This window comes from Flavobacterium humi (assembly GCF_004745595.1).
In the GTDB taxonomy this organism is placed as follows: Bacteria; Bacteroidota; Bacteroidia; order Flavobacteriales; family Flavobacteriaceae; genus Flavobacterium; species Flavobacterium humi.
Genome location: NZ_SRLH01000008.1, coordinates 115,343 through 196,319, shown reverse-complemented (window position 1 = coordinate 196,319; position 80,977 = coordinate 115,343). Strand labels below are relative to the sequence as shown.

The following is an 80,977-nucleotide window of genomic DNA, read 5'->3' as shown; positions in this document are numbered from 1 at the left end:
CCTTCCAGGCAGTGTGATCGGCAACGACACCCTAAACGGAAACCCGGTAACGACTACCAATACAAATGTAACCCCAGCAGCGGCAGGCCCACTAAGCGTGGATGCTGACGGAATTGTTTCTGTGGCAGCGAATACACCATCAGGAACCTATGTCATTACATACCAACTGTGCGAAGCAGATCCGGCGACAGGACTTTCTATTGTTCCGGCGAATTGTGATACGGCTACCGCAACGGTGATTGTGAATAATGTAATTGATGCAGTAATCGATCCAGCTGTGACGGTAAGCTCCGGCTCGGCAGTGACGATCCTTCCAGGCAGTGTGATCGGCAACGACACCCTAAACGGAAATCCGGTAACGATTGCCAACACGAATGTCACTCCGGCAGCGGCAGGCCCACTAAGTGTGGATGCTGACGGAATTGTTTCTGTGGCAGCGAATACACCATCAGGAACCTATGTTATCACGTACCAACTGTGCGAAGCAGATCCGGCAACAGGACTTTCTATTGTTCCTGCGAATTGTGATACGGCTACCGCTACGGTGATTGTGTTAAATCCAATTGATGCAGACGATGACGAAGAAACCACAACAGCGGGATCTACAGGAGTTACCGGTATTCTTAATGTATTGGATAACGATACTTTAAGCGGAGATCCTACTAATCTGACGCAAGTGACGCTCACAGTAGTGACACCAGATCCTACAGGCCAGATCATCTTAAATCCTGATGGAAGCGTAAATGTATTGCCTGGAACTCCGGCAGGAACATATACCATAACCTATCAAATTTGTGAAAATGGAGCGGTTCCGGCGAATTGCGATACTGCGACTGTAACGATTATCGTAAATACTAACGAGGATATCGACATATACAACCATGTAACTCCAAATGGAGATGGTGATAACGAAGTGTTCTTTATTGACGGTATAAATAAATATCCTGACAATACCGTTGAAATTTACAACAGATGGGGTGTTTTAGTATATGAAGTGGCAGGTTATAACAATACTGATAAAGCATTTAGAGGCGTCTCTGAAGGACGCGTAACAGTCAACAGGCTTGAAAATTTACCGGAAGGGACTTATTATTATATTTTAAGATATAAAAAACCTACAGGTGAAGCAAAAGAAAAATCAGGTTATTTGTATATTAACAGGTAAATATGATTTCCCCGGATTTGTAAATTTGGGGAAATTTTAAAATAGAAAATATGAAATTAAAATTTTTAATATTCGGATTCTTTTTAATTAGCGCTTTGGCAAGTGCGCAACAAGAAGCTCAGTACACACAATATATGTACAATACTGCTAATATAAATCCCGGATATGCAGGATCCAGAGGTGCTTTAAGTGCTTTGGTAATGCATAGGAACCAATGGGTTGGGCTGGAAGGAGCTCCGGTGACCAATACGCTTACCATTCATTCTCCGTTAGGAGACAACAGCAATTTCGGATTGGGGTTTTCTGTGGTTAACGATAAATTGGGGCCTTCAGATGAAAATGTGGTTTCCATAGACCTTAGCTATACTATTCCGACTTCGGAAAATTTCAAGCTGGCTTTTGGTGTAAAAGGTTCTGCGGATTTCTTTAATGTCGATTTTAACAAATTGAAGATATTCAACCCTAGCGACAACCTGAACAGAAAGAACATTGACAATAGGTTTACGCCTAATGTGGGTGCCGGTGTGTATTGGTATTCGAATAAAACATATATCGGATTGTCGATTCCTTATATGCTCGAGAATAGCTACTATGATAATGATATTCAGTATGTTGCCAGCGACAGGATGCATTTCCATGCGATTGCCGGCCATGTATTTGATTTAAGTGAAGACCTGCAATTCAAACCAGCAGTTTTGACCAAAATTGTTAAAGGAGCTCCTTTGCAGGTGGATTTGTCGGCCAGTTTCTGGTTTTTTGAGAAATTCTCCATAGGTGCTGCTTACAGGTGGAGCGCAGCAGTTAGTGGTATGGCAGGTTTCCAGCTTTCGGATTCCTGGCTGATAGGGTATGCGTACGATAAAGATACAAGCAGGCTGGGTAATTTCAACTCGGGATCGCATGAGGTGTTTTTGAGGTATGAATTGTTCAAAAAATATAAAAAAGTGGTTTCACCGAGGTTCTTCTAAAAATGCACAGTATGAAAAAAATTATATATATCTTACTCGTAGTTTCTCTCGCCATTGAAGGTCATTCACAAACAAAAAAGATAGAGAAAGGGGATAAAAAATACGCAGATTTGGCCTATGTTGATGCTATTGCCACGTATGAAAAAGTAGCCAATAAAGGATATAAATCAGTAGACTTGTTTCAAAAACTGGGAAATTCTTATTTTTTCAATGCGAAACTTAAAGAGGCGAACAAATGGTATACGGAATTATTTGCGTTGAACGAAAAAGTGGATCCGGAATACTATTACCGGTATTCCATCACTCTGAAAGCTGTTGAAAATTATGCCAAGGCCAATGAATACCTTGACAAATTCCATCAAATGGCTGCTGCGGACATCCGTGGGAACCAATACAGCAATGAAAAAAACTATCTCGATATCATTGCTAAGAATTCGGGCCGGTATGAGATTAAAGCTACCGGGATAAATTCAAGAATGTCGGATTACGGGACTTCTTTTTATGGCGATAAAATATTGTTTTCGACTTCAAGGGATACAATCGGTTTTGCCAAAGTGAAAACCAAATGGACCAACCATTCCTTCACAAACCTATATGTAGCTTCTAGAAATGAAGAAGGCGAGTTGTCCCATCCTGAGAAATTTTCCAAAACCATCAATTCCAAATTCAATGAGGATACGCCGGTTTTTACAAAAGATTTGAAAACGGTATATTTTACCCGGAATAATTTCAACAAAAGGAAAACGGGTACGGATGAGAACAGTGTCATCCTCTTAAAACTTTATAAAGCAACCTTGGCAGACGGTAAATGGATTGATATCAAGGAACTTCCGTTTAACAGTGACAATTACAGTGTGGCGCATCCGGCATTGAGCCCTGATGAAAAAACATTGTATTTTGCTTCGAATATGCCCGGGACCAAAGGCCAATCGGATTTGTTCAAAGTAGCCATCCTGGAAAACGATACGTACGGTGTACCACAAAACTTAACCGGTACTATTAATACCGAAGCGCGTGAAACATTTCCTTTCATTACCAAGGACAACGAATTGTATTTTGCCACAGACGGGCACCAGGGATTGGGCGGGCTGGATATTTTCGTCACCAAATTGGATGAAAACGGAATGCCGGGCCAAATACTGAATATCGGTGCGCCGGTAAACGGCAACCTGGACGATTTCGCCTTCATTATCGATAATACGACCAAAAAAGGTTATTTCTCCTCTAACAGGGAAAATGGGAAAGGATTCGATGACATTTATTTCTTTGAAGAGAAAAAACCATTGTCATTTGAAATCAAGCAAGAACTCGAAGGCCAGATTACAGATATGGAAACCAAAGAAATATTGAGCAATGCTCCGGTTACGCTCTTTGATGCCAATTTTAATGAAACAGGAAAAGCCGTTTCCGATAAGGATGGCGGGTATCATTTTGATGTTACCGGCGGAAAGAAATATTACGTAAGGGCTGAAAAAGAAAACTATAATACCAAGGAAGCACCGGTTGAAATCCCGAATGTTACCGGGAAAACCAATTTGCCGATAGCTTTGGAAAAGAAAATCAAGGAAGTGACCGTTGGTTCGGATTTAGCCAAAACATTCGATATCAAGATTATTTATTTCGACTTGGATAAAGCTGTGATACGTAAAGATGCCGCTGTTGATTTGGCCAAAATCGTCGAAGTAATGAAAGAGAACCCGACCATGAAAATTGATGTAAGGTCCCATACTGACAGCCGCCAAACGAATGAATACAACCAGAAACTATCCGATAAAAGGGCAAAAGCCACTATCGACTGGATGGTTAAAAACGGAATTTCATCCGATAGGATTACAGGAAAAGGTTATGGCGAATCACAACTGATAAACCGATGCGCTGACGGTGTGGATTGTTCTGAAGAAGAGCACCAGCTCAACAGAAGAAGCGAATTTATCATCACAGCCATGTAAGAATACAAAAAAGCATCCTGATTACGGATGCTTTTTTTATTGCCTTCTTTTTATACAAGGTTACGCAATATTTGATGCTGCGTTTTTACTTTCGGGAATAAACTTTATATTAGCGATCATATTTTTGCTTCCCTCCCGGAATTTCGGAAAGGATTTTGAGAACAAGCAATACAAGAACCCCTCATGATGGACAATATAATGGTCATAATTATTGCATTGCTTCTCATCTTAACGACGATGATTTTCTTTTTCGGTTCTTTTTACCTGGTATTGGAAAGCGTATACGGCACTATTTTCCAGAAACCGTTTTTTGTCCATTTGTATTTGAATTTAAAAAAATTACCTGAAAACCAACTTGTTATTTTGAAGGGAAAGTTCGAATTCTTTAAAAAACTACCCCAAAACGAGCAAACCTTTTTTGAACACCGTGTGGCTGTTTTTCTCGAAAAATACCCTTTTTACGGAAGGGAAGGATTAGTGGTCACTGATGAAATGAAGGTTAAAATCGCGGCGACTTCCACCATGTTGACTTTCGGGATGCAAAAATACCGGTATACTGTTTTCGATAGAATAATCCTGTACCCCGATATTTACTATTCGCAGACCAATAAGGCCTATCATAAAGGAGAGTTCAATCCAAGGCTGAAAACCCTGGTTTTTTCCTGGAAGCATTTTGAGGAAGGATTTGAATTTGAAAACGATAACCTGAACCTGGGCTTGCATGAGTTTTCCCATACCCTGCATTTCCAATGCCTGCAGAACACCAGCATCTCTTCCATACTGTATAGGGTCAATTATGAAAAACTGTTAAGGGAAGTCAACCACAAACCAAACCACGACCGATTGCTTCAATCCGGTTATTTTAGGGATTATGCTTTTTCCAACCAGCTGGAGTTTATTGCCGTTATCCTGGAACACTTTTTCGAAACCCCTGAAAAGTTCAAACAGTATTTCCCGGAACTGTACCAAAATGTCAAGCGGATGATCAATTATAAAGAATAAATCATTTAAGTACAATTTCTGAATTTAGTGTTAAATAAAAGGCAATCTTTAGCTATAATGGATATTAAAAATTAGTTTTGTTGTATAATCTTATAGTTTGCAATAACATTACATAAAGGCCATTATGAAATTAAAGAATAGTATTTACCTACTACTGGCAATAGTTTTAGGAGCGATGATTTTTTACAGGATATCTGAAAATAAAGGAAAGGAAGAAAGTAACGGGAAAGGCAAAGGAGGAGGAGATAAAAAACCGGCAAAAGTGACCGGAGTGGTTTTGAAAACCAGTGTTTTTTCGGATAACCTTTCGCTTTCGGGTTCCATTGACGCTAAAGAACAGGTGGAAATCCGCAGTGAAGTTTCAGGAATTGTAGAAAGCATTAATTTTGAAGAAGGAACGGTTGTTTCAAAAGGGCAGCAGCTCCTTAAAATCAACGATCTGGAACTTCGCGCCCAGCTTTCGCAAGCTAGGACAAAACAGGCTTTGGCTTCGGAAAATGAAAGAAGGGCACGCTTGCTGCTCCAAAAAGAAGCCATCAGCCAGGAAGAATACGATATTGCCAGCGCCGATTTTCGTTCCGCCCAGGCCCAAACCCAATTAATCCAGGCCCAAATTGCAAAAACATCGGTTAGGGCACCCTTTTCAGGGAAAATAGGCCTGCGTTCCATTTCCAAAGGAGCTTATGCGACCCCAACTTCTGTCGTAGCCAACCTGGTCAATACCTCACAAGTAAAAATTACGTTTTCGATCCCTGAAAAATATGCGGCACAAATGAAAGTCAATACATTGCTTTCTTTTACAGTGGCAGGTTCAAGAGAGACCTATTCGGCAAAAATTTATGCTATAGAACCGGAAATCGAAGTCGAAACCAGGACTTTAAAAATGCGCGCCATTGCCGAAAACGCTCATGGGAAACTAATTCCGGGGACCTTCGCCAATGTGATGTTGCCATTAGATAAAATAAACGATGCGCTCTTAATTCCAACAGAGGCGTTGATCCCTGTGCAGAATGGGAAAAAAGTATTTGTTTCCCTTCATGGCAAAGCCAAAGAAATCATGGTCGAAACAGGTGCCAGGACCGATAAGGACGTTTTGGTGCTTTCGGGATTAAAACCCGGCGACACGCTGCTTACCAGCGGTGTAATGACTTTGAAAGATGATTCGCCGGTAAAAGTAACTATAAAGTAAGATACGGAAATGAGTTTATCCACTATAAGCATAAAAAGACCGGTCCTCACCATAGTGCTCAACCTGATGCTGATCCTTTTCGGGATTATCGGGTATACTTTTTTGGGTGTCCGCGAATTCCCGTCTATTGATCCGGCGCAAATTTCGGTACAGACAAATTATTCCGGGGCCAATGCCGATATTATCGAATCACAGATTACCGAACCTTTAGAAAAAGCGGTTAATTCTATTGATGGGATCCGGAACATAACCTCTTCCAGCAACCAGGGGCGAAGCAACATCACCATTGAATTCAACCTGGACAAAAACCTGGAGGAAGCTGCCAATGATGTCCGTGACAAAGTTTCACAGGCAGTGAGGAGTTTGCCGCAGGATATTGACGCACCGCCTGTGGTTTCTAAAGCAGATGCTGATTCCGAACCGATCATTACCATGACCGTCCAGAGTGACAACAAAAATGTACTGGAACTTTCCGACTACGCCGATAATGTCATTGCGCAGCGCCTGCAGACCATTCCGGGCGTGAGCAGTGTCCAGATTTGGGGCCAGCGGAAATATGCCATGCGGTTGTGGATCGATCCTGTAAAACTGGCTTCTTACGGTTGCACGGTGGCAGATGTCCGCGAAGCGCTGAACAAGCAAAACGTAGAACTTCCTTCCGGGAAATTAACCGGAGCCAATACCGAATTAACGGTTAAAACAATGGGAAGCATCACTACTGAAGAAGGATTCAATGCTATAATTATCCGTGCCGAAGGCGATAAAATCGTTCATTTAAGCGATGTCGGGAAAGCGTCTTTAGAGGCCGAAAACCTGGAAACCAAATTGTCAGATTCCGGGCAGCCAATGGTTGGGATGGCGATTATTCCGCAGCCGGGGACAAATTACCTGGATATAGCCGAAAAATTTTACGAACAATACGATCAGTTAAAAAAAGACCTGCCGAAAGATTTCAAACTCAATATAGCCATAGACAACACTGTTTTTGTAAAAAAAGCGGTATTTGAAGTAGCCGAGACCTTACTGCTGTCCATCATCCTGGTTGTATTGATTATTTATGTTTTCTTCCGCGACTGGGCTATTGCATTCCGGCCGCTGATTGATATTCCGGTATCATTGATCGCTACCTTTTTTATCATGTATTTATGCGGGTTTTCGGTAAATGTACTGACATTGCTGGCTATCGTCCTGGCAACCGGCCTTGTGGTGGATGACGGGATTGTGGTAACCGAGAATATTTTCAAAAAAGTAGAAGAAGGCATGTCACCTATCGAAGCAGCCATCAAAGGTTCAAACGAGATTTTCTTTGCGGTAATTTCCATTTCGATAACCTTGGCAGCGGTATTTTTGCCGGTTATTTTCCTGGAAGGTTTCGTGGGAAGGCTTTTTAGGGAGTTTGGAGTGGTCATTGGAGCCGCCGTATTGATTTCGGCCTTTGTTTCCCTTACACTTACCCCGATGCTGAATGCCTACCTGATGAAAGGCGGCGAACAGAAAAAATCAAAAATATACGATTTGACCGAACCGTATTTTCAAAAAATGAATACGTCCTACGCTGAGGCACTGGAAGGCTTCATGAAACGGAAATGGCTGAGTTTCCCTATTCTTGTAGGTTGTGTTGGATTGATCATTTTATTTTTCACTTCCATACAAAAAGAAACGGCTCCTTACGATGACAGAAGTTTTATAGGTGTAAATGTTACGGCACCGGAAGGCGCTTCCTATGATTATATGGACAGGTTCATGACCGAATTGACACAATTGATCAATGATTCCATCCCGGAGAAAAAGGTAAGTTTGATTATTACGTCTCCAGGGTTCGGTTCTTCCGCGACCAATACGGGCCGTGCCAGGATTTCCTTGGTACAGCCGGACGAAAGGAAGCACAGCCAGAAGGAAATTGCCGAGAACCTGACCAAATGGACCAAACAATATTCTGAAGCGAAGGTTTCCGTTTCCGAATCTCCTACCATTGCTGTAAACAGAAGGGGAGGAATGCCTATCCAGTTTGTCATCCAGGCACCTAATTTCAAAAAACTCGAAGAGAAAATCCCGCAATTTATGGACGAAGTTTCAAAAGACGAAACATTCTCCAATTCGGATGTGAATTTAAAATTCAACAAACCGGAAATCCATGTCACTATCGATAGGGAAAAAGCCCAGAGTTTAGGGGTTTCCGTAATTGACGTGGCCCAGACACTGCAACTTTCCTTAAGCGGGCAGCGTTTTGGGTATTTTATGATGAATGGCAAACAGTACCAGGTTATGGGACAGTTTGATAAGAAAGACCGGAATGCACCTATGGACCTGACGTCTATTTTCGTGAAGAATAAAACCGGGCAATTGATCCAGCTTGATAATGTGGTTTCCGTCGAAGAGCAGAGCAGCCCACCGCAATTGTACCACAATAACCGTTATATGTCTGCTACTGTTTCTGCCGGACTGGCTCCCGGAAAAAGTATCAGTGACGGTATCGATGCCATGGAAAGAATCAAGACAAAAGTGCTGGATGATAGTTTTACCACAGATTTAAGTGGCGAATCCCGTGATTTTGTGGAAAGCAGCTCCAATACTTCTTTTGCCTTCGGATTGGCATTGCTGTTGATATTCCTGATTTTAGCCGCTCAATTCGAAAGTTTTATCGATCCGTTTATTATTATCCTGACCGTACCGATGGCTGTTGCCGGAGCGTTATTCTCCTTGTGGCTTTTTGGCCAGACATGGAATATTTTCAGTCAGATCGGAACCATTATGCTTATTGGTCTGGTCACGAAAAATGGAATTTTAATCGTCGAATTTGCGAACCAGCTCCGTGAGCAGGGCAAATCAAAATACCAGGCTATTATGGAAGCGGCCGAATCCCGTTTGCGTCCTATCTTAATGACCAGTTTGGCCATTGCTTTGGGGGCATTGCCTATTGCCTTGTCATTAGGAGCCGCCTCAACCAGCAGGATAGGCATGGGAGTTGTCATTGTGGGCGGAACCCTGTTTTCATTACTGCTGACATTGTTTATCATACCGGCTATTTATTTTATGTGGTCCAGGGAGAAAAAACACAGGCCGGAATTTGACCATATTAACGAATATGAAAAGGAAGAATAATATGAAAAAAATCCTGTTTCAACTTTTAATGCTACTTGTCGTTTTTGCCGAAGCCCAGGCCCAGGAAATCCTGACAGTAGAAGACGCGATAACTATCGCCTTAAAGAACAATTACGACATCAAAATAGCGTCCAATGCGGTAAAAATCGATTCTATGGGCGTGAGTGTTGCCAATGCCGGGATGTTACCTAAATTAGACGCCACACTGACGCAAAGCAACAACATCCAAAACTCAAAACAAACACAATCCAACGGAGAAGTCCGCGAATTGGACAATGCCAAAAATAACAGTTTGAACTATGGCGTTACCTTAGGCTGGACCGTTTTTGACGGCTTGCGGATGTTTGCCCGTTACGACCAGCTGAAGGAATTGCAGAAACAAGGCGAGACAGAACTTAAAATGACCATCCTGACCAAGGTTGGCGATGTAATGACCGCTTACTATGATTTGGTGCAGCAACAAGAATTGCTCAAGGCCTTGGATACCACGATCGTTATTTCGAAGCAGCGGCTGAAAACGGCTGAAAACCGATTTACTATCGGAAAAGCTGCCAAATTGGAAGTACTCAATGCGCAGGTTGATTTAAATACCGATACTTCAAACCTGGTCAAGCAGAAGGAATTCTTTGAAACGGCTAAAATCAGGCTGAACGAACTTATGGCCAGGGATTTGACCACTAATTTCAGTGTTGTGGAAGAAGTAGTCCTGAATGACAAACTGCAACTGGCCGATTTGAATGCTTTGGTCGAAAAACAAAACCCGCAATTACAGCTGGCACTGATAAACAAAAGAGTTGTGGAACTGGACCTCAAACAGGTGCAGGCAAACCGTTACCCGACCATTAGGCTGAATGCCGGATATATGTTCAATGAAACCGAATCGAGCCTGGGGTTTACCTCTCAATCATCCAGCCGCGGATTTAACTACGGAGTTTCCGCTACGATGAACATCTTTAACGGGTTCCAGCAAAACAGGAATGTAAGGATTGCCAAAATGCAAATTGAAAATTCCAGCCTGGCCATAGAACAGCAGAAATTAACCATCAATGCCCAGCTGGCAACGGCTTTCCAAACGTACCTGACCAATGTAGAATTAGTGAAACTCGAGGAAAGCAATGAAGCTATAGCCAAGAGAAACCTGGAGATTACACTGGAAAAATTTAGGATCGGGACTATTTCTACTTTAGAATTTAGAAGTGCCCAGCAAAACTACATCACGGCAGTTGCTAGGAATAGCAATGCCAGGTTCCAGGCGAAAATATCCGAAGTCGCCTTACATGAAATAACAGGAAACATACAATTTTAAAATAAAAAAACTCCCTGGTTGCCAGGGAGTTTTTGGTTTTATAAAGAGGTGATTTTCTTTAGGTCGGCAATGGTCTCCACCGGATTTTCAGCATTGAAAATATAGCTTCCGGCTACCAGGGCATCTGCGCCCGCTTCTATGAGCTGTTTTGCATTTTTATTGGTCACGCCACCATCGATCTCGATTAATGTATCTAGGTTTTGTTCTGTAATCATCTTACGAAGCTTGCGTACTTTTTCGTAGGTCATTTCTTCAAATTTCTGGCCTCCGAACCCCGGATTGATAGACATGATCAAAACCATATAGCATTCCGGCAAAATATCTTCCAGGACAGATACCGGAGTGGACAGGTTTAAAACAACGCCCGCCTTGCAACCTGCGTTTTTTATCTGCGCCAGTGTACGGTGCAAATGTACTGTCGCTTCATAATGTACGGTAATGATGTCAGCGCCTATTTTGGCGAAAGTTTCAATATAGCGTTCCGGTTTTTCAATCATCAGATGGACATCCAATGGTTTTGTGGCATGTTTTTTAATGGCTTCGATTACCGGCATCCCATACGAAATGTTAGGCACGAACAATCCGTCCATGACGTCAATGTGAAACCAGTCGGCCTGGCTCTGGTTGATCATTTCAATATCGCGTTGTAAGTTGGCAAAATCTGCCGCAAGCACTGACGGTGCTATGATAGTATTCTTCATTGTGTTGTTGTTTGTTGTGCAAAAGTACTTTATTTTGAAAGGAATAACCAATATTTTGCAAAATTTAGGTTTGCGTGAGTGATTGTAGCGGAAATCCTTTTTCTTTTTTCTTTAAAAAGGAAAAGATTGCAGCGCAAAGCACGACCCGATTTTTTTGAGGGTCACGCCCAAAAGAGGAAAGTTGCTATATTACTGAAAAAGTAAAACTCCGAGAACCCGAGAGCAAAGCTCGAACTGACCGGATTTTTACTGAAAAAGTAAAACTCCGGTAATCAGCCGGAGTTTCAATCATCAATCAAAAAACGAACAGTCTTGGACTGTTGTTGCCGTAATTAGGATTATCCTAAATATGTTTTTAAAATTTTACTTCTTGAGGTATGTTTCAATCTGCGGATCGCTTTTTCCTTGATCTGGCGCACACGCTCGCGGGTCAAATCAAAAGTTTCGCCGATTTCTTCCAAAGTCATCGGATGCTGGTCGCCTAAACCGAAATACAAACGCACCACATCTGCTTCTCTTGGTGTCAATGTTTCCAAAGAGCGCTCAATTTCAGTACGCAATGATTCGTGGATCAGCTCACGGTCTGGATTTGGGGATTCCCCGGAACGCAATACGTCGTATAGGTTCGAATCTTCTCCTTCTACAAGCGGAGCATCCATAGACAGGTGACGGCCGGAGTTTTTCATGCTCTCTTTTACGTCATTAACAGTCATGTCCAGCTCTTTTGCGATTTCTTCCGCCGAAGGGGCACGCTCGTTGGACTGCTCCAATAAAGCGTACATTTTATTGATTTTATTGATAGAACCGATCTTATTCAAAGGCAAACGGACAATACGTGACTGTTCTGCCAAAGCCTGCAAAATAGACTGACGGATCCACCATACCGCATACGAGATAAATTTGAAACCACGGGTTTCGTCAAAACGCTGCGCCGCTTTTATAAGTCCTAAATTCCCTTCATTAATTAAATCCGGAAGAGTCAATCCCTGGTTCTGATATTGTTTTGCTACCGAAACAACGAAACGTAAATTGGCTTTGGTTAATTTCTCAAGGGCACGTTGATCTCCAGCCTTGATACGTTGTGCCAATTCTACTTCTTCATCGGCTGTAATAAGGTCAACTTTTCCAATTTCCTGTAAATATTTGTCTAACGATGCAGTTTCACGATTAGTTACCTGCTTGGTAATTTTAAGTTGTCTCATGTAAGTTTCTCCTTAAATTTAAAGTGTGTGAATTGGTTATACGTAATGAGTTGCAAAAAAGTTACAAGAATATGAAAAAAAATGAATAATATCTTTTCCGGGTGATGTTATTTTCCGGCGCCACAACTTAGGCATGTTTTTTGAACGAAGGGAATAATTAGGATCCGATCCTGAATTGACTCGAAAAAGGATAAAGAAGTTAAAAAATATCAATAATTATACTAAAATTTCTTTGAAACTGAATAAATCTAGTATGTTTGCGGAAAAATCTCAATAATGAAGCTACCTATTAAACTGATAATTACATTGTTGTTTGCCGCTCAGTTGTTTGCACAGAAAAATGTAGAGCCGACAGTCGAGGATGTCAAGAAGGCGAAAACCCTTCGGGATGCGTATTCCAAGGATGATGTTGCGATACTGGAAAGCGAGGAAAACATCAGTTTCGGTTTAAATAAGGACAAATCAAAGGTGACGGTTGTCAATTCCATCAATGAAGTATTGATGAATATCAACCATCGCGCCGATATCAGTAAATATGAGTTTTACGACAGCGAATCCAGGATTGAGACTTTCAACCTCAAATACCGTAACGACAAGATCGCGAATTATAACGTTGTGGATGAGTTTTACAAAGACAATGACTTGTTCTACAACGATGCGCGCGTTAAACATGTGAGTTTCGATTTCCCGGTCCAAGGGTATACTTACAAGTATGAAATGGAGAAAAAGTACGAGGATGTGAAATATTTTACGTCCCTGTTTTTTAACGATGAATTTCCGGTCATTAAAAAAACAATCAATATTTCGGTGCCGGACTGGCTTACGCTGGAATTGAAAGAGTTTAATTTTCAAGGGAATAAGATCGTCAAATCCCAAAAGAAAGACCTTAAGACAAAATCGACCGTATATACTTTCGTACTGGAAAACGTCCCGGCCAATTATAAAGAGGAAAGCGCTCCGGGCAGAAGTTACCTGTATCCGCATATCCTGATCATAGCCAAATCATTCAAAGAAAACGGAAAAGAAATTACGCTATTTAATTCGGCGGCAGACCTGTACAAATGGTATAAGTCGCTGGTTGATTTGATGAAAGACGATACATCGGTTTTTAAGGATAAGGTAACCGAATTGACTTCGAAAGCAAAAACGGATGAAGAAAAAATAAAAAACATCTACTATTGGGTCCAGGACAATATCCGGTATATTGCTTTTGAAGATGGTATTGCCGGTTTCAAACCCGATGAATCGAATAATGTTTTCCAGAAAAGATACGGCGATTGCAAAGGAATGGCAAACCTGATCAAGCAAATGCTCACGCTGGCCGGTTTTGACGCAAGGCTTACCTGGATTGGCACCAAACACATCGCTTACGACTACACCACGCCTTCACTGGCTGTGGATAACCATATGATCTGCACGCTGATTCATAAAGGGAAAAAATATTTCCTGGACGGCACCGAAAAATACAATTCGTTCGGGCATTATGCCGAAAGGATCCAGAACAAGGAAGTCATGATTGAAGACGGAGACAAATTCATAATCGAGAAAGTGCCGGCTGTTGCACCGGGTTTTAATAAAGAAATACGTAAAATGACGCTTTCCATCGAAAATGAAAAACTTACAGGGAATGTTTCCAGGTCTTACCAAGGTGAAAGTGCGGCTCAGTTCCTGTATATCTTCAATTCCTTCAAAAACGACAAGAAAAACGAAACCCTGGAGAATTACCTTTCCAAAAGCGACAAGAATATCAACGTAGACAATATCAAAACATCAGACCTGACAAACCGCGACCAGAAACTGACTATTGACTATGATATTTCCGTAGCCAACAAAGTGACCGGTTTTGACAATGATATCTACATTGACCTTGAATTTATGAACGAATACAAGAATTTCGAACTTAAAGACCGTAAGACCGATTATGAGTTTGATTACAAAACCGATTACGAATCAACAGTCACACTGGCTATCCCTCAAGGGTATAAAGTCACTAAAATGCCACAGGACCTGGTGGTTAAGGAAGCAGATTTCGAGATTGCCATTACCTTCCAGATTACCGGGAATGCCATCGTGTACAAAAAGTCCTTCCAGTTCAAAAACGGCGTGATCAAAGCCTCCGAAATGGATAAATGGAACCTTTTTATCAAAAACCTTGTCAATAATTATAACCAACAAATAACGCTGTCTAAATAATGAATAAAATAATTACGCTATTGCTTTTATCGGTTTCCCTACAGGTTTTTTCGCAGGACAAAGCCGAAATAAAAGAATTTTTCTGGGGCAAAACCGACAATTTTAAGACTGCTAATACAGTTCCCGACAAATGGAAAAACGAGTCTGCGGTCATTATCTACAAGAACGAATTTTACGATTACCATAAGTTCGGGGTTAGTGTGACCTATACTTCGGCGATCAGGAAAAGGATCAAATTGTTAGATGCAGCGGCTGTAAAAGAATTTTCGGAGTTTTCGTTCAAGGACAAATTTTATTCCAACAAAGGCTATTCTTTTAGAGAAGCAACCAATACCATTGGGGTTAAAATTGTAAAATCGGATGGCAAGGAGATTGAAATCGATGTCGAAAAAGAAGCCAAAGTAACCGATAATGAAAAGAAAATCGCAATCGCAAACCTTGAAGTAGGGGATGTAATCGATTATTATTTCTATTCTGTGGAGCCTTTCAAATCTGCATTGGAATTGGGCTTCGAGCCAGTAGAGACAACCCTTGGCGATATTTATCCAACCATGGAAATGAAATTGGTTTTCCAAACCGAAAATGATTTCTTCGTTAATTTCAATACCTATAACGGAGCCCCGAAGGTAAAAGAAATTCCTACCAAAAAAAGCGGGGAAAGGAAATACGAACTGGAAGCGCGTGACATCGAAAAGAATGAATTCCCGAAATGGTTCAATCCTTTGGCCGAAATGCCCTGCTATAAATTCCAGGTGTTTTTTGCCCGTTCAGGGAAGTTTGAAGAAAGGGCCGATGCCTTTTTGTCCAAAAAGGAAAGCATCATCAAAGAAACAGTTTCCAAAGAAGATATTTTTGAATATTATAACGATAAATTCAGGCCGGAAGGGGATTTGTCAACCATTAGGATGTTCCTCAAAGACAAGACTTTTGCCAATGACGAAGAGAAAATCAGGGAAGTGTATTATTTTACAAGGCACAATTACCTCACCCAGTATATTGAAGCTTTCGTAGCCGATGAAGCGAAGATATTCTCGCCTTATGCCTTATATGTCGACCCGATATTCTTCAGGACGGAACGGGAATTTATCAATCATTTCATGGCGTATTTAAAATATGAAAAAATCGATTACGACATCATTATCGGTACCGAAAGATATAATGGCTCGATCGATGACCTGCTCATCCAGAAAAATGTTACGGTGCTTCTAAAGATCAATACACCAAACCCGATTTACCTCGAATTTTTTACTCCTTTTACCAACGCAGACCAGTTCAATTACAACCTGGAAAATACCAAAGCCTATGCGCTCCAGGTTTCAAAAGGCAAAAGAGTTGTCGATTCGGAAAGCATTTTACTGCCTTCCACAACGGTAAAGGACAATGTGAACAAAGAAGTTACCAACCTGTCCTTCAATGAAGATTTCTCAGGTTTGAAAATCAAAAGGGAATCATCGCTTTACGGGCAATTTAAACCGGCGGAGCAAAAAGATAAATTTTACTTTTTCGATTATGTTTATGAAGATTACGACAAATACAAATCGGTGCGTTTGCTGGAAAAAGTAAAAAACAAAACTAAAAAGAAACAATACCAGCAAGAATTCGATGCCCTGATCAATAAGCTGAAAGACAGGCAGAAAGAGGAATTCAAAAAGAATACTTCCAACGAATACGGTTTCGAAATCGAAGACCATTCGCTGGTTATCAAAAATACCGGAAGGTTTGGCAGCAAATCGCCTATGGTTTATGAAGAGGAATTCCTGATCAAAAATAACCTGATCAAGAAAGCCGGGGACAATTATATCCTGGAGATAGGCAAAATGCTTACTTCCCAAATCGAGATCAACAAAAAAGAAAAAGAACGCAAGAACAACATTTATATGTCGTACCCAAGGGCTTTCGAAAACGAAATCATATTTGACATCCCGGCCGGGTATACCGTTTCAGGAATCGAAAAACTGAACAAGAAAGTTTCCAACGAGACTGGGCAATTCATCAGTGAAGCTACTTTAAACGGCAATAAATTAATCATCAAAACGTCCAAACAATACCAGAATTATTTTGAACCCAATAGCAATTGGGGGAAAATGGTACAGTTCCTGGACGCCGCCTACCAGTTTACGCAGGAGAAGATATTACTCAAAAAAGCCTAAGTGCCTAATGTACAAAAGCCCGTTCCAAACCAGTGAACGGGCTTTTTATTTAACTAACAAACAACTACAATTTATAGCTAAAGCCTACCTGCAACGAAAAAATATAAGGTTTGAAATCCGGAGCGTTCTTAAATCCCAGGAAATGGTACTGGAAAGACGGGCTGGCTTCCAGCTGAAAGGAATCTGACAATTTATAATCGAAAATAAACTTCACGTTGCCCGTTACACTTTGGTCCAGGATGTTTTTGGCACTGCCTATTGTATATTCACGGACCGAATTGGATTGCAATGTCAGCTCGTTTTTATCCAAAATCAAAAAACTGAGCCCGAAAGCAGTGGCCATTCCTATTTTCCGGTCCGAAAAAACATAGTAGGCTTCCAACGGTACTTCATAATAGCTCAATTTTTGGGACAGGAGCACTTCGGTGTCATTTTCAAATGTGGCATTGATAGTTGCCGGCGTTACACCGGCTGCCAGGTTGATATTTTTGGGGTCTATGACCGAATTGTTCGATTTGTGGGTATTGGTAGTATATTCCAGGTTTGTTTTCCCGATACCCAAACGGGAACCTACTTTGGGGCTGAACATCCACCGTGCATAACAACCGAAACTATAGGTAAGGACCGCTTTTTTGGGATCGTCATGGTATCGGCTCGAAACCGAATTCCCTTTGGCAAAGCTTTCATATAAAGTCGGGCTGAAATAAGGCGTAATATACAAGCGCTTTTTTTCCTTTTCCTCTGGAATACTATCTTCCGGGCTTCGTTTTTTTTCTTTTTTTTCAGGGACAATTTTAGGTAGTACTGCCACAACAGGCGCCACTGCTACAGAATCTGTTTTCGCATCGGCCACCGCCACTTTTTGTTCGTTTCCCACCAATACGGGAACGGTTTTTTCTGCCGGTTGCTTTGTTGTTTTAGGCAGCTGCTTGTTTTTGGGTTTGGTCTGGCTAAAGGTTTTCTTTTTCTTATTCGTGACAAAATGTGGCTTTTTATCAGGAACCCGGATATTCTTTTTTTTCTTTTTCACAATATAGGTGTACTTCTGAACCACTTCATACTCATCATATTCCTCTGTAGATTTGACCAGCCTTTTTGTTTTTTTGACCGTTCGTACCGTTTCAGAATAAGGCACGGTTTTATCGGAAGAACTGCGGGTTGTTTTTGAACCGTTTCTTTCGGTAAGCGCTTTTTTCGCTGCTGCAGAAGTGTTTTTTCCTGATGTAGCAGCATTTTTTGTAGCTGTAAATGTGTTTTTCGCTGCTGTAATAGCCTTTTTCCCTTCTCCCGAAGCCTTTTCCTGCTCTGTAATTGTATTTTTTGCTGCTGTAGAAGTGTTTTTTCCTGATGTAGCAGCATTTTTTGTAGCTGTAAATGTGTTTTTCGCTGCTGTAATAGCCTTTTTCCCTTCTCCCGAAGCCTTTTCCTGCTCTGTAATTGCCTTTTTCGCTTCTGCAGATGCTTCTTTTCCTTCTGCCCGTGGCTCTTTTCTTTGCTGGTTTTCCCCCGGAACAGTTTTATGCTGCAAGCTTCCCGGATCCGAATTGTTTTCCGCCAGGTAAAAAGTATACAATAGGCCGCCCAAAAGCAAACCGGAAACAATCCATAATGGAACGAACCAGAAAACAGGTCTCTTTTTTTGTTTCGAATCTAAGTCGCTGTCAATTTTTGACCACAAGGCATCGCTGGGTACCCGGTCCAGTTGATCGAGTTTTTCCCTAAATGCTTTTCCTATTTCTTTATTTTTTTCCATGTCGTATCGTATAATGATGGAATGCGTTTTGTGCTTTTATTTTCTCCTTCAGGATAACTTTGGCCCTGTGCAGGTTGGATTTGGATGTATTCTCTGAGATGGACAACATTTCAGCAATTTCCTGATGGCTGTAATCATCCAATTCGTACAGGCAGAAAACCAGGCGGTATTGGTTGGGCAACTCCTGTATCAGTTGTAAGATGGAGTCCAGCGAAAAATCGATTTCACCCTCATCAACCTGTATCTCCTGGGTAAAATCATCTTTAATCGGAACCAGCTGGAAATGCCTCTTATAACTATCAATAGCCTTATTGATCGTAATCCTTTTTATCCAGCCTTCAAACGAGCCTTTATGGTTAAAATTCCGGATGTTGGTAAAAATATCGATAAAGGCATTGTGAAGGTTGTCTTCGGCTTCGGCTTCGTTGGAACAATACTTGAGACACAGCACAAAAAGGACTTTCTTATACCGGTGGTATAATTCTTCCTGTGCCTTACGGTTCTGCTTGATGCAGCCTTTTATAAGTTGGTCTAATTCCAAAGAATTGTTTTTAAAAAGTGTTTAAATATAATGCTATGTTTCAAGGAATGCATGCCGTATTGAAAATATCTCTGCCTGCAAAACCTTTGTCCCGGTTTTGCAGGCAGAAATAAGTAGGCTAGAAAGCCCTAACAACTCTGGCTTTTACATTCTCTATAAGTGGCAATTTAGGAGCGATGTTGCTGTTTCCGGTGCCAAAATCAATCACTTTAACATTTAGGGCATCTGTTTGGGTTGCACTCCAGTAGAGCCCGTTATCAAAGCTGCCCAATCCCTGTGCATGCAGGTTCTGGTACAAAAGGCCCAGCTCATCATGGGAAGGCAAAAACCAGCCTCCAAGATTGTTATTGGTAAAAAGCAGTGCTTTTTTGGCCACGACGCTTCCGTTGTTGGCCGCATTGCACACAGACGGATTGGTATAGTAATTTTGCAAACTGTTGTGGTAATTCACGATAGCCGCCGAATTGAAGAGCCCTCTGCCCACTCCCGAGTGTTCGGCCTTTGGGATTGAAGAGCCGGAGCATCCCCATTCGAAATAAAACGTATCATAAGGAGCGGCTTCCAGATAGCGCCATCCTTTGCTGTACGATCCTTTGTCATAAAAAACAATCCCGCCGCCCGGTCCAGTTGCCCCAATGGTGTAAGGAGTGGTGTATTCATATTCTTTCACCATCCGGATGATGCTGTCGCTGTTCGGATTGTAAAAGGACATCTCATTGAGCCCTAAAGAGACGCCGCCGTTAAAATTCCAATATTGTGCGACTTCCGAAGTGCCTTCCATATTGATATTGATTTTTAGCGCATGGTTGATCAATAAGAAATTCCAGGTCCCGGCATAACTGGCGTCATCATATTCAAAAGTAAACGTTCCGTCAGGGTTCATGCTAAAAACACCGCTGGTATAGGTATTGTCGCTGTTTTCGGTATAAGGGACCTTCCAGAAGGATTTCCCAAAACCGGCTCCGCCTCCGCCTGAGCAAATCCCGTTGCATTGCAGGAGGATATCCTCTTCGGTACAGCTGTCCAGGGCCAGTTTCAGTTCCGTATTGTTATTGACCGTAAAAACGGTTCCGTTGCTTAAAGTAGTTGACATCGGATAACTGATACTGATATACTGGTCCGGCGCCAAATTCCCTAAAAAAGCACTGAAATTAGCATCGCCAATAATCGAAACCGTAGTAATAGGAGCCAGATTTGCATCGTACACAATCAGCTGCAGGGGATAAACGAAATCAATGCAAACAATATCCTCCATCGGATTGTTTGTAGTGGTTGTTACCTGTGCGATCAGGTTGTACAATTCGGAATCTTTCGCTATCAGATCTTCTTTCCGGATCTCATTGGATTCTTCCTTCCATAAATTATCATCTAAATCACTGCAGCCATGGATGGTAAATACCAAAAACAGGAGTAATGATAAACGGAAAAACGGTATTGCCTTTGTCATTGTTACTTTTTTTAACTGGTTATATTCAATAGTCAAAAAAAGAAACAAAGGTTGCGTGGGAAAAACAGTTATTTTATTTTACTTCGAATTTTTCCTGTAATGATACCGGCATTCCGCTGTCTGTAAAGCCTTCAATGGTAATTTCAAACTCCCCTGTAACATCGGAAGTAAAGAAAGTAAGCACTTCTTCATTGTTTTTTACAGTCATTTCCGGATTCCAGAGCAGCTGGTACCTGTAGTCCGGGATTCTTTTCAGATCATGGCCCGGCTGGTAATCCGGAGCGTAGTATTTTTTTCCGTAAGAAGGGATCAGAAGGGTGGTTTTCTTGTTGTAGCTCCCTTCCGATTTGCTTTGGAAATCAACGGTTTTCGTTTCAAAACTAATAACTCCTCCAAAGGTCTTCGGACCATATATATACGGCTGGTTAATCAGGCTTACTTTGTGGATATTGGCCACATTGTATTCGAAAATCTCATTCGTGTCCTGTAGTAATAACCCGTCCACAAGCACCAAAGGCGGCCCGTAATTGTCCAGGTTTATTTTGTCATTGGATAAATAAATCATCAATTTGTTGTTTTTCCTTCTCGAATGGCATTCTATAAGGACTTCGGTGACGGTTTCCTTCAATGTCGGGAAGCGGGTATAGTCGTCAAGCACATATTCTTTGGCATCCGAACCCATAAAAATGTCCGGATCTGATAGGTGTGCTATGGTGTCTTTCTTTTTGGAATAATAGGCATTTTCAACCTGTGCCGCTATCGAGCGCTCTTCTATTGCTTTCTTATGGATGGCAGGCAATTCAAATCCGGGTAGGAACTCCAACCGTGACGCATCTACTGTAGCCGGATCGTCCAGGACAATGCTGAAGTTTTCTTTTGAAGGATCTACCACTTGTATGACAGCAGAACTGTTTTCCGGGTTTTTGTCCAGTATGAATGCGAATTCTCCCCGAGCATTGGTTTTGATCAGCTTGAAAATAAAGGGTTTCCCGGGAATCGAAAGAGAGACCGGTTTATTGCTGACGTCCTGTCCTTTTGCCGAAATGATCTTTCCGGAAATAAATTCTCCCCTGAGTTCCGGCAGGAATGCGGCATTTGAAGGATTGGCAATAGAGGCCAGCGGCTTCTCCCTGGCGAATTCTTCTGAGTTTTTTTGTTTTAGGATTGGCAAATCATCTGTTTTCCGGATAGAGACAGAATAGTTTCCGGTTTTCCATTCCGGGGATGATGATTTTAGGGTAAGCTGTACTTTTTCCCTGTTAGCATACGTTTTTTTATCAAGCTCCAAAACCAGCGGCTTTTCAGAAGTCGTGTGTGCCATTGCCGGAGCCCCGGTTTTTAGGCTGTCTTTTTTTGCCACCGCAGTGCTGGCGCCAGATTCTTTAGTGCCGGATTCATCAGCGGTAAAAGGATTGATGATTGTAATGTCTAGAATGTAATAGGGAGATTCCCCTTTGTTGAGCATCCATTTCGTATAGGCAATCAGTTTGTAATTCCCTGTTTTGAGTGTGGTTGGAATAAAGAAATCGCCATAACCTTTGCCTTTGTCCAAATACGCCTTGTTTTTGAAAACAATTTGTTTGTTAGCGTCTATTAATTCAATGTAGCCAATTTTACTGATCAGGCTGGGCGTATTGTCTTTCGGATTCAAACAATAAAGTTTGTAATAAAGCGTCTCGCCGGTAAGGAAAGTGCTGGTGTTTATATGGACAAACAAGCTCTCGCCAGTAGTGTTACTGAGGTTGCTGTTAGAAGAAACGGTTCCCTGTGCGGCTATTGCAAAAGAATACAACAGTACGAAAACGGTAATCACGCGGTGTGTTAATCTATCCAAAATGAAGGTTTTATGTTAGACGAAAAAGTGGTACAGTCACCACAGGCAGGAGGGACCATTTTATAAACATTATAGTTTCCGGCCGTATTGTAATAGTGATCCAAATACAACAGCGTATTGCTCCTTACGGCAGAAAGTAATTGAGCGCCTTTGCATTCCGGGTTCTCGGGAACAAAGCACAAGCCCCAGACACGGATTTCACAAGGGTCGAAATAAGGCGGTTGCGGTTCTCCCGGGAAGATGTCCTCATAATTGAAGAATATCCGTTTGGACGAAACCGTACTGACATCAAAAAAACCGATTATTTTTTCGTCAGGATTAGTTGCTGAACGAATGTTACCGCTAAAAAATCCCGGTTGGTGCTGCGATAAAATGCTTCCTGAACCCGAAAGTTCCTTCATGGTCTTATAATACGTATAAGCCGCCAGATTTTGCACATATTGGCGTACTAAAATGCTGTATCGGTGCATAATGATCGAATTCTTATTGCTTATAAAGCGGATAGGGAAATGAACCCTGTCTTCGCTCAATCCGGAAGTATTCGCCAAGAGAATGCTGTTGGAAGGATCAGTGCTGTAGCATACCTTCGATTCCCCTTCTCTTGGGATTAGCCCGATTTGTTCAGGGCCTCCTTCTTCGGCAGGCGGTAAAACGATGGCCCTGTCCGGATCCCAAAACGGCGTGATGATCTTATAGGTTTCTTCATATTCGAAACGGTAATATTTGGAGGTATTGTTAGGATCGAAGCTGTTTACGTTCATTTCGACGCCCCGGATTCCTTCTTTGGTAACAACTTCGGGAACAATGCTTTGTATTTCATTTACAGCAGTGAGCATTTCGGGAGCAGAACTGTAGCTTTTTCCTTCATTGGTAGTGATGTGCAAGGTGTAATTCCTGGATGGCAATGCCTGGAACTCGGAAGTGGAGACATATTTTCCCGAAACTTCTTCAAAAGGATATTGATGGCCCTGGTTGTCGTCGATGTATACGGTGGCACCGGCTTCAAAAGAAGGGCCGTTCTCTTCGAAACGGTATGTCCTGGAGAGTTTGATTTCCTGTTTTTTGAATTCATTGGTTATGGTAGCTTCAATGACAAGCGCATCTTCAAAGGTATTGGTCTGTAAGGCATACGGTTCCGTACAGCTAATTCCCGCCAGGCAGGACAGGAGCAGTATCGTGATTTTATGGATAAAATGTGGTTTCATCGGTTTTATTTTTTAATCAATCCAGAATGGAGGTTTTATATTGGATGAAAAACGGGTACAATCGCCGCATGGAGGGGCAACCATATAAAAGAAAGTATCATTTCCGCTGCTGTCCACATATACTAAATCGCCGGAGCCTACAATCGAAATTAAAGCAGCTCCTTTACAGGCCGGATCTGCAGTCTGGTCAAAGCAAAATTTAAATTCCCGTATCGTACAATCCGTAAAATATGGAGGAAGGGGTTCGCCCGGAAATAAATCGGAATAGTTAAAGAAAATCCTTTTTGACGAAACAGTAGTGACATCAAAAAAACCAATGACTTTTTCGTCCGGGTTCTCTGTGCATTTCAGGTTTCCGTTAAAATAACCGGGCTGGGTTTGGGATAGGATGCTCCCGTTGCCGGAGATTTTCTTCAATGTTTTGTAAAAGGTATAAGCCGCCAGGTTTTGAACATATTGGCGGACCAAAATGCTATACCGGTGTGTGATGATGTAATTTTGGTTGCTGATAAAACGGATCGGGAAGGTGACCCTGTCTTCGGAGAGCCCGGTTGTAGAGGCCAGCAGTATCTCATCGGAATTTTTGGTCGTATAGCAAGTCCTGGTTTCTCCCACCCTAGGGACAACAAGGATTCCCTGATGGGGCTGGCCAGGGACAAGAGGTGCTAAAATCGCTTTTTCATCATCCCATTGAGGGGCAATTATCTTATAGGTTTCCTCGTACTCATACCGGTAGTATTTTGAAGTATTGGTCGGGTCGTAGCTGTTTACGTTCATCTCGACACCGCGCACTCCGTCTCTTGTCACAACCGATGGAATAATACTTTGCATTTCATTTACCGTAGTGAGTTTCTCCTGGGTTGAGGTATACGATTTGCCATTGGCGGTAGTGATGTGCAATTGATAAATCCTGCCTGGCAATGCTTCAAATTCTGTGGTGGACAGGTATTTTCCGTTTGATTCTTCAAAATCATACGAATTGCCCATGTTGTCGGTTACAAAAACGATGGCTCCGGTTTCAATGGCCGGTGCGCTTTCTTCAAGCCGTGTTGTTTTTGTGAGCCTGATTTCCTGTTTTTTAAATTCATTTGTAAGGGTAGCTTCTACTACAAGGGCATCCTCGTAAGTATTGGTCTGTAAGGCATACGGTTCTGTACAACTGCTTGCCGCCAGCAGGCTTACAAATAGAATGTAATATAAAAAGCGATCTCTCATAATTGTTTAAAATTTAAAATTATAAGTGATGGTAGGCACCGGGATGCCGAAAATAGATGTTTTATATGCTTTTACTTTCCCTTCTTCTGTAACGAAATAAACCGAATAAGGATTGTTTCGTCCCAATAAATTATACACCGAAATATTCCAGAAACTGTGCGCCAGTTTTTTGATTTTATGGTTTCCTTCAATATTTATCCCAACGTCCAAGCGGTAATAATCAGGGATCCTGAATTTGTTCCTGTCGCTGTACAAGGTATATTCAATACCGCCATACATGTATTTCCCGATAGGATAGGTTATGGGTCTTCCGGTTTGGTATACAAAGTTCGCAGAAAAACTGTAACGTTTGGTAAATCTGTAGTTTAAAACGGCACTAACATCGTGCGGTTTGTCAAAATTAGCGGCAAAATATTTCCCATTGTTTACTTTTTCTTCATTAAACTGGCTGTCCAGCTTGACAAATGACCTGGAATAAGTATAACCCAGCCATCCGTTGAGCCTGCCTGCCGATTTTCGGATTAAAAATTCCACTCCATACGATTTTCCTTCTCCCTGGAGCAATTCGGTCTCGATGTTTTCATTGAGCAGTAATTCGGCCCCGACCTTATAATCCAGGATGTTATGCGATTTTTTGTAATATCCTTCCAGGCTTAGTTCCAAATCTTCATAATCGATGGTTTTAAACAATCCTAACGAAACCTGCTGCCCGTTTTGGGGCTTTACGTTCCAATCCGACAATTTCCAGGTATCTGTAGGCGATTGTGTGGTATTGCTCGATAACAGATGGATGTATTGAAAGGTTTTGTCATAACCGGCTTTTACCGAAAAATCATCGGTGATCAGGTATCGAAGCGCAAACCTGGGTTCGAACCCGTTGTAGGTTTTGATGGCTTTGTTGTTCCCGAACTTTTTCTCTTCCACAACAGTGGCATCACTCAACGGAAGCCCTTGCTGGTAAATCCTTTGTGTTGAAGCTCCCAGCGCGGTAAACATTGAAAAACGGGCCCCGACATCCACTAAAAGCTTTGGAGTGACTTTAAAATTATCGGATATGAATACAGCGGATTCCAGTCCTTTTTCTTTATCGATATTTACCGGGACCAATAAGGATTCGTCTTTTTTAGGATCCAAAGTCCCTGGGTTGATGCCGTATAATTTGCTTGAAAGACCGTAGGTAAATTTGTGTTTTTCATTAAACAGGTAACTGAATTTCAGCACGGCCTGGGTTTCATTTATTTTATAGCCGAAATCAAAAGCGTTCAAATTCTCCGAATCATAATCAATGGCAAATTTATATTCACTGTTGGTAAAATTCAGTTCCGCCCTGTTTTTTTGGTTGAAAGTATGTTTCCATTTTAGGGAAACCAAACGGTTACTGTATTTGTACAGCGAATCTGATGTAATGCTGTAAGCATCCCTGCTGTAATATAAAGTGGTTTCTATACTGTTGTTCAGGTTGATATTGTGGTTGTATTTCGCAAAAGCATCATAAAAGGAAGCCTCGCTCTTTTTGAGTTTTTCATCTTCGAGGTTTTTGAGGATCCAACCGGAATAGGTTGCCCTTCCGCCTACCAGCAAACTGGATTTGTCTTTTACAATTGGAGTAGATACCGCTAAATTGCTCGTCACGGGCCCGATACCGCCTTCACCTGCAAATTGCTGCATGTTGCCGTTTTTGGAAGTAATGTCGAAAACCGAAGAGAGCCTTCCCCCGAATTCTGCAGGGATACTACCTTTGTAAATGTCTACTTTGTTTGTCGTATAAGGATTGATAGCCGAGAAAAACCCGAAAAAATGCGCCGGGTTGTATATCGTGGCATTGTCAAGCAAGATTAGGTTCTGGTCTTCTTTTCCGCCTCTTACGTTAAATCCTGCCGATCCTTCCCCTGCTGTTTTTATACCGGGAATGGTCAGGGCGATTTTCAGTACATCCCGTTCTCCAAGGACTAGAGGGACATTTTTTATCCCTTCCGCCTCAATGGTGGTCACACCTGTTATGGCTGTCCTGACAGTTTTGTTCTTTTTGCCTTTTACAACTACTTCATCCAGCTGGTTTATCTTCTCGGAAATGGCCAGATCGAGTTTCCCGTTGCTGTATACCATGATTTTACGGGAGGTTTTTTTATGGTTTAAGGACTCGGTTTCAATAATGTTGATGCCCGCCGGAAGCTGTAGGATATAATATCCTTCGGCATTACTGCTGGTGTTGGAATTGCTGTTTTTTACCCTGATGGTCACATCTGGAAGAAGTTCCCCTGTCTTGACATTTTTGACATAACCCGAAAGAGTGTATAAATCTGTATCCGGATGTACCGTTTCACGCCCTACAAGGGTAATGGCGCTGTTTTCCTTGCCTGCCGGATTTTTGATACTGTCATATTGCTGGAAAAAAACAGGTTTTGGAGAAGCCGCAGTTGTTGCCGGATTTTGCTGGTTGCGGAAATAATTGTCAGGCAACTTATCATAAATGATGCTGTTCCGGGTCAGGATTATTTTGTTTTTATCAAAAAAGAAATTCAGGTTGGTATTGTTGAAAACGTCTTCCAGTATGTTTTTGATTTTTTCATCTTTGTAATTCCCGGAAACAAGGCTGTTTTCTGCTTCCAGCCATTTTTCATCAAAATAAAAGGTATAGCCGCTCAGGGTTTCTATTTTTTCCAGGACAGATTTCCTGCTGGCATTGTTGTATTCTATCGAGATTCTATCGTTAGTGTCTTGCGAGAAAAGCAGTTGGGCAACAAACAAAAAGAATAGGGTGAAGATAAGTTTTCTCATTTTTTACTTGGATTCGGTTGGTAGAAAACTGTTAATATGGCGCATTAGGTTTTCCATAAATTGTACTTCATTTGCGTTTTCCAGAGCCCTGTTCATTTCATAAAAAGCATCAATTTTGGCTTTGTACTCCGGAAACAGCTGGATCAGGTCTCTCTTGGAATGCAGTTTTGTGAAATTGTTTTTATAATACAGCACAAATTCGGTCTTGAAGATATAATCGATACTGACAAACTTGCTTTCTACTATTTCCTTGGCTTCTTTCCTGTATTTGATGTAAAACACAAAGCCTTTTCCCACAAGGTTTTCTTCGTAGAATCCTCCGTAAAAATCATTGGGCAAGTTGCCGTTTAGGTTTAAATTGGCAAATTTCCTTCCCTGTAAGGTAAAACCTGCGGTTTTTTCCCTGATCAGGTTGATGCCCACATTTTCAGAATCTTTATAAGGATTGATGACCAAGGCATCTTTGTAAATGTCATATTTCAGATTGACATCGTAATAGTTTTGGCCGTTGTAGCTGACCATTCCTTTGGAAAATGTATCCGAGAGATAATACCGGTTGCCATTATTAATGGTGCGGTCGTAGTTTACATGAAGTGTCCCGTTGCTGATTGGCAGGTTTTCTTTATTTGTTTTGGTATCGAACCAATTATACAAGGAAATATTTTCAGTGGCCTGGCCAAAAACAAAAGAAGCCGGACTCATAAGGTACAAAAGTAAGAACAGGATGTGGTAGAAGTATTTTCTGTTTTTCATGTAAATGATTACTTAGGTTTGGTTGGATAAAGATTTAAAAATACAATAAAATCGCACAAATGGAAGGGCTTTTCTTTTAAAAGCCAAAAATTAACCATTCGTAAATAAGTCTTTTCTTACGTATTGAAATGAAAGATGATTTCCGGGGAAGTTCCGGCGCAAAATCTTTTTTACATACTGCGTAAAAAACAAAAACCCGTCTCGGCTGAAACGGGTTCTTTTCTGAAAAGTGATGTTTAATTATAATAATACAGTATATCGAGTACGTTGGTGGTGTTTGGGGTCACATTGGTGTTTACGGAGGTGTATTTTTTACTGGTTAGGTAATTATTGCTGTCAAACAGGCAATTTATACTGTTGCTATTGTTAAAGCCTCTATAGTAATAATTACCGTTTTCCGCTAGTTTCAACAAGCTGTTGCCCAATACCGCTTCATTATTCAGCTGATTGGCTGATTTGAGTGTCCCTGACGGTTTAGGGTTTGGGAAATAATTGAAAGCATACGTAATATTTGCATTCAGGTATGTCATGGAAATTGGCTTTTGGCCCTCATATGCCATAGTACAGGTTTCGTTATTCAAATGGTCAAATTCCTTGTAAATGATTCCGTCATTATTTTTATAGTAGGTCCTGAAAACCGTTGTCTGCTGGTCTAAACTGTTGTAATAACTGCTGGTAATGGTATTGTCCTGGTTATAAGTATAAGAAAAGGTAAGTGCTGAAGGCGGCATAATATCCCGTCTGCCGGTTAGCCTTCCGGAGCTGTCATATGTTTTTTCCCTCGATTCAGTCAAATCTCCGTTAGTATCGTAGGTATTGTATGTTTTTGTGAGTCCGCTGGTTAGGATGACACTTCTGTACATCCATTGTGTGGGCGGGGTCAAGGTAGTGTCAGCAACAACTTCATTGTTAGTGTAATGTTTGACGTTCCTGGAATATAAAACACCGTTTGTGTAATAATTGGAAACGATTTTGTTTAAGCTCATCGGGTTTTCGTTATTTTCCGACTGGATTTCATCCGTTTGATCCGTACAGGAAATAAGTAAGGAAAATGCCAGGAGAAAAAATGCTGGTTTGTGCCGTTTTTTCATCATTTTAGGTTTTAGGTTTTTTTTAAAGTCGGCAAAAAAGGAAAAAGGTTGCGCCCAATCCGGCAAAAAATCAAAAACCCCGTTTCGGCTGAAACGGGGTTTTGTAATCAAAGGGCAAGTCTTTGTATCGAGATGCTGTAAAAACTATCCGATTATTTTTTTAGGATGTGTACAGATTGGCTTCCGCTTTCAGAAGCAATTCTTACAATATAGTTGCCGCTGGAGAGTCCTTCCGTACTGAAAAGCAATTTTTGCTTTCCGGCATCCTGGTATTGGCCCGAAACGATGTTTTTAACGGCCTTGCCTTGAAAATCAAGTATCGTGATGGTTATTTTTTCCGGATTTGCCAAAGTATACTCAAAATTGGCTTCATTTTCAATCGGGTTTGGATAAATCAACAAGGCTTTTTTGCCTTCGGAGAAATCCAATGTGCCTAAAGTGACATTCGTATATCTGGCCAAGGTGATAAGCCTGCTGTTTCCGTCAAAAGAGCTTCCGATGGCCAGGAGTTTGCCGTCAGCCTGTAATTCAATATCGTAGATCTGGGAAGCAAATCCAATGGTCGTATTTATTTCGCCGTTAGTTCCAAATGTGCTGTCTGAAGTCCCGTCTGTATTATACCGGCTTATCGAAAACTGATTATTGTGCAAACCTGCTTTGAGGTATTTTCCATTAGGAATCACTATCATATTGTTATTATAAGTTCCGGTAATGTCTCTAGCCACGCCATTGTTCCCAAATAACGTATAAATGCTTCCATCATTGTTTATTTTCAAGGTTGATGAATTTAGGCCATTTGTTGAAGGTTCATGGAAACTAACCAGGTAACCATTGTCGGTGCCAGACCTAATGGTATTGGTCCAAATAGAAGGAGCGTAGTCATGGGTTATTTTTCCATTGGTGCCAAAGGTACTGTCAAAACTTCCGTCAGGATTTAACCTGGAAAAGGATATTTTTGAACTATAAGATTGGGACTGAGGGAAAGTAACACTGGCGACTATAATCTTGCCATTAGCATCCTGGAAGAAAGCGTTCGGCCATTCGTTGTAATTGTTCAAGTTGGAAAACCCATAAGTGATTGTCCCGTTTGTTCCAAAAGCAGTGTCAAAGGTACCGTTAAGATTAAATTTTAGTATTCCGGTAAGAATAGTTGAATTGCCATCCGGAATGTAATCACAAGCTAATAATATCTTATTGTCGTTGGATATTAACATGTCATCAATGTAATTTGCCTGGTAGTTGGTAAGTTCCAGTACATTTAAAATACCAGCCGTTCCAAAAGCAGCGTCCAATATGCCTGACGGCGTTATTTTGTATAGGCTTAAACCAGAATTCACAATAATCGAATCATCGGAAAGAAGCAGTATTTTATTTACATTATCACTTGCCGCAATATAAGTATGGCCTAAAGTACCGAAATCCATATCATGGAAACCGTCCGGAAGGAATTTTTCTACCACCAAAGTTTTTTGGTAATTGATATAGACACTCGATACGACCACGATAGACTGATCGCTCAGTTTTAGTGTACCTCCAATGCTTTCGTCATAAGAAGTGTAAATGTTCTTGTCTGTATTGGATAGGACAGAACCATTTGTATCCAGCTCTATCTGCTTTATTTTGGCATCACTCAAATTGCTAACGTAACTATTGCCGCCCGTTATTATTTTTCCATCTGGCTTTTGCAATAAAATTGAAGAAGTATCAGTGTTGTTGTTTACGGTAACAACACCGTCAAAATCGAAAGAAGTGTCATAACTGCCGTCTGCAAGAAGCTGAATGGTTTTAAAGTCATTGTTTGAATTGCCCGCCATTAAAATTTTGCCGCTTGACAGTATTTTCAATCTTGGGATAAAATGGCTGCTACCGTTGGTTGTTGTGGTAGTTACGGTAAGGTTTTCGTTTAGGGTTAATTTACCGTCGCCGCTAAAAGAAGTATCCAGGATACCATTGTCCAAATAACGGGCAAGTGCAAATTTACCGCCTGAAACGCCAAGCAATAAAATTTTGCCGTCTTGGAGGATTTCCCCTGAACGTCCATAATCGTTTCCTACAACAAAGGAAGTAATTGTTTTTCCTCCTGTCCCAAAAGAAGTGTCCAGGCTTCCGGTGGTAGTAATCCGGGCCATGGCAAAATCATAATCGGTTCCATTGTGGGCAGCTCCGAAGACTACAATTTTTCCGTCCGCCTGAATTTTATGGGAATAAATCTCGTCATTTCCGGTACTCATAGCGATGGTAGCTATACCGTCACCGTCAAAGGTAGTGTCAAGGGACCCGTTGCTGTTTATCCTTGCCACAGCAAAGGTGGTGGTGCCACTATTGATATAGCCCGAAGCGATAATTTTGCCATCGGATTGAACGCTAATGCATTTAATGTTTAACGAGTTAACACCCATGGTAATTGAGAGTATTCCTGTTGTGTTGAAAGAAGGGTCCAGGCTTCCGTTAGGCGAAAGTCGGAAAAGGCTGTTGAGCCCTGCCAGCAATATTTTCCCGTCATTTTGAAGCACTACTGTTTGAAATAATGATGGTGAACTGAACGTTTTAAAACCATATTGGTTAAAACTGCTGTCCTTGCTGCCATCCGGATTGTATCGGGCTACAAAAGCACCAATCTGCGGAGAGTTTATCCGGCCTGCATATATTATTTTGCCATCGGGTTGCAATAGGGCATCATAGGCATATTGTGCTGAAGGCGAGTCAGACCCGGCATGTATCTCCAAGCCATCACCATGAAAGCTGGGGTCTAGGACCTGCACTTGAGAATAACTAAAAAAAGGAATTAAAAGAAATAGTAATTTTTTTTTCATCAGATAAAATTAAAGCCGCGAAAGTAATGCTTATTTCACACAAGAGTAACACGGCTATGGCAAAATAATAGTTTCAAAATCGAAAAAAGGTTGGAAAACCTGAATCCGGCAAAAAATCAAAAACCCCGTTTCGGCTGAAACGGGGTTTTCTATAAAAATTACCTTTAGTAAACTATAAGATTCTGATTACTCTTTTTTGTTCTCTTTTTTCTCTTCACGAGGAGGTCGAGGCAAAAGTGCTTTTTTGGACACTTTCTCTTTTCTTGTCTTAGGATCGATGCCCAGGTATTTTACCATGAACACATCGCCCATTTTAACAACATCGGCAACATTTTCAGTGCGTTCCCAAGCCAGTTCTGAAACGTGGAGCAATACTTCGTTTCCAGGTGCTGCGGTATATTCTACCACTGCTCCGAAATCCAGCATCTTGATTACTTTCACTTCATAAGATTCACCTACTGTAGGTTTGAAGATAATCGAATCGATCTTAGCTAATACTGCTGCAATTCCATCAGGATCAGTTCCTAAGATTTCAACAACTCCTTGCTCATCCACTTCGTTGATAACGATAGTAGTTCCGGTAGCTTTCTGTAATTCCTGGATTACTTTTCCACCAGGTCCGATAAGGGCTCCAATGAAGTTTCCTGGAATGGTTCTCATGATGATTTTTGGCGCATGTTTCTTAACATCGGCTCTTGGCGTAGCAATCGTTTCCGTTAGTTTGCCTAAAATATGCAAACGGCCGTCACGTGCCTGTCCTAAAGCTTGTTCCATGATGTCATAACGCAATCCTTCGATTTTGATATCCATCTGGCAGGCAGTAATTCCGTCAGCTGTTCCGGTTACTTTGAAATCCATATCTCCTAAATGATCTTCATCACCTAAAATATCCGATAATACGGCAAATTTCTCACCATCGGTAATTAGTCCCATAGCAATACCTGAAACCGGTTTTATCATTTGAACCCCGGCATCCATTAAAGCCATAGTTCCGGCGCAAACCGTTGCCATAGAAGAAGAACCGTTAGATTCCAATACTTCAGAAACGATACGGATCGTATAAGGGCAATCGGCAGGAATCATATTTTTCAAAGCTCTCTGCGCTAAATTTCCGTGGCCTACTTCTCTTCGGGAAGTTCCTCTTAAAGGTTTTGCCTCTCCGGTAGAGAAAGGAGGGAAGTTATAATGCAGGTAGAATTTCTCTTCACCTTGTTCCGATGGAGAATCGATTTGATTGGCTTCTCTTGAGGTTCCAAGAGTAACGGTAGCCAAGGCTTGAGTTTCTCCTCTTGTAAACAAAGATGACCCGTGTACAGAAGGTAAATAATCGGTCTCACACCAGATTGGCCTGATTTCCGTTGTTTTTCTTCCGTCCAGACGGATACCTTTTTCAAGGATGACGTTACGGACTGCTTCTTTATTGGTTTTGTAGAAATATTTTCCAACCAATGCAGACAAATCAGCATTTTCGGCGTATTCTTCTTCTGTAAATAAAGCTTTTGCTTCTTCTTTTACAGCAGCGAATTTTTCGCCTCTTTCGCTTTTGCCTGAAGCTTCCTGTGCAATTGCATAACATTTGTCATAGGCAGCTGCTTTTACTTTTTTGTAGACTTCTTCATCTTCCACTTCGCCTTCATACGTACGGATTTCTTTCTTACCGAAAGCTTCCTGTAATCTTAATTGGGCGTGAATCTGAACTTTAATCGCTTCGTGGGCAAATTTGATGGCTTCCACCATTTCTGCTTCCGAAATCTCTTTCATTTCGCCTTCTACCATGGCAACCGAATCCAAAGAAGCTCCAATCATCATATCGATATCCGATAATTCCAATTGCGCTTTGCTTGGGTTGATAACCAATTTCCCGTCAATACGCGCTACGCGGACTTCGGAAATTAAATTGTAGAAAGGAATGTCCGATACGGCTAATGCAGCCGAAGCGGCAAGACCGGCCAATGCATCCGGCATAACTTCTTCGTCATGGGACATTAACTGGATCATTACTTGTGTTTCTGCGTGATAATCATCCGGGAAAAGCGGGCGCAACACACGGTCTACAAGACGCATGGTCAATACTTCGCTGTCGCTCGGACGTGCTTCACGTTTGAAAAAACCACCAGGGAAACGTCCCGCAGCGGCAAATTTTTCACGATAATCTACTGTTAAAGGTAGAAAATCGATACCTGGATTTGCTGTTCTTGCAGATACTGCTGTTGCTAACAACATAGAATCTCCCATACGAACAACTACAGATCCATCAGCTTGTTTGGCTAATTTTCCTGTTTCGATTGTGATACTTCTTCCATCACCCAAATCGATAACTTCTTGGAATACTTTTGGAATCATAAAATGTAATTCTTTAATTAAACAAAGGGTTCTAGTTGTGTTGTAGTTGTTGTGTGTAGTTGTTGTCTAAAACCCAATGAAAAACCAAACTTTTTCTGTAAATGTGTAAAAACAAAAAGAGGCGCGTGGGCACCTCTTTTTTATATTGATTATTTTCTAATACCCAATACTTTGATAATCTCACGGTATCTGTTGATTTCCGTATTTTTCAAGTAGTCAAGAAGAGACCTTCTTTTACCTACCAATTTCACTAACGAACGCTCAGTGTTGTAATCGTGACGATTTTTCTTCAAGTGTTCTGTTAAGTGATTAATTCTGAATGTGAACAAAGCAATCTGGGCTTCTGATTTTCCAGTGTTTGTTGCTTCTCCGTGTTTAGCGAAGATTTCTGCTTTAACTTCTTTAGTTAAGTACATGCTAATATCCTTTAAATGATTATTATGTATAAATACGTTTTTCGTATTCGTGTGCAAAGGTAGTTTTATTTTTTAGATTGACAAATATAATATTAATATTACATTAAAAAAGTTTTGCAACTTCTTGATTTACAAACTCTAAAAAACGTTCATCTGCTTCGGTAAACGGATCGAGGACATTGGAATCAATATCAATCTGGCCGATATTTTCCCCATTGACGAAAAGAGGCACTACAATTTCTGATTTTACCGTAAAGCTGCACGCGATATAATTGTCCTGGGCTGCCACATCCGGCACCACAAAGTTTTCATTGGAAACGGCTACCTGTCCGCAAATCCCTTTCCCGAAGGGAATTACCGTATGGTCCGTTGGTGCGCCAACATAAGGCCCCAAATGGAGTGTCTTGGTTTCATGATTGGCAAAATAGAACCCGACCCAGGTGTAATATGCTATATTTTGTTCCAAAAGCCCGCAAACAGCAAGCAGCTTTTCATCTCTTGAAAATGCCGGATTGTTTGTAATTTCTGTTACTTTTGGTTTTAATGTCTCGAAAATCATAGTGGCTATTTTTATGCAAAAGTATTTAATGTTGATTTTAATTTTTATATAAATTTGTTAAAAATCCAAATTTGAAAAACTATTTCATCCTTTATAAGCCTTTTTTGCTCTTCCTTGGGAAATTTTTCCTTACCTATTTGCTGCTGGCTTCGGCCTATCAGTTTTACCTGGGCGGTTTCCCTGAAGGCAAAACGGATGCCGTAACAAACAACGTGGCAGGATTTACGCAGCAGGTACTGCAGTTTAGTGACCCCGGTTCTTATGTCCGGGAAGAAACCGGCCAGTCTTACTTTAAGATTTATTATAAACAACAATACATTGCCAGGATTATAGAAGGCTGCAATGCGATAAGTGTCATCATACTGTTTATTTCGTTTGTAGTGGCTTTTTCCGGGAAAAGGAAGGCTACGTTACTTTTTATTTTCGGCGGAAGCCTTTTTGTATATGTCCTGAATATTTTCAGGATAGCACTTTTAGTGATGCTTACCTACCAGTTTCCCGAGAAGGAACATATCCTGCATGATGTTTTTTTTCCACTGATTATTTACGGGACGGTTTTTGCCCTATGGGTCATTTGGGTTAATAAATTTTCAAAATATGCTTCAAAAACTGCTCAATAACAAGATCCTGATTGCCCAATTGTTTTTCTTGATTGGATTGTTGGCCATGGTCAGGGCTTTTGAACATCAATTATTTTACGATCCTTTCCTGGATTATTTCAAAGGAGAAAGCACTTTGCCCTATCCGCAAACCGATTCCCTGCGATTGTACCTGTCCCTGTTTTTAAGGTATTGTCTCAACACGGTTATTTCGCTTGTTATCCTATATGTTGTTTTTAAAGATGTGGCTTTGGTCAGGTTTTCGGCTGTTTTGTACGGAATCTTTTTTGTAGTGTTGTTGGTGGGTTTTTACGGCTGCTTGAATTATTGCGATGAAAGCTGCCGGATGGTGCTTTTTTATATCCGAAGGTTCCTGATCCAGCCTCTTTTTATATTGCTTTTCCTTCCGGGATTTTATTTCCAGGTGCAATCCCAAAAAAAATAACAATTCATTGGCTGTTATCATTCCGGTAATTGTATAACTTTGCTGCGTGAAAATAAATAAGCACATAGCGGTTCTTGTAGCGGTGCTGGTATTGGTTTCCAATGCCGGGCTTGCTTTCCAGGTGCATTATTGCGGTGATAAAATCGCTTCCGTTTCTTTCACTTCTTTTGCAAAATCTCCACAGAAATCTTGTTGCGGCAAGCTGGAAAAGAAATCGTCCTGTTGCAAAGACCGGGAGATAAAACCGGTGAAAAAAACCGATCATTCCTTCGCAAAAGCTTTTTCGTTCCAATTGGAAATCCCTTTGGCTTCTTACGATTGGAAACCTATTGAATCCCTGGTTCCGGTTTCCATCAAAAACAATGCAGCAGATGCATTTTACTGTGACAGCAATGCGCCGCCGCTTTATAAACTATATTCCCAATACCTTTTTTACGCCTGATTTTTTTGTTTCAATCGTCTTAACCGAATTTTGAACATTAAAATAATGCTACAATGAAAAATACCTTTTTGTTTTTTGTTGTTTTGGTTTCGTTGCCAGCTTTTTCCCAGGATACTTTACAAACGGTAAAGGTGGAAGCACAACGGGGCAAACTTCAAAAATCATTACTTAAAACAGCCAATACAACCGTTTTGTCCAGCAAGGAATTGCTCAAGGCGGCCTGCTGCAACCTGGCGGAAAGCTTTGAAACCAATCCGTCGATCGATGTGAATTTCTCCGATGCCCTCACCGGGACAAAGCAAATAAAAATGCTGGGGCTTACCAGTCCTTATCTTCTTATTACCGAAGAAAATGTGCCGAGCGTCCGGGGCGCATCACAAGCCTACGGATTGTCTTTTACGCCCGGGACCTGGGTAGAAAGCATCCAGATCACTAAAGGTGCGGGAAGCGTCATCAACGGATACGAAAGCATTTCCGGGCAAATCAATACGGAACTGATAAAACCGGTAAACGACATTCCTTTTTTCCTGAATATCTATGGCGCTACGGATTCCCGTTTTGAAATCAATACCCATTTGAATAAAAAAGTGTCCGATAAATGGGCGACAAGCCTGTTTGTGCACGGAAACAGCCGCGTTTCCAAAAACGACATGAATAAAGACGGTTTTTTGGATAATCCGCTGGGCAATCAAATCAATGTAATGAACCGCTGGCAATATTCAAATGCCGAAAAAGGCTGGGTCAGTTTCTTGAATTTCAGGTATATGAATGATGAAAAACAAACCGGGCAACTTGAATTCAATCCTGATAGAGATAAACTGACGACGAATTACTGGGGTTCGGAAATTACCACCGAACGTTTTGATTTTTCTTCAAAAATAGGCTACGTCTGGCCGGAAATGCCGTATCAGAGTATCGGATTCCAAAACGCAGTCACATCGCACAACCAGCATTCGTATTTTGGCCTGAACCAGTATAATATCAGGCAGCAAAGCTATTATTCGAATTTGATTTTCAATTCGATCATCAGCAATACGCTCCATAAATTTACGGCAGGGCTGAATTTTGCTTCCGATGATTACCGGGAATTTGTAAACGTTTCCGATTATAGCAGAAGGGACAATTCGTTAGGTGCCTTTTTTGAATATACCTATGATAATGCCGACAATTTCAGCATGATTTTGGGAGGAAGGGCAGATTACCATAACCGTCTCGGGTTTTTCGTTACCCCAAGGTTGCATCTGCGGTATAATCCTTGGAAAGATGGCGTATTGCGCTTTTCAGCAGGAAGAGGGAAGCGCTCGGCCAATATTTTTGCAGAAAACCAACAGCTTTTTGGAAGTGCAAGGAATTTTGCCATTTTGGATACGGGCGGAAAGATCTATGGTTTAAATCCTGAAATAGCCTGGAATTATGGTATCGGTTTCTTGCAGAAGTTCCGCCTTTTTTCTAAAAATGCCGATGTTTCGGTAGATTTTTACAGGACCGATTTCCAGAACCAGGTGGTCGTTGATTTGTTCCAAAGCCCGCAACAGGCTAATTTTTACAATCTTAAAGGAGATTCGTTTGCCAATAGTTTGCAGGTTGAGTTTAATATTGAGTTCATCAAACACCTGAACCTGAGGTCTGCGTATAAATATTATGATGTCCGGACTGATTATCTTTCGGGCAGTTTCCAGCGTCCTTTGCAGGCCAAACACCGTTTTTTCGGGAACCTGGAATTTGCAACCCATATCAAGGAAAAAGGAAAACAATGGAAATTTGATTATACTTTCAACTGGATCGGGAAGCAGCAATTGCCCAATACGGCATCGAACCCTGACCAAGACAGGCTGCCGGAATTCTCTCCTTCGGTAGTGGTGATGAACGCGCAGGTAACGCGGACGTTTTCTTCTGTTTTCGAAATGTACCTTGGTGCTGAAAATTTCGGTAATTACAAACAGGACAAAGCTATTTTAGGGGCGGAAAACCCTTTTGGAACAAATTTTGACAGTACTATTGTATATGCTCCGGTCTTCGGGCAAATGTATTACGCCGGCTTACGGTTTAAAATAAAATAAGTAATTTTAATTCAAAAATATAAGATATGAAAACTGAAAAAATCAATAATAGAAAAATAATCAAGCATTTGATTTTGGTACTGATAATGGCTTTCGCAGGTTTTTCCGCTCAAGCGCAACAGGCCAACAAAAATGCAAAATACGCCATTGAGGTAAACGGTAATTGCGAACAATGCCAAAAACGGATCCAGAAAGCGGCGCTAAGTGTCCCGGGTGTGAAATCGGCCTCCTGGAACCTGGAAACGCACCAGCTGAGCCTGATCCTGAATGAGGAAAAATGTTCTTTACCTGATGTGGAAAAGGCTGTGGCCAAAGTTGGGCACGATACCGAAAAAGTCAAAGCGACAGATAGCGATTATGAAAAGCTGCACAGTTGCTGCAAATACGACAGAAAATAAAAGAACAGGCTCCCTGATTGGTTTCAGGGAGTTTTTTTTTATAAATGAATGTTAATGTGCCTTAAAAAGAAAATATATTTTTTAAATTCGCACCATGAAATTTTTGACCAGGATAGTATTAGGGATTTTTATCTTATTCCAGTTTTCATCTGTCATCGTTTGTGTGATCAATGAAAGGAGTAAGACTAATTTCGCGTATACTATTACGGAAGAAGAAGAGCATTCCCACTCCAAACAGGTAAAGGAAGTAAAGTCAGAGTTTGTGGTACTTAACCATAAGTTGATCATTCCTTTCGATGAAATGCCTTCTAAAAAAGTTCATGATTATTATTTGTTAAAACACTACGTAACAAATCCCACTATTTTTCTCCTTCCGCCCGAACAAGTTTAAAACATAGCATTTCAGGCTGTAGGCATAAGCCTATGGTAAAATATCGTTTTAAATTTTAAAGGTCATGACAAAAAAAATAAATCTTTTTGCCAACCTTAATTCAGATTTTCCAGCTGGATTAGTGGTTTTTTTGGTGGCACTACCTTTATGCCTGGGCATTGCCCTTGCGTCTGGTGCACCCTTGTTTTCTGGAATTATTGCGGGAGTTGTCGGAGGAATCGTAGTAGGTTGCCTGAGCAAGTCACATTTAAGTGTTTCCGGGCCTGCCGCAGGTTTGACAGCCATTGTGCTTACGGCAATTACTGCCTTCGGGGATTTTAGGATCTTTTTGCTGGCGGCTTTTATTGCCGGAGCCATCCAAATTACTTTAGGCTTCCTCAAAGCAGGGAGTATTTCAAATTATTTTCCAACCAATGTTATCGAAGGAATGCTTGCCGGGATCGGGATCATTATCTTTTTGAAACAAATCCCGCATGCTTTTGGTATGGACAAGGATTTCCTGGGAGATTTGTCTTTCATCCAGAATGATGGCAAAAATACGTTTACCGAAATCACAGCTATAATAGGCCATATCAATTTGGGTTCGGTCATCATTACCGCTGTTTCGCTGTTTATCCTGATCGCCTGGAATAAAATCAGCTTCCTTAAAAACCTGAAACTGGTTCCTGCCGCTTTAGTGGCCGTAATAGTCGGGATTATTATCAATGAATTGTTTATCAGTTCGGGAAGTTCGCTGGCCATTTCGGCAGAGCATTTGGTTTCATTGCCGGTGCCTACTACTTTTGAAGAATTCAGCGCCATCTTGGTTACCCCGGATTTTACAGCCATCGGGAACAAACAGGTTTGGATCGTGGCATTTACCATCGCCATCGTTGCTTCTATCGAAACATTGCTTTGCATTGAAGCGGCAGACAGGATGGACATCCATAAAAGGTATACGGATACGAATGTGGAATTGAAAGCGCAGGGCATCGGAAACCTGATCAGTTCTTTGCTCGGAGGATTGCCAATGACATCGGTTGTGGTGAGGACTTCGGCTAATGCCAATGCCGGGGCGCAATCTAAAATGTCGACAATCATACATGGTGTTTTGTTGCTGGCAAGTGCTTTGGCAATTCCTTTCGTACTGAATAAAATTCCGTTGGCTACATTAGCCGCAATATTGCTGTTAGTAGGTTATAAATTGGCAAATCCGAAAATATTGCTGCATTTTTACGAGAAAGGGAAATACCAATTTGTCCCTTTTATCTGTACTTTATTAGCGGTTGTTTTCACAGATTTGTTAAAAGGCGTAGCTTTGGGGATAATTATAAGTGTTATCTTTATTCTGAAAGGGAATATGCAAAGGGCGTACCTTTTTCGCAAGGAAACGCTTCAGGACGGCGATGTGATCCATATCGACCTGGCCCAGGAAGTATCTTTTCTGAACAAGGCGGCTATCAAATCAACTTTGGCAGCGATACCGGAAAATTCAAAAGTGGTTATCAATGCTTCAGACACCGTATATATCGCCCATGATGTACTCGACCTGATAAAGGAATTTAAAAAGATACGGTCAAAAGAAGTGAATATCAAAGTCAAACTGGTCGGTTTCAAAAAAGCCTATGATTTAGTGAATACGGGCGAAGAAGAAAAACATGTTTTTGTAGAACACACAACAAGATAAATAAAAATGAGAACTTTAAATAAAGAATTACAATCCCAAATAACACCAAGACAAGCTCTTGGGCTTTTAAAAGAAGGCAATAGCCGATTTGTAAACAACCTGAAACTCCACCGTGATTTATTAGAGCAGGTCAATGCGACCAGCGAAGGTCAATGGCCTTTTGCCACTATCCTGAGCTGTATTGATAGCCGCACGTCATCGGAATTGATTTTTGACCAAGGTTTAGGCGATGTGTTTTCCATCCGTATAGCCGGAAATGTCGTAAATACCGATATTTTAGGAAGCATGGAATTTGCCTGTAAAGTGGCGGGTTCGAAACTGATCGTGGTTTTAGGGCATACCAAATGCGGTGCCGTTAAAGGCGCGTGTGATCATGTGGAAATGGGCAATCTAACTGAACTTTTGTCTAAATTGCAGCCGGCCGTTTACCAGGAACAGCAAACCAAAGGAGAAAGAAGTTCCAAAAACCCTGAATTTGTTGAAAATGTAGCCGAAATCAATGTCAAAAGGACTGTGAAATCAATATTGCAGCGCAGTTTCATCTTAGAGCAAATGGTCGAGAACGGCGAGATCGGGATCATCGGGGCCATGTATAATGTAGAAACAGGCCTTGTCGAATTCTATGCAGACACTGATTTTATCAAAGACGAACAAAATGCACACCTGTCCTTGAAGGAATTGGGAAAATAGTGTAAATTCAACAACAATTAATATTGAAGCTTATGAGCGATTTTTATAAAAGAATATTAGAAAATAATAGAGAATGGGTTGAAAGCCAATTAGCGATCGACCCGAATTACTTCAAAGATCTATCAAAAGGCCAAAACCCACCATTGCTATGGATCGGATGTTCGGACAGCCGCGTGCCGGCCAACGAGATCATCGGGGCAAAACCGGGAGAAGTTTTTGTACACAGGAATATTGCCAATATGGTCATCCATACGGATATGAATATGTTAAGCGTGTTGGATTATGCTGTTAATGTATTGAAAGTCAAACATGTAATTGTTTGCGGTCATTACGGTTGCGGAGGTGTCAAAGCGGCTATGACCAACGGATCTTTCGGGATTATTGATAACTGGATCCGCCATATCAAGGATGTGTACCGCCTTAACAAAAAGGAATTGGGCGCCATTCAGGATGAGGATGCACGTTTTAATAAATTTGTCGAAATAAACGTCAAAGAGCAGGTTTCAGACCTGGCTAAAACATCAATAGTGCAAAGTGCCTGGAAAAACGGCCAGGAACTAACGCTGCACGGTTGGGTGTACGGGTTGAATTCCGGGTTTGTAACAGATTTGGAAGTGAATTATTCTTCCAATGAGGATTTGCCGGAAATATACCAATTGGATATTTAAGATTAATTTAATTATAATAAATAGGGCGGATGTACTAATTGTAGTACATTCGTTTTTTTAATAAAAAGAGTATATTTACAGCATGGAAGACTTCAATTGGCTGCAGTTATTAAATCCGGAATTCTATATTTTGCTGGAATTCGGCGGAATCAAGATAGGATTATTCGTTGTATTGTTTATCATCTTTGCCGAAACAGGACTACTGGCCGGATTTTTCCTGCCAGGCGACAGTTTGCTTTTTTTAGCGGGGATTTACAGCGAAACCTTAATGAGCCAGGTATCCTTGGGAAGTGATTTCCTAAATGTGACCGTATTCGCATTATTGGTGTCCCTGATGGGGATCCTGGGCAATATGGCCGGCTATTGGGTTGGTGCCAAAAGCGGGAACTACCTGTTCAATAAGGAAGACAGCTTTTTCTTCAAAAAGAAATACCTGTACCAGTCAAAGGCTTTTTTTGAAAAATACGGAAACAGGGCTATTGTTTTTGCCCGCTTCCTGCCGATCGTGAGGACTTTTGCTCCGGTAATTGCCGGTATTGTTTCGATGGATAAAAAGAAATTCATGTTTTATAATATCCTGGGTTCGGCATTGTGGTCCTTTTCCATGATTTTCGCGGGGCATTATTTCTATGCTTTCTTCCTGGATAAATTCGGGATAGACCTCAAGCATTATATCGAATATATCGTAATCGGGATTGTGGCCGTAACAACGTTGCCTGTGCTGTGGAAAATACTAAAGAAAAGAGTACACATTGAATAATATAGTATGATCAGAAAAATAGAAATCGTTTTCCTTTTTCTTTGTTTTTCTCCTGTCATTTCACATTCGCAAACCAAAACCACTAATGAGAACATCTGGTTTCATTATTCGGGTAAAAACCTGCTGACGCAAAAACTTTCGCTGACCCTTGAAGGCACAATGCGATATACCGGCGGCCTTTCGGAAAAACAGCAATGGTTCATCCGTCCGTCATTGGATTATCAGTTTACAAAAGCATTGGCGGGAAGCATCGGCTACAGCCATTATAATACGTATGTATACGGGAATCCTTCCCTGAACAAAATACAAACCCCGGAAGACCATTTTTGGATCCAGGGGACGTATACGCAGTATTTGGGAGCTTCGAAACTGACGCACCGCTTGCGTGACGAGTTTCGGTATGTGGGCATAGCTGTGAGTGACCCGGCGGGAGATGGGCTTGAAATAGGGCGTTATGAGTATCGCAATCGGTTGCGGTATATGTTCCTGATAAATTATCCGTTAGTCAAAAAAGAAGACATGACCACTGTTTTTGCGATTTTGGGCGATGAGGTTTTCATGAATTTGGGGGCCAATGCAGGAAAGACTTTTTTAAATCAGAATAGGATCATAGGAGGAATAGGGTACCAGTTTACCAGGCAACACCAGGTGCAATTGGCTTACATCCATCAGCATATCTGGAATTTTTCCAATACGTTGCAGGAAGACAATCCAACTGTCCGCCTATCGTATATCACTACTTTTGATTTTTCTAAAAAGAAAGGATAAATAAAAACCCGATTAGCTCATACTAATCGGGTTTTTTTTATAATTTATTTAAAGTCAATGGATTACATCATTCCAGGCATTCCTCCGCCCATTGGCATTCCTCCAGCGTTTTCTTCTTTGATTTCCACCAAAGCACACTCGGTGATCAGGATCATTCCCGATACGGAAGCCGCATTTTCAAGAGCTACACGGGTTACTTTTTTAGGATCGATGATTCCGGCTTTTAGCATGTCTACATATTCGTCGGATTTTGCATTGTACCCGAAGTTGTCTTTTCCTTCCGCTACTTTTGCCACAATTACAGAACCTTCCAGGCCTGCATTTTCAACAATGGTTCTCAAAGGAGCTTCTACGGCACGGGAAACAATATGGATTCCTGTTGCCTCATCGGCATTGTCCGCTTTGATTTTATCCAAAACTTTCTTGGCGCGTAATAAAGCAACACCGCCACCGGCAACAATTCCTTCTTCAACAGCGGCACGAGTCGCATGCAAGGCATCATCTACACGGTCTTTTTTCTCTTTCATTTCCACTTCAGAGGCAGCACCAACGTAAAGAACGGCAACACCACCGGCTAATTTAGCCAGACGCTCCTGTAGTTTTTCCTTGTCGTATTCGGAAGTTGAACTTTCCATTTGTGCTTTGATCTGGTTTACACGGTTTTTGATCATTTCCGCTTCACCGGCACCGTTTACGATAGTGGTATTGTCTTTGTCGATGGTTACTTTTTCGGAAGTTCCCAGCATTTCCAAAGTAGCGTTTTCAAGGTTGTAACCGCTTTCTTCAGAAATTACGGTTCCTCCTGTCAGGATGGCAATGTCTTCGAGCATGGCTTTTCTTCTGTCACCGAAGCCCGGAGCTTTTACTGCAGCTATTTTTAAGGCGCCTCTTAATTTGTTGACTACCAAAGTAGAAAGAGCTTCTCCATCTACATCTTCGGCAATAATCAATAATGGTTTGCCCGATTGCGCTACCGGTTCAAGGATTGGCAATAATTCTTTTAGGGAAGATACTTTTTTATCGTATAATAAAATGTAAGGCCTTTCCAATTCGACTTCCATTTTTTCTGTGTTGGTAACGAAGTACGGAGAAAGGTAACCTCTGTCAAACTGCATGCCTTCTACCACATCAACATAGGTATCTGTTCCTTTGGCTTCTTCTACGGTAATAACGCCTTCTTTGCCTACTTTACCGAAAGCCACGGCAATCAGGTCACCGATAACATCGTCATTATTGGCTGAAATAGAGGCGATCTGCTTGATTTTCTCTGAATCGCTCCCTACTACTTTCGCTTGTTTCCCCAAATCCGCTACAATAGCTTCCACGGCTTTGTCTATTCCGCGTTTCAAATCCATAGGATTGGCTCCGGCAGCCACGTTTTTTAAACCTTCTTTTACGATGGCTTGTGCCAAAACGGTAGCTGTTGTTGTTCCGTCCCCGGCCAGGTCGTTGGTTTTTGAAGCCACTTCTTTTACCATTTGGGCGCCCATGTTTTCCAACGGGTCTTTCAGTTCTATTTCTTTGGCTACGGTTACACCGTCTTTAGTCACATTAGGAGCACCAAAGGATTTCCCGATGATGACATTGCGGCCTTTTGGGCCAAGCGTTACTTTTACGGCATTTGCCAGTGCATCTACACCACGTTTCAAACCGTCACGTGCTTCAATATCAAATTTTATATCTTTTGCCATTTTATTTTGCTTTAGGCTTTAAGCTTTAGGCTTTAAGCTGTTGGTGAAATTAATTTTTGTTTTAAACTGTAAATTTTACTTTTTATAATATTGATTTTGTCTAAAAAATCTTTAGCAATCATTCTATCTATATATTGTAAGTCCCTAGATATTCTGTTTCATTTGCTGATCCTAACGCTATGTTCAGGAATTGATTAAATTCGTTATCGCTATTTCTACCACATCCCTCACTAATATTTGTTGGAATAGAGGAAGAGGCCCTTCGGATTTGACTAATCAGACCATAAATCTCTTCTTTTGGATATTGAGAAGTGATTTTATAAATTTCTAAAGTAAAATCATGGCTCATTTGCCAAATCTCGTACTTTTTAAAATCTCTCATTATTTTAGATTTTTAGAAAACGAGTCTTAATACTTTATAGCGGTAGGCATATAGCTTATGGCATAAAGCATATTGCTTTTTAAATTATTGCCAGGATATCTTCTTCGCGCATGATCAGGTAATCCTTGCCTTCGAATTTTAAATCGGATCCGGCGTATTTCCCATAAAGGACAGTATCTCCAACTTTTACGGTAAGAGGTTCGTCTTTTTTGCCGTTGCCTACAGCAACCACTTTGCCTTTTTGTGGTTTTTCTTTTGCTGTATCCGGAATAAAAATCCCTGAAGCCGTTTGTGTTTCTGCTGCAACAGGCTCCACCAGAACACGGTCTGCAAGTGGTTTAATGTTTAATGCCATAACTCTATCTATTTATGTTATTATATAATGGTTGTTTTCTTTTTTTCAGAAATTATGCCAAGCCTTGAAAACTGACATTTTTTCTTATAAAAAATGCCAGCGTTGTCATGCTGGCATCTTTTTATTGAATTTCAAATGAAATTATTTTTTAGCTTCTTCTTTTGCCGGAGCTTCAGTTGCCGCCGGAGTGTCTGTTTTTGTCCCGTCTGCTGCAGGAGTAGTAACAGGAGCTGCTTGCGGAGCTGAAGGGATTGGTGCGGAAGTGGCACTTTCATCTATGATCTTAGAACCGGTATCACTTGAAGTTCCTGTGAAACTTAAGCTTGATAATAAGATTAACGCGATTAACGCACCTGCAAGGTACCAGGTACTTTTATCTAAAAAGTCTGTTGTTTTTTGTACGCCACCCATCATTTGCGAACTTCCGAAAGTGGAAGACAAACCGCCACCTTTAGGATTCTGAACCATGATAACTACGATTAATAAAAAACAAACTATAGTGATTAACACTAAAAAAATTGAAAATGTGCTCATTGTCTAATTATTATTATTTTGTTGTAACGCTTTAATGTCTGAAATTCGGTCTGCAAAGAAAGTAATTTTTTCTGGATATTTCAAAATTAATATTTCATATGCCTGAATTGCTTTATTGTATTTTTTTTGCTCGAGGTATACTTTGGCTAAAGTTTCGGTCATTAAGTACGAAGTATCTTCCTCTTTGACTATAAAACCGGGCGCCGGAACATCTGATTTTACTGGAGGTATTTTAGGGTTTGCTTCAATGAACTTGTCTATTATTTCTAGTTTTGAAGCTAAATTAGTATCCTCTTTTTTTGTTTCTTCCTCACTTTCTTCCCTGATAATAGGTTTTACTTTTGCTAATTGAAGCCATTCCTGGAACGAATGTGTTTCGGAATGTTCAAACGGTATCGGTTTCCCTATTTCAAGTTTTACTGCCGAATCCGGTATTTCAGTTTCTGCAGGAGTGGCTGGGATTTCTTCCTGAAGTATTTCTTCTGTTGGTGCAATTTCTTCTTCTTTTACAGAAACAACTGGAGAAGGTTCCTGTTCAGGTTCTGTAACCGAAACAGTATCAATAGCGTTGTTTTGCGTTTCTTCAGTAATGGGCTCTTCCGCCTGAGCGGCCTCATTGATAGAAGAAATGATAGATTTCTCCAAAGTGTTTTCCGCAACGGGGTTTACCGCTTCAAAAACCAGATCGGCAGCTGTAACGGGAATGTCTGCCAATAGCGCTTCCTTCTCCTCGGATGCTTTTTTGTGATGATGGCTGTTAAACCCGTCGGAAGTAATAAAATCAAATAAAACAGTCCTGTCTGTGGTATAACTGGCTGTTGTTTTGAGTGCCTGGTTGTATTTGAAACTGTCCTGGTTGAACAACCCTTTCAGGTGCAGGCTCCTCGCGCTTTGAAAATACGGGAAATTGTCCAGGATTTTCTCCAGGTCGCTTACCTGCTTGTCATGTATCGCATCAGGTTTGTTAAGTAAATAAGTATACTCGCTAACAGTCATCTAAAAATAAATTGTCTTTGTTTGTTCCATTGCATAAACCCATCCTTTATATAATAGGTTTGGTGCTTGTTTTACCATTTGGCCAGTGTATCGCTGAAAATATCTTGTGTGATGCGTTCAAAAATAAGGTCCAGCGATTTTTTTAATTGTGCGCCGGTTGGCAAGCTGGTTCCGGAGAAATCGTCATAAAAGGAAAACCGTTTCTCAAAATTTTCCTCCGGTTTGTTTTTATTACTGAAACGCAGGTTTACCGTAATGCTCAAACGGCTTTGCGCGGCCGTCAATTCTGCGGTAGCCGTCATTGGGGAAACCCTGTAATCGACAATTTCGCCTTCATAAACCAAATCCCCGTTGGTATTGGTCAAGCTCAGGTTGGTCTGGTTTTGGATCATATCCTGTAACCGTAAGGTAAAATCACGGTCAATGCCGGGTTCGATCAATTCGGAAACATTCTGGAAATAATTAACCTGAAACGTTTTGGCGTCAATTTTCCCTGTCCCGGTAAAATTATATACCGAACAGCCGCTGAAAGTGAAAAAGACCGTTAAGGCCAGTATGTATCGGATGTATTTCATAAATGTGTCACTAAAGCAACTGTTTTTGCAAAAATGTATTTTCGAGCCTTTTTAGCCCATGCGAATATAAAAATAATTAACGGATTCGCAGTTACTGTATTTTATAAATCAAATTGTTTGATCTTCCTGTATAGGGTCCTTTCCGAAATCCCGAGTTCGTCTGCCGCCGCTTTTCGTTTGCCTTTGTTGCGCTCTAGTGCTTTTTTGATGAGCTCGATTTCTTTTTGGTCTAACCGAAGGGAATCTTCTTCTTCAATGGTTTCGGCAAAAAGATAATTTTCGTCATCGTCAAAATCATCATCATTGTTATTGTTCTGGTTGGAAAGCACGGCCGCCCTAGGTTCTTCTTCAAAAGAAATCTCGCTTTCGTTTTCTTTCGGGCCGTAAATTTTCTGAATAAGGTTAGGATTGATCTCATGGGCTTTGGAAGCGCCATTCTTCATCAATTCAAGCGTTAGTTTCTTCAAATCGTTCAAGTCGCTTTTCATGTCAAAAAGGACTTTGTATAAAATATCCCTTTCGGTTGAAAAATCGCTTTCCGCTTTTTTGCCGATAACCGAAGGCAAATTATTCCCTTCCTGCGGTAAATAGGAAAGCAGTGTATTGGCCGATATATCGCGGTTGGTTTCCAGGACCGAAATTTGCTCGGCCACATTGCGCAGCTGGCGGATATTCCCGCTCCATCGGAATTTCTGCAACACCTGGATGGCATTGTCATCCAGCCTAAGCGGAGGCATTTTGTATTTATGTGCAAAATCTGCGGCAAATTTCCGGAATAACAAGTGGATGTCGTCTTTTCGGTCGCGCAGGGCAGGCAGGGTGATGTCAACCGTGCTCAAACGGTAATACAGGTCCTCACGGAATTTTCCTTTTTCGATGGCATCGAATAAATTCACATTGGTGGCTGCTACGATGCGTACATTGGTTTTCTGCACTTGCGAAGAACCTACTTTAATAAATTCGCCGTTTTCCAAAACACGCAACAGCCGGACTTGGGTCGTAAGCGGTAATTCTCCTACTTCATCCAGGAAAATAGTACCGCCGTCTGCCACTTCGAAATAACCTTCGCGGGTTCCTGTGGCTCCGGTAAAAGCGCCTTTCTCATGGCCGAAAAGTTCACTGTCGATGGTTCCTTCCGGGATAGCGCCGCAGTTTACGGCAATGTATTTACCGTGTTTGCGGTGTGACAGCGAATGGATGATTTTGGGAATGCTTTCTTTTCCGACACCGCTTTCCCCGGCCACCAGTACCGAAATATCGGTTGGGGCTACCTGAATGGCTTTTTCTATGGCACGATTGAGTTTCGGGTCATTTCCGATAATCTCGAACCGTTGTTTTATGGCTTGAACTGATTCCATTTATTGTTTTCTTTTTTACTTCTGACGGCATGATTTACAGTTCACCTAATTGAATTGTAAAACAGGTCTTTACTATTGAAGGGATTTGCCTGGAAATTAGCAAATTGTCCTTAATGGCTTTTATTTTTAACTCATGTCACTCAAACCGACTGCTTTTCCTTTTAATGTCCCGGAGGTACAGCTTTCGATGTTCACTAACACAAAATCACCAATCTTATAATTTTCTTTCGGGAAAACAACCGTGATGCTTTGGGAGTTCCTTCCTGAAAATTCCTCGGCTGATTTTTTGGAAACTTTCTCTACCAATACTTCTACCGTTTGCCCAATAAATTCCTCGCTGCGGAACCAGGCGTGTTTTTGCTGCAAATCAACAATTTCCTGTAACCTTCTTGCTTTTACTTCTTCCGAAACATCATCCTTCATTTTCCTTCCGGCCAAAGTTCCAGGGCGTTCCGAATACGAATACATATACCCGAAATTGTACTTTACATATTCCATAAGGCTTAAAGTATCCTGGTGGTCTTCTTCCGTTTCTGTCGGAAAACCGGCAATCATGTCCTGGGAAATGGATGCGTTTGGTATGATAGCCCTGATTTTGTCTATCAGTGCCATGTATTCTTCCCGAGTATGCAGGCGGTTCATTTCCTTCAGGATGCGATTGCTTCCGGATTGCACCGGTAAATGGATGTGCTTACAGATGTTAGGGTATTTGGCGATGACATGCAGTACACTTTCGTGCATGTCCTGCGGGTTTGAAGTCGAAAAACGGATCCTCATTTTAGGGAAACCTTTGGCAACCATTTCCAACAATTGGTCAAAATCGACTGCGGTGGCTTTTTGCATTTCGGTTGCGTTGGCAAAATCTTTTTTCAATCCGCCGCCATACCAAAGGTAGCTATCTACGTTTTGGCCCAACAAGGTAATTTCCTTAAATCCTTTGTCCCATAAATCCTGGATTTCCCCCATGATGCTTTGCGGTTCGCGGCTTCGTTCGCGCCCTCTTGTAAAAGGGACCACGCAAAACGTGCACATATTGTCACAGCCGCGGGTAATGGAAACCAAAGCGGTAATGCCGTTGCTCATAAGCCGCACAGGCGAAATGTCTCCATAGGTCTCTTCTTTCGATAAGATAACGTTGATGGCGTCCCGGCCTTCTTCAACTTCGGCCAGGAGGTTGGGTAGATCCTTATAAGCATCAGGGCCTACGACTAGATCTACTATTTTTTCTTCCTCCAAAAACTGGCTTTTAAGACGTTCTGCCATGCAGCCTAAAACACCTACTTTCATACCCGGATTGATCCGCTTTACGGCGTTGTATTTTTCCAGGCGCTTGCGCACGGTTTGCTCGGCTTTGTCACGAATGGAACAGGTATTGACCAGGACCAGATCAGCTTCTTCGAGCTTTTGGGTGGTATTGTAACCCTGATTGGTCAGGATGGATGCTACGATTTCGCTGTCCGAAAAATTCATCGCACAGCCGTAACTTTCAATAAAAAGTTTCTTGGTATTTCCTTCTTTATGTTCCAAAACAAGACTGGTGCCTTGCTTGTCTTCTTCAATAATCTTTTCCATAAGTCAAATTCTCTGGCAAATATAGTGCAAAACAGAAAATATGACAAGATGACAGTTGTGATTTAACAAATTATTGTATGCTGCATAATTGATATACTATAAATGGCGATCGTATTTTCAAAATTGGATGAAGTGTAGTGTTTTTTAACCGTTGCTTTCCACCAGTTCCTGAAAAGCCATGGCAAAAGCCTTAAGCTGCTGTGCTGTCGAAGCATCGGTAAGAATGCCTTCCGGATTTATTTTTCCCCTCACGCCTTGTATCAAGAGCTGTGTTTCTGAAGTGAACCGGGCTTCCAGGGTTTTCATGATTAAGAGCAATTGTTCGTGTCCTTTTTCGCCCGAAGCGGAAGCCGTAACCAGTCCGGTATTTTTATGGGATAACAATGTAGTCGAAACACACCATTCCAAAGCATTTTTCAAACTTCCGGGCAAACTGAAAACGTATTCGGGTGTACAAATCAGGATGCCGTCTGCAGTAGCGATTTTTGCCCTGAAATCGGCCACTGCCACAGGAAGTTCTGCGTTGTCGAGGTCCGGATTGAAATGTGGAAGGTTGTCTAAATCTTCAAAAAAATCCACAATATAACCGGCGGGCAATAGTCCTGAAATATACTGTAAGATGTTGGAATTGCTAGAAGGATGGCGGGTGCTTCCACTAATGGCAAGTATTTTTCTCATGTGTGCAACCTACTTTACCTTTTCAGGGAAAAGTGGGATTTAAATTGTTTGACGGTGTTGTTTTCGGTATACTCTACAACAAACCAATAATCCGTGGAAGGCAGCTGCCTGTTGTTTAGGGTACCATCCCATCCGCGCTGTGTTGGTTGTAGGTTTTTGATCATTTTCCCAAATCGGTCAAAAATGCAAATTCGGGCACCTGGGATATTTTCCAAACCGGGAATGGTCCAGGTATCATTGATACCGTCCCCGTTGGGAGTGAAAAAATGAGGATAGTTGATCGTTTGGATATCTTTTATAAAGGCACTTGCACAATCCAGCCCCGTATCTCTTATCTGGATGCTGTGGCTGCCTGAGGGTACATTCTCGAATATATTGCTGCTTTGGAAAGCCCCTCCGTCCATGCTATATTCATAATTCCCGTATCCTTGCGCATATATTGTAATGCTTTGGTTTTCAGAAAAGAAATGACTAAGGGTATATCCGGGATCCGATAGCGACGGAGGGCCGGATTGGATTACCGTATAAGCTTCAGATTCCATACTGCATCCTGATCCGGGTGTTATACGTGTGGCAATTACCTTGTAATTTCCATGGGAGGCGGTAGTCAACGTATAATCTGTACCATTTGCCCCGGGAATCATAGTGTCATTGTATAGCCATTGGAAAGTGTAGCTGGCAGGACTTAAGTCGGTATGCAGTGTCAATCCGCTTAACAACGCATTTGTTTGCCATGCAACACAAATTACATTGTTGCCTGACAGTGAGGTTATAACTGGTTTGTCATTTACTGTCACAGTTGCTGATCCTGTAAGTGGTTGTGAGCAACTGCCTAAAACAACATTTTGTAAGGTAAACAGTTTGTCTTGTGTCAAATCTCCGGTAGGCAAAGTAGCATTGCCTGAGTTGTCAAGGGTTATGGCCTGGCTGCTGCCTGAATTTACAGTATAAGTAACTGTAGCATTGGGTGTACCGGCAAAAACAATTGTAGCTTCTGTTCCGTAACATACAGATGTGGTGCCTGAAATGACAGCGGTAGGTAAATCATTTACGACCACAGAAGCGCTTCCTGAAACGGTTCCGGTACAATTGATATCATGTACTGCGGTAATCGTATAGGTGGTGTCGTCACTTGGGCTAACCGGTATCAGATAAGGATTGGCTGTTATTCCGTTTACGGTTGTCGGAACAGAGCCGTCTGTATAACTAAAGCTCCAGGGCGGTGTCCCTGTAAAGGTAACACTTAGAGGAGTGCCTGATCCTGCACAGACAGAGGTCGTGCCAGACAACACAGCTGTTGGCAAATCGTTTACCGTCAAGGCAGCTGCTCCCGAAACAGTTCCAATGCAATTGCTGTCCATCATATCAGTGAGGGTAAACGTTTGGGTAATGCCCGGGGTTACATTGAGTAGGTAAGGGCTGGCCGTAATTCCGGTAACATTCGCTGTATAAAAACCATTCGTATACCCAATGCTCCAAGGAGGAGTCCCTGTCAAGGCTACACTTAAGGTAGTGTTAGTGCCCGGGCATACGGAAGCAGTACCTGAAAGCGTTGCTGTCGGCACATCGTTTACGCTAACAGTAGCCGATCCTGAGACAGTTGCTATACAACTGATATCATTGGCGGCTATAAGGCTATACGTTTTAGTTGCAGTCGGGCTAACACTTATCTGGTAAGGGCTGGCGGTAATCCCGTTAACGGTTACGGGGGTTACCCCGTCTGTATACGTAATACTCCAGGGCTGGGTTCCTGTCAATGCTACATTTAAGGCCGTACTTGATCCCGGGCAAACACTGCCGAAGCCGGAAAGCAAAGCCGTTGGTAAAACCGGGCATGGGTTCACTACAGTACAAATGTTCATCCAGGTGGTATTGACTTCTGTCGGGGTCATTTGGGTAGGGCTTACTGAAATGTATTTTACACAGCCGGGCTTCACTTCGCAAGGCACCTGATTGTCATCCCTGAAAAAAATAATCGGTGTGGTATTGCTGGCCAGCTTATATATTCCTGTCGTATCAGTATAAGAACTGAATAAAGAACCGTTTACATACACCGAAATGATATTCGTGGCCGAGTCCCTTACAAAAGTCAACAGGTAATAAATGTCCGGCTGAAAGAACGGGCAGGTACCTACATTTCCGTTAGGATAAAAATTGAGGCAGTTGTTCAGTAAATAAAACCCACTGTCGGAAGTACTATCCGAAAAATCGATGATCCGGGCATAGCTTCCCAAAGTAGTAAACTTAAAAAACACATTGATGCTGTATTCATCCGTAATGGTACTGTTATCATATTGGAATCCTTCACCTGCAGTAAAACAATAGGTGTTGAGGTTGCCGCACAATCCATCCGACGTTATAATCGGGTTTAACCCGAAACTGCCGGTTGTTGCGCCGCAGGACAATAACGGGGTTAGGGGCTGTCCTCCATTTGTTCCTGTCAATGAGTTGTTGAAATAATATTCCTGAGATTGGGAGTAGGTGGGTAATGAAATGAGTATAAAAAACAAAAATAAGATCCGGTTCATAATTTAGTAGTATTCTTTTCTTAAAGGCATAAAAGGAATTGATGTAGCGTAAGACGAAAATTTCCCTCATTTGTGACAGGAATTTCGAGTTATTTCCAAAAAAATGCACGAAGTGTTTAAACCATTGTAAATCAATATCCTTTTTTGCAAAGGATGGCTAAGTATACCAATACACAAACAGGGCAAATCGCGCTTCTTTAGGATTTCCTTTTCTTTTTTAAATTCTCTTCAGCCCGAAACAGGACGATCCTTCTGATCAAATCCAAAGGCATGGGCTCATCCAACGGGAATTGTACAGATCCACGGCCGGTTTTATAACCGGAAAGCTCTTTGGCAAAGGCATCATTAGTGGTAGGAAATCCGTACAGCCCAATGTGGTGCTTGTAAGCTGCAAAATAAACCAGTATGCCATTTAGTGCAAAAGCTGGCATCGAATAACTGATTTTCTCTTCGGCGCCGGGAGCGGCAAGCCGTATGGTTAAACGCACTTTTTCCAGGATTTCCTGTACTTCAGCAGGAAAACCACCAATATATTCATCCATATTTTTAGGCTTTGGAGTATTCATGTCGTTAGGGTTTACGCAGTATTCCCAAAGATACGTTATTTCTCTATATAAGAGCGTCGGGTAAGTGTGTGGCATAATCCGGGCTAATCTATAGTATGATTGCGCAGGTGCTTCCTGCTTCGGTTGGTGCCAAAGTAGGAAAAAAGGCTTTGGTGCTTGCTCTTAAAGTGCGTTTAAAGTGCAGGATCTAGTATGGATGTAGTATGGATGTAGTATGGTAGAGTGCTTTCAAAGTGCAGTACAAATAAACTATGCCTGCATCACATACCTTAGCCTACTACTGTAAACAATCTGTGAAAATCCTTACAATCCGTGATTCCAAAAAGGAATTCATTCCGTCTGTTCTTAACAAAGAATACCCGTATTTCACCGACATTTTTTACTTTTAAAATGCACAAAACCGCTATATTTAAAAAAATCCCATACTTTTGCGGTTCAAACAAAGAATAAATGGCAAAGAATTTAGTGATCGTTGAGTCGCCTGCCAAGGCAAAAACTATTGAGAAGTTTCTCGGGAACGACTACCAGGTAGAGTCAAGTTACGGGCATATTGCCGACTTGCCTTCTAAGGAAATAGGGGTAGACGTTACCAACGGCTTCAAACCCAAATACGAAGTGTCCCCGGACAAGAAAGCATTGGTAACCAAATTAAAAGGATTATCTAAATCAGCCGAAATGGTTTGGCTGGCTTCCGATGAGGACCGCGAAGGAGAGGCTATTTCATGGCACTTGGCGGAAGAACTGAAACTGGATCCTAAAAAAACGAAACGTATTGTTTTTCATGAGATTACAAAAAATGCCATCCTTAAAGCAATCGATAATCCCCGTGAGATAGACTATAACCTGGTCAATGCGCAACAGGCCCGCCGTGTTTTGGACAGGCTTGTAGGTTATGAGCTTTCGCCGGTTTTATGGCGCAAGATCAAAGGCGGGTTGTCTGCCGGCCGTGTACAGTCTGTTTCTGTAAGGCTTATTGTGGAACGCGAACGCGAGATACAGAACTTCAAGGCAGTGGCCTCGTATTCTGTAGTGGCTGAATTTACAAACGAAGCCGGAAAAGCATTCAAAGCTAAATTACCAAAGAACTTCAGCACCAAAAAAGAAGCTGAGGCATTTCTTCAACAAAATATCGGTTCTATATATAAGGTAGCGGATTTGGAGACAAAACCTACCCGGAAATCACCAACAGCTCCATTTACAACTTCAACCCTGCAACAGGAAGCCGCCCGGAAATTATACCTGCCGGTCGGGATTACCATGCAATTGGCCCAACGTTTGTATGAAGCCGGATTGATTACCTATATGAGAACGGACAGTGTCAACCTTTCCAATGAAGCGATGGAAGCTGCCAAAGCGGAAATTATCGCCTCCTACGGAAAAGAATTTTCCAAGCCAAGGACTTTTGCCAACAAAAGCAAAGGAGCACAGGAAGCCCACGAAGCGATCCGTCCTACCGATATGACACGCCACACCGTGGATATTGACAGGGACCAAGCGCGTTTGTATGACCTGATCTGGAAAAGAACGCTGGCCTCCCAAATGAGCGATGCCGAACTGGAACGTACCAATGTGAAGATTGAAGCCGATAACCATAAAGAATTATTTACCGCATCTGGTGAAGTGATCAAGTTTGAAGGTTTCCTTAAAGTATACCTGGAAGGGCACGACGATGACGAGGAAGAACAGGAAGGAATGCTGCCGGCCATGAAAGTGAATGAAAAACTCTCCAACAATTACATTACTGCCACCGAAAGATATACCCGTGCCGCAGCAAGATATACTGAAGCTTCCCTGGTAAAGAAACTGGAAGAATTAGGTATTGGCCGTCCGTCTACTTATGCGCCGACCATTTCTACAATCATCAACAGGAATTATGTAGAAAAAGGAAACCTTGAAGGGCAGGAAAGAAATTATACACAGTTAACGCTTCAATCCGGTAAAGTGGCAGAGAAGCTGCTGAAAGAAAACACAGGTTCCGATAAAGGCAAATTGGTGCCTACTGATATCGGGACAATCGTAACTGACTTTTTGGTGAAAAACTTCCAAACGATATTGGATTATAATTTTACAGCCAAAGTAGAACAGGATTTCGACGAAATTGCCGAAGGAAATATTGAATGGGCGCAAATGATGCAGGATTTCTACAATCATTTCCATCCAACGGTCAAAAATGTAGAGGAAAATGCCGAAAGGGAAAGTGGTGAAAGGATTTTAGGCAAAGACCCAAAAACAGGGAAGCCGGTAAGTGTCCGTTTGGGGAAATTCGGCCCGATGGCCCAAATCGGTGACGCCGAAGATGAGAACAAACAGTTCGCCAGCCTGCGTACCGAACAGAATATTGGGAATATCACTTTGGAAGAAGCACTTAATTTGTTTTTACTTCCAAAAAACTTAGGTATATATAAAGGAGAAGAAGTAGAGGTAAACAACGGGCGTTTTGGCCCTTATGTACGCCACGGAAGTGTTTTTATTTCTTTGCCTAGGGGCGAAGAACCTTTGGATGTTACCATGGAAAGAGCCCAGGAACTTATAGATGACAAAGCGAAAGCGGATGCTCCAATCGCTACCTATAAAAATGAACCTGTTCAGAAAGGTGTAGGCCGTTTCGGTCCTTTTATCAAATGGAACGGATTGTTCATCAATGTGAGTAAAAAATACAATTTCGATAATCTTTCACAATCGGATGTTGTGGAACTGATCGAGGATAAATTACAGAAAAACATCGATAAGGTGATCCATAACTGGGAAGCCGAAGGGATTTTGGTTGAAAAAGCCCGCTGGGGCCGTTCGGTTATTACCAAAGGCAAGATCAAAATCGAATTGAGTAAAGATGTAGATGCGGCGGCCATGACTTTGGATCAGGTAAAAGAACTGATAGAAAAGAAAACGCCTGCCAAGAAAACGGCAGCCAAAAAACCGGCGGCCAAGAAAGCAGTTGTTAAAAAAACCGCAGCAAAAAAGAAATAGACTATGGCATTTGATTTTCTTCAGCCGTTAGAGGCGGATTTTTTAGAATTCATACATGGCTTATCTCCGCAGTCTTTAGGGAAAAAAGTCGTATTCCATACCGACACCGATTTCCCTAGTCTGGAAAATGTTGCAATTGCCGTTATTGGCGTGTTGGAAAACAGAGGGTTGTCTGATGTTGCTATCGATGTGACGGCTGTCCGAAAGGAATTCTATAGTTTGTTTCCAGGCAACTGGCAATCACAAATTATCGATTTAGGGAATATCGAAGCCGGAAACCGTCTGGAGGATACTTATTTTGTGGTAAAGACGGCTATGGCGGAATTAATCAAAAACAATATTGTCCCGATTGTCCTGGGCGGTTCGCAAGACTTGACCTATGCCATGTACCGGGCTTTTGATAACCTGGAGCAGATGGTTAATCTGGTTGCGATTGACAGCAGATTCGACTTTGCCAAAGACGAAGGATTGCCTGCGCACTCCTATTTGTCAAGAATGATCGTCGATGAACCTAATAACCTTTTCAATTACAGTAATATTGGCTATCAGACGTATTTTAATTCCCAGGAAGAGATTGACCTGATTGAAAAACTATATTTTGATGCCTATCGCCTGGGGGAAGTTTGCAACAATCCAGCCATTGCGGAACCGGTTTTCCGGGATGCCGATTTGGTAAGTTTGGATTTGAGTGCGGTAAAATCGTCCGATTCGGGGAATTTTACTACTTTTGTGCCCAACGGTTTTTCCGGCAAAGAAATTTGTGCCTTGTCAAGGTACGCCGGAATTAGCGATAAGGTTGCTTCGTTTGGGGTTTTCAATCATCATGGTTCTGTGCAGGAATCTGTTTTGGTGGCCCAGATCATTTGGTATTTTATAGAAGGTTTTCATTACAGGTCTAACGAATATCCGTTTGGGACAAAAGAAAATTATATAAAATATATAGTGACCCTTGAGGACGAACTTGTCTTTTATAAGAGTAATAAGACAGAAAGATGGTGGATCGAGATTCCGTTTATTTCCAATAGCAATAATAAATTGAAGAAATCTACGTTATTGCCATGTATACATGACGATTATTTGGCAGCCTGTAATGGGGAAGTTCCCGAAAGATGGTGGAAAGCACAACGGAAAAATCTTATTTAAAATAATAAAGTATCAGTGTAATTAACGCGTAACAAGTCTAAATAGAATTTTTTTAAGGTTTTTTTAATAAAAAAATTGTTTTTTAGAAAATAAATAAATAGGTTTACGCCCTTAAAACTTATGAATACATACATAACCCAAATTTATATGAAGAAGTTCATTTTATTAACAGTATTGGTTTCATTTTTGTACAGCTGTGGTTCGAAAGATAACGGACAGCTTGTAGGTGTTAAAGGAAAAGCTTGGCACCCGGAGAAGCCTTATGGTATGACTTTAGTACCTGGAGGTGCTTTTATTATGGGGAAATCAGATGATGATTTAGCCAACGTACAAGATGCTCCAACAAAAACAGTAACGGTTCGTTCCTTTTATATGGATGAAACGGAAATTACTAATAGCGAGTACAGACAGTATGTAAACTGGGTGAGAGACTCTATCGTTAGAATGCGTTTGGCTATCTCGGCTGACGAATTAGGAGAGAAAAACGATCCTAAATCTTCTAAAAAAGGTGGAAGTATTGCTGACTATGCGTTTGTTGATGCTGATACGACTAATATGAGCGTATATGATAAATATATGTATGACAACTACTATAGTGTAGGTACTGGCGACGATCCTTACGCAGGTAGAAAATTAAACAAAAAAGTAGCATTGAAATGGAATACAAGCCAATATCCTGATGCTTATTATACTGAAGTTATGGACTCTATGTACATTCCTGCAGAAGAAGCTTACAATGGTTTGAGAACTATTGATGTGGATAAGTTGAAATTCCGTTATTCTTGGATGGACATCCAGGCAGCTGCTAAAGCTAAAGTTGGAAAACGTAAAGAGTTTATCCGTAAGGAAGAAGTGAAAATCTATCCTGATACTACAGTTTGGATCAAAGATTTCGCGTACTCTTACAATGAGCCAATGCATAATGATTATTTCTGGCACCAGGCTTACGGGGATTATCCTGTAGTTGGAGTTAGCTGGAAACAAGCTAAAGCATTCTGTGCTTGGAGAACTTTATACCATAATGCTGAAAGAAAAAGACGTCACCAGGATTTCGTAAGCACTTACAGGCTTCCAACTGAAGCGGAGTGGGAATATGCTGCACGTGGTGGTCTTGAGTCTGGAACATATCCATGGGGAGGTCCTTATGCTAAAAACGACAGAGGTTGTTATTTGGCAAACTTCAAACCGGTACGTGGGGATTATGCAGCAGATCAGGCTTTGTATACTGTTGAAGCTCAATCTTACGAGCCAAATGATTATAACTTATACAACATGGCAGGTAACGTTTCTGAGTGGACTGATTCATCATATGATCCTACAGCATATGAATTCGTGTCGACTATGAACCCAAATGTATCTGACAACAGTAATATGAGAAAAGTTATTCGCGGAGGTTCATGGAAAGATGTTTCTTACTTCTTACAAGTTGGAACCCGTGATTTCGAGTATGCAGATTCAGCAAGAAGTTATATTGGTTTCCGTACTATCCAAGATTATATGGGTACTAACGTAACTGGAAACGCAGGCAAATAAGTAACTAACCAAACTTTATTTTTATATTTAACTTAACTAAAATTATTTATTATGGCAATTTTAAGCAAAAAAGCAATGAATTTCGCTTACGGTATGGGAGCATCAGTGGTTATCCTTGGAGCATTATTTAAAATCGCTCACTTCGAGTTCGGTTTTCTAACTGGAACAGTGATGTTGACGATAGGATTGGTAACAGAGGCATTAATCTTTGCTTTATCAGCTTTCGAACCTGTTGAAAAAGATCTTGACTGGTCATTGGTTTACCCAGAATTAGCGGGTGGCGAAGCTAACAAAAAAACAAAAAAAGAAGACGCAACTGAAGCGCAAGGATTACTTTCTCAAAAATTGGACGCTATGTTGAAAGAAGCTAAAATTGACGGAGAATTGATGTCTAGCTTAGGAAATAGCATTAAAAACTTTGAAGGAGCTGCTAAAAGCATTTCTCCAACTGTTGATGCTATCGCTTCTCAAAAGAAATATGCTGAAGAAATGACTATGGCAGCTGCTCAAATGGAATCATTGAACAGTTTATACAAAGTACAATTAGAAAGTGCTTCACGTAATGCACAAGCTAACAGCGAAATTGCTGAAAACGCATCTAAATTAAAAGAACAAATGCAGTCTATGACTTCTAACATTGCTTCATTGAACAATGTTTACGGTGGTATGCTTTCTGCAATGAGTAACAAAGGATAATTAGTTTTTTTAACTATAAATTTTATTTAATAACAAAAAACTAATTAGAAAAAATGGCAGGAGGAAAATTAACCCCTAGACAGAAGATGATCAACCTGATGTATCTGGTTTTCATCGCAATGTTGGCAATGAACATGTCAAAAGAAGTTTTGTCAGCTTTCGGATTGATGAATGAAAAATTCGAAGGTGCAAATACAGCTTCTACTACAAACAATGCTGGCATGTTACAAGCTTTAGATGCTAAGGCGTCTGAGGCAAAAGGAGAATTTATTGGAGCAGCGGCTACAGCTCATAAAGTGGAAGCGGCTACTAAAAAATTCTATGATTTCGTTGGAACTTTAAAAAATGAAGTTTTAACCGGAGTTGAAAAAGGTGAGAATGGTAAATTACCTTATGAGGCTATGGATAAAGCGGATAATTTAGATAACAGCTGGTTTACAGGTGAAGGTTATTCTAAAAGAGGTAAGGAAGTTGTTGCTGCAATCGAAGCTTACAAAGCGGATATGAAAGCGGCTTTAGGAGACAAAAAATATGCTCCGATTCTTGCTGAGATCACTAAAAAATTCGATTTATCGGATGTTGCAAACAAAGAAGGATTAAAAGATAAATACTTAAACTATCACTTCAAAGGTTTCCCTGCAATTGCTTCTTTGGCTAAATTAACTGCTTGGCAGAATGATGCTAAAAAAGCAGAATCTGATGTAATCAGTGCAGCTTTAGGTAAAGCGGCGGTTCAAACTGCTTCTTACAGTAACTATCAAGCAATTGTTGTTTTAGAGAAAAATGCTTATTTCCAAGGAGAGAACGTAAAAGGTAAAGTGGTTTTAGGTCGTTATGACGAATCTACTGTTCCTACTTCATTCCAAGGTCCTGGTAAATTAGAAAACGGTCAAGCTGTTATTTCGTTAACTGCAGGAGCTGTTGGAGAGCAAAAAATCAACGGTCAATTCAGCTTCTTGGAAGATGGAAAAAACATTCCACTTAAATTCGAAGGAAGCTATGTTGTTGTACCAAGACCTAACTCTGCAACTATCTCAGCTGATAAAATGAATGTAGTATACCGTGGTGTTCCTAACCCAATGTCTATCTCTTTCGCTGGTGTTGGTGATAACAACGTAAACGCTAACGCTACAGGTATGTCTAAAGTTGGAAACGGTAAATACGTTTTGAAACCAGGTGCTGGAACTTCTGTAATGATCAATGTTTCTGCTAAATTACCTGATGGTAAAGTAGTTAGTGACAAAAAAGAATTCCGTATCAAAGGATTGCCTGCTCCAACCGGAAAAATCCGTGGTGAAGTAGCGGCTAAAGGTCCTAAATCAAACTTGGAAAACTGTACGATTACTGCAGTAATGGAAGATTTCGATTTCCCTGTAACTGTAAACGTAACACAATTTAACATTAAAGTTCCTGGACAACCTACAATCGTATGTTCAGGTAGCAAAATGGATTCAAGAGCTAGAGCAGCTATTTCTAAAGCAGGAAGAGGCGATGTTGTAGTTATCTCTGAAATCAAAGCTTCTTTCTCTGGAATCGATCAGGTTGCTAAGAGAGTTTCTACTTGTACTTTCGAAGTACAATAAAAAAATATGAATTTTCGTTTAAACTATAATTAAACGCTAGAATTATAAAATTATGAATTGGAGAAATTTATTATTAGTTTTTGCTACTATTTTTGCTGGAAGTACAGCTTCTAATGCACAATCTAACTTGTTGAACGCTAAAGTGCCAGCTGAAATTGGTCTTAAATCGGCAGCTCAACAACAAAAAGATAACGACAAGCCATTAGAATACGGTTATATCGATGACCGTGATGTTTTAATGTCTAAAAAAACATGGGAAATAATTGACCTTGACGAAAGAATCAATTTCCCGTTGTATTACCCAATTGATACTGCCAGTGTAGGTAGTGACCGTCGTTCATTATACGATGTGTTGGTAAAAGGTATCAAATCTGGAAAAATCACGGAAGTTTATGGCGATAGCTATTTCAGAGAAAAGAAAACGCTAAAAGACATCAATGCTTCTTTGACAAAAACAGATACAAGTGATGCAGGTAGAGAGCAAATGAATGAAGACCCGGATGCTTTCAGAACCAGAATTGTTCAAACACCAGAGTATACTATGGTTAAAAAGGGCAAGAAAATGGTGAAGCAAAAAACCGGAAAGATGAAAACGGATACTATTCCGGCTTCAAGAAAAATTTCAGACGAGTTTGTTGTAAAAACAGATTTAGCTTCTATCGACGTATCAGACTACAAAATTGTTGGTCTATGGTATTTTGACAAACGCCAATCGGATTTACGTTACAGAATTTTAGGTATTTGCCCTGTGATTCCAGACGTTTATACAATGGGTAAATCAGAAGAGGAAAAAGATTACATCGAATTATTCTGGGTATTCTATCCTGGAGCACGTGAATTGTTACACGAATGGAAAGCATTCAACGATAAAAATTCATCTATGCCGATTTCTTTTGACCATTTGTTGAACTCACGTCGTTTCAATGCACTTACTTATAAAGAAGAAAACGTTTACAACGATAGAGAAATTGTTGAGTATATGAAAGATAACTCATTAATGCAATTGATCGAATCTGAAAGAGTAAAAGATAAAGTTCGTAATTTCGAACAAGATATGTGGAATTACTAATATCAAATTTCTCCAATTTCATAAAAAACTCTCGTCTAACAGACGAGAGTTTTTTTATTTCTATACTTTTGCTTTATGATTGATTATTTAATTATAGGTTCCGGAATAGCCGGAATTTGTTTCGCGGAAACTGCTTTGCAGAACGAGAAATCTTTTTTGATTATGGATAATTGTTCCAGTTCTTCGTCCAGAGTAGCCGGAGGTTTGTATAACCCGGTTATTTTAAAGCGTTTTAGTCAGGTATGGCAGGCAAAGGAACAATTGGTGTATGGTTTGTCTTTTTACGCGATGATTGAAAAGCGTATTGGTTCAAAAGTAGATTTTAAAATTCCCATTTACCGTAAATTTGCTTCTATTGAAGAACAGAACAATTGGTTCCACGCTTCGGATAAACCTAACCTGGCGCCATTCCTTTCCACGGAAATCGTCCACAGGGAATACCAATCGATCAGTGCCGCTTTTGGTTTTGGTGAGGTGTTGCAAACGGGTTATGTCGATACGGCTGCCTTGTTGGATCATTATATTTCGTATCTAAAAGCTGAAAATCTTTTCATTCAGGAAACTTTCGAATATCCTGCCGTGGAATTCCATGACAATTATATCAACTACAAAGGCATTAAGGCACGCCATATTATTTTTGCAGAAGGATTCGGGCTGCAACACAACCCGTTTTTTAACGAATTGCCTTTGGATGGTACCAAAGGAGAACTGCTAATCATCAAAGCGCCAGACCTTGATCTTGACGTGGTTTTGAAATCGAGTGTATTCATCCTGCCGATAGGAAATCAGTTGTTCAAGGTGGGTTCCACGTATAACTGGGATGATAAAACGGACATTCCAACAGAAGAAGGGAAACAAGAACTTATTGGTAACCTCAAGGAACTCATCGATTGTGATTTTGAAATTGTGGCCCATTTTGCCGGCGTACGCCCAACAGTAAAAGACAGAAGGCCTTTGGTAGGAACGCATGCACAACATCAAAACCTGCATATCCTTAACGGATTAGGAACCCGAGGGGTAATGTTAGGCCCATCTTTGGCGAAAGCCTTATTCGAAAATATTGAAAAAGGCATACCGTTGGATGAGCAGATCGATAGTAAAAGATTTGTGAAAAAGACCAAAAAAACTAACGATTCCGGAAAGTAAACCTTTGTGTTTTATGACTGTTGAGAGTCTGTTTTTTCTTTCCAATCCTTATCGTAACTGATGAAAATGTTAATCCAGATATTGCGGGAAAGGCGCATGATAACGGGCATCAATAGGATCAATGTAGCTGTGATGCCAATAAAGGCGGTCTTCATATTGGTCTTGAGGAAAAAATAAAAGACTACAAAAGCCGCTACACCCAAGGCAACACCCAATCCGTAACTCACATACATCGACCCATAAAAAAAGGAAGGTTCGATCTTATAACGAAGGCCGCAATGGCTGCATTCTTCTTTCATTTTGATGGTAAATGAAGGATTGTACATGTTTTTAGACACATACATGCTCTCTTCCTGACATTTAGGACAACTTCCTGTTAAAATGCTATTTAATTTCAATCCTTTTTTTAACATTTGCAAAAAATTTGGGTTACCGGTCAAACGGAACGCAAATTTACGATTTAAAGAAGAATGGCACCTTGTTTTCCTTTTTTAAATCGGCCAAAACTTTTAATTATTTGATAGATGCTTAATATACATAATTTGTCGGTTTCGTTTGGAGGAACGTATTTGTTTGAAGAAGTCACTTTTAGGATGGGTGCAGGTGATAGAGTGGGGCTTGTCGGAAAAAACGGTGCCGGAAAATCGACTATGTTGAAGATTTTGGCCAAAGATTTTGCCCCGGATTCAGGAAGCATAGCCACCGAGAAAGAAGTCCGGATAGGTTTTTTGCGCCAGGATATTGATTTTGAGCAGGGAAGGACCGTTTTGGAAGAAGCATACCAGGCCTTTACAGATATAAAAGAAGTCGAAAAAAAACTGGAAGAAATCAACCATCAGCTGGTTACCCGTACGGATTATGAAAGCGAGGAGTATTCCCAAATTATAGAAAATTTATCCGATTATACACATCGTTTCGAATTGCTTGGCGGTTACAATTATGTTGGCGATACCGAGAAAATCCTTTTGGGCCTTGGTTTTAAAAGGGAAGTATTCAACAACCAGACAGAAACTTTTTCTGGCGGATGGCGCATGCGTATCGAGCTGGCGAAATTATTGCTTCAGGCGAATGATATATTGCTGCTGGATGAGCCCACGAACCACCTGGATATAGAAAGTATCATCTGGCTGGAAAATTTCCTGCGCAATTATCCCGGCGTAGTGGTAATCGTATCACACGATAAAATGTTTTTGGATAATGTGACCAACAGGACCATTGAAATTTCGTTAGGGAAGGCTTATGATTTTAATAAACCATACTCTCAATACCTCGAATTGCGCCATGAAATAAGGGAAAAGCAATTGGCAACACAAAAAAACCAGGCCAAGAAAATTGAAGAAACAGAAAAACTGATCGAAAAATTCCGTGCCAAAGCCTCGAAAGCTTCCATGGCACAATCGCTGATCAAGAAATTGGATAAAGTGGAGCGGATTGAAGTGGATGAAGATGATAATTCCGTGATGAATATCTCATTCCCAGTGTCGAAAGTTCCTGGTAAAGTAGTCATTGAAGCCGAGCATGTGACCAAAGCCTATGGCGATAAAACCATTTTGGAAGACATTTCGCTTTTAGTGGAAAGAGGCAGTAAAATTGCTTTTGTGGGGCAGAATGGACAAGGAAAATCAACATTTATCAAAGCCATTGTAAACGAATTCGAATTTAAGGGTTCCATCAAATTAGGGCATAATGTGCAAGTGGGTTATTTTGCCCAAAACCAAGCGGAATACCTGGACGGCGAAATTACGCTGCTCCAAACGATGGAAGATGCCGCAACAGACACCAATCGTTCGAAGGTGCGCGATATGCTGGGCTCTTTCCTGTTTCGTGGCGATGATGTCGAAAAAAAGGTAAAAGTCCTTTCCGGAGGAGAAAGAAACCGTTTGGCGCTTTGTAAATTGTTGCTGCAGCCGATTAATGTACTGGTGATGGATGAGCCGACGAACCACTTGGACATCAAATCCAAAAATGTACTTAAAGCGGCGCTCCAGAAATACGAAGGAACGCTTTTGCTGGTGTCCCACGACAGGGATTTCCTAAAGGATATGTCAAACATCGTTTACGAATTCAAAGACAAAAAAATCAAGGAATATTTAGGCGATATCAATTATTTCCTGGAACAGCGCAACCTGGAAAACATGCGTGAAGTGGAAAAAAAGGATGTCGTTAAGAAAGAAACCCCGAAAGAAGCAGTAAAAACGTCGTATGAAGACCAGAAAAAAAACAAGACCCTTCAAAACCGTTTGAGTAAAATCGAAAGCCAGATCCAGCAATTGGAAAAAGATATCCAGGCAGATGACAAGGCCCTGGCGTCAAATTATGACAAACATGCTGAAGACGCCAATTTCTTTACAGCCTACACCAAGAAAAAAACAGAATTGGACAAGCTCCTGGAAGACTGGGAAACTGTACAGGAAGAGATAGATCAGTTAGGCTAATCTTTGAACGGGTGCCTTTGCTGCCATTCCAGCGTAGGCTCCAATCTTTTGAAAATGCTATCGATAAATCTGTTTATCAAAGGATTGTTGTGGTAAATGAAGCCGGACATCATAATAGGCTGTGCACCTATTGAGCTTTTGATTTCCAATGCCGTCCTTCCGAAAATTATTTTTTTGAACTGATTTTCGATGCCGTACTTTGTCATGTTGTACAGCATATTCAAATACAGCATTTTTTCTTTCTGAATATGATCGTCATAACCCAAAAAGTATGTTTCCAAAACATCTCCGTTAATCAGTAGTGTGTGGAACCCGACTAATTTCCCGTTCAGGAAGTACCCGCAGATTACAAATTGGTCCTGCAGCTGTTTCTTGAAGGTTGAAAAATGGTTTTTCGCCAGGAAAAAAGTATTGAAAGGCGCATTTTTGGCTACATGATGGTACAAATCGTAAATGCGTTCTTCATGGAGGATTATTTCCTCGTACTGGAGTTCGCGGACTTCGATTTCCTCACATTTCTTATGTGCCCGTTTGTATTGATCCCGGTATTTTTTGGAAAAGGAAGCCACATAATCCTCATTGGTGTTCCACTCGGGGCGCAATTCAAATACCATATTGGGCTGCGTATTGAATTCATACACATTCGAGAAGCTGTATTTTTTAAGCTCCACAGCGCAATGCTGGTAGAAATCCTTAAACGAAACGATATGGATTGTTGTTTTCTTTTTCTTGAAATAAAGGGAAATGGCATCGGCACACTGCAACAGCAATTCGCTGATGTGCTTGAAATCCGTTTCTTTACTGAAAGCATACCCGTTTTGGCCGGTAATCATGTTGTTGCCCAAAAACAAGGCATGCGAGGCAAAATTCTTGAAAACAAAATTCCGGATGACCGTCTTTAGGCAATTGTCCCGTTCCCCGAAAGATTCTAAAAGATTCAGGTTTAAATATTGCGCCAGGGCCACTCCGGTGAGTTCTGAATTTTCAAAAATGCCAATATAAAAACACTGCATATTTACCGGTGCCGAGGCTTCAAGTACTTTAAGGTAAGCGGTTTGCAGAAAAGCATTGTTTACGGCGATTTTGTCCCAATTTGCTGGAAGTTGCGAAATAGAAGTATAGATTTTAAAAGAGGCTGTTTCCAATAGTAAAAAAAATCGCTCCACAAATGTAGAGCGATTACGGTATAAATAAATGTTAAAATTATTTCATTGCGCAAATAATTCCACCCATGATGGTGAAACATACAATCCAGAAACCGGAAGTCACCATTACATATTTGAAACTTCTTCTTTCGTATAATGCATTAGTACCGGTAAGTGGGAAAACCAGGAATAAGCCGGTCATGAATCCGTGAAGGGCACCGTGTTTGAAAGTCCTGAAAGCATCGCCATAATCAGCCATGAAAGCAGCATAAGAAGGTTTTGCAACCGAAGGATCTCCGCCTACCATTCCAAGAGCCCCAAACTGGTGGATGGTCAGCATTTGCAATATAAAGGCGATCAGGAATGCATACACAACAGAAAGTCCAAAAATCATCATCATATTGGCTCCTTTCATTTTTTCTTCAGTCGTTCCCGATTCCCTCATCCAGATGCCTCCGAAAACTTTTGGATTATACCAGATAAATCCAACCACAAGTGTGGATAACGCAGCAAGCAATAAAGCTAAAAAATTAATTTCCATAGTTTTGTTTTGTTAAGGTTTGTTACTCAAATATAGGAAATATTCTGAATAAAAAAAGACTTTCTGTAAGGAAAGTCTTTAGTGTATTGTAATTGATAAAATATTAATCTTCAGCGGCTTCACCAGATTTTCTGTAGATGAAGTTTCCGTAGATATGCCTTTTTGCAAAACGGTTAGGAGATTCGGCATTGACCATTTTCACATAAACATTTTTAGGAACACCGATGTATTCGTATTCCATCCCATTGAAATATTTCACAAATAAAGTTTGTTTCTCAAGGTGGAAATCAAGAATATTCGAATTCGTGATGGTGTCAGTATATTCCGGAAGGTTTTTCTCAACAGTTTCAGGGGCGATGCTCACTAGAAAGTGATATGCGCCAATAATTGCCTTACTTCTTTCTTCAGCTGCTAATTTTCCAGCTTCATCATTTACGAATTTGTCAGGATGAGAATCTTTCATGCTGTTTCTGTAAATGGTTTTCAATTCTTTTAAGGTAACATTTTTGTCAACTTCAAGCAATTTTCTGTATTCGATAACTCTTTTCATATTTGTTTTTTATGTAAAAACACTGTTTGTCAGTGTTTTATGTGTAAACCGTGCCTTTATTTTTTTCGGTGCAAAGGTACACTTATTTTAAGAATACGCACTATTTTAAATATATTTTAAGGAATGTTGGTTTTTAACCTGTTTTAAATGATAAATCCGGAAGTGTTAAGGTTTTGGGAATACTAGTTATAGATTTATTTAAATGGATACTTTTGGAGTCTAAATAATTATGATGAACAAAACAGGACTCTTTTTAATACTATTGGTTAATTGTGTGAATTCTTATGGTCAAATGACATGGGAAAAATGTTTTGGAGGAACTTCCGAAGAAAGATTGCGTCATACACAGTTTGGACGTTCCAATGTCATCAGGACATTCGATAATAAATTTGTGATTGCCGGTAATTCCGTTTCAACCAACGGTGATATAACAGACAGTAATGGAGGCCGTGACTGTTGGATTGTAAAATTTGACGGTGATGGGAACCTGGTATGGCAAAAAAGTTATGGAGGAAGTGATCAGGATCAGGCGAATAAAGTAATAGAGACTTCTGACCACGGTTATCTTGTGATTGGTTCTACTAATTCTGTTGATGGCGATGTTACCAATAATAAAGGAGGGGATGACGTTTGGGTCTTAAAGCTGGATGTTGCAGGGAACCTTCAATGGCAAAAAACATATGGAGGTAGCGGAACAGATATAGGGGGTTCTGCCTGCCAGGACGGGAATTCATATGTCATTACCGGAGCTACTTCATCAAATAATATAGATGTCAGCGGGAATCACAGTGTCGCTTTTTATGATGTCTGGACATTTAAAATTGATTTAAATGGTAACATGCTCTGGGAAAATGTTTAGGAGGTTCAGACAACGACACTTCGATTGATATCATAAAAACTCCGGAAAATGATTATGTGGTTTGTGGGACAACCTATTCGGTAAATGGGGATGTGCTAAGCAATACACATGCAGTAAATGCACAAACCGATACTTGGGTTGTAAAACTTAATAGTTCTGGAAATAAAATTTTTGAAAAATGCTATGGGGGAACCTCGCAAGAGTATGCTTGTGGAATAATCAATGATAATGACGGAAACTATGTGCTATTAAGTACATCATCTTCAACTGACGGTGATGTAACAGGACATCATGGGAACAGCGATACCCAAGATTATTGGGTGACGAAAATCAATAAGTTAAACGGGGCGATAATCTGGCAAAAATCTTTAGGCGGTACAGAAGAAGAACAAGCCGGAACGATTTCTTTAGCATCAAATGGAGATTATGTAATCAATGGGGAGTCCTATTCCAATGACGGAGACATAACAGCCGCAAATGGTTACTGGGATTATTGGATGGTAAGATTGACTCCTGCTTTAACGGTTCCGTGGAATTATAGCCTGGGTACTGAAAGGGACGAGCAGGGGATATCTATTGTGGAAGCCGCTCCGGGATGTTATATAGTTGCCGGTGAAGGCAACGGGAAATTTATAGCAGATCATGGCGGGTTTGGATTTGATTATTGGGTAGCGAAAGTTTGTGATTCTGCTCTAAATACAGAAGAAAATGACTTCGGCAATAGTGGCATAACAGTATATCCAAATCCCATGGTTTCTGATGGCGTATTGCGTTTTAACCGTCAACTATATAACTGTAAAGTCGAGATAAACGATATCTATGGCCAAACTATTGCAACTCTTCAGTATGTCTCTGGAAATGAAATGGCAATAGATAAGAAACGATTGCCTTCCGGGGTTTACTTTTTAAAAATCACAGATACTGACAAAAAGGTTATTGCGATAAAAAAAATAATTGTTTCGGATTAGCAGGTAATACTGGCTGTTAAACCGCTTCATTTCAAAAACAAAAAGCCGTAAAAACAAAAAGCCTTGCAAATGCAAAGCTTTTCTTAGTAGCGGGAACAGGACTCGAACCTGTGACCTTCGGGTTATGAGCCCGACGAGCTGCCTACTGCTCTATCCCGCGATGTTTCGAGTGCAAATATACGACGAAATTCGGTCCGTGCAACTAAAAGTGTAAAAAACTTTTTTATTTCTTCTATTCACTTGATATGACTACCTTTGCACCGGAGACCTTTGGTCCGAATGTCCGAATTAGAAAATATAAATGCAATATAAATGTCACACAAAGCAGGTTTTGTAAACATCATTGGAAACCCAAACGTTGGGAAATCAACATTAATGAACGCTTTTGTAGGCGAAAGATTATCCATTATCACCTCAAAGGCGCAAACCACACGCCACAGGATCCTCGGAATTGTCAATGGCGATGATTTCCAGGTCATCCTATCGGATACGCCAGGGATTATCAAGCCGGCTTACGAAATGCAGGAATCGATGATGAATTTCGTAAAATCGGCTTTTGAAGATGCGGACATTTTGATTTATATGGTCGAAATAGGAGAGAAGGAACTCAAGGACGATGCATTTTTCAATAAGATCATCCATGCCAAAATACCGGTTTTGCTGTTGTTGAACAAAATCGACACCTCAAACCAGGAACAATTGGAAGAGCAAGTAGGTTTCTGGACACAAAAAGTGCCCAACGCGGAGATTTTCCCAATTTCGGCATTGCAGGACTTCAATGTAAAAGAAGTTTTTGCCCGAATCATTGAATTATTGCCGCTTTCCCCGCCGTTTTACCCAAAAGATGCCTTAACGGACAAGCCGGAACGTTTTTTCGTCAATGAAACCATCCGTGAAAAAATCCTGATCAATTACAGCAAGGAAATCCCGTATGCGGTAGAAATCGTGACGGAAGAATTCTTTGAAGATGAGGACATTATCAGGATCCGTTCGCTGATCATGGTAGAGCGCGATACGCAAAAAGGCATCATTATCGGCCATAAAGGCGCTGCTTTAAAGAAAGTAGGAATGGAAGCCCGTGCCGATTTGGAGAAATTCTTCGGCAAGCAAATCCACATCGAATTATACGTAAAAGTGAACAAAAACTGGAGAAGCAACGCCAATATGCTCAAAAGATTCGGTTATAACCAATAATTGAGGATTTGGGCGTGACCGCAAGGGTCAGGCTATCCGTTCCAATCTTTGTTGCCAAAAGAATGGCAACAAAGGATTTTCACTACTATCCTTCACGCGAAAAAACGGGTAGTACATTCAAAAATAATAAAGTACCTTTGCACCCCGGGTTTTGAAAAGGCCGGTGCATGCAAATAAATATTTGAAAAAACATTATGAACAATATTGTAGCCATTGTAGGAAGACCCAATGTAGGGAAATCGACACTTTTTAACAGGTTGATACAGAGAAGAGAAGCGATTGTGGATTCGGTTTCCGGAGTAACCCGTGACCGTAATTACGGCAAAAGCGAATGGAACGGGAAAGAGTTTTCGGTAATTGACACAGGTGGGTACATTAAAGGTTCCGATGATGTTTTTGAAGGCGAAATCCGCAAACAAGTCGAATTGGCCATTGACGAAGCCGACGTGATCATTTTTGTCGTGGATGTCGAAGAAGGCATCACACCGATGGACGAAACAGTGGCGAAATTGCTCCGTAAAGTCACCAAACCTGTTTTATTGGCCGTGAACAAGGTCGATAATGCCATGCGTGAAAAAGACGCCGTAGAATTCTACAACCTTGGTTTAGGGGATTATTTTACGTTTGCCAGTATATCCGGAAGCGGAACAGGAGAACTGCTCGATACCTTGATCGAGTCTTTCCCTATAAAACCTGAACCTACAAAAGAAGAATTGGAATTGCCCCGTTTTGCAGTCGTAGGACGCCCAAACGCAGGGAAATCAAGTTTTATAAATGCCTTAATCGGCAAGGACCGTTTTATGGTTACCGATATTGCCGGAACGACCCGTGATGCGATCGATACCAAGTTTGACCGTTTCGGTTTCGAATTCAACCTGGTCGATACAGCGGGAATTCGCCGTAAGGCAAAAGTTAAAGAAGACCTGGAATTTTATTCCGTAATGCGTTCCGTACGTGCCATCGAGCATGCCGATGTGTGTATCCTTGTTATTGATGCGACCCGCGGATTTGAAGGGCAGGACCAGAGTATTTTCTGGCTGGCTGAAAAGAACAGGAAAGGAATCGTAATCCTGGTAAACAAGTGGGACCTTATTGAAAAGGACACCATGTCGACCCGTGATTATGAAGCCAAGATCCGCCAGGAATTGCAGCCGTTTACAGATGTGCCTATTTTGTTCGTTTCCGCCCTGACAAAACAGCGTTTGCTAAAAGCTTTGGAAGCAACAGTTCAAGTACATGAAAACAGGAGCCAAAGAATCCCGACTTCCAAATTCAATGACCATATGCTTAAAATCATAGAACATATGCCGCCACCGGCATTAAAAGGGAAGTATGTAAAGATCAAATACTGTATGCAGTTGCCAACACCAACGCCACAGTTTGTGTTTTTTGCGAATTTGCCTCAGTATGTAAAAGAACCGTATAAGCGTTTCCTGGAAAATAAAATCAGGGAAAACTGGGATTTTTCAGGAGTGCCGATCGATATTTATATTAGAGAGAAATAACCTTTCTTTTTTCATAAAAAAATGCAACATTTCAAAACAGGAATGTTGCATTTTTGGTTGTATCCGAATGGGTATGATTTAGATGTCATAGAAGAAAAGTTGCTCCAATGGCGAACTTCCGTCAGAATCCCCAAAATCCCCGGTATGTTTTCTGGTGCCTGAATACAATTTCAGTGCATAGGTACAACGGGTCATGTCATTTGGCGGATTGTTCAGTTGTGAACTGTTGTTTGTTCTTTCGGTAACCGCCGGATTGGTATTTCCACTCAAAGGGATAATACCGTCTGAAATATCCCTTTCTACAGAATGGCTGTTGTTGTTCAAGTGCATTGAGCAAGAAGACAGATGCGGATGGTATACCGTATATTTGGCATGCAAAGTACCGCTGATAGGGCTGCAAAGGTTGCTTTCCAACTCGGCAATGGCTAATTTTCGGTAAATCGGATTGTTGTTCATAATCACCGAATTAAGCGTTTTCCCGTTTCCTCCGATAGCCCCGAAAATATTAGCAGGCTTGTTGATTACTTCCCTGATTTCAAAACGGATCGCAAATTTCTCCACCGGGATTTTATTTCCGGCCGGAATCGGCTGCCCGGCATTGATGCTGTTAGGAACATTAGGAGCGCTGGTCAGGGCGGCAGTATTTATGGTAATCAGCGTATCTTCTTCAATAATATTGTAAAGGGATAAATCGGCAGGAGTCAGCCCTACGCTAATCAGTGTTCTTTCAATGGCATGGTTTACGTCAAACCATCCTTCGGCATCAAAATCACTTTGGTCGCTGTACACGAAAATATCATTAAGGATAAACGAGAAAACTTTGCGGGTTAGTTTCGAAACAATACTCGGCACGAACAAATTAGGGTATATACCCACGATTTTGGTGAAATTGCTTTCCGGCAAACTGGCCACATTATTAGGAGCAGTTGTGTCACTCACTCTAAAACGATATTCGATAGGTTTTTGTGAAGCTGATTTTAAAGCGGCCTGCCCTGTCAGCCTGATATTTGAAAACAGGACGTGTTTGCCTGATCCGGCATACCCATCGGCATCAAAATCATAGGAGTTGACCCCAAACGACGAGCTGAAGGCATTTCCAATTCCGGTCCACGCACTTGGGAAAGTTTCGTCAGGATCGCCTACTGTCACTTCTGAACACAATTTCAGGCACAGGCAATATCCTACATTTTTCCGGGCATCGTCTTTGGTTTCATTAATTAATGTTGTCCCGCCCAATTCTGCTTTGAAATACACATCAGGCCCGCTCTGGAATGTTAACGGGAAGCCTGGATCGGTTTCTACATTGATCCATGGCGATAAAAACGTTTTTTTGAAATCGGCTGAAGAATAGTCAATCCTGAAATGGCCGTTGGCATCTGTAGTATCGGAACCTAAATTGTCATCGGTAAGGAAATCCGCATCCATAGCCGTTACTTTCGCGTTGGCGATCGGTGTATTTGTTTTGCAGTTCATCAAATGGCCGCAGATTACCCAGGCATCAAAAAAATACCCTCTGATATAGCACCACCATTTATGGGCAATGATATAGGTCCATCTGGCATTTTCGTTTTGCGCTTGCTGGGCAAGTTCCGCTCTCATCGAAATGGTAGTCATATGGAATTGGACCTGCTGGTTGCCTCTTGGCTTGATATGTTTCGGAGGCACGGAACCGCAGATAAAATCAACGTCAAAATCGGAACCTATGTATTTTTCGTCAATTTCGATTTCAAAGTTCCCGTTGCTATCGGTTCTTTTTCTATAGAGCAATAAACCTTCTCTTTGTTGGGCTTCTTCTTTTGTTACCAGGTGGAATGCTTCTTTCGGATTGTTGGACGCATGGGTCGGGCTCGTTTCCCTTGTATTGGGAAGGTATAATAATACTTCTACATCGGAAATAACTTCAAGACAGTCTTCACATAAATATCCTTGTAAGGAACCTTTAAAAATATTTTTCATGATTATTTGTTTTAGTTGCCTACTCTAATCAGTTTTCGGCTTCGCTGTCGTACTCTTTTTGGGATTTTCCGAAGGCTCCCTGTTTTAGAATTCTATACAGCAAAGATTCGGCATTCCTGCAAAAGAACAGTTAGGATAAAACCCGTTTATAATAGGGTGATTTTACCCTTTTTTGCAACATAAAATATTAATTATCAATAAGTTATAATTTAAATGAAAGAATTTTATGAAGCGTTTCTGATGGTTTCGGGGCATAAAAAAAGCTGCCTTATAAGACAGCTTGTAATGAAGTATTTTGGAAATTATTTGATAATAATGTTTTTACTGCAAACGGAATTATTATCATTGAGGATGGTCAGGGTGTAGATCCCGTTTTTGAAATTATCGCCAATCAGGAATTCAATAGTCGTATTGTCTGCTTTTGCAAAAGGAACCGTTTTTAAATTCCCGGCCATATCGAAAAGCGCTACTTCAACGACTTCATTGGGATTTGTTTTTATCTTCATCAGTTCTCCTTTTTTGATTGGATTGGAAGATAAAACCGTAAAAGAATTGTTTGCTGCTGTTTTTGCAATGGGAGTAACCACAACATCATCAATCTCCATTTGGACACGTGCCCCGCCGTTTTCATTGGCATTTGCTGTCATCGAAGGATAAAACCAAAGCTGGCTGTTGTCGTTTTCAGGAGTAAAAACCACTTTGACCGTTTTCCATCCGTTCATGGCGATGCCTACCGGTTTGGACCAGATAACTTCGCTGGCATAAGGGATGTTAGGGATTTCGTTAGAGGCAGATGCAGTCATTCCTGAAACGGCTCTGACATTTGCAGTCGAATTCAAAACGACATCGTTAGGATGGGAAACATTGGACGACGTTTTTATTTTAAACGTTACCTGGTAGCTTTTTCCAGCCTGGAAGTCATAATCGGTGGTCACGCCTTCTCCAAGATTGGAATGCGACCACATCCATAACCAGGAATTTTCGTCTGTTGTAGCTTGAACTGAAGGATTACCATGGCTTGCATTCCACCCGCCAACGCAATTAACATTTCTGCTGTATCCGTTTTCAGGAAACTCGCTTGTTAATTTGCTGTTGGTGATGGATTGGCCGCTTGTCATTCCCCCAAATAAAAGCAGCGCTGCAATAATAATCTTTTTCATATTTTTTATTTTTAGATTGTAAACTATTTCAATGGTGTAATTCGTTATTGCAAAGATGTGGCAAGGCCCGAAAAAAGCAGTAGGGTTTTATACTCATTTTATAGGGGTGATTTTCCCCTTTATTCCCTACTTATATTTAATGACGGCCCAATTTGCTTTTTCCTACGCACCTCTGAAATGGTGGAAATCGTCGGTAAAAAAGGCATTTCACCGGTGTTTTGGCTCCTAAAAGGAAATCCTGTTTTTTAGGGAAAGGAAAGAGTCTAAAAAAAAGGAAAGCCACATCAAGGCAGAAATACCGGAATTTGTCAAAATGCTTGTTTTTTTACGATGGTTTTTCGCTTCTGAAATCAAGTAGGAAAGGTGTTTTTATTTTTTGCAATTCCATCTTATATTTGACTAAAATATTACCAACACAATATGTTACTACCAAAAGGGTTGCTCCGGTTCCTGTTTTCTGTTTTCTTACTGTGTTTTGCCGCTGGTGCTATGGCACAAAACAAGGCTACGGCAAAATGTGATTCTATACTCATGTCTGGGGTAGAGGCGCTCAATAAGAACGAGCATATGCATTCCCTGGAATTGCTGACCAAAGCACTGGCCTTATCCAGGAGCAATGACTGGCCCAACCAGGAGTTCCTGGCTTTAAACAACATAGGAGCCAATTATTACCTGCTTCTGGAATATGGCGAAGCCCTAAATTATTACCTGGAAGCTTATACGGTTGCCATAAAAAAACTGGAACCGAAGGATGAGATGATTGTCCTGAATAATATCGCCATCCTGTATTCCAAAGAAAAAAAATACGATAAGGCTAATGAATATTTCAACAAAGCCTACGGGATAGCCAAGGAAAATAAAGATGATTTCCGGATGGGGCTTTACGCTTTAAATATGGGGAATCTTGCCAATGAAAGCAATAATTACAAGTTAGGGAAGGATTATTTTACCGAATCATTGCCGCTTTTGGTAAGCCAGCCCCAGTTTTTAGTACTCGCCAAAATAGGGTTGGGGGATTGCGATATAGCTTTGGGGAATCCTAAACGTGCCAGGGAATCGGCAACGGAATTGTTAAGGACCACAAAAGACCTGGAATTCAACCATACGGGCATTTCGCTTTGCATGATCATTTCAAGGGCCTTCCTGAAGGAAAACCAATTGGATGAAGCATTGGATTATGCCAAAAAGACGCTGGAAAGGAAACCGAACCTGGAAACCAAACTTCAGGTTTTCGGGCTGCTGTCTGAAATCCATTTCAAAAAGAAAAATTACGCCGCGGCACTGCAGTACAAAGATTCGATTATCAATACAAACCTGGAACTGGATAAGATCAAAAACAACAAACTATACGAAAACAGTAAGGTAAAGCTGGAAATCCAGAATTATAAAAACCAGTCGGAACGCAACGAATCCAAACTGGTCAGTGAAAGGAGAATATTTTATTCGGTGCTTTTATCGATTATCATAATTGTCATTTTTGTTGTCTGGACGCTTCGCAACCTATCTCTTAAACACAAGCAGAAAAAACTCATCGCAGAACGGAACGAGCAAATCCTGGTCCTGGAACTGGAAAAGGAAAAAAGGGAATTGCTATTGCTCGAAAAGCAATTCAACGAGAACAGTACATTGTCATTACTGGAGCAGGAACGCCTGAAGAATGAAGTGGAACTCAAAAACAGGAAGCTTTCGGCGAAAGCCTTGTATTTGTCGGGAAGGAACATCATGATAGAAGAAGTATTGTCGGGACTGACCGATTTATTGCACGGTTCCAAAAACAATTCGCTCATCGAATACATACAAACCTTAAAGAACCACCTTAGGACAGACAACGAATGGGACAGTTTTATTACGCATTTTGAAGAAGTGAACCAGGGATTCCTGACTTCCCTAAAAACAAAACACCCCAACCTGACCTCGAATGATATCCGTTTCCTGTCGTATATCTATATGAATTTAAGTACCAAAGAAATCGCTTCCATGCTCAATATCACACAGGATTCCTGCCGCAAAAGAAAAGAAAGGATTTCCACTAAAATGGAGCTGGAAAAAGATGTAAATCTTTACGATTACCTCGCTTCAATGCAGTAATCACACTTTGTCCGCGCTGATGTCACACTTTGTCCGGCTATTAATGGCTGGGTTTTGTTTGGTTTTTTGACCTTTGGTAACCTAAAAATCTAAACAAAAATGAAAAAAATTACACTACTGGCCATTTGGTTTTTCATTTGCTGCTCCGCAAATGCCCAAATGATTCTTGAAGGCACTACAGATTACGGAAAATTACAAGACGTGACCTATGATGCGAATGTGCAGAATAAACTATATGCGGCAACGCAGGGCAATCATATTGTTGTTTCTTTAGACAATGGGTTAAACTGGAATGTGCTTTTTTCGTATCCGAATTCTTCAGCGTTTATCGAAGATTTAAGGATGCTTCCGGGCAATAACGATTTGTCGTTTTCAATCGGAGGTGCGATCTGTATTTACAATCTGGCCACAAACCAGATAACGGCTACTTTTCCTGTCCCGCAAAGCGGTGTGCCGGGAGCAGGCCTTAGCCGTATAAGTTCCTACTATGTAAGAGATGCTGCCGGGACTACGATGCTGGTGGATACGACATTTAAAATCGGATTTGCGGGCTTCGGGAAAACATTCTATACGGAAGACGGCGGTGCTCACTGGCAGGAAATTTATTATACTGTAAATAACGATAATGTATTTATCAATAAC

General features: G+C 41.0%; 66 protein-coding genes and 1 tRNA gene (1 of these 67 only partly in view). 34 read left to right on the top strand and 33 right to left on the bottom strand.

Features of this window, described 5'->3' with window-relative positions; translation table 11 throughout:
• The 7 genes from E4635_RS14385 to E4635_RS14355 form a co-directional block, all read left to right on the top strand.
• On the top strand, positions 1-1,165 hold a 1,165-nt coding region (locus E4635_RS14385; RefSeq protein WP_135527400.1), incomplete at its 5' end, for a T9SS type B sorting domain-containing protein.
• A 50-nt stretch (positions 1,166-1,215) separates the two neighbouring features.
• Positions 1,216-2,133, top strand: a complete 918-nt coding sequence (locus E4635_RS14380) for a PorP/SprF family type IX secretion system membrane protein (protein WP_135527399.1) — start codon at positions 1,216-1,218, stop codon at positions 2,131-2,133.
• An 11-nt stretch (positions 2,134-2,144) separates the two neighbouring features.
• On the top strand, positions 2,145-4,082 hold the full coding sequence (locus tag E4635_RS14375; protein WP_135527398.1) for an OmpA family protein: 1,938 nt from the start codon (positions 2,145-2,147) through the stop codon (positions 4,080-4,082).
• Positions 4,083-4,265: 183 nt separating this feature from the next.
• Positions 4,266-5,084, top strand: coding sequence for a zinc-dependent peptidase (locus E4635_RS14370; protein WP_135527397.1), 819 nt, complete (start codon positions 4,266-4,268; stop codon positions 5,082-5,084).
• Between the two features lie 124 nt (positions 5,085-5,208).
• Complete coding sequence (locus E4635_RS14365; protein WP_135527396.1) at positions 5,209-6,273, top strand: efflux RND transporter periplasmic adaptor subunit; 1,065 nt, start codon at positions 5,209-5,211, stop codon at positions 6,271-6,273.
• Between the two features lie 9 nt (positions 6,274-6,282).
• Entirely contained in the window at positions 6,283-9,375 is a 3,093-nt protein-coding gene (locus tag E4635_RS14360) for an efflux RND transporter permease subunit (RefSeq protein ID WP_135527395.1), read from the top strand.
• Between the two features lies 1 nt (position 9,376).
• Positions 9,377-10,681 (top strand): TolC family protein, encoded by a 1,305-nt coding sequence (locus E4635_RS14355; RefSeq protein WP_135527394.1) that lies wholly within the window; start codon positions 9,377-9,379, stop codon positions 10,679-10,681.
• 38 nt (positions 10,682-10,719) lie between these two features.
• Here the strand turns inward: E4635_RS14355 and rpe are convergent, their stop codons facing one another.
• A complete protein-coding gene (gene rpe / locus E4635_RS14350; RefSeq protein ID WP_135527393.1) occupies positions 10,720-11,382 on the bottom strand; it encodes a ribulose-phosphate 3-epimerase in 663 nt (220 codons plus the stop codon).
• 338 nt (positions 11,383-11,720) lie between these two features.
• Complete coding sequence (locus E4635_RS14345) at positions 11,721-12,584, bottom strand: sigma-70 family RNA polymerase sigma factor (protein WP_026711939.1); 864 nt, start codon at positions 12,582-12,584, stop codon at positions 11,721-11,723.
• A 276-nt stretch (positions 12,585-12,860) separates the two neighbouring features.
• Between E4635_RS14345 and E4635_RS14340 the strand changes: the two genes are divergently transcribed.
• Both E4635_RS14340 and E4635_RS14335 read left to right on the top strand, forming a co-directional pair.
• A complete protein-coding gene (locus E4635_RS14340) occupies positions 12,861-14,777 on the top strand; it encodes a transglutaminase-like domain-containing protein (RefSeq protein ID WP_135527392.1) in 1,917 nt (638 codons plus the stop codon).
• A complete protein-coding gene (locus E4635_RS14335) occupies positions 14,777-16,927 on the top strand; it encodes a DUF3857 domain-containing protein (protein ID WP_135527391.1) in 2,151 nt (716 codons plus the stop codon). The genes E4635_RS14340 and E4635_RS14335 overlap by 1 nt, the downstream gene beginning before the upstream one ends.
• A gap of 64 nt (positions 16,928-16,991) precedes the next feature.
• Here E4635_RS14335 and E4635_RS14330 read toward each other — a convergent pair whose 3' ends face one another.
• From E4635_RS14330 to E4635_RS14270, 13 genes are all read right to left on the bottom strand, one after another.
• Complete coding sequence (locus E4635_RS14330; protein ID WP_135527390.1) at positions 16,992-18,680, bottom strand: hypothetical protein; 1,689 nt, start codon at positions 18,678-18,680, stop codon at positions 16,992-16,994.
• A complete protein-coding gene (locus tag E4635_RS14325; protein WP_135527389.1) occupies positions 18,667-19,221 on the bottom strand; it encodes an RNA polymerase sigma factor in 555 nt (184 codons plus the stop codon). Before E4635_RS14325 ends, E4635_RS14330 begins: the two co-directional genes overlap by 14 nt.
• A 118-nt stretch (positions 19,222-19,339) precedes the next feature.
• Complete coding sequence (locus tag E4635_RS14320; RefSeq protein WP_135527388.1) at positions 19,340-20,668, bottom strand: hypothetical protein; 1,329 nt, start codon at positions 20,666-20,668, stop codon at positions 19,340-19,342.
• A gap of 73 nt (positions 20,669-20,741) precedes the next feature.
• Positions 20,742-22,502 (bottom strand): hypothetical protein, encoded by a 1,761-nt coding sequence (locus E4635_RS14315; RefSeq protein WP_135527387.1) that lies wholly within the window; start codon positions 22,500-22,502, stop codon positions 20,742-20,744.
• Positions 22,490-23,707, bottom strand: coding sequence for a DUF4249 domain-containing protein (locus E4635_RS14310; RefSeq protein WP_135527386.1), 1,218 nt, complete (start codon positions 23,705-23,707; stop codon positions 22,490-22,492). Before E4635_RS14310 ends, E4635_RS14315 begins: the two co-directional genes overlap by 13 nt.
• Before the next feature lie 12 nt (positions 23,708-23,719).
• On the bottom strand, positions 23,720-24,922 hold the full coding sequence (locus E4635_RS14305) for a DUF4249 domain-containing protein (RefSeq protein ID WP_135527385.1): 1,203 nt from the start codon (positions 24,920-24,922) through the stop codon (positions 23,720-23,722).
• Between the two features lie 6 nt (positions 24,923-24,928).
• Positions 24,929-27,700 (bottom strand): TonB-dependent receptor, encoded by a 2,772-nt coding sequence (locus tag E4635_RS14300; RefSeq protein ID WP_135527384.1) that lies wholly within the window; start codon positions 27,698-27,700, stop codon positions 24,929-24,931.
• A gap of 3 nt (positions 27,701-27,703) precedes the next feature.
• Entirely contained in the window at positions 27,704-28,453 is a 750-nt protein-coding gene (locus tag E4635_RS14295) for a hypothetical protein (protein WP_135527383.1), read from the bottom strand.
• A 236-nt stretch (positions 28,454-28,689) separates the two neighbouring features.
• On the bottom strand, positions 28,690-29,547 hold the full coding sequence (locus tag E4635_RS14290; protein ID WP_136937712.1) for a hypothetical protein: 858 nt from the start codon (positions 29,545-29,547) through the stop codon (positions 28,690-28,692).
• Positions 29,548-29,696: 149 nt separating this feature from the next.
• Entirely contained in the window at positions 29,697-32,357 is a 2,661-nt protein-coding gene (locus E4635_RS14285; RefSeq protein WP_135527381.1) for a T9SS type A sorting domain-containing protein, read from the bottom strand.
• A 186-nt stretch (positions 32,358-32,543) separates the two neighbouring features.
• Entirely contained in the window at positions 32,544-34,700 is a 2,157-nt protein-coding gene (locus E4635_RS14280; RefSeq protein ID WP_135527380.1) for a polyribonucleotide nucleotidyltransferase, read from the bottom strand.
• A 149-nt stretch (positions 34,701-34,849) separates the two neighbouring features.
• Complete coding sequence (rpsO, locus tag E4635_RS14275) at positions 34,850-35,116, bottom strand: 30S ribosomal protein S15 (RefSeq protein ID WP_135527379.1); 267 nt, start codon at positions 35,114-35,116, stop codon at positions 34,850-34,852.
• 103 nt (positions 35,117-35,219) lie between these two features.
• Complete coding sequence (locus E4635_RS14270) at positions 35,220-35,675, bottom strand: GAF domain-containing protein (protein ID WP_135527378.1); 456 nt, start codon at positions 35,673-35,675, stop codon at positions 35,220-35,222.
• A 71-nt stretch (positions 35,676-35,746) separates the two neighbouring features.
• Here E4635_RS14270 and xrtF point away from each other — a divergent pair, with 71 nt between their 5' ends.
• The 11 genes from xrtF to E4635_RS14215 all read left to right on the top strand — a co-directional run bounded on the left by xrtF (position 35,747) and on the right by E4635_RS14215 (position 44,562).
• Positions 35,747-36,295 carry an exosortase family protein XrtF gene (gene xrtF / locus E4635_RS14265; RefSeq protein ID WP_135527377.1) on the top strand — a complete coding sequence of 183 codons (549 nt, stop codon included), beginning with the start codon at positions 35,747-35,749 and terminating at the stop codon, positions 36,293-36,295.
• The gene (locus tag E4635_RS14260) at positions 36,273-36,719 is read left to right on the top strand and encodes an exosortase F system-associated membrane protein (protein ID WP_135527376.1); all 447 of its coding nucleotides are present in this window, start codon (positions 36,273-36,275) and stop codon (positions 36,717-36,719) included. The genes xrtF and E4635_RS14260 overlap by 23 nt, the downstream gene beginning before the upstream one ends.
• Positions 36,720-36,765: 46 nt before the next feature.
• Entirely contained in the window at positions 36,766-37,161 is a 396-nt protein-coding gene (locus E4635_RS14255; RefSeq protein WP_135527375.1) for an HYC_CC_PP family protein, read from the top strand.
• A gap of 53 nt (positions 37,162-37,214) precedes the next feature.
• Positions 37,215-39,221, top strand: coding sequence for a TonB-dependent receptor plug domain-containing protein (locus E4635_RS14250; protein ID WP_135527374.1), 2,007 nt, complete (start codon positions 37,215-37,217; stop codon positions 39,219-39,221).
• 26 nt (positions 39,222-39,247) lie between these two features.
• Positions 39,248-39,619, top strand: a complete 372-nt coding sequence (locus E4635_RS14245) for a heavy-metal-associated domain-containing protein (RefSeq protein WP_394345978.1) — start codon at positions 39,248-39,250, stop codon at positions 39,617-39,619.
• Between the two features lie 94 nt (positions 39,620-39,713).
• Positions 39,714-40,010, top strand: coding sequence for a hypothetical protein (locus tag E4635_RS14240; protein ID WP_135527373.1), 297 nt, complete (start codon positions 39,714-39,716; stop codon positions 40,008-40,010).
• A 64-nt stretch (positions 40,011-40,074) separates the two neighbouring features.
• Entirely contained in the window at positions 40,075-41,676 is a 1,602-nt protein-coding gene (locus E4635_RS14235; protein WP_135527372.1) for a SulP family inorganic anion transporter, read from the top strand.
• A gap of 6 nt (positions 41,677-41,682) precedes the next feature.
• Positions 41,683-42,366 (top strand): carbonic anhydrase family protein, encoded by a 684-nt coding sequence (locus E4635_RS14230; RefSeq protein ID WP_135527371.1) that lies wholly within the window; start codon positions 41,683-41,685, stop codon positions 42,364-42,366.
• A gap of 32 nt (positions 42,367-42,398) precedes the next feature.
• Complete coding sequence (can, locus tag E4635_RS14225) at positions 42,399-43,034, top strand: carbonate dehydratase (protein WP_135527370.1); 636 nt, start codon at positions 42,399-42,401, stop codon at positions 43,032-43,034.
• An 82-nt stretch (positions 43,035-43,116) separates the two neighbouring features.
• Entirely contained in the window at positions 43,117-43,794 is a 678-nt protein-coding gene (locus tag E4635_RS14220; RefSeq protein ID WP_135527369.1) for a DedA family protein, read from the top strand.
• A gap of 6 nt (positions 43,795-43,800) precedes the next feature.
• The gene (locus E4635_RS14215) at positions 43,801-44,562 is read left to right on the top strand and encodes a DUF2490 domain-containing protein (protein WP_135527368.1); all 762 of its coding nucleotides are present in this window, start codon (positions 43,801-43,803) and stop codon (positions 44,560-44,562) included.
• 62 nt (positions 44,563-44,624) lie between these two features.
• On the opposite strand, the gene groL is transcribed toward E4635_RS14215, so the two are convergent.
• The 11 genes from groL to E4635_RS14160 all read right to left on the bottom strand — a co-directional run bounded on the left by groL (position 44,625) and on the right by E4635_RS14160 (position 55,797).
• Positions 44,625-46,253, bottom strand: a complete 1,629-nt coding sequence (groL, locus tag E4635_RS14210) for a chaperonin GroEL (RefSeq protein WP_135527367.1) — start codon at positions 46,251-46,253, stop codon at positions 44,625-44,627.
• A gap of 127 nt (positions 46,254-46,380) precedes the next feature.
• A complete protein-coding gene (locus tag E4635_RS14205; protein WP_317133530.1) occupies positions 46,381-46,635 on the bottom strand; it encodes a four helix bundle protein in 255 nt (84 codons plus the stop codon).
• Between the two features lie 79 nt (positions 46,636-46,714).
• Positions 46,715-46,990: a co-chaperone GroES gene (locus tag E4635_RS14200; protein ID WP_135527366.1), complete on the bottom strand. Its 276-nt coding sequence runs from the start codon at positions 46,988-46,990 to the stop codon at positions 46,715-46,717.
• A gap of 141 nt (positions 46,991-47,131) precedes the next feature.
• Positions 47,132-47,524, bottom strand: coding sequence for a preprotein translocase subunit SecG (gene secG, locus E4635_RS14195; RefSeq protein WP_135527365.1), 393 nt, complete (start codon positions 47,522-47,524; stop codon positions 47,132-47,134).
• A 3-nt stretch (positions 47,525-47,527) separates the two neighbouring features.
• Positions 47,528-48,520 (bottom strand): tetratricopeptide repeat protein, encoded by a 993-nt coding sequence (locus tag E4635_RS14190; protein ID WP_135527364.1) that lies wholly within the window; start codon positions 48,518-48,520, stop codon positions 47,528-47,530.
• Positions 48,521-48,591: 71 nt separating this feature from the next.
• Entirely contained in the window at positions 48,592-49,095 is a 504-nt protein-coding gene (lptE, locus tag E4635_RS14185) for an LPS assembly lipoprotein LptE (protein ID WP_135527363.1), read from the bottom strand.
• A gap of 101 nt (positions 49,096-49,196) precedes the next feature.
• Positions 49,197-50,453 carry a sigma-54 interaction domain-containing protein gene (locus E4635_RS14180; protein ID WP_135527362.1) on the bottom strand — a complete coding sequence of 419 codons (1,257 nt, stop codon included), beginning with the start codon at positions 50,451-50,453 and terminating at the stop codon, positions 49,197-49,199.
• A 126-nt stretch (positions 50,454-50,579) separates the two neighbouring features.
• Positions 50,580-52,025 carry a tRNA (N6-isopentenyl adenosine(37)-C2)-methylthiotransferase MiaB gene (gene miaB / locus E4635_RS14175; protein WP_135527361.1) on the bottom strand — a complete coding sequence of 482 codons (1,446 nt, stop codon included), beginning with the start codon at positions 52,023-52,025 and terminating at the stop codon, positions 50,580-50,582.
• Positions 52,026-52,169: 144 nt separating this feature from the next.
• Entirely contained in the window at positions 52,170-52,703 is a 534-nt protein-coding gene (locus tag E4635_RS14170; RefSeq protein ID WP_135527360.1) for an NADPH-dependent FMN reductase, read from the bottom strand.
• 14 nt (positions 52,704-52,717) lie between these two features.
• The gene (locus tag E4635_RS14165; protein WP_135527359.1) at positions 52,718-55,231 is read right to left on the bottom strand and encodes a T9SS type B sorting domain-containing protein; all 2,514 of its coding nucleotides are present in this window, start codon (positions 55,229-55,231) and stop codon (positions 52,718-52,720) included.
• A gap of 197 nt (positions 55,232-55,428) precedes the next feature.
• Positions 55,429-55,797 carry an iron chaperone gene (locus tag E4635_RS14160; protein WP_135527358.1) on the bottom strand — a complete coding sequence of 123 codons (369 nt, stop codon included), beginning with the start codon at positions 55,795-55,797 and terminating at the stop codon, positions 55,429-55,431.
• Between the two features lie 450 nt (positions 55,798-56,247).
• On the opposite strand from E4635_RS14160, the gene topA reads away from it, so the two are divergent.
• From topA to E4635_RS14125, 7 genes are all read left to right on the top strand, one after another.
• A complete protein-coding gene (gene topA, locus E4635_RS14155; protein ID WP_135527357.1) occupies positions 56,248-58,764 on the top strand; it encodes a type I DNA topoisomerase in 2,517 nt (838 codons plus the stop codon).
• 3 nt (positions 58,765-58,767) lie between these two features.
• A complete protein-coding gene (locus E4635_RS14150) occupies positions 58,768-59,907 on the top strand; it encodes a formimidoylglutamase (RefSeq protein ID WP_135527356.1) in 1,140 nt (379 codons plus the stop codon).
• A gap of 147 nt (positions 59,908-60,054) precedes the next feature.
• On the top strand, positions 60,055-61,440 hold the full coding sequence (gene porK / locus E4635_RS14145; protein WP_135527355.1) for a T9SS ring complex lipoprotein PorK/GldK: 1,386 nt from the start codon (positions 60,055-60,057) through the stop codon (positions 61,438-61,440).
• Positions 61,441-61,491: 51 nt separating this feature from the next.
• Positions 61,492-62,136, top strand: a complete 645-nt coding sequence (gene porL / locus E4635_RS14140; RefSeq protein ID WP_135527354.1) for a type IX secretion system motor protein PorL/GldL — start codon at positions 61,492-61,494, stop codon at positions 62,134-62,136.
• A gap of 53 nt (positions 62,137-62,189) precedes the next feature.
• A complete protein-coding gene (gene porM, locus E4635_RS14135; RefSeq protein WP_135527353.1) occupies positions 62,190-63,719 on the top strand; it encodes a type IX secretion system motor protein PorM/GldM in 1,530 nt (509 codons plus the stop codon).
• A 52-nt stretch (positions 63,720-63,771) separates the two neighbouring features.
• Complete coding sequence (gene porN, locus E4635_RS14130; RefSeq protein ID WP_135527352.1) at positions 63,772-64,788, top strand: type IX secretion system ring subunit PorN/GldN; 1,017 nt, start codon at positions 63,772-63,774, stop codon at positions 64,786-64,788.
• Positions 64,789-64,863: 75 nt separating this feature from the next.
• On the top strand, positions 64,864-65,934 hold the full coding sequence (locus tag E4635_RS14125) for an NAD(P)/FAD-dependent oxidoreductase (protein ID WP_135527351.1): 1,071 nt from the start codon (positions 64,864-64,866) through the stop codon (positions 65,932-65,934).
• Positions 65,935-65,945: 11 nt separating this feature from the next.
• Here E4635_RS14125 and E4635_RS14120 read toward each other — a convergent pair whose 3' ends face one another.
• A complete protein-coding gene (locus E4635_RS14120) occupies positions 65,946-66,347 on the bottom strand; it encodes a DUF983 domain-containing protein (protein ID WP_135527350.1) in 402 nt (133 codons plus the stop codon).
• 111 nt (positions 66,348-66,458) lie between these two features.
• Between E4635_RS14120 and E4635_RS14115 the strand changes: the two genes are divergently transcribed.
• Positions 66,459-68,369, top strand: coding sequence for an ABC-F family ATP-binding cassette domain-containing protein (locus E4635_RS14115; protein ID WP_135527349.1), 1,911 nt, complete (start codon positions 66,459-66,461; stop codon positions 68,367-68,369).
• Here the strand turns inward: E4635_RS14115 and E4635_RS14110 are convergent.
• The 3 genes from E4635_RS14110 to E4635_RS14100 all read right to left on the bottom strand — a co-directional run bounded on the left by E4635_RS14110 (position 68,366) and on the right by E4635_RS14100 (position 70,605).
• Complete coding sequence (locus tag E4635_RS14110) at positions 68,366-69,535, bottom strand: GNAT family N-acetyltransferase (RefSeq protein ID WP_246020812.1); 1,170 nt, start codon at positions 69,533-69,535, stop codon at positions 68,366-68,368. The genes E4635_RS14115 and E4635_RS14110 overlap by 4 nt on opposite strands.
• A gap of 37 nt (positions 69,536-69,572) precedes the next feature.
• Positions 69,573-70,055: a DUF1761 domain-containing protein gene (locus tag E4635_RS14105; RefSeq protein ID WP_135527348.1), complete on the bottom strand. Its 483-nt coding sequence runs from the start codon at positions 70,053-70,055 to the stop codon at positions 69,573-69,575.
• Positions 70,056-70,158: 103 nt separating this feature from the next.
• On the bottom strand, positions 70,159-70,605 hold the full coding sequence (locus E4635_RS14100; RefSeq protein ID WP_135527347.1) for a KTSC domain-containing protein: 447 nt from the start codon (positions 70,603-70,605) through the stop codon (positions 70,159-70,161).
• Between the two features lie 292 nt (positions 70,606-70,897).
• Here E4635_RS14100 and E4635_RS14095 point away from each other — a divergent pair, with 292 nt between their 5' ends.
• Together E4635_RS14095 and E4635_RS14090 are read left to right on the top strand one after the other, a co-directional pair.
• A complete protein-coding gene (locus tag E4635_RS14095; protein ID WP_136937711.1) occupies positions 70,898-71,464 on the top strand; it encodes a hypothetical protein in 567 nt (188 codons plus the stop codon).
• 92 nt (positions 71,465-71,556) lie between these two features.
• Positions 71,557-72,432 (top strand): T9SS type A sorting domain-containing protein, encoded by an 876-nt coding sequence (locus tag E4635_RS14090; protein ID WP_135527345.1) that lies wholly within the window; start codon positions 71,557-71,559, stop codon positions 72,430-72,432.
• Between the two features lie 87 nt (positions 72,433-72,519).
• Here the strand turns inward: E4635_RS14090 and E4635_RS14085 are convergent.
• Positions 72,520-72,592, bottom strand: a tRNA-Met gene (locus E4635_RS14085).
• Positions 72,593-72,744: 152 nt separating this feature from the next.
• Between E4635_RS14085 and era the strand changes: the two genes are divergently transcribed.
• Complete coding sequence (era, locus tag E4635_RS14080; protein WP_135527344.1) at positions 72,745-73,626, top strand: GTPase Era; 882 nt, start codon at positions 72,745-72,747, stop codon at positions 73,624-73,626.
• Positions 73,627-73,820: 194 nt separating this feature from the next.
• A complete protein-coding gene (gene der, locus E4635_RS14075; protein WP_135527343.1) occupies positions 73,821-75,131 on the top strand; it encodes a ribosome biogenesis GTPase Der in 1,311 nt (436 codons plus the stop codon).
• Between the two features lie 78 nt (positions 75,132-75,209).
• Here the strand turns inward: der and E4635_RS14070 are convergent, their stop codons facing one another.
• A complete protein-coding gene (locus E4635_RS14070; RefSeq protein ID WP_135527342.1) occupies positions 75,210-77,087 on the bottom strand; it encodes a transthyretin-like family protein in 1,878 nt (625 codons plus the stop codon).
• A gap of 302 nt (positions 77,088-77,389) precedes the next feature.
• Positions 77,390-78,247 (bottom strand): T9SS type A sorting domain-containing protein, encoded by an 858-nt coding sequence (locus E4635_RS14065; protein ID WP_135527341.1) that lies wholly within the window; start codon positions 78,245-78,247, stop codon positions 77,390-77,392.
• 420 nt (positions 78,248-78,667) lie between these two features.
• Here E4635_RS14065 and E4635_RS14060 point away from each other — a divergent pair, with 420 nt between their 5' ends.
• The gene (locus tag E4635_RS14060; RefSeq protein ID WP_135527340.1) at positions 78,668-80,335 is read left to right on the top strand and encodes a tetratricopeptide repeat protein; all 1,668 of its coding nucleotides are present in this window, start codon (positions 78,668-78,670) and stop codon (positions 80,333-80,335) included.
• Positions 80,336-80,434: 99 nt separating this feature from the next.
• A protein-coding gene (locus E4635_RS14055) for a T9SS type A sorting domain-containing protein (protein WP_135527339.1) crosses the window boundary here: on the top strand, positions 80,435-80,977 show its beginning. The gene runs 1,758 nt beyond the window's last position; 543 of the gene's 2,301 nt are visible here — the first part of the coding sequence; it begins with the start codon at positions 80,435-80,437; its stop codon lies off the right edge, out of view.

What these genes read in the sequence shown, in the direction of transcription:
- E4635_RS14380 (WP_135527399.1), top strand. Translation starts at nt 1,216, where the DNA reads ATGAAATTAAAATTTTTAATATTCGGATTCTTTTTAATTAGCGCTTTG.
- E4635_RS14375 (WP_135527398.1), top strand. Translation starts at nt 2,145, where the DNA reads ATGAAAAAAATTATATATATCTTACTCGTAGTTTCTCTCGCCATTGAA.
- E4635_RS14370 (WP_135527397.1), top strand. Translation starts at nt 4,266, where the DNA reads ATGATGGACAATATAATGGTCATAATTATTGCATTGCTTCTCATCTTA.
- E4635_RS14365 (WP_135527396.1), top strand. Translation starts at nt 5,209, where the DNA reads ATGAAATTAAAGAATAGTATTTACCTACTACTGGCAATAGTTTTAGGA.
- E4635_RS14360 (WP_135527395.1), top strand. Translation starts at nt 6,283, where the DNA reads ATGAGTTTATCCACTATAAGCATAAAAAGACCGGTCCTCACCATAGTG.
- E4635_RS14355 (WP_135527394.1), top strand. Translation starts at nt 9,377, where the DNA reads ATGAAAAAAATCCTGTTTCAACTTTTAATGCTACTTGTCGTTTTTGCC.
- rpe (WP_135527393.1), bottom strand. Translation starts at nt 11,382, where the DNA reads ATGAAGAATACTATCATAGCACCGTCAGTGCTTGCGGCAGATTTTGCC.
- E4635_RS14345 (WP_026711939.1), bottom strand. Translation starts at nt 12,584, where the DNA reads ATGAGACAACTTAAAATTACCAAGCAGGTAACTAATCGTGAAACTGCA.
- E4635_RS14340 (WP_135527392.1), top strand. Translation starts at nt 12,861, where the DNA reads ATGAAGCTACCTATTAAACTGATAATTACATTGTTGTTTGCCGCTCAG.
- E4635_RS14335 (WP_135527391.1), top strand. Translation starts at nt 14,777, where the DNA reads ATGAATAAAATAATTACGCTATTGCTTTTATCGGTTTCCCTACAGGTT.
- E4635_RS14330 (WP_135527390.1), bottom strand. Translation starts at nt 18,680, where the DNA reads ATGGAAAAAAATAAAGAAATAGGAAAAGCATTTAGGGAAAAACTCGAT.
- E4635_RS14320 (WP_135527388.1), bottom strand. Translation starts at nt 20,668, where the DNA reads ATGACAAAGGCAATACCGTTTTTCCGTTTATCATTACTCCTGTTTTTG.
- E4635_RS14310 (WP_135527386.1), bottom strand. Translation starts at nt 23,707, where the DNA reads ATGAAACCACATTTTATCCATAAAATCACGATACTGCTCCTGTCCTGC.
- E4635_RS14305 (WP_135527385.1), bottom strand. Translation starts at nt 24,922, where the DNA reads ATGAGAGATCGCTTTTTATATTACATTCTATTTGTAAGCCTGCTGGCG.
- E4635_RS14300 (WP_135527384.1), bottom strand. Translation starts at nt 27,700, where the DNA reads ATGAGAAAACTTATCTTCACCCTATTCTTTTTGTTTGTTGCCCAACTG.
- E4635_RS14295 (WP_135527383.1), bottom strand. Translation starts at nt 28,453, where the DNA reads ATGAAAAACAGAAAATACTTCTACCACATCCTGTTCTTACTTTTGTAC.
- E4635_RS14290 (WP_136937712.1), bottom strand. Translation starts at nt 29,547, where the DNA reads ATGATGAAAAAACGGCACAAACCAGCATTTTTTCTCCTGGCATTTTCC.
- E4635_RS14285 (WP_135527381.1), bottom strand. Translation starts at nt 32,357, where the DNA reads ATGAAAAAAAAATTACTATTTCTTTTAATTCCTTTTTTTAGTTATTCT.
- E4635_RS14280 (WP_135527380.1), bottom strand. Translation starts at nt 34,700, where the DNA reads ATGATTCCAAAAGTATTCCAAGAAGTTATCGATTTGGGTGATGGAAGA.
- rpsO (WP_135527379.1), bottom strand. Translation starts at nt 35,116, where the DNA reads ATGTACTTAACTAAAGAAGTTAAAGCAGAAATCTTCGCTAAACACGGA.
- E4635_RS14270 (WP_135527378.1), bottom strand. Translation starts at nt 35,675, where the DNA reads ATGATTTTCGAGACATTAAAACCAAAAGTAACAGAAATTACAAACAAT.
- E4635_RS14260 (WP_135527376.1), top strand. Translation starts at nt 36,273, where the DNA reads ATGCTTCAAAAACTGCTCAATAACAAGATCCTGATTGCCCAATTGTTT.
- E4635_RS14250 (WP_135527374.1), top strand. Translation starts at nt 37,215, where the DNA reads ATGAAAAATACCTTTTTGTTTTTTGTTGTTTTGGTTTCGTTGCCAGCT.
- E4635_RS14245 (WP_394345978.1), top strand. Translation starts at nt 39,248, where the DNA reads ATGAAAACTGAAAAAATCAATAATAGAAAAATAATCAAGCATTTGATT.
- E4635_RS14240 (WP_135527373.1), top strand. Translation starts at nt 39,714, where the DNA reads ATGAAATTTTTGACCAGGATAGTATTAGGGATTTTTATCTTATTCCAG.
- E4635_RS14235 (WP_135527372.1), top strand. Translation starts at nt 40,075, where the DNA reads ATGACAAAAAAAATAAATCTTTTTGCCAACCTTAATTCAGATTTTCCA.
- E4635_RS14230 (WP_135527371.1), top strand. Translation starts at nt 41,683, where the DNA reads ATGAGAACTTTAAATAAAGAATTACAATCCCAAATAACACCAAGACAA.
- can (WP_135527370.1), top strand. Translation starts at nt 42,399, where the DNA reads ATGAGCGATTTTTATAAAAGAATATTAGAAAATAATAGAGAATGGGTT.
- E4635_RS14220 (WP_135527369.1), top strand. Translation starts at nt 43,117, where the DNA reads ATGGAAGACTTCAATTGGCTGCAGTTATTAAATCCGGAATTCTATATT.
- E4635_RS14215 (WP_135527368.1), top strand. Translation starts at nt 43,801, where the DNA reads ATGATCAGAAAAATAGAAATCGTTTTCCTTTTTCTTTGTTTTTCTCCT.
- groL (WP_135527367.1), bottom strand. Translation starts at nt 46,253, where the DNA reads ATGGCAAAAGATATAAAATTTGATATTGAAGCACGTGACGGTTTGAAA.
- E4635_RS14205 (WP_317133530.1), bottom strand. Translation starts at nt 46,635, where the DNA reads ATGAGAGATTTTAAAAAGTACGAGATTTGGCAAATGAGCCATGATTTT.
- E4635_RS14200 (WP_135527366.1), bottom strand. Translation starts at nt 46,990, where the DNA reads ATGGCATTAAACATTAAACCACTTGCAGACCGTGTTCTGGTGGAGCCT.
- secG (WP_135527365.1), bottom strand. Translation starts at nt 47,524, where the DNA reads ATGAGCACATTTTCAATTTTTTTAGTGTTAATCACTATAGTTTGTTTT.
- E4635_RS14190 (WP_135527364.1), bottom strand. Translation starts at nt 48,520, where the DNA reads ATGACTGTTAGCGAGTATACTTATTTACTTAACAAACCTGATGCGATA.
- lptE (WP_135527363.1), bottom strand. Translation starts at nt 49,095, where the DNA reads ATGAAATACATCCGATACATACTGGCCTTAACGGTCTTTTTCACTTTC.
- E4635_RS14180 (WP_135527362.1), bottom strand. Translation starts at nt 50,453, where the DNA reads ATGGAATCAGTTCAAGCCATAAAACAACGGTTCGAGATTATCGGAAAT.
- miaB (WP_135527361.1), bottom strand. Translation starts at nt 52,025, where the DNA reads ATGGAAAAGATTATTGAAGAAGACAAGCAAGGCACCAGTCTTGTTTTG.
- E4635_RS14170 (WP_135527360.1), bottom strand. Translation starts at nt 52,703, where the DNA reads ATGAGAAAAATACTTGCCATTAGTGGAAGCACCCGCCATCCTTCTAGC.
- E4635_RS14165 (WP_135527359.1), bottom strand. Translation starts at nt 55,231, where the DNA reads ATGAACCGGATCTTATTTTTGTTTTTTATACTCATTTCATTACCCACC.
- E4635_RS14160 (WP_135527358.1), bottom strand. Translation starts at nt 55,797, where the DNA reads ATGAATACTCCAAAGCCTAAAAATATGGATGAATATATTGGTGGTTTT.
- topA (WP_135527357.1), top strand. Translation starts at nt 56,248, where the DNA reads ATGGCAAAGAATTTAGTGATCGTTGAGTCGCCTGCCAAGGCAAAAACT.
- E4635_RS14150 (WP_135527356.1), top strand. Translation starts at nt 58,768, where the DNA reads ATGGCATTTGATTTTCTTCAGCCGTTAGAGGCGGATTTTTTAGAATTC.
- porK (WP_135527355.1), top strand. Translation starts at nt 60,055, where the DNA reads ATGAAGAAGTTCATTTTATTAACAGTATTGGTTTCATTTTTGTACAGC.
- porL (WP_135527354.1), top strand. Translation starts at nt 61,492, where the DNA reads ATGGCAATTTTAAGCAAAAAAGCAATGAATTTCGCTTACGGTATGGGA.
- porM (WP_135527353.1), top strand. Translation starts at nt 62,190, where the DNA reads ATGGCAGGAGGAAAATTAACCCCTAGACAGAAGATGATCAACCTGATG.
- porN (WP_135527352.1), top strand. Translation starts at nt 63,772, where the DNA reads ATGAATTGGAGAAATTTATTATTAGTTTTTGCTACTATTTTTGCTGGA.
- E4635_RS14125 (WP_135527351.1), top strand. Translation starts at nt 64,864, where the DNA reads ATGATTGATTATTTAATTATAGGTTCCGGAATAGCCGGAATTTGTTTC.
- E4635_RS14120 (WP_135527350.1), bottom strand. Translation starts at nt 66,347, where the DNA reads ATGTTAAAAAAAGGATTGAAATTAAATAGCATTTTAACAGGAAGTTGT.
- E4635_RS14115 (WP_135527349.1), top strand. Translation starts at nt 66,459, where the DNA reads ATGCTTAATATACATAATTTGTCGGTTTCGTTTGGAGGAACGTATTTG.
- E4635_RS14105 (WP_135527348.1), bottom strand. Translation starts at nt 70,055, where the DNA reads ATGGAAATTAATTTTTTAGCTTTATTGCTTGCTGCGTTATCCACACTT.
- E4635_RS14100 (WP_135527347.1), bottom strand. Translation starts at nt 70,605, where the DNA reads ATGAAAAGAGTTATCGAATACAGAAAATTGCTTGAAGTTGACAAAAAT.
- E4635_RS14095 (WP_136937711.1), top strand. Translation starts at nt 70,898, where the DNA reads ATGACATGGGAAAAATGTTTTGGAGGAACTTCCGAAGAAAGATTGCGT.
- era (WP_135527344.1), top strand. Translation starts at nt 72,745, where the DNA reads ATGTCACACAAAGCAGGTTTTGTAAACATCATTGGAAACCCAAACGTT.
- der (WP_135527343.1), top strand. Translation starts at nt 73,821, where the DNA reads ATGAACAATATTGTAGCCATTGTAGGAAGACCCAATGTAGGGAAATCG.
- E4635_RS14070 (WP_135527342.1), bottom strand. Translation starts at nt 77,087, where the DNA reads ATGAAAAATATTTTTAAAGGTTCCTTACAAGGATATTTATGTGAAGAC.
- E4635_RS14065 (WP_135527341.1), bottom strand. Translation starts at nt 78,247, where the DNA reads ATGAAAAAGATTATTATTGCAGCGCTGCTTTTATTTGGGGGAATGACA.
- E4635_RS14060 (WP_135527340.1), top strand. Translation starts at nt 78,668, where the DNA reads ATGTTACTACCAAAAGGGTTGCTCCGGTTCCTGTTTTCTGTTTTCTTA.